General features: G+C 41.0%; 78 protein-coding genes and 2 tRNA genes (1 of these 80 only partly in view). 30 read left to right on the forward strand and 50 right to left on the reverse strand.

Annotated features, from left to right (window positions below; genetic code table 11):
• The 6 genes from BM291_RS15220 to cmk form a co-directional block, all read right to left on the reverse strand.
• Positions 1–185 carry the start of an NADH:ubiquinone reductase (Na(+)-transporting) subunit D gene (locus tag BM291_RS15220; protein WP_092898951.1) on the reverse strand. It extends 499 nt beyond the left edge of the window, so only the first 185 of its 684 coding nucleotides appear in the window; it begins with the start codon at positions 183–185; the stop codon falls past the left edge of the window.
• A 30-nt stretch (positions 186–215) separates the two neighbouring features.
• Positions 216–980: an NADH:ubiquinone reductase (Na(+)-transporting) subunit C gene (nqrC, locus tag BM291_RS15225; RefSeq protein WP_092898953.1), complete on the reverse strand. Its 765-nt coding sequence runs from the start codon at positions 978–980 to the stop codon at positions 216–218.
• Entirely contained in the window at positions 967–2,184 is a 1,218-nt protein-coding gene (locus BM291_RS15230) for an NADH:ubiquinone reductase (Na(+)-transporting) subunit B (protein ID WP_092898955.1), read from the reverse strand. The genes nqrC and BM291_RS15230 overlap by 14 nt, the downstream gene beginning before the upstream one ends.
• A gap of 5 nt (positions 2,185–2,189) precedes the next feature.
• Entirely contained in the window at positions 2,190–3,542 is a 1,353-nt protein-coding gene (locus BM291_RS15235) for a Na(+)-translocating NADH-quinone reductase subunit A (protein WP_092898957.1), read from the reverse strand.
• 134 nt (positions 3,543–3,676) lie between these two features.
• Positions 3,677–4,573, reverse strand: a complete 897-nt coding sequence (locus BM291_RS15240) for a 4-hydroxy-3-methylbut-2-enyl diphosphate reductase (RefSeq protein WP_092898959.1) — start codon at positions 4,571–4,573, stop codon at positions 3,677–3,679.
• Positions 4,557–5,261 carry a (d)CMP kinase gene (gene cmk, locus BM291_RS15245; RefSeq protein WP_092898961.1) on the reverse strand — a complete coding sequence of 235 codons (705 nt, stop codon included), beginning with the start codon at positions 5,259–5,261 and terminating at the stop codon, positions 4,557–4,559. The genes BM291_RS15240 and cmk overlap by 17 nt, the downstream gene beginning before the upstream one ends.
• A 130-nt stretch (positions 5,262–5,391) precedes the next feature.
• On the opposite strand from cmk, the gene ade reads away from it, so the two are divergent.
• The 3 genes from ade to BM291_RS15260 all read left to right on the forward strand — a co-directional run bounded on the left by ade (position 5,392) and on the right by BM291_RS15260 (position 9,977).
• A complete protein-coding gene (gene ade / locus BM291_RS15250; RefSeq protein WP_092898963.1) occupies positions 5,392–7,056 on the forward strand; it encodes an adenine deaminase in 1,665 nt (554 codons plus the stop codon).
• 55 nt (positions 7,057–7,111) lie between these two features.
• Positions 7,112–7,405 (forward strand): hypothetical protein, encoded by a 294-nt coding sequence (locus BM291_RS15255; RefSeq protein WP_092898965.1) that lies wholly within the window; start codon positions 7,112–7,114, stop codon positions 7,403–7,405.
• A 139-nt stretch (positions 7,406–7,544) separates the two neighbouring features.
• On the forward strand, positions 7,545–9,977 hold the full coding sequence (locus tag BM291_RS15260; RefSeq protein ID WP_175499723.1) for a TonB-dependent receptor plug domain-containing protein: 2,433 nt from the start codon (positions 7,545–7,547) through the stop codon (positions 9,975–9,977).
• Between the two features lie 48 nt (positions 9,978–10,025).
• Here BM291_RS15260 and BM291_RS15265 read toward each other — a convergent pair whose 3' ends face one another.
• Positions 10,026–11,606, reverse strand: coding sequence for a peptide chain release factor 3 (locus tag BM291_RS15265; protein WP_092898969.1), 1,581 nt, complete (start codon positions 11,604–11,606; stop codon positions 10,026–10,028).
• Between the two features lie 222 nt (positions 11,607–11,828).
• Entirely contained in the window at positions 11,829–13,064 is a 1,236-nt protein-coding gene (locus tag BM291_RS15270; protein ID WP_092898971.1) for a sensor histidine kinase, read from the reverse strand.
• 237 nt (positions 13,065–13,301) lie between these two features.
• Here BM291_RS15270 and BM291_RS15275 point away from each other — a divergent pair, with 237 nt between their 5' ends.
• Entirely contained in the window at positions 13,302–13,772 is a 471-nt protein-coding gene (locus BM291_RS15275; protein WP_092898973.1) for a Dps family protein, read from the forward strand.
• A gap of 57 nt (positions 13,773–13,829) precedes the next feature.
• Here BM291_RS15275 and BM291_RS15280 read toward each other — a convergent pair whose 3' ends face one another.
• The 10 genes from BM291_RS15280 to BM291_RS15325 form a co-directional block, all read right to left on the reverse strand.
• Entirely contained in the window at positions 13,830–15,122 is a 1,293-nt protein-coding gene (locus BM291_RS15280; RefSeq protein ID WP_092898975.1) for an OmpA family protein, read from the reverse strand.
• A 114-nt stretch (positions 15,123–15,236) separates the two neighbouring features.
• Positions 15,237–16,751, reverse strand: coding sequence for a flotillin family protein (locus BM291_RS15285; protein WP_092898977.1), 1,515 nt, complete (start codon positions 16,749–16,751; stop codon positions 15,237–15,239).
• Between the two features lie 12 nt (positions 16,752–16,763).
• Positions 16,764–17,330, reverse strand: a complete 567-nt coding sequence (locus BM291_RS15290) for an NfeD family protein (RefSeq protein WP_092898979.1) — start codon at positions 17,328–17,330, stop codon at positions 16,764–16,766.
• A 238-nt stretch (positions 17,331–17,568) separates the two neighbouring features.
• A complete protein-coding gene (locus BM291_RS15295) occupies positions 17,569–18,117 on the reverse strand; it encodes a lipocalin family protein (protein ID WP_217647327.1) in 549 nt (182 codons plus the stop codon).
• 244 nt (positions 18,118–18,361) lie between these two features.
• Entirely contained in the window at positions 18,362–18,913 is a 552-nt protein-coding gene (locus BM291_RS15300; protein WP_217647328.1) for a hypothetical protein, read from the reverse strand.
• A gap of 2 nt (positions 18,914–18,915) precedes the next feature.
• Positions 18,916–20,307, reverse strand: a complete 1,392-nt coding sequence (locus BM291_RS15305) for a mercuric reductase (protein ID WP_092898981.1) — start codon at positions 20,305–20,307, stop codon at positions 18,916–18,918.
• A 121-nt stretch (positions 20,308–20,428) separates the two neighbouring features.
• Complete coding sequence (locus tag BM291_RS15310) at positions 20,429–21,010, reverse strand: hypothetical protein (protein WP_139229110.1); 582 nt, start codon at positions 21,008–21,010, stop codon at positions 20,429–20,431.
• 167 nt (positions 21,011–21,177) lie between these two features.
• Positions 21,178–24,111, reverse strand: a complete 2,934-nt coding sequence (locus tag BM291_RS15315) for a S9 family peptidase (protein WP_092898985.1) — start codon at positions 24,109–24,111, stop codon at positions 21,178–21,180.
• 291 nt (positions 24,112–24,402) lie between these two features.
• A complete protein-coding gene (locus tag BM291_RS15320; RefSeq protein ID WP_092898987.1) occupies positions 24,403–26,106 on the reverse strand; it encodes an amidohydrolase in 1,704 nt (567 codons plus the stop codon).
• Between the two features lie 60 nt (positions 26,107–26,166).
• Complete coding sequence (locus BM291_RS15325) at positions 26,167–28,248, reverse strand: T9SS type A sorting domain-containing protein (RefSeq protein ID WP_092898989.1); 2,082 nt, start codon at positions 28,246–28,248, stop codon at positions 26,167–26,169.
• 94 nt (positions 28,249–28,342) lie between these two features.
• Here BM291_RS15325 and BM291_RS15330 point away from each other — a divergent pair, with 94 nt between their 5' ends.
• Positions 28,343–29,638, forward strand: a complete 1,296-nt coding sequence (locus BM291_RS15330) for a UDP-N-acetylmuramoyl-tripeptide--D-alanyl-D-alanine ligase (RefSeq protein ID WP_092898991.1) — start codon at positions 28,343–28,345, stop codon at positions 29,636–29,638.
• Here the strand turns inward: BM291_RS15330 and BM291_RS15335 are convergent.
• On the reverse strand, positions 29,631–30,050 hold the full coding sequence (locus BM291_RS15335) for a PIN domain-containing protein (protein ID WP_092898993.1): 420 nt from the start codon (positions 30,048–30,050) through the stop codon (positions 29,631–29,633). The genes BM291_RS15330 and BM291_RS15335 overlap by 8 nt on opposite strands.
• On the reverse strand, positions 30,040–30,345 hold the full coding sequence (locus tag BM291_RS15340) for a DUF6364 family protein (protein WP_092898995.1): 306 nt from the start codon (positions 30,343–30,345) through the stop codon (positions 30,040–30,042). The genes BM291_RS15335 and BM291_RS15340 overlap by 11 nt, the downstream gene beginning before the upstream one ends.
• A 133-nt stretch (positions 30,346–30,478) precedes the next feature.
• Here BM291_RS15340 and BM291_RS15345 point away from each other — a divergent pair, with 133 nt between their 5' ends.
• A complete protein-coding gene (locus tag BM291_RS15345) occupies positions 30,479–31,156 on the forward strand; it encodes a DUF2461 domain-containing protein (RefSeq protein WP_092898997.1) in 678 nt (225 codons plus the stop codon).
• A 24-nt stretch (positions 31,157–31,180) separates the two neighbouring features.
• Here BM291_RS15345 and BM291_RS15350 read toward each other — a convergent pair whose 3' ends face one another.
• From BM291_RS15350 to BM291_RS15380, 7 genes are all read right to left on the reverse strand, one after another.
• Entirely contained in the window at positions 31,181–32,017 is an 837-nt protein-coding gene (locus BM291_RS15350) for a Cof-type HAD-IIB family hydrolase (RefSeq protein WP_092898999.1), read from the reverse strand.
• Positions 32,017–32,289 (reverse strand): hypothetical protein, encoded by a 273-nt coding sequence (locus BM291_RS15355; RefSeq protein WP_092899001.1) that lies wholly within the window; start codon positions 32,287–32,289, stop codon positions 32,017–32,019. The genes BM291_RS15350 and BM291_RS15355 overlap by 1 nt, the downstream gene beginning before the upstream one ends.
• A 13-nt stretch (positions 32,290–32,302) precedes the next feature.
• Positions 32,303–32,728: a hypothetical protein gene (locus BM291_RS15360; protein WP_092899003.1), complete on the reverse strand. Its 426-nt coding sequence runs from the start codon at positions 32,726–32,728 to the stop codon at positions 32,303–32,305.
• A 44-nt stretch (positions 32,729–32,772) separates the two neighbouring features.
• A complete protein-coding gene (locus BM291_RS15365) occupies positions 32,773–33,192 on the reverse strand; it encodes a hypothetical protein (protein WP_139229111.1) in 420 nt (139 codons plus the stop codon).
• Positions 33,193–33,450: 258 nt separating this feature from the next.
• Positions 33,451–33,524, reverse strand: a tRNA-Ala gene (locus BM291_RS15370).
• 48 nt (positions 33,525–33,572) lie between these two features.
• Positions 33,573–34,193 carry a recombination mediator RecR gene (gene recR / locus BM291_RS15375; RefSeq protein WP_092899007.1) on the reverse strand — a complete coding sequence of 207 codons (621 nt, stop codon included), beginning with the start codon at positions 34,191–34,193 and terminating at the stop codon, positions 33,573–33,575.
• A 12-nt stretch (positions 34,194–34,205) separates the two neighbouring features.
• Positions 34,206–34,499 (reverse strand): ATP-dependent Clp protease adaptor ClpS, encoded by a 294-nt coding sequence (locus BM291_RS15380; RefSeq protein WP_092899008.1) that lies wholly within the window; start codon positions 34,497–34,499, stop codon positions 34,206–34,208.
• A gap of 53 nt (positions 34,500–34,552) precedes the next feature.
• Here BM291_RS15380 and BM291_RS15385 point away from each other — a divergent pair, with 53 nt between their 5' ends.
• Positions 34,553–36,001 (forward strand): sodium:solute symporter, encoded by a 1,449-nt coding sequence (locus BM291_RS15385; RefSeq protein WP_092899010.1) that lies wholly within the window; start codon positions 34,553–34,555, stop codon positions 35,999–36,001.
• Positions 36,002–36,171: 170 nt separating this feature from the next.
• Here the strand turns inward: BM291_RS15385 and rsmG are convergent, their stop codons facing one another.
• The 3 genes from rsmG to BM291_RS15400 are packed head-to-tail and all read right to left on the reverse strand — an operon-like array spanning position 36,172 to position 38,554.
• The gene (gene rsmG / locus BM291_RS15390; RefSeq protein ID WP_092899012.1) at positions 36,172–36,816 is read right to left on the reverse strand and encodes a 16S rRNA (guanine(527)-N(7))-methyltransferase RsmG; all 645 of its coding nucleotides are present in this window, start codon (positions 36,814–36,816) and stop codon (positions 36,172–36,174) included.
• Entirely contained in the window at positions 36,816–37,427 is a 612-nt protein-coding gene (locus tag BM291_RS15395; RefSeq protein ID WP_092899014.1) for a sigma-70 family RNA polymerase sigma factor, read from the reverse strand. Before BM291_RS15395 ends, rsmG begins: the two co-directional genes overlap by 1 nt.
• On the reverse strand, positions 37,418–38,554 hold the full coding sequence (locus BM291_RS15400; protein ID WP_092899016.1) for a glycosyltransferase: 1,137 nt from the start codon (positions 38,552–38,554) through the stop codon (positions 37,418–37,420). Before BM291_RS15400 ends, BM291_RS15395 begins: the two co-directional genes overlap by 10 nt.
• A 121-nt stretch (positions 38,555–38,675) precedes the next feature.
• Between BM291_RS15400 and tgt the strand changes: the two genes are divergently transcribed.
• The 3 genes from tgt to BM291_RS15415 are packed head-to-tail and all read left to right on the forward strand — an operon-like array spanning position 38,676 to position 41,790.
• Positions 38,676–39,806, forward strand: coding sequence for a tRNA guanosine(34) transglycosylase Tgt (gene tgt / locus BM291_RS15405; RefSeq protein WP_092899098.1), 1,131 nt, complete (start codon positions 38,676–38,678; stop codon positions 39,804–39,806).
• 1 nt (position 39,807) lies between these two features.
• Positions 39,808–40,881: an LptF/LptG family permease gene (locus BM291_RS15410; RefSeq protein WP_092899018.1), complete on the forward strand. Its 1,074-nt coding sequence runs from the start codon at positions 39,808–39,810 to the stop codon at positions 40,879–40,881.
• Entirely contained in the window at positions 40,882–41,790 is a 909-nt protein-coding gene (locus BM291_RS15415; protein ID WP_092899020.1) for a DMT family transporter, read from the forward strand.
• Positions 41,791–41,796: 6 nt separating this feature from the next.
• On the opposite strand, the gene BM291_RS15420 is transcribed toward BM291_RS15415, so the two are convergent.
• From BM291_RS15420 to ispE, 3 genes are all read right to left on the reverse strand, one after another.
• A complete protein-coding gene (locus BM291_RS15420; RefSeq protein ID WP_245786894.1) occupies positions 41,797–42,015 on the reverse strand; it encodes a type II toxin-antitoxin system PemK/MazF family toxin in 219 nt (72 codons plus the stop codon).
• Positions 42,016–42,079: 64 nt separating this feature from the next.
• On the reverse strand, positions 42,080–42,208 hold the full coding sequence (locus BM291_RS22435; RefSeq protein WP_262481224.1) for a hypothetical protein: 129 nt from the start codon (positions 42,206–42,208) through the stop codon (positions 42,080–42,082).
• A gap of 196 nt (positions 42,209–42,404) precedes the next feature.
• The gene (ispE, locus tag BM291_RS15430) at positions 42,405–43,214 is read right to left on the reverse strand and encodes a 4-(cytidine 5'-diphospho)-2-C-methyl-D-erythritol kinase (RefSeq protein ID WP_092899022.1); all 810 of its coding nucleotides are present in this window, start codon (positions 43,212–43,214) and stop codon (positions 42,405–42,407) included.
• 533 nt (positions 43,215–43,747) lie between these two features.
• Between ispE and ilvD the strand changes: the two genes are divergently transcribed.
• From ilvD to leuB, 9 genes are all read left to right on the forward strand, one after another.
• The gene (ilvD, locus tag BM291_RS15435) at positions 43,748–45,427 is read left to right on the forward strand and encodes a dihydroxy-acid dehydratase (RefSeq protein ID WP_092899024.1); all 1,680 of its coding nucleotides are present in this window, start codon (positions 43,748–43,750) and stop codon (positions 45,425–45,427) included.
• A gap of 4 nt (positions 45,428–45,431) precedes the next feature.
• Positions 45,432–47,126 carry a biosynthetic-type acetolactate synthase large subunit gene (gene ilvB / locus BM291_RS15440; protein WP_245786895.1) on the forward strand — a complete coding sequence of 565 codons (1,695 nt, stop codon included), beginning with the start codon at positions 45,432–45,434 and terminating at the stop codon, positions 47,124–47,126.
• A gap of 11 nt (positions 47,127–47,137) precedes the next feature.
• On the forward strand, positions 47,138–47,638 hold the full coding sequence (gene ilvN / locus BM291_RS15445; RefSeq protein ID WP_057939693.1) for an acetolactate synthase small subunit: 501 nt from the start codon (positions 47,138–47,140) through the stop codon (positions 47,636–47,638).
• A 62-nt stretch (positions 47,639–47,700) separates the two neighbouring features.
• Positions 47,701–48,744, forward strand: a complete 1,044-nt coding sequence (gene ilvC, locus BM291_RS15450; RefSeq protein WP_092899026.1) for a ketol-acid reductoisomerase — start codon at positions 47,701–47,703, stop codon at positions 48,742–48,744.
• Between the two features lie 20 nt (positions 48,745–48,764).
• On the forward strand, positions 48,765–50,273 hold the full coding sequence (locus BM291_RS15455; RefSeq protein ID WP_092899028.1) for a 2-isopropylmalate synthase: 1,509 nt from the start codon (positions 48,765–48,767) through the stop codon (positions 50,271–50,273).
• A gap of 2 nt (positions 50,274–50,275) precedes the next feature.
• Entirely contained in the window at positions 50,276–51,682 is a 1,407-nt protein-coding gene (leuC, locus tag BM291_RS15460; protein ID WP_092899030.1) for a 3-isopropylmalate dehydratase large subunit, read from the forward strand.
• 108 nt (positions 51,683–51,790) lie between these two features.
• Positions 51,791–52,381, forward strand: coding sequence for a 3-isopropylmalate dehydratase small subunit (gene leuD / locus BM291_RS15465; RefSeq protein ID WP_092899032.1), 591 nt, complete (start codon positions 51,791–51,793; stop codon positions 52,379–52,381).
• Positions 52,382–52,387: 6 nt separating this feature from the next.
• The gene (locus BM291_RS15470; RefSeq protein WP_092899034.1) at positions 52,388–53,974 is read left to right on the forward strand and encodes an alpha-isopropylmalate synthase regulatory domain-containing protein; all 1,587 of its coding nucleotides are present in this window, start codon (positions 52,388–52,390) and stop codon (positions 53,972–53,974) included.
• Complete coding sequence (gene leuB / locus BM291_RS15475) at positions 53,943–55,010, forward strand: 3-isopropylmalate dehydrogenase (RefSeq protein ID WP_092899036.1); 1,068 nt, start codon at positions 53,943–53,945, stop codon at positions 55,008–55,010. The genes BM291_RS15470 and leuB overlap by 32 nt, the downstream gene beginning before the upstream one ends.
• A gap of 88 nt (positions 55,011–55,098) precedes the next feature.
• On the opposite strand, the gene BM291_RS15480 is transcribed toward leuB, so the two are convergent.
• Together BM291_RS15480 and BM291_RS22475 are read right to left on the reverse strand one after the other, a co-directional pair.
• Positions 55,099–55,965 (reverse strand): VOC family protein, encoded by an 867-nt coding sequence (locus BM291_RS15480; protein WP_245786896.1) that lies wholly within the window; start codon positions 55,963–55,965, stop codon positions 55,099–55,101.
• Complete coding sequence (locus tag BM291_RS22475) at positions 55,958–56,845, reverse strand: SRPBCC domain-containing protein (protein WP_092899038.1); 888 nt, start codon at positions 56,843–56,845, stop codon at positions 55,958–55,960. Before BM291_RS22475 ends, BM291_RS15480 begins: the two co-directional genes overlap by 8 nt.
• 209 nt (positions 56,846–57,054) lie before the next feature.
• On the opposite strand from BM291_RS22475, the gene BM291_RS15490 reads away from it, so the two are divergent.
• The gene (locus BM291_RS15490; RefSeq protein ID WP_092899104.1) at positions 57,055–58,035 is read left to right on the forward strand and encodes a GlxA family transcriptional regulator; all 981 of its coding nucleotides are present in this window, start codon (positions 57,055–57,057) and stop codon (positions 58,033–58,035) included.
• Positions 58,036–58,232: 197 nt separating this feature from the next.
• Here BM291_RS15490 and BM291_RS15495 read toward each other — a convergent pair.
• A tRNA-Met gene (locus BM291_RS15495) sits at positions 58,233–58,305 on the reverse strand.
• A gap of 328 nt (positions 58,306–58,633) precedes the next feature.
• On the opposite strand from BM291_RS15495, the gene era reads away from it, so the two are divergent.
• The 4 genes from era to BM291_RS15515 all read left to right on the forward strand — a co-directional run bounded on the left by era (position 58,634) and on the right by BM291_RS15515 (position 61,802).
• On the forward strand, positions 58,634–59,527 hold the full coding sequence (era, locus tag BM291_RS15500; protein ID WP_092899040.1) for a GTPase Era: 894 nt from the start codon (positions 58,634–58,636) through the stop codon (positions 59,525–59,527).
• A gap of 2 nt (positions 59,528–59,529) precedes the next feature.
• On the forward strand, positions 59,530–60,843 hold the full coding sequence (gene der, locus BM291_RS15505) for a ribosome biogenesis GTPase Der (protein ID WP_092899042.1): 1,314 nt from the start codon (positions 59,530–59,532) through the stop codon (positions 60,841–60,843).
• A gap of 76 nt (positions 60,844–60,919) precedes the next feature.
• A complete protein-coding gene (locus BM291_RS15510) occupies positions 60,920–61,114 on the forward strand; it encodes a hypothetical protein (RefSeq protein WP_092899045.1) in 195 nt (64 codons plus the stop codon).
• A gap of 64 nt (positions 61,115–61,178) precedes the next feature.
• Positions 61,179–61,802, forward strand: coding sequence for a SprT-like domain-containing protein (locus BM291_RS15515; protein WP_092899047.1), 624 nt, complete (start codon positions 61,179–61,181; stop codon positions 61,800–61,802).
• On the opposite strand, the gene scpB is transcribed toward BM291_RS15515, so the two are convergent.
• The 4 genes from scpB to BM291_RS15535 all read right to left on the reverse strand — a co-directional run bounded on the left by scpB (position 61,803) and on the right by BM291_RS15535 (position 65,855).
• Entirely contained in the window at positions 61,803–62,363 is a 561-nt protein-coding gene (gene scpB, locus BM291_RS15520; RefSeq protein ID WP_092899049.1) for an SMC-Scp complex subunit ScpB, read from the reverse strand.
• 3 nt (positions 62,364–62,366) lie between these two features.
• Entirely contained in the window at positions 62,367–62,750 is a 384-nt protein-coding gene (locus BM291_RS15525) for a TraR/DksA family transcriptional regulator (RefSeq protein ID WP_092899051.1), read from the reverse strand.
• Positions 62,751–63,143: 393 nt separating this feature from the next.
• Positions 63,144–63,314 (reverse strand): hypothetical protein, encoded by a 171-nt coding sequence (locus BM291_RS22070; RefSeq protein WP_175499724.1) that lies wholly within the window; start codon positions 63,312–63,314, stop codon positions 63,144–63,146.
• Between the two features lie 69 nt (positions 63,315–63,383).
• On the reverse strand, positions 63,384–65,855 hold the full coding sequence (locus BM291_RS15535; RefSeq protein ID WP_175499725.1) for a lamin tail domain-containing protein: 2,472 nt from the start codon (positions 65,853–65,855) through the stop codon (positions 63,384–63,386).
• A gap of 225 nt (positions 65,856–66,080) precedes the next feature.
• Between BM291_RS15535 and BM291_RS15540 the strand changes: the two genes are divergently transcribed.
• Entirely contained in the window at positions 66,081–67,070 is a 990-nt protein-coding gene (locus BM291_RS15540) for an aspartate-semialdehyde dehydrogenase (protein WP_092899106.1), read from the forward strand.
• Complete coding sequence (locus BM291_RS15545; protein WP_092899057.1) at positions 67,070–68,257, forward strand: THUMP-like domain-containing protein; 1,188 nt, start codon at positions 67,070–67,072, stop codon at positions 68,255–68,257. Before BM291_RS15540 ends, BM291_RS15545 begins: the two co-directional genes overlap by 1 nt.
• Positions 68,258–68,432: 175 nt before the next feature.
• On the opposite strand, the gene BM291_RS15550 is transcribed toward BM291_RS15545, so the two are convergent.
• Positions 68,433–68,693 (reverse strand): DUF4834 family protein, encoded by a 261-nt coding sequence (locus BM291_RS15550; RefSeq protein ID WP_092899059.1) that lies wholly within the window; start codon positions 68,691–68,693, stop codon positions 68,433–68,435.
• A 25-nt stretch (positions 68,694–68,718) separates the two neighbouring features.
• On the reverse strand, positions 68,719–71,538 hold the full coding sequence (carB, locus tag BM291_RS15555; protein WP_092899061.1) for a carbamoyl-phosphate synthase large subunit: 2,820 nt from the start codon (positions 71,536–71,538) through the stop codon (positions 68,719–68,721).
• 281 nt (positions 71,539–71,819) lie between these two features.
• On the opposite strand from carB, the gene BM291_RS15560 reads away from it, so the two are divergent.
• Positions 71,820–72,815: a sugar kinase gene (locus tag BM291_RS15560; protein ID WP_092899063.1), complete on the forward strand. Its 996-nt coding sequence runs from the start codon at positions 71,820–71,822 to the stop codon at positions 72,813–72,815.
• A 99-nt stretch (positions 72,816–72,914) separates the two neighbouring features.
• Positions 72,915–73,577, forward strand: a complete 663-nt coding sequence (locus BM291_RS15565) for a beta/alpha barrel domain-containing protein (RefSeq protein WP_092899065.1) — start codon at positions 72,915–72,917, stop codon at positions 73,575–73,577.
• A gap of 67 nt (positions 73,578–73,644) precedes the next feature.
• On the opposite strand, the gene BM291_RS15570 is transcribed toward BM291_RS15565, so the two are convergent.
• The 6 genes from BM291_RS15570 to BM291_RS15595 form a co-directional block, all read right to left on the reverse strand.
• The gene (locus BM291_RS15570; RefSeq protein WP_092899067.1) at positions 73,645–74,151 is read right to left on the reverse strand and encodes a GNAT family N-acetyltransferase; all 507 of its coding nucleotides are present in this window, start codon (positions 74,149–74,151) and stop codon (positions 73,645–73,647) included.
• Between the two features lie 100 nt (positions 74,152–74,251).
• Positions 74,252–75,343 (reverse strand): BF3164 family lipoprotein, encoded by a 1,092-nt coding sequence (locus BM291_RS15575; RefSeq protein WP_092899069.1) that lies wholly within the window; start codon positions 75,341–75,343, stop codon positions 74,252–74,254.
• Positions 75,344–75,402: 59 nt separating this feature from the next.
• Positions 75,403–75,618: a hypothetical protein gene (locus BM291_RS15580; RefSeq protein ID WP_092899071.1), complete on the reverse strand. Its 216-nt coding sequence runs from the start codon at positions 75,616–75,618 to the stop codon at positions 75,403–75,405.
• 293 nt (positions 75,619–75,911) lie between these two features.
• Positions 75,912–76,349 carry a UPF0158 family protein gene (locus BM291_RS15585; protein WP_092899073.1) on the reverse strand — a complete coding sequence of 146 codons (438 nt, stop codon included), beginning with the start codon at positions 76,347–76,349 and terminating at the stop codon, positions 75,912–75,914.
• A 93-nt stretch (positions 76,350–76,442) separates the two neighbouring features.
• Entirely contained in the window at positions 76,443–77,090 is a 648-nt protein-coding gene (locus BM291_RS15590) for an alpha/beta hydrolase (protein WP_092899074.1), read from the reverse strand.
• A gap of 4 nt (positions 77,091–77,094) precedes the next feature.
• Complete coding sequence (locus BM291_RS15595) at positions 77,095–77,577, reverse strand: cytidine deaminase (protein ID WP_092899076.1); 483 nt, start codon at positions 77,575–77,577, stop codon at positions 77,095–77,097.
• Between the two features lie 120 nt (positions 77,578–77,697).
• On the opposite strand from BM291_RS15595, the gene BM291_RS15600 reads away from it, so the two are divergent.
• Positions 77,698–79,029, forward strand: a complete 1,332-nt coding sequence (locus BM291_RS15600; protein ID WP_092899078.1) for a saccharopine dehydrogenase family protein — start codon at positions 77,698–77,700, stop codon at positions 79,027–79,029.
• A gap of 488 nt (positions 79,030–79,517) precedes the next feature.
• On the opposite strand, the gene BM291_RS15605 is transcribed toward BM291_RS15600, so the two are convergent.
• Positions 79,518–80,231: a tRNA1(Val) (adenine(37)-N6)-methyltransferase gene (locus tag BM291_RS15605; protein WP_092899080.1), complete on the reverse strand. Its 714-nt coding sequence runs from the start codon at positions 80,229–80,231 to the stop codon at positions 79,518–79,520.
• Entirely contained in the window at positions 80,231–80,833 is a 603-nt protein-coding gene (locus BM291_RS15610) for a DUF2179 domain-containing protein (protein WP_092899082.1), read from the reverse strand. The genes BM291_RS15605 and BM291_RS15610 overlap by 1 nt, the downstream gene beginning before the upstream one ends.
• Before the next feature lie 172 nt (positions 80,834–81,005).
• On the opposite strand from BM291_RS15610, the gene BM291_RS15615 reads away from it, so the two are divergent.
• A complete protein-coding gene (locus BM291_RS15615) occupies positions 81,006–82,208 on the forward strand; it encodes an IS4 family transposase (RefSeq protein WP_092899084.1) in 1,203 nt (400 codons plus the stop codon).
• The last annotated feature ends 96 nt before the right edge of the window (positions 82,209–82,304 follow it).

Consider the following 82,304-nt stretch of genomic DNA (forward strand, 5'->3'; position numbering starts at 1 on the left):
ATAGCCATTACCAAGGTTGGTTTCATCTGAGTCGTTACCGCCAATGCTGAACAAATACCAAGTACCTGAATGGTAATTGGGTTTTCGTCCACCAGAGGATCAGAGACTAATTTTTTTCGGCGTTTTGAGAGTAAAGCCTCAGCGGGCTTTGTCGCAATCGCTTTTTCTACAGTTTCAGCACTCATGTTTATAGAATTCTTGAGTTGATAGTTCGATTAAAGTACAGCTACAGCAGTAGATGACTTTTTATTTTCAATGTATGCCTTATAATAGCCAAGATAATTTTGGAGCATATTATTTACTCCTTTGGCAGTAATAGTAGCACCAGACATTCCGTCGACTGAATGAGGATCATCAGAATAATCTTTGCCTTCACCCTTTTGCATCTCTATTGCTACAAGATCCCCAGATTCGTCAAAAATCGTTTTCCCTTCATATCTCGCCTGAACTCCCGGTTCGGTAATCCTAGCTCCTAGACCTGGAGTTTCACCCGCGTGAGCTAGTGTGATACCTCCTACAGTATTCATATCTGTATCTAGAGAAATATATCCCCAAATCGCATCCCAAAGACCTGCGCCATAAAGAGGCAACACGTAATTAGCTACATCATCAGGATTTCCGTCGCTATGGAACATATAGACTGGATACAATCTTTCGTCAGCAGACTTCTTGTAATTCTTAGCAATGTCAACAGTTTCTGCAGTCACAGCTACGCCGTTTTGCTCTGTTACTACTTTACCATTGATATCTACTACCACAGAAGCAATTCTATTGTTATAGTACTCATTAACTTCTTGAGGAGTCATAGCAGCGATCTCTTCACCAGGAATAACTGCTCCCAAGATCTGCTTCTTGTTATCCAAGGCAATTGCCTCTTTCTGCATAGGGCCTAGCAGCTGCGAGGTACCAGAAAGAAGTAATCCCAATACTACCGTCAAGATGACGGAGAATGTAATAATATAAGTGTTAGACTGTTGCACGTTGTAACCTCCTTGTTTTATTTGCCTTAACTACATAATAATCGATCAATGGAGCGAACACGTTCATAAACAGAACTGCAAGCATGATTCCCTCAGGATATGCTGGGTTGGTCACTCGTATGATCACAGTAAGGAATCCGATCAAAAGACCATAAATCCATTTACCAGTTTCAGTTTGCGCTGCAGACACCGGATCAGTTGCCATGAAGACAATACCAAATGCCAAGCCGCCCATCACCCAGTGATACTGAGGAGGCAATGCCATGTATTCATTTACTGCAAAAAGATTCATTACAAATCCCATGATGTAAGCTCCTGCAAAACCAGAAACGATAATTTTCCAGCTAGCTACGCCAGTTCCGATCAAGATCAACGCTCCAACCAAAGCCATCAAGGTAGATGTCTCTCCGATTGAACCAGGAATCCATCCAATGAACAAGTTTGCAAATTCATATAATCCAGATCCAAGCACTGTGTTGTGACCAGCTAAGGCATCCACGGCTGATTGGGTTCCTTCAACTCCTGCATTGTAAACTACTGAAAGCGCTGTAGCTCCAGAGAAGCCATCAACTGGCATTTTATCTCCTAAGTAAGTCCAAACCTGATCACCAGAAATCTGTGCAGGATATGCGAAATACAAGAATGCTCTAGCAGTCATAGCGACGTTAAGCACGTTCATACCAGTACCACCGAATACTTCTTTTGCGATCACTACTGCAAAAACAGTAGCCAAAGCTACTTGCCACAATGGGGTAGTAGCAGGCACTACCAAAGGAATTAGCATCCCTGTTACCAGGAAGCCTTCGTTGATTGGGTGCTTACGAACCACTGCGAAAATTGCTTCAACAATACCACCAGCCGTATAAGCTACCAGTACGATAGGAAGAACAAGCATAACACCTATCCATGTTTTATCACCAAAATTCTCCCAAAGACCTGCAGTACCGCCTGTCGCCAACAAATGCTGATGACCTGTGTTATAAATACCGAAAAGCAAACAAGGGATCATGGCGATTACCACCGTGATCATCATTCGCTTCAAATCAATAGCATCTTTTACCTGTGCTCCTTTGATACCTGTAGTATGCTTAGGGCTAAACATAAATGTCTCCCCTGCCTCAAACGCGTAATATAGACTTTCAAGCTTGCCACCTTTTTCGAAAAGTGGCTTCTGCTTGTCCAATAAATCTCTTAGAAACTTCATATGGATTAACTGTATTGGATTAATTCAATTCCTTTTCTCACCAACTCCTGCACAGGATGCTTCGACACATCCACAAACTCACAAAGAGCTAAATCTTCTTCCACGATCTCATAGATCCCCAATTCTTCGATTTCGTCAAAATCTTCAGCCATGATAGCTTTCAAAAGATAAACTGGAAGAATATCCATTGGAGTAACTGATTCAAAAACACCAGTTTGAACGAAAGCTCTTTCTTCTCCTCTACCGTTAGAATCCAAAACGAACTCTTTCTTTGGAGTAAGGAAGGAAAGCAAACCTAATGCTCTGTGGTAGCTCAATCTAGTGGTAGGCTTTGCCCAACCCATAAATTCATAGTAATCTCCTTCAGGGATGACCGTGATTTGATTGTGATAAAACCCCAGGAAACCTTCCAAAGAGATTTTCTCACCTGTAAGCACGTTTCCAGAAACTACTCTTACGTGACCAGAATTAAGATTCCCTTTCACAAAAGTAGAAACAGAAGCTCCACTGTAAGTCTTTACATAAGCGGCTTTGGTCAATTCAGATCCGGTAACTGCGATAACTTTAGAAGCATCGTAAATACCTTCCAGTATGAATTTACCAATCTGAACTACTCCGGTAGGAGAAACAGTCCAAGCTATTTCGCCTTTGTTGATAGGATCTAAATGGTGTATCTGCACACCTACGTTACCCGCAGGGTGTGGACCTGAGAACTTGTTCACTTGTGCGCCTTTCAAATCTGAAAAAACCGCTGGAACAGCCTTAGAACCATCTACGTTCAAGTGAACTTTGCCACTTGTCAGTTTAGCCAAAGCCTCAATACCCGCTTGAAGATATTTCCCTTGCCCTTCCAATGCAAAAGCATAGTCAGGAGCCAAAGGATGCGTATCAAAAGCAGAAATGAAGATACTCTTTGGAGTATCTGCTGGATTTGCAACAATACCGAAAGGTCTTTGGATGATATTTGGCCAAACACCACTAGCTGCCAGTTTAGCTGCTAAAGCATCTCTATCCAGAGAAGCGATATCAACTTGACCAAACTGCTCGTGAATGATGGTCGCATCTGCCAAAATCTTGACTTCAAGCAACTTACGACGATCTCCTCTCTTTATCTCGACAACTTTGCCGGAAACAGGAGCCGCATAAATCACTTGATCCAATGCTTTATCGATCAGGATTGGAGTACCTGCCTTTACGGTATCTCCTTCATTGACAAGTACTTTAGGGCGCTGGAGCCCAATAAAGTCTGTCGGCTTAATTGCGAAGGTTTGCGCCGGGGCGAAATCAGCCAGCTCTTGCTTAGCCTTTCCCACCATATTGATGTCAAAACCTTTCTTAAGCTTCACTATTTTAGACATATCTGTTTTTGAACTATGAGCTTTTGAAAAACGCCCCAAATCTAATAAATAACCTTTTTAATCTGAGCGTATATGAACTTTAATGTTTGAACTTTTGGAAGAATGGCTTCCTATGTTTTTAATACATCCTATTTTTAGACTGAAAGCACTCCTTCTTCGAGTGATTCCACGTATGTCTTCACTTGCTCCATCAACCACATTGGGGTAGAAGTTGCACCGCAAATCCCTACTTTTTCATCTTTTTGAAACCAATCAGTATTTATTTCTGTCTCATTTTCTATGAAGTAGCTTCTTTCATTTTGCCCAAGACAAACTTGATAAAGCGCTTTGCCATTGGAGCTCTTCTTGCCTGACACGAATAAGATCACATCATTTTCCAGAGAAAAACGCTCCAATTGTGGTTCACGATTCGAGACCTGACGGCAAATAGAATCATTTGCGTTGAAAGTCTCCCTGCTCAGTTCTTGCTTAGCTGCTTGGATCCGCTCTTCTATTTTCTGAGAAATTGCATAAAACCCCTTAGTACTTTTCGTGGTCTGACTGAAAAGCGTTACTGGTCTGGTATAATCTATCTTATCCAAATCAGAGTCTTCCATCACCACAATAGCTTTTTCCAAAGTCTGTCCAGTCAAGCCAATTACTTCCGCATGGCCTTTTTTGCCGTAAATAACAATCTGACCCTCTTCTCGCTCCATCTTATCAAAAGCCGTCTTCACTCTATGCTGAAGCTTCAATACTACTGGACAAGAAGCGTCAATCAACTCTATATTATTTTCTATGGCAGTTCTGTAGGTCTCAGGCGGTTCTCCATGGGCACGAATCAACACCTTGCAATCACGCAATTCTGACAACTGCTCCCGATCGATCACCACCAAACCCTTTGCGCTGAGGCGAGAAACCTCCATATCATTGTGCACTATATCACCCAGGCAATACAGCTGATCGCTTTGCTCCATCTCATCCTCTGCCATTTTGATGGCAAATTCTACTCCGAAGCAATACCCAGAGTTTTTATCAATGCTTACCTGCATAGCTCTCTTGTTTATCAATGATTTGTCTTGCTGCGTGGACAATCTTTCCCACTTGCTCCGCAAAGGTAATATTACTGGTATCTACCTCCACAGCATCTGGCATTTTCTTTAGAGGACTTTCTGCACGGGAAGAATCCACTCGATCCCGCTCTGCGAGATTGGTTCTGATATCCTCCAGATCAACTAGCTCGCCTTTTTCCAAAAGCTCCTCTTGCCTTCTAACAGCTCGGGTATCCAAATCCGCAGTCATAAATACTTTCAGATCCGCATTAGGAAAAACCACTGAACCAATATCCCTACCGTCCATGACTACTCCTTTTTTCTTTCCTAGGCGTTGCTGTTGAGCTACCAACTCTTTTCTGATACCCGCGATAGTTGCGATTTCAGATACTTTATTAGAAATACGCATGGTGCGAATTTCATTTTCCACATTCAATCCATTCAGATAAGTCTCTTGCTTGAGCGTATCTGGATTAAGGTGAAAAGAAATTTCTAGTGATTTTAGCCCCTTTTCCACATCATGTGGATTGGCTGGAGAAAGGAAGTTGTTCAAAAAGTGTAGAGTCGCCGCTCTATACATGGCTCCGGAATCGATGTAAGTATATCCCAAATCCTTTGCAACTGCTTTGGCCGTGGAACTCTTGCCACATCCCGAATATCCATCAATGGCGATGACGATTTTATTCATTCAAAAAACCCGCTTGATTCGTTTTTTTATTACTGCGCAAATATAGTAGTTTTAATCTAAACCTATCCCCAACACATGGAAACGAATCTCTTATACAGATTCTCTCCAATTAATTTCACCCTACATTTTTATGCAGATCCAAGGTCAATTCGTAGATATCCCAAATCGTGAAATCTATGCTGTTTCTATCAATATCCTAAATGGGGAAATTGCCAAACTGACAAAAATCGAATCGGATACTTCTTTGCCCTATTTGATGCCAGGCTTTATCGATGCGCATGTGCATGTGGAAAGCTCCATGCTTGTCCCTTCAGAATTCGCAAGACTTGCCGTAGTTCATGGTACCGTGGCAACAGTCTCCGATCCACACGAGATCGCCAATGTCTGCGGAATGGAAGGCGTGGAATACATGATAGAAAACGGAAAGCAGGTTCCTTTCAAGTTCTACTTCGGCGCTCCTTCTTGTGTACCAGCCACTCCTTTCGAGACGGCAGGTGGTGAAATCAATGCTCAGGACATAGAAAACCTAATGTCTCGCCCCGAGATTCATTACTTAGCAGAAATGATGAACTGGCCCGGGACGGTAAATCGGGATGAGCTGGTGATGGAGAAAATCCGAATCTCAAAGAAATACGGCAAACCCATCGATGGACATGCGCCAGGACTAAAAGGAGAACTGGCAGAGAAATACGTCAGTGCTGGCCCAAGCACCGATCATGAGTGTTTCACGGCTGAGGAAGCCTTAGGGAAATTAAAGCTGGGAATGAAAATCGCTATCCGAGAAGGTTCGGCTGCCAAAAACTTCGAAGCACTCATCGACCTGATCGATCAATACCCTGAGATGATCATGTTTTGTTCAGATGACAAGCATCCAGATAATCTAGCTATTTCTCATATCAATGACCTGGCAGCCAGAGCAGTCGAAAAAGGAAAGGATATCTTCAATGTGCTTCAGGCGGCCTGTCTAAATCCCATCGCTCACTATGCGATGAATGTTGGACAACTAAGAGAAGGAGACCCAGCAGACTTTATTCTTGTAAAAGACTTGAAAAATTTTCAGGTCATTAGTACCTATATAGATGGAGAGAAAGTAGCTGAGAATGGGGAAACGCTGATTCAGCCAATCACAAACGAGATCATCAACAATTTTAATACTTCACTCAAGAAGCCTGAAGACTTCCAGATCACAGCCAATGGAAATAAAGTCAGAGTCATCGAAGCCTTAGACGGACAATTGATCACGCCGGAAATCTCCGGTGAAATCCTCATCAAAAATGGTTTCGCAGAATCGAATCCAGATGAGGACATCTTGAAAATCACTGTGGTCAATCGCTACGAAGATGCTCCTCCAGCAGTGGCTTTTATTAAAAACTTTGGATTGAAAACCGGAGCAATCGCTTCCTCAGTTGGACACGACTCACATAATATCATAGCAGTCGGCATCGATGATGAATCCATTTGCAAAGCAGTCAATCTGATCATCGCTGCTAAAGGTGGAGTTTCTGCGGTCTCTGGAAATCAGGAAGAAATACTTCCACTTCCGGTTGGAGGAATTATGTCTGCTTCGGATGGATACGAAGTAGCTGCCGCCTACACGAATATCGATAGACTAGCCAAAGAAATAGGAGCTACGCTTAACTCTCCCTTTATGACGCTAAGCTTTATGGCTTTGCTAGTCATTCCTGACCTGAAGCTAAGTGATAAGGGCTTGTTTAATGGACAAAGGTTTGAGTTTGAAGAGGTGTTTTTGGAAAGTCAGAAGACGGGAGACAGAAGTAACCAAAACCTCGAGTGACGCTTATTCTAAGACACTCCTTTTACTTTTTACTAAAAAAATCATTCATTCAATCATGAAAGATCCAGACATTACCATTTTATCTCAAATCCAAAAAGCCCATTCCATTGGAAGTGTAGTGACTCTGATTTCTTTTGCATTAAATGTATTTGCAAGTAGAATAAAGGAGCTAGAGTTTCTAATCATTCCATTGATCATCATCGTTTCATTGACGATTATAGCCTCGGCTTACTTCCTTTTTCAGAGTGTAAAGCATAAGGAAGGAATAGAGAAACCAGTCAAGAATAATACTGCTTTCATTTTCAGGATAGGGATAAACCTTGTGTTGCTTGCGCTTATGTTACTTTGAAAAGTGGAATTATATCCATAAGTAATTGCTATACACCAATTAAAATAAGGCTTACTGTTTATCAAAATCATACAAACTAATACTCTAGATTATTCTTAAATATTTATCTTACTTAAGAACTAAATTAAAGATGAGGATTTTGATAAAACCAAAAAAAACAAAGTACCGCCTCGGAACACTGTTTGGGTTTATTGCCCTAGTCCTTATTTCCTTCTCTCCAGCTACTGATCCTTTAGATAGAATCATTTCTTCCTTTGAGAAATATCTCGCTGAAAGTCCCCAAGAGAAAGTTTATATCCATATAGACAGAGATGACTATGCCGCTGGGGAAACTATTTGGCTTAAAGCTTACCTGACCGCTGGTCCATACCACGAAGCTTCTTTACTCAGCAACACTATTTATGTAGAGTTGATCAATAGTTCCGGTGAAGTTATACAGCAGCATCAGCTTTTTTCTCCAGAGGGTTTTGCCGCAGGTCAGGTAGAATTAGATGAATCACTTCCCTCAGGAAACTACCTAGTTCGCTCCTATACCAATTGGATGCGGAATGCCGATGCAGCTTATTTTTTTCATAAACAGATAAAAATCTGGAATACCCAAGACCCCATCAATAATGTGTTAAGTGATGAAGCCATAGCTCTTCAGTTTTTTCCCGAAGGAGGTAATTTAGTCAATGGGATCATGAGTAAAGTAGGCTTCAAAGCTATCGGAAAGGACGGATTGGGTAAATTGGTGAAAGGAAAAGTCCTTGAAGACGAACAGGAAGTTGCTACGTTTGAAAGCAATAAATTGGGTATGGGTGTTTTTGCCTTGATGCCCAAAGAAGGGAAGAAATACACAGCATTATTAGAGAATAGCGATGAAATAGTACCGCTGCCAAAAGCCCTTGATTCAGGAATAATTCTCTCTGTGACGAATTCGCCTACTACAGCAGATATCCTCGTGAAGGTTCAAGCTTCAGAGAATTCCAACCTTCAAACTGTCTATCTTTTGGCGCAAACACGTGGAATAGTCTGTGCATCTAGCCAAGCTGATCTATCAAAAAATGTTAGCTTTATCCGTATCCCAAAGAAAGAATTCCCATCTGGGATCGCTCAAATAACCGTTTTGGATGAAACAGGAAATCCCTTGGCTGAGCGGCTAGTTTTCATAGATCATCAGGATCAGATGACGATCACAGCTTCCATGAACAAATCTATTTATAGGCCAAGAGAACAAGTTCAGGTTGATATCGAAGTAAAGGATAAAGAAGGAAAGCCAATGGAGGCCAACTTGTCAATGACTATTTTCGATGGCGGACAGGTAGCTGTGGATGTAAACAAGGAAACAATACAATCGAACCTTTTGCTTTCGTCCGAACTGAAAGGGCATATCGAATCACCCGGATACTATTTTAATCCCAGCAATCAGAATCGGGAAAAAGACCTGGATATCCTCATGCTCACACAAGGCTGGAGAAAATTCACGATCAAACAGGCATTGAGCGAAAATGCGCTAGATCCTATTTATAGAGTTGAAAGAGGTTTGTCGATCAGAGGAGTTCTTACTGACTCTAAGAATAATCAGCCTTTAGAAGAAGGAACGGTTTCTTACCTGTCTTTATTTCCGATTGCTGAATCAAAAACAGCCACAAGCAACTCAACTGGCGAATTTGAAATACACGATCTTATCTTTTTTGACTCAACTAAAGTAATCTTACAAGGGAATTCGCGCAACAGAAAATCCGCTACTATTTTTATAGATAGATCCTACCATTCCCCTAGTCTAGCCTATCACATCCCTTCTACACCTATTCGACCTGGCGATTTAGAGCAGAGTTTCATAACAAAAGCTACCGAGCGTACAGCGATTGAAAAAGCATTTGACTTTGATAACTCAGAACTGGCTCTTGAGGGAGTTGAGGTGAAGGGAAAAAGAATTGATGCTCCTTCCCCAATTTCAAGTACTTATGGCGCTGGAACTGTTCAGATGCAAGTGGCAGGCAACATTGGACTTGAAAACCAACAGCACCCCCTAGATCTCGTCAAAGGAAGGGTATCTGGTGTTCAAATAACAGGCACTGGACCAAGTTCCAAGATTCTAATTCAGGGTGTAGGTTCCATCAACAGCAGTATGGAGCCTTTGATTTTGCTGAATGATTTCCCCATCAAACTGGAGAGTTTACAAACTTTACCCGTTCACGAAATTCAAAATTATACCGTATGGAAAGGCCCTGACACTGCAATATTTGGTGCAAGAGGAGCAAATGGTGTGATAGGATTCTATACCAAAAAGGAAATTGGAGGCGCAATCGCAGCAAGTGAAAAAGATGAAAGACCTCCAGTAATAGGCTATCAGATTGCAAAAGAGTTTTATTCCCCAAAGTACCCTCTACAAGAACTTAATCAGGCAAAACCAGATCGGCGTGCAACTCTCCTGTGGGCTCCGAATATTCAATCAGATTCACTTGGAAAAGCATCCGTTTCCTTCTTCAATTCTGATGCCGAGAATGTGATTTATGGAGAGATTGAGGGTATTAGCAGCGGCGGTAAGCCTGGGATTTTAAGATTTAGCTACACTATTGAAAAATAGGTATATAAGTAAAAACCCTTCAGATTTTAAAATCTGGAGGGTTTTCCATCAAATATCCGAAGTAAAATGGAATTCTATATCAGGGTAATTATCCATTACCATCTGAAGCCAGGCTTTTGACTCGGCCATAAAGACCAGCTTACCGTCTTTATCATGGGCAATGTGACGGTTTTTGGAGCGGACAAATTCTTCCAGCTGATTTTTATCCTTACTGGTGATCCAGCAGGCTTTATACAGGTTCATAGGATGAAACTCAACCGTGGCATTGTATTCGTTTTTCAGACGGAACTGGATTACTTCAAATTGAAGTTGACCGACAGTTCCGACTACTTTTCTCGAACCCATATCAAAGGTGAACATCTGTGCTACTCCTTCTTCCATGAGTTGCTTCAAGCCTTTTTCGAGTTGCTTGGTCTTCATCGCATCCTTATTCACCACTTCACGGAAAATCTCCGGAGAGAAACTCGGAATACCTACAAACTGCATGTCTTCGCCATCCGTCAGCGTATCGCCAATCTTTAGATTCCCTGTATCATAAAGACCTACTATATCTCCTGGAAATGCCTCATCGACCATTTCCTTGTCCTGCGCCATAAACTGCGTCACATTGGAAAAGCGCAATGGCTTTGGCCCACGCACGTGATTGTAAGGCTTATTTCGCTCAAATGTACCTGAGCATATTCTCAAGAAAGCAATTCTATTTCGGTGATTCGGATCCATATTGGCGTGGATCTTAAATATAAAACCTGAAAATTTCTTCTCATCCGGCTTCACTTCACGATCTTCCGTTCTACGGCTTTTAGGTGCCGGAGCTATTTTGATAAAAGTATCTAGCATCTCGTTGATACCGAAGTTATTTACTGCTGAACCAAAGAATACCGGCGCTACTTTTCCCTCCAAATACTCTGTAGGATCGAAATCAGGATATACTCCATTAATCAACTCCACATCTTCTCGAAGTTGCTTGGCAAAGTTACTCCCAATTAGCCCATCCAATTCTGGGTCATTCACATCTTCAAATGACTGACGTACATCACTTAGCTTTCGCTGAGAGGGAGTAAATAGATTCAGCTTTTGATCGTATAAATTGTAAACACCCTTGAAGCTTTTGCCCATACCTATAGGCCAAGAAAGCGGACGGCATTGAATATTTAGCTTTTGCTCCACTTCTTCGATCAACTCGTACGGATCACGACCTTCTCTATCGAGTTTGTTGATAAAGCAGATCACTGGAGTATTTCTCATCCGGCAAACTTCCATGAGTTTCTCCGTCTGAATCTCCACACCTTTTACGCAGTCAATCACCATAATTACTGAATCGACCGCAGTCAATGTACGGTAGGTATCTTCTGCAAAGTCCTGGTGACCGGGAGTATCGAGCAAGTTGATTTTGATGTCCTTGTATTCAAATCCCATAACAGAAGTCGCCACAGAGATACCTCTTTGCTTCTCTATCGCCATCCAATCTGACTTGGTTCCCGTATCGATTTTATTCGACTTCACGGCACCGGCAGTCTGTATCGCACCACCAAAAAGCAACAACTTCTCAGTTAGCGTGGTCTTACCCGCATCAGGGTGAGCAATAATGGCAAAGGTTCTACGCTTCTGGATTTCTTCTTTCAAACTCATGGGAGACATCAAATTAAGGGTGCAAAGGTAGGGAAAAAAGCCTGAAGGGAATTTAAAATTGAAGAATTGAAAATTGAGATTTCTGTGCTGCCCCCTTCATCATTGTATATTCTTCATTCGACATTCATCATTGAATAAGCGAAAGGGTTTACTGTAGGAAGTAATGACTGAAGTCCAAATTGCCCTCGTAAATCGTAATTCAAAATTCGTAAATACAACGAGTTAATATTCCAAGATTCCTTCTGTAATAAACTGTGATGCTCCCTCGTGACTTCCATGGAGCAGAATCCGGAAGGTAGTTCCTTTGCCTACTTCGGAATGTTTGACGAAGATTTTACCTCCGTGATAACCTTCCACAATTCTTTTGGCGAGAGTCAGCCCAAGTCCCCAGCCTCTTTGCCGAGTGGAAAATCCAGGATTGAAAACACGGCGGTACATGCGCTTTTCCATTCCTTTGCCCGTATCTGTGATGTCAATGATCACAAATTTGTCGCTGTCCTGAAGTATTTCAATGTCAATTTTCCCTTTACCCTTCATCGCATCCACGGCATTTTTGCAAATGTTCTCGATCACCCATTCAAAAAGTGGCTTATTCATCATCGCATCCAGATCCTTGGCATCTGCATAAATATTCATTTCCACTTTAGTAGAAATCCTCGGACGGAGGTAATTAATAGTGTCTTCTATCGTCTCAAATACATTTCCTGATTGGATCACTGGTTTGGATCCTATGCTACTAAATCGCTCCGTCACCATCCTCAACTTCACCACATCCTTGTCCATTTCGGTGATGATTTCTTTGTTTTCATCCCAGACGGGTGAATTGCGCAGGTAATCTATCCAAGCCATCAATGAGGCAATCGGGGTTCCAAGCTGATGAGCTGTTTCCTTGGTCAGTCCAGCCCACACTCGATTTTGCTCTGCAATTTTGCTTTGGTTGAAAAGCGCATAGGCCAGTACTCCAAAAATCAAAATAACTCCCAACTGTACGTAGGGGTAGTATTTTAAATTAATCAGTAATTCTGAGTTCCTATAAAAAATCTGAATATCCGCTTCAGGAAGTAAGATAGGCTCGTATTCAGCACGCATCTCAGCCAGCTCCTTTTTCAACGTTTCTACAGAATCCTCAGCACTTGCATTATTCTTAAAAGGGATATTTCTGAATTCGATGGGATTTTCAGTATCATCCACCATGATGATAGGTATGGAATAATTCTGTTGGATAATTTCCTGATTGATAAAAGTCAGATTTTCCATCGTGGTAGCCGCATATTCCAAGGCGCTGGAAAGCAGTTCTATTTGACGCCTTTCGCGCTCCCGCAATTCCTCCACCAAACTATTTGTATACCAGATTGAACCTGCTCCTATGAATAAGGATGCAGCAACAACAATCCATTTGACCTGCTTCTTGTTGGTGTAAAAGTCTAAGGAGGTAAGGTCTTGAAATCTTTTTTTCATTAATCGAACTTGATTACTATCGTTACTAACTTCCTAATCACATAGATAGTATGACTTGGAGATAGATTTTATCAGTTGGGAAGGCGTAGGCCTATTGAGTAAATTTATACTTTAATTCAAGTAGAGAAAATTAAACAACTTAAATATGAAATCGAGCATCCCTCGGGCGTCACACACCGGGATAATTAAATTGCATGCGAGATTCCATATGACAATTGAAAAACAAACAATAAACATATGAAAACGAACGACATCGGATTAGAAATCAAAGAAAGTAAGGTTTTAGTAGAAAAGCTTAATGACTTGCTTGCTAATTATCAGGTTTACTATCAGAATTTGAGAAATTTTCATTGGAATGTATCAGGCCCGAATTTCTTTGAACTTCACGCTAAATTCGAAGAACTTTACAATGCTGCTAATTTAGCTGTGGATGAAACTGCGGAACGCATCTTGACCTTGGGAGCCAGACCTCTTTCTTCCTATCAAGAATATATAGAAACAGCTACTATAAAGGAAGCAAAAGAGATCCAAGAGCCTACCAAAATGGTGGAGACGGTGAAAAGTAATTTGAACACCTTATTACAATTAGAAAGAGAAACGCTGGAAGCCGCAGAATCTTCGAATGACGAAGGAACTGCCTCGTTGATGAGTGATTACATCACTGCAAAGGAAAAGGTAGTTTGGATGCTTTCTGCATACCTTAGATAAAATACAAAAACCCGGCTCCATAAGGAACCGGGTTTTTCATTTAAGGTTATAAAAACCTTATTTCACTTCGAAGCTAGCTCTTCTAGCCAATTGTCTTGCGTCAGCAGAGGTTTTATCCACGCTAGTATCTTCACCATAGCCTTTGTAAGAAAGCCTTGAAGCATCAACACCGGAAGCTACGAGAACATCATATACTGACTTAGCTCTTTTTTCTGAAAGCTTCCTATTGTAATCTTCAGGCCCCAATTCGTCTGCATATCCTTTGATCTCGACACGTACTCCTGGGTTCTTTTTCAAGAAGTTTGACACATAGTTAGCAGCGCTAATAGAGTATCCAAGTGGCTTGGCACTATCGAATGCATAATACACATTTACATATCCATCATTAATAGCTTTCCTGAAGAAGTCAATTTGCTCTGTCACTTCTTCTACCGGACATCCGTTTGTCGATGATGGACCAGGAAGGAATGGGCATTTGTCAACGTGATCTGGAGTACCATCTCCGTCAGAATCCATCGTTGAGCCATGCGAATCTACTCTAGCTCCCGCAGGAGTATTAGGTTCTTTGTCCAAGTAATCAGGAATGCCATCACCATCAGAATCTTTCAACATGTCTTTGATGCCATTGATCTGCGTGGCCAGCTCTTCCTTAGTAGCATATTTATCTGCAGCTATATACCAATCAGCATGCTCTTCATTTTTACCTAAATAGAAGTTAAGACCAAGAGTTCCTGTCCACCAAGTGGCAGGTGCATGAACTAGTGGATTGGTATTAGGCTGTGCGGGCTGCACGTCGGCGTTGTACTGATTCCCATCCAAAGTATAAGTCTGTCTGCCATTTAGAATCATGGAAATATCACCTGTAAGCGCCACTCGACGACCTAACTTTAATTGACCAGTCACACCTGTAATGAAGTTATAAACGTAATCAGGCTCAGTGTTGAGGACCGTATACTCGTAGCTAACTCTTCCAGCTCCTGCTCCAAAATGGCTAAGAAGTCCAATATTTCTAGAAAAAGATTCAAAATTCATGATCCTACCAATGTTGGCAACACCCTGCAGATCCGCTCTAAAATAGTTAGTGGTAAAGGATGGACTGTGACCTTTAGCCTCCGAAAATGAACCGAACCCTATGTCTCCTTTGAAACCAAATTTCTCATTAAGCATGTAGCGCACGCCGAAATCTAGGTGCCCAACATTTAAAGTAGGCGTAAGGAAACCCGGAGTGAGGGGAGCCATGGCTTTGTTGAAACCGGCATTTGTTTCTAGAGACCAGTGATTAAACTCATTTTGGGCCAGAACAAGATTCGTAAGTACCAAAAGAACAAGGGTGAGGAATTGTTTTTTCATTATAGGATGAAGGTGATTAGAATGACTGAGCAAAACTACACAAAATCCATGCTCGATGAGAGCTAAGCTTAAGCACAAAAAAGCCCGAAAATTCGGGCTTTCATTTATTGTAGGTTATTCCTTTTCAGGTTTTGGTTCTTCTTTCGCTTTAGTAGGCTCATTTAGATCTTCTCCTTTCAAGTAAGTAGGGAGATTTAACCCCGCCATATTAAAGAGATCATTGAGAGGTGGGACAGTCTTCATCATACCAGAAACAAAATTGGCTGTGGAGCCATTCCCGTTTTCATTATTTCCTGAATCCCAAACAGTAATCTTATCGATTTTGATGTTTTTCACTGCTTCCACCTGAGTTCTGACTAACTCCGGAAGTTTCTCAATTAAAAGTAATTGGAATGCTTTGGTAGGATCTCCACCTGCCGCACTTACTACCTCACGATAACCTTCTGCTTGCTTTGTCAATATTTCATAAAGGCCCTTCGCCTCAGCTTCCATTTTTGCAAAGATAGCGTCAGCCTCGCCTTTTGCTTGTTCTCTGATTCGCTCAGCCTCTGCTTGAGCATCTATGATTGCCCGTTGCTTAGCGATTTGGGCAGGTATCACCACATTGGCATGCTGAGTAGATCGCTCACGCTCAGCTCTAGCATCTTCAGCTTTTTGCTCAGCCACATAAGACTCTTCGAGTGCTCTTGCACTTTGGACTTTCTCTGATGCTAAGGCAGTTCTTAAGGCTTCCGCTTCTTTTTCTCTTCTCAGTGCATCAGATTGTGCAATTGAGATTTTAGCCTCATTCTCTCCTTTGATAGCAATAGCATTCGCTTCCGAGGTTTTCACCCGAGTATCTCTTTGCGCTTCAGCTTTACCTATGCTCTCGTCTTTTGCTGCTTCCGCTATGCTGACTTCCCGGTTTTTATGGGTTATAGCTATTTTCACATCACGGTCACGCTGGGTATCGGCTATCTGAACGTCCTTTTCCCGATCAGCAAGTGCTTTACCAGTTTCACCTATTTTCTCCTGCTCAGCCACAGAGATTTTTGCCTCGTTGATTGCTTTAGCAGCAGCTTCTTTTCCAAGCGCCTCTATATAACCTGACTCATCCTTGATATCCGTTACGTTTACGTTTATCAGTTTCAAGCCGATTTTCTTCAATTCGCTGTCTACATTTTTAGAAATACTCTCCAGAAATTTATCACGATCAGAGTTGATTTCCTCAATAGTCATCGTAGCAATCACCAAACGCAACTGACCAAAAAGAATGTCTTTTGAAAGCTCTTGGATTTGCTCATGAGCCAAGCCAAGCAAACGCTCGGCAGCGGTATTCATCGTATCCGTATCGGTAGAAATAGCAATGGTAAATCTACAAGGAACGTCTACCCGAATATTTTGACGGCTTAGTGCATTAGTCAAATTGGCTTCAATAGAAATAGGCTTTAAGTCCAGATAAGCATAATCCTGAATCACTGGCCAGATAAAAGCTCCACCACCATGAATACATCTTGCCGAAGTACCACCGGTTTTACCATAAACGACGAGGATTTTATCTGAAGGGCAGCGTTTGTATCGGGAGACAAGTGCCAGAATAGTCACAAAGGTGACGATCGTCGCGACGACGATGAGAATTAAAGGATCCATAAAAGAATTAAGTTAAAGCTTTTCTACGATGAGGATATTACCACTTTCTACACGTTTGATTTTAACGGTGGCGTTTGTTTCTATTTTATCTTGTTCAGTCATTGCATCGATCTCACGGACAGAACCATTCAGGCTCACCATGATTTTACCTTTTCCCTGCATTCTGCCAGGGATAGCTAAGTAAACGTCCGCGATTTTGTCCAATGTTTTTTCTAAGCGAAAAGTATTGTCTTCTCCCAGCTTTTGAATCTGTTTGATGATTAGAAAAAAGAAGTAAACAAAAGCAAAACCTACTGCTAGACTAATGAATATGAGTAATTTGGAATTTGGAATAAGCTTATAAAATGAGATTCCCGTCCAGCTAAAACCAAGTAAGAAATTGATCAAATTTCTTAGAGAAAACATCTGAAATGGAGCTTCAGCCCCATCTAGGTCACCATCGAAATCAGCTTCTAAACCATCCGAGCCGCCTCCACCCACAAACGTCAAAATCGTCTGTAACACGAAAATCAAGGAAACAGGTATCGCGATATACCAGAATATCTTGAGTTGAGGGTCTAATCCATTTAAGAATTCCATGACACTTGAAGTTTAGATTTGATTCAACACCACTTTGTTTCTTTCAATGGTTGAATTAACTCTAATTATATCGAAAAATCTCCTAATTCCGCCGTTTGGGGAAGGTTTATTTTAAAGGAAGATCTCGTAAAAAAATATTACTCAGGCTAGGCACCTGTTTTGGTTGGACAAAAGCACCTCATTCTGGAAAACAAAAGCCCAAATATTCAATATATCTGGGCTAATTCAAGTATTATACTCAATCACACTGAATGGTCTTCTCTAGTTTAGAGGGGTCAAAACCTTTTTCTGTTACTGAAGCTACTAGCTTTTGGTAGACCTCTTCATTCATCACTGGCGTCCTCGACAAAATCCAGAGATACTTACGATTTGGATGACCTACTACTGCATAGGAATAATCATCCGCCAAATCGATGATCCAGTACTTCCCTTTAAATGGCCAGAAGAACTGAACTTTGAGCTTGGCATTTCCAGACCCCTCTTCCACAAATGCCTTTGCTGTTGCAGTTTTCGTGGTTCCTTTATCAGGAAGGTTACATGTATTTTCTACGTTTATTGTTCCATCCTCATTAGCAGAATAGGTGGCTTTGGTACAGGTACATCCTCTTTGGAAGGATTGAGGAAAAGAAGCTATTTCAAACCATTCTCCAGCATACTTTTCTAAATCCACATAAGGAACTGTTTCCAAATGTTGAGCTTGAGCTTTCTGTGAAAAGAACATAATGCCGGCAGCAGCCAAAATTGGTAATGCTAAGGCTAATTTTTCAGATCTATTTAAAATTCTCATGTTAGTTAGTTTAGTTAAAATTAAACGGCGCCGTTGCTCTGTTTTTATACCCATGATAACTGATCGCTATAAAAAGCAGGATTGCTCCCAAGAGCGCTGTCCACTGTAGCTCGGGTATACTTCCCCAATGTCTAACTGAAATTGCAATCAATGCCCAAACTCCAACACAAGCAAATTCCCTTAGGTTTCTTGTGAAGATCATAAAGAGGTTGAGGATTACGGCTACGATTATCATAACTATAGCCTAAGTGATCTCTGAGTCCCCAGCTCCCCAACCGGCTTTTCCAAGGTAAGCTGAAATGTTAGCAATAGTAGCCACAGCAATCCACCCACTGTAAAGTGCAATAGGCCACCATAGCCAAAAGATAATTGGTCGAGGCGCATCCCACCGCTCCATGTTTGTATTCAGAATAGTTATAATAAGATTAGCTAAAATCCCCAACATAACGATTACGCTGATACCCGTATATTCCATCAGCCACATGTAAACCCACAGGCCATTCCCGATATTTGCCATGATCAAATAGGGACCGATTTGAGTCAGAAAATCAGAATCTTTAGTGGAGCTAAAAGCACGAGAAATAAAGAAGATCGCCTGTGCGAAAAGCGCTAAAAATATCAATCCCCAAATAGAAAATGCATAACCTGCTGGCGTGAATAGATTTTCATAGTCCGCACTAAGCGAACTAACGGTTTTGCCATCCAGGCCTTTTGCATTCACCCAGTAATTCCAAAATATTACTACGATCAGCACGATCATATTCAGGATGGCATATGCTTTATGTGATTTTTTCATAGTTATTTCTTAACTGGGGTTAGTTGCTGAAGTAGTGTAGGAATTAGCTCCGTGACCGTAGGATGAGTTTGCACAGAATTCATCAGGGTTTTGTAACTCATTTTGCCATACATAGCGGTTAAAAAAGTCCCGATGATTTCATCTCCTCCTGTTCCCAAAACTGCTGCTCCGAGGATTTGTTCAGAATCTGCATCTACAATGACCTCCATTTTCCCCTGAGTTTCTCCTTTCTCCTTAGCCCGCGAAATATCACTCATCGCCATACGGGCAAAGAGTAAATTTTTACCAGATTCCTTTGCTTGAGAAAGTGTCATACCCGCCCGTCCAAGTGGGGGATCTATGTATAAAGCATAGTTGATAATTCTATCGTTGACAGTTTTTTTCTTATCACCAAAAAGCTGATCTACCATGATCTCATAGTCGTTGTATGAAGTGTGCGTAAAAGCCCCTCTGCCATTGCAATCTCCCAAAGCGTAAATGCTTTTAATAGTTGTTTCAAGCTTCGAGTTCACTTCTACATAGCCTCTATCGTTGACCGTGAGATCCGCATTTTCGGGATTAAGAAGATCGGAGTTGGGTATTCTTCCTGTCGCAATGAGCAGATGTGATCCACTGACTTGCTTATCTTTTCCTTCCTTGTGAAAAGTAACTGTGGCGCCACCAGATTTCTTGTTTTTACCTCGCAGACATTTGGCTCCGCAAATCACTTTTATCCCTTCATTTTCTAAGATTCCCCTGACAAGGTCTGACGTGTCATGGTCCTCTTTTGAAATCAGATAATTACCCATTTCCAAAACTGTAACTTTAGATCCGAATCTTCTGAAAATCTGTGCGAACTCTAGTCCGATATAACTTCCGCCCACAACGATTAGGTGCTCAGGAATCTTTTCCAACTGAAGTATTGAGGTATTTGTGAGGTAACCCACATCAGCAAACCCCTCTGGAATTCTAGCTCTAGCTCCTACATTGAGGAATATTTTGGATGACTTCAGTACTCGAGAACCTACTTTTACCCGAGTTTTATCCAGAAGAGTAGCTGTCCCTCTGATCATGGAAATTTGAGGCGAATCAGCAAGCGCCTTTCTTAATCCTAACCTAGAGCTAGAAACAATTTTATCTTTTCTCTTCTTGATAGCTTTCAAGTTGACTTTGGGCGACTTGGGCACTTCAATTCCCAGATTATGCGCGTTAGCTATTGCCCAAGCAGCTCTTGCACTGGCGACGTAGGCTTTCGTGGGCGTACAACCTGTGTTGACACAGGTGCCTCCAAGGACTGCTTTTTCCACTATAGCAACTTTCCACTTTTCTTTGGCTAGAGCCAATGCAAGCGGATTTCCAGCTTGGCCAGAACCAATTATGATGGCATCAAAAGTTTCTACTCTGTCCTCTGTCATGCTCAAAAAATTTTTGGTGAGTAATTTTCGTTTCACTAAAAGTTACAAACAGAAAGCCAAAGACAAAAAAAAGGAGCCCGATATCCAGACTCCTTCCCTTTAATTCACTAAAAATATATGCTTAGATTTTTGATAGAATCAAGCTCCTTACATTTCCATGAAATTCATTAATGGCTTTTGTATGAAAATAGGGATAGATGAATTTATCTCTGAACATGGAACCACTTCGATAGAAGGTCTTATGAGAAACTTCAGTTTTTCCATTTGGCAATGTTTTAAATCTGATCAACTGGGATCCTTCTGACTTTGAATTTTCCAAATAGCATATTTTAATCAGGTGGTTTTTCTTGTTCACTTCCTTTACTTCATGTCCTACTACTAATTTCACAGCCCCGCTGAAGACATGAAGAGTTAGCAAAATCACTTGTCCTACACCTATACCTCCAGTGTATACTTGCCCAGGAAAAACTTCTTCACCGTTTATTCTTGAATACAATTGCTTGAATCGGACCATTTTACCTCCCCAGGCTTTTTCAGGTGAGATATTGACATAACTATCCCAAACACTATCAAAATCCTCATCATATATATAGGTTTCTAGGTGTTCGTGATAATTTGAATCCATTTCCTGATGGCATATTGACTTGAGGTTGGCAATATCAAGATCTGAGTCAACTATCTTTTCTGTGGTGATTTCTTGCATGGGTTGTATTGATTCTCTTTTGCGATTGGTTTTTAAATAAAGCGAAAGTGAAACGATTACCCAACCGTTTGGCCATAATAGGGGTGATTTGATGAAAATCTGATAAATTTTATCCATCATAAGTCCCAACGCAAAAAAAAGAGGAGCCTTTTACAGCTCCTCTATAATTAAAATGCTCTTTTTTCTAGATGCTCATCCAGATCAACCTTGTCAATGCCTTTAGACATCCAAACTGGTGCATTAGCTCCTTTCAGATGATGATCGAAGAATTCCATCATTCTTACGGAGTAATCCTTTCTGTTTTCGAGTTTGCCCAAACCGTGATTCTCACCTTTGTACTGAACCAAAATCACTGGCTTTTTCAATCTTCTTAACGCTGAGTAATACTCAATTCCCTGAGTGAAATCTACCGCTCCATCTTTATCATTATGAAGCATCAACAGTGGCGTAGTTACATTCTTCACATGATAAACTGGGCTATTACGTTCGTAAGACTCCCAGTTTTCCCAAGGCGCACCAGTAAATCTACCCTGAGAAGCTTCGAAAATCGACATATTTCCTCCACCTGAATTCCAGTAGATCAAATCGTACATAGAAATCATATTGGTTAGCGGAGCACCTGCTGCCGCTGCTTTGAACATATCCGTCTGAGTAATCAAGAATGCCGTCTGATACCCACCCCAAGAGTGACCATGGATCCCGATATTTTCCTCATCGATTACGCCTGTAGCTATAGCTGCTTTCACACCAGGGATCACACACCAAACTGCTGACATTCCTGGATCATCCATCGTATAGACGATATCTGGAATAAATACAGCAAAGCCATTACTGGTGTATATATTTGGATTCCAGCCCGTGCCGCTGTATCCAGGATTCACCCAGTTGTGACGGGTCTGAGAAAGCTTTTCGTAGTAATAAACTACCGTTGGGTATTTCTCTCCTTCTACATAATTGGCTGGAAGGAAAAGTGCTCCCTGAAGCGTATCACCTTTATCCGAAACATAATCCACTAATCTGGTTCCTGATGACCAAGCATAATTGCCAGCATCAGGAGCATTTTCTGTCACTTTCTTAGGTGAAGAAAGCGAAGCATCTGCCGTGTAAATCTGATCTGGTTGGTTGAATGTTTCCTTGTTGAAGAAATACACTTCAACATCCTCAGCTTTCTTCAAAGACCCTACGCTTGCATCTTCCCAAACCAAAGCTTTCGCGCCTGGTAACAATCCTTTTTTTGAATTACTGATTACAGATATACCGCTTTTCTTAGTCCACTCACCGTAAGTTTGGATGTAAAGTGGCTTACTTAGATTTACACCTTTTTCATCTGGATCAAGAGAAAAGCGATACTGATATCTAATTTTATCTGTTCTCCCGTTTTGGGTCAAATTCATTGCCTTAGCTTTCCCCGTAACTGGTACTTGCCAGATATCCCAGCCATCATTGAGTAATACATACTGACTATCACTACTCCAGCCAAGTGAGCCTTCAAGTGGCTTTATCACATTGTGATCATCATCTACATTCACAAATGTCACTGGCAAACTAGCTGTCAAATTCATTTCCTCACCAGACGCGATATCATAACTGTAATAGTTACCATCGTATCCATACATCAACTTCGTACCGTCCGGCGAACTGCGAGGGTAAGAAGAATAACCCGGAAGATAGAAATTGGTAAACAAGGTCTTTTTCTCACCTGTCATTAGATCTACGATATAGAAGTCACGGTAATTTTGACCATCCAAATTAGACTCTAACTCATAAGCCTGATTGTCTGAACCAATCGCATATTTCTCTTTGTCTTGAATGCTCAAATCACGCATCGTGCTATCCTGAAGCTGAATATGCTTGCCTGTAGCTACATTATACATTGCGTAGAAACTGTAATTCTTGTCTTGATTTTCCAGCACCTGCTGGCGTGACTGAAGACGGCTATCGTTCCAGTGCCAGATAGTCATATCTGGTTTATCTGCATCGTTGTCTTTTGGACTTACTTTTCCAGAGTCCAATTTGGAAAGTGCTTTCTTAAGATCTGCGATGGAATTCATAGAAGTGTCTGCCATGATCCTCTTCATTGCTTCCGCTTCTGCTAGTTTCACTGAATCCTTATCTACCTCTTTCTTCGCCTCTTCTTTTTTGGCTAAAACGAGCGGATGAATACCATAAAAAAGTCTAGTCAAATCCTCGGACCACATTGGGCGACGGTTAGGACTGATCGTATATTCTTTCGAAAAGCCTGTAGAATCTTTAGCTGGATCATACACTGTCACTTGAGGACTTGATAGGTTTTTCACCCCAACTAATTTCCCTTGATCTTGCTTGTATTTTTTGTCCTTGACCATTTTCAGCGCAGCGAAAGCCTCTCCGCTTTCGGTCCAGTTGATAGACTTATAAGCAGCCTTGTCCGAGTCTAGCACAGAAATGCTGTTGTTGTTCAAGTTGAATAAGTAGATACCATTTCCAGATTCGTTGGCAGCATCTACTGTATATGCCAAGTAGTTGCCACTCTTATTGAAAGAGAATTCAGCAACGTTTCCGAGATTCTGCGTTTTTTTTGTGTTAAGATGATAGATCAAAAGATCAGATCCTTTGGCATCTCCGCCACCGTCTTTGGTCAGGTTGACAGCAAGATGAGTGGAAGCATCTTCGTTGAAGGAGAAATTGCTTACGTTCTCAAAAGTCAACTTGTCTTCTTTCTCCTTTGATCCCAATTTCATTAAGGTGAGCTTGTCGTGAAGCGGTTTGCCCTTAGACTTTTTGTTTGCTTCCTTCTCCTTAAAAGTTGGATATTCTTTGAAAGCAATCCACTTGCTGTCCTCACTGAATTCAATGGATGGATAAGTTGTGAACCCAATTTTAAATCTCTGCGTGGAATCGGGATCACTTACATATTGAAGAATAACTTCTCCATCAGCCTCTAAGGCAGTCATTCCGTAGGCAATCCATTTCCCGTCAGGAGAGATTTTGAAAGAACCATTGTTCATATATTTCCAAGTTGGAATATCCTTCCAAGTCATTGGCTTGGGCGCATCATCCTGAGCAATTGCAAAGTTGCATATCAGGCAAAAAAGCCATAAAAATGTAAAGAGTTTTTTCATCTGTTTATATTTTGATTTTCAAAGGTCAGATGGAATCTCGCATTGTTAATAATTTCCCCAGATTATGTGGATTTCAACTTGCTCGATTTCATAGTGAATTATGTTTAGGAGTGTAAAATAAGTTTTTTTAGAAGAAGTCGGTTGTCAAATTGATGGATGAATTAATAAATGGGATGAAATTCTGGATTCAGGTCTCTGTAAAAAGCAAAAAGTCCCAAATCTTTCGATTTGAGACTTCTCTTAAATTCATTTATTCTGACAAGTAATCCACTTCCTGAAATCTGACCACTATTATTTCTTATAAACCACTTTTCCAGCTACCACTGTCATTGCCACTGTGGTTTCCAATATTTCATCCTCCGGAACTTCCATGATATTCTTATCGAAAACCGTGAAATCTGCAGCTTTACCTACTTCAATGGAACCTTTGAAATTTTCTTCAAATTCTGCAAATGCGCCATCTAAAGTATAAGATTTTAGCGCCTCTGCACGCGTCATTTTCTGATCTCCTTCGTAGCCTCCATCAGGCAATCCCTGCAAAGTCTTGCGTGTCACAGAAGCATAAAAGGAAGGAATAGGATCAACTGGCTCTACTGGAGCATCCGTTCCGTTGGTCACTACCGCTCCGGATTGCATCAATTTCTGCCATACGTAAGCTCCATCTATAATACGCTTTTCACCCAATCTATCGATAGCCCACGGACGATCTGAGCTCAGGTGAATGGCTTGCATAGCTGCAATCACTCCTAACTCACCGAACCTAGGAATATCATCTGGATGAATATGCTGCGCGTGCTCGATACGAAATCTCAGTTTTTTGGAATCTGGATAATTAGCAAAAGCAGCCTCGTAGCGATCAAGAATCTCCTGATTTGCTCGGTCACCGATGGCATGCGCACAAACTTGAAAACCTGCTGGAATAGCTTTCTCGGACACCTCCGTCACTACCTCCATAGGTAGAGTTTCATGACCACGATGTCCTGCCCTATCTGTATAATCTTCCAAAAGCCATGCTCCCCGCGATCCTAGCGCTCCATCACAATTCAATTTAATAGATCGAACTGTCAATAGGTGATCAACCGAATCGATCATAGGTCCTCTTTCATACCATTTCTCCAAAAGTGCAGGTTGAGTACCTGTAAGCATCACATATTGGCGAACTGTAAGCTTTCCTTCGTTTTTAAATTTCTGAATAAGGTCGATCGTAGCTTGCCCGCTTCCAGCATCATGGAAACTTGTGATTCCCTTTTCATTCAATTCCTTCAGAGCTAAAGTCAACGCTTGCTCAGCTCTCTCTGGAGTCTCTGCTGGAATCAATCGACCTACTAACCCTGCTGCTCTTTCAGAAAGTATTCCTGTAGGATTTCCCAATTCGTCTAGAATAATTTCACCTCCTTCGACTTGTCCTGGTCTTTCACCTTTTAGATTACTGATGCCCGCAAGTTCTAGGGCTTTGCCATTGGCAAAAGCTGCGTGTCCACTTGCGTGAGAAAGGTAAACAGGGTTGTCAGGAGAAACTTCGTTCAGCTGCTCATTAGTCTGAAATCCTTTCACCATTTTTTCAGGCTTCTCTATCCATTTGTCCTGATGCCATCCCCGACCAGTGATCCAATCGCCAGGTTTTGCTTTGGCAACAGCCTCAGCCACTTTCTCGACTAGTTCATCGTATGTTTTGACATACATGAGGTCAAGTTCTAGCTTGTTGTAACCTATTCCCATCAAGTGGGCGTGGGATTCGATGATACCAGGAGTCATTGTTTCCCCTTGGAGATCGATAACCTCCGTGTTTTCTGATTTATGTTTTTCGATTTCTTCGGTTGTGCCTACGGCCAAAATCATCCCGTCTTTCACAGCGACTGCTTCAGCTGTGGGCTGAGATTCATTGACGGTGTAGATTATCCCATTGGTAAAAATTAGATCAGCGGGCTCGGCCTTATCCGAGGAGCAAGAAATGAGGAATATCCCCAAGATTGCAAGTAAGTATATGTTCTTCATGGATTTATATTATATCCAAAACTACCCTATTTCAAACAATCCCAAAAGCCAATCCTGTAATTAGCGTATCCAGATCTTGCCAGATTTGGTGACTTTCCCATCTATCTCCAGATTTAATATATAAAGTCCCGGAGCCAAAAATCCTGCTTGAATCTCCACTTCTATATTTGCTGGAATATCAATATCCGTGAGTAGAATTTGTCCAAGTGAGTTGATCAATCGCGCTTTGGCAGGCGCATTCGAAATCACTTTGATGGGGCCATCCGTAGGATTTGGATATATTTTGAATTGATACTCTCCATCTGGAAGTTGCGAAGAATCCGTAGAGCTCAGATAAATCAAACCACCAGCACGAGTACCAAGCACCAAGTCTGGAGAGCCAGATAAAGGCGGACTTACTAAGGCAATCCAGGTATTTCTCCCCAGTTTCGTCGGCAGATTCTGTTCACCTACTTGAACCAAAACTTCCTGACGCGTATCTGAATTCATGAAGTCATCAATTTTCATCAAGAAGCCATTTCGATCCACTGCGTAAAGATTAGGCTTGGGTAGTAGTTCTACTGCGATGGAGAGATTTCGATTGGCAGGATTGTCCACAAAGCCCAGAAAATTTTCCTGTAGCAAGGTCGTCTGATAAGTAGTGAAATCCACTTCATACAGATCTAAGCTTCCATTTTGCGAAGCCACTAAGAGGTGGTCTTTTTGTTGGTAGGTGAAAAACTGAAGAAAATCACCACGCTGTGGATTGTAACCTGAAAAAGTAAGTGGATCGGATTGCATGTCATTCAGATCAAAAATCACCTGAGTAGGTATGCTAGCATTGTAATCTATCCCTGAAGCTAACACCTGAAGCGCTCCACTTTTATCCCTGAAATGTATATACTGGGCATCCACCAAATCTAACTGAGTGAGATTTACATATTCTCCTTGGACCAGCGAAAACATCCCATTGAAAACCTGAAATCTATTTCGAACAGATTTGACTTTACCTCCTTCAGTTACATTAGAAGTGACGAGTAATTCTCCAGAAGCTTTATTTCCTAAAAATATTGGGCGAGAATTTTCTCCCAGATCTATCATTTGATTTTGAAGAAATGCAGATGTATTTCCTCCGTCTTTTATCCTTAGGATAGAGTTTGAGAAATCAATCCCATAATTAACTGATGGTTCGTTGCTATTCAAAGAGATGATCAGCTCATTGTTTTGAAGCGTACCAATATGAAAAACAGGGAAGTCTGGCAGTGAACCGAAACCAGGAAGTTCATTGCTAAAACTCGTGAAAAAAGGAGTTTCATTTGTGCCTGAATTGGGTAAGAAATAAAGAACATTACACTCATCTCGACCAAGGAGCAAGTCGCTTATACCATCATCATCTAGGTCTTGATATAATATGGAATGCCCTCCTGAATGAAGGATTTTGTCATTTCCGTCAGCAAATTTGCGAGTATTTAAGTCTTGTCCCGAGCAAGTTTTGCCAAAAGAAATATCTCCACAGCCACAAAACTCAAAGTTTCCCCAGTGATTTTCTCCAAAGGCAAAACCATCAATATCCGCAGTCCCCTTACGCTCTACGCTGGTGTTTTTGTAAAACTCCATGTAATCGCCACCGGCAAAATTGAAAATGACTAAGTCCAAATCTCCATCTCCATCCAAGTCCTGAATCAGAGGAGTGTCCAAATTATTCGTTTGTATATTTCCTGAGCCATCAATTTTCAAGAAGTTTTGAGCTAACCCCCACGATACCTGATTGCCAGTAGTCGTATTTTTATATGCTTTAATACCTAGTGCCGTGGAAGTGAACAAATCCTTTTTACCATCTCCGTCAAAATCCTTGAACACCAGAAATCCAGAGATGTCGGTAGGAAAAGAATAGCTCATTTCTGGAAGGTGAGTAAAGGTTTCTCCTTCTTTTTTGAAAACTAGAAGCTGACGCGAGTTAATATCCCAGGTCACCCATTCCTCCACCTGATCTCCATTGAGATCTATAGTTTGAATCTGGGCAGAATTGATTCCACCTGCGAAAGCAGCACTTAGGTTTACGCCGTCAATTTCTACATGAGGAGACTGATTTATTTGAAAAATTTCTTGTGCGCTCAGCTTAAAACTGAAGAGTAGAAAAGTGAAAATCCAGATTTTTCTCATGAATTAGAAAAGGGCAAGTCAAAAATTAATACGTGAGTCGCAGTTCAAAGATGTGAATGATTCCTTTATTTTGGGATTAATTTCTTCAGAAACGATGAATGTCTCCATTTTATATACGATCTTCAAAAATAGTACTGGTGTCAGCACAGACACCCGGAAAATCGAAAAGGGCAATATCTTCTTTGCACTTAAAGGTCCAAATTTCGATGCCAATTCCTTTGCACCAACCGCTTTGGAAATGGGCGCATCGGTAGTTGTGATCGACGATATCAAGTATTTTGTGGAGGAAGACGAGCGTTATTTTTTAGCAGAAGATGGACTGAAGATGCTTCAGGATTTGGCGAATTATCATCGTAAAACTTTGAATATCCCAATCATAGGCTTGACAGGATCGAATGGAAAAACGACTACTAAGGAGCTAATGAAGGCTGTTTTGAGTCAGAAATTAAACGTATCCGCGACAGTCGGAAATCTTAATAACCACATCGGCGTACCGCTTACTTTATTGGAAATTGGCACAGATGCACAGATCGCTATTGTGGAAATGGGTGCAAACAAGCCAGGCGATATTGAAGAACTATGTCTCATCGCTGAGCCAACTCATGGTGTGATTACGAATATAGGCAGAGCACATCTGGAAGGAATGGGCGGGCCGGAAGGCGTGTTGAAAACCAAGACAGAATTATTTCAGTTTCTGAGATCCAATGGTGGAAAGGCCTTTATCAATTCTCAAGACCCAATACTTTCAAACCTAAGTAAGAGATTCGAAGACCCTATTCTTTATCCAGCAAAAGGTGATTACTGTGAAGTGACTTTTGAAGAGGCAAATCCCTTTGTAAAATTCTCTGTGGATGGTAAAGACGAAGTGTTTTTGAGCCACTTGATCGGAGCTTATAATTTTGGAAATATCGCTACAGCTTTGACGATAGGCAAGTTTTTTGGTGTGGAGATAGAAAAGGCTGTGAAGGCACTAGTTGAATATCAGCCTTCGAATATGCGCTCTCAGCTAGTCGAAAAGCGAAGTAACCTGATCATCCTCGACGCCTATAATGCTAATCCGTCAAGCATGGAAGTAGCTATTCGCACGTTTGGCGAAATGACTGGCAAAAAACATAAAATGCTGATCATCGGTGATATGTTTGAGTTGGGAGAGCATGCGGAAGCGGAACATGCGCGACTTGGAGAAATCATCAGTGAATATGAGATTGAAAAGGTCTGCTTCACAGGACAGTTAATAGTATCTGCCTTAGCCAAATACCCAAAGGCATTGTACTTCCCAGATCCTTTTTCGTTCCGCGTTTGGCTTCAGGATAGCAAGCTAGAAGATTACCTGATTCTGATCAAAGGTAGCCGTGGGATGAAGCTGGAAGGTTTGGTGGATTTTATTTAAAGAGGGCTAATAGTTCGGCCGGAGTAATTACTACAATAGTTGATAATCGATAATCCTTGGTATTCCGAGTCACAATGGCTTTGATAGCGGGATTTTGAAGTGCAACCTGATGCTGAATACCATCTTCAAAGTCTGAAAAGCCACTCTTGATTGAATTTTTGATTTCAAGTTCACCGACTGGAAGTACTTTAAAATATCCAAGTAATTTGTCGATGGAACTGTATGCTCGGTTTGAATTGAATTGTTTTTTTACTAGATAAAAAACATTTGTAACAATAATAGAACTGCAAAAGACTTCAATTTCTCTACTTGCAACCAGTTTAAAAATATTTCTAGCGTTTGCCGCGAAAGGCTCTCTGTCTAACAACGCATCTAAAATGACGTCGGAGTCGATGAAAAAACTAGAGGCCATGTTTTTCTTTTAGGTGCTCCCATTTTGCGTTCTCAACATCGTCCTCAGACATTCCTTTTAAAATACCGAAAAAATCTTTTAGATCTTTTGGGATCGGCTCAGTCCCATCTAATATCCTCTTCACAAGTTCAGGGTTCTTGGGCTTTATTTTCTCTAAAACTTTTTCCTTAGGTTCAGTTACATCCGATAAAAGCGTTTCTACCAAAGCAGATAAACTTTGCCCTTGCTCTTCGGCATACTTTTTTGCTTTTTCGGCAAGTTTTTCGTTGATGTCTAATGTTACCTTCGTTGTCATGACTTCTGGATTATTCGATATAATTTAAGAAGATTTCTTTCCTAATTGAAATCAATTTTGCTTCAATAAAGTTTACTCCCATGTCAGAGCATTGACGATTTTAAGGTTTCATTAATCACAAAAAACAAAAATAATGCGTCCATACTTGCCTTTTCTAGCCGCCCTAGCCGAACATAACTCCAAAGAATGGATGGATGCCAACAAGAAGTGGTACTTGGAAACAAGAGCTGAGTTTCTGGAAGACGTGGGAGTTCTGCTCAAAGGGATTGGTGAGTGGGAACCGGCTATGCTGGTTTTTCAGCCCAAAGAATGTGTGTTCAGGCAAAATAGAGACATTCGCTTCTCAGCGAATAAAGCCCCCTATAAATCCAATTTTGGGGCATACTTTTCTCCAAAAGGAAAGAAGTCGGAGGGGCCAGGATATTACCTCCAGATCCAACCAAACAATTCATTTTTGGCGGGAGGAATTTGGATGCCTCAAGCTGAGACCTTGAAAAAAATCCGAAAGGAAATTGATTACTCAGGAGCAGAACTCGCCAAAATTGAAAGCAATGCAGCATTCAAATCACTTTTTGGTCAAATCGAAGGAGAAAAACTCAAGACCAGTCCCCGAGATTACGAGGCTGATCACGAGTTTATAGAATACTTGAGGTTGAAGAGCTTTACAGTTTCTTCCAAAATCTCAGATCGTGACATAGAATCAGGAAACTTCCTCAACATCGCTTTAGATGGCTTTCAGAAAATGAGACCTCTTCAGGAGTTTTTGACTCAGGCAATTGAGGATGTAGAAGGTGGATCGGGAATATTATAGATCCAAGATTTTAGAATCAAGAACCTAGAATCCCGAGCCAACTACAAATTTCAAATCTCGAATTTTCTCCAGCGTAGCAGCTACTCCATCTTCTTTGTTGTGGTGAGTAATTTCGTTGGCTACAGCTTTGACTTCCATTCGTGCATTATCTACTGCGACTCCCCAACCTACCGATTGCAGCAAGTCTATGTCGTTATAATTGTCTCCAAAAGCGACAACTGAGTCCATCCCAAAATCATAGGAATGTGATAGAATCTTCTTCAAACCTGTGGCTTTAGAAATAGCTTTTGGGGCAATTTCCAGATAGGTTTCACTGGATCTATACAAATGCAAGTCAAGCGAATGTTCTGAGTGCAATTCTCCAAAAAGCCAGGCCATCTCATTAGATTCTCCCATGCACATTACTTTGTGAGCACCAGAATTGTCCTTTGACCAAAGATCCAACACGTCCTGGCCAGGAAGCCAACTACATTGAACTTTTGTGTTTTTTACCTCACGCTGGGACCAGTAATCATCTTTTTCCTCATACCAATTTTCACCCTGATACAAACTCACATGGATATCCGTTTTTTGTGTGAGTTGAAGGATTTTGGAAACCAAACCCACAGGAATGCTAACGTCTTCAAGCACTTCTCCATCCGCACTGAGCACATAGCCACCGTTGTAGGAAATCAAAGGCTGTGGAGTTCGCTTTAAGTCATGAAGTAAATGGCGCATGGCATCCGGCATGCGAGAACTGGCAAGAATCACAGGAAAATTTACGGGTAAATCTGCCACTACGGCTTTGAGGCGAGGTGATAGATCGCGCACTGAATTGAGGAGTGTGCCGTCAATATCAGAGCAAAAAGCTTTTATTTCCATTAATCGAAGTCGGACCAGTTGACATCATCAGCAAAATTGGCAAATACACCAAAGCCAATAACAGCTATAAAAATTATTACTGCAGCGAAGATTATAAGTTTGACTATCAATTCCGCCTTGACCCATTTGGCCTTCTCTGGATCAGTCTCTTTGTCCGTCGCCCATATGATCAGCATGATGAGACCGATCAAAGGAATGCGTTTTATCAGAACGGCTATTATCCAATCCCCCAATGAGGTAGGTGGCTTTTTGTATTCGTTTGGTAATTCCATGGATTAAATAGGTTTAGTTAAAATCTTTTGTGTCAAACATGTACTCCTGCATGGCAACATTCTCAGGATTTGTAGGGTCTGTTTGAATAAACTGCACAGTAATTTGCTGATATTCTGTCGCTTTTTCAAAATCTCGGAGATAAAGTTCTGCACACTTTCGGGCAAGAATTTCTGGCTGATTTCCTAGAATAAGCGGGTCGCCATTTTGTAATTTCAGATAAATGGTAGAAGTAGTTGAATCATCTGTAGTTGATTTACTCAGATTTACATTCATTCCTTGGAAATTCCCCAGCATCCTGATTTCCTCAGAAGGCATAAATCCTTCACCCATCATTGCTTCCATTCCTTTGAAAGCGAATTTTGCGATGTTCTCAGGATTGCATGAGCACGAACTGATTGCTGCTAGTAAAAATAGAAGGATAAAAATTCGATTTCGCATGTTGATTTCCAGTTAGAAATAAAGTCATGCGAATTTAAACAATCTTAAGTAGATCTCTTGGTGACGATTAAAATGGCTCTTTTGTCTTCAGGGTTGTGAGGGTTGTTAAGGTCTGGATAAGGGATGGCATCGATCAACCTTACTGCATATTCTTCGGTGGAAAATTGGACAGGATATCCACTGAATAACTCTTCTGTGCTGAGTTTAAGCTGATAATCTTTTCCGTCAATTGTAAGCATTCCTTCGATCATAATCATTCCTTGCCAAATGCATTCCCCTCCAGTTGGACATCTAGAATCTTGAATATCTATAAGTGTAATGGATATATTTTTAGGGCAGTTTTCAAGAGTCTCACCAATGGCCATTTCAAACTCCTTCGCCAGATCAAACCCTTCACACTCATTCTTATCATCGCAAGAAAACATAAGCGAAACAGACAAGAATAGAATCAATAGGTTGCGCATGGCGATTCGATTTATAGATTGCTCAGAAGTATTATCTATACGGATTTGAGGAAGGAAGTGCTACAAAGTGCTCTGCGCGAGCTAGAGATTAGCGGCATCCTAAAAAAACAAAAAAGCTTCACATTTCTGTAAAGCTTTTCAAAAGTGAATCCCGAATACTATTGGGAGAAACGTTGACCTTTCGGGATGCTCTAGCTAACTGAGCTAAATAGAGAATAAATACAAAAAGCTCCACATTTCTGTGAAGCTTTTCAAAAGTGGAGAATAACGGATTCGAACCGTTGACCCCTTCACTGCCAGCGAAGTGCTCTAGCCAACTGAGCTAATCCCCCTTTTGGTTTGCAAATATAGACGTAGGTTTTTGCTGTGCAAAGGAAATTTTACTCGGTAGAATAATTAATTCGAGTCATGATGCTGCGACCAAGTGTGACTTCATCTGTAAATTCCAATTCTCCGCCTACAGGGATTCCCCGCGCGATGGAACTTACCCTAATTCCTTTTTCCTTTAGCTTTTTTGCCAGATAGAATGAGGTGGTATCGCCTTCCATCGTGGCGCTAAGCGCCAAAATCACTTCTTGAATAGGTTCGCTTTGCGAAGCCACTTCCACTCTAGAAAGCAAAGATTCTATCTTCAATTCCTCCGGCCCAATACCTTGAATGGGAGAAATCACTCCTCCTAGCACATGGTATTTCCCCTGAAACTGATTCGTATTTTCTATAGCCAGCACATCACGAATATCCTCTACCACGCAAAGAATGGCACCGTCTCGGCGATGACTGATGCAAATACTGCATTCTTCTGCATCCGAAATATTATGGCAGGTTTTGCAATATTGGATCTCAGTACGCATACGAGTGATTGCCAAAGCCAAAGCTTCAGTGTTTGCCTCGTGCTGCTTGAGAAGATGAAGTGCTAGGCGAAGTGCGGTCTTCTTACCAATTCCCGGAAGTCGGGAGATTTCGGTGACAGCATCTTCTATCAGTTTGGAAGGGAAATTCAATTGTGAGTGGTTTTAAACGATTTCGGCTTGGATTCCAGCATCTAATATAGCCTCACACATAGGTTTTAGCTCTGTAATACTGCCTTTTTTTACTGCACATTTTCCCCTGTAGTGGATCGTGATCGTGCATTGCTCTGCTTGCTCTATGTTGTGCTTGCAGACTTTCATCAATATCTTGATGACATGATCGAATGTGTTGAATTCGTCATTGTACACAATCAGGTCGTTGGATTCAACATCTATCAAATCCTCCACCAGAACTTCTGATTCTTCGATATATGGAAATGGGTCGTTTGAATGATTCATTTTGCAAAATTAAGAATATTGGACAACTTAGCGAACCCACTTCAATACGATTTATGAATTCCCAATTAGTCCTCCTGGTAATCTGTTGTTATTTTTTACTTCTATTCCTTATTTCCTGGTTCACTTCACGTAAAGTTTCTGCCGATACTTTCTTCACGGGAGATCGCCAATCTCCTTGGTTCCTGGTAGCATTTGGAATGATAGGCGCCTCACTATCAGGAGTTACGTTCATCTCGGTTCCCGGAGAAGTCGGTAATTCTAACTTCTTTTACTTCCAAGTTGTTTTGGGCTATACGCTTGGATATTTCGTGATTGCCAAAGTGCTGTTGCCTCTCTATTATCGGCTAAATTTAGTGTCGATCTATTCCTACCTAGAAGATAGATTTGGCTTTTGGTCTTATAAGACCGGTGCTTTTTTCTTTATTCTTTCAAGAACTTTAGGTTCATCGATTCGCGTGTTTTTAGTCGCGAGTGTCTTGCAACTTATTCTGTTCGATTCATTAGGCATTCCATTTTGGGTCTCAGTGTTGATCACAGTCGGCTTGATCTGGCTATATACGCACCGTGGAGGCATCAAAACTGTCGTTTGGACGGATACGCTGCAGACATTCTTTATGCTTGCTGCAGTCGTGGTTTGCGTGATTACCGTGGGAAATGCTTTGAACTTCGACGGAGTGAGTGATTATGTGAAAACAGTCTCGAATGACCCGCGCTCCCAGATATTCAATTGGGACTGGAAATCAGGCACGAATTTCTTCAAGCAATTTATCTCTGGTGCATTTATTACTATCGTGATGACTGGCTTAGATCAGGACATGATGCAAAAGAATTTGACTTGCAAAAATATCGGCGATGCTCAGAAAAATATGTTCTGGTTTACGACAATTCTGGTCTTCGTAAACTTACTTTTCTTGGCTTTGGGCGTGTTGCTTTTTCTATATGCTGAAACTCAGGGCGTGCAGATACCAACTAAAACGGATGAGCTTTTCCCTCTTCTGGCTACAGAATATTTCTCACCTTTTGCAGGAATTGTGTTCGTGTTAGGTATCACAGCGGCAGCTTATTCCAGCGCTGACTCTACACTGACAGCCTTGACAACCTCATTTTGCATAGATTTTCTAGAGATTGAAAAAAGATATCCTGCGGAAAAGCGTGTTTCCGTTCGCAAGAAAGTTCACATCGTATTCACCTTTGTAATGTTCTTAGTGATTATGGCTTTTCACTGGATCAATAATCAGAGTGTGATCAATTCCGTCTTTGTGATTGCGGGATACACTTATGGCCCGCTGCTTGGGCTTTATGCTTTTGGCTTATTCACGAAGTATCAGGTCAAAGACAAGTTCGTGCCTTACCTAGCTATATTTGCTCCATTACTGACTTTTGCGATAGCATCCAATTCAGAAGAACTATTCTGGGGCTACAAGTTTGGCTTTGAAGCGCTGATCTTGAACGGACTGATCATGTTTGTTGGCTTGTATTTGCTTCGCAAAAATAAATCATAGCATTAATTACGTTTCAGGCTGTTAGAAAAAATTTGATATTTCAAGACCAAGAGCACTGTCCAAAGAAAATCAGCTTTCTTGAAAAAAATAAAAGTGGCCTACATAAGAAATAGTGAAAATCTTATGTAGGCCACTTTTGGTTAGCCCTCTTAATTGATCAAGCCGATTATTTATCTCTTCTCCTCCCAAGGAATATAGATCACTTTTTTGGTCTCAAAATATGCCTCTTTGAAGTAGTCCTGCATGTGATAAACCACGTAAGATTTGTCCAATTCCTCCATTTCCTCGTCTACCTCTCCGCCTTTCAGATAGAGAATGCCATTGGCAAATTCGCTTACATCTTCCTTACGGATTTTGTTTTTCACCCAAGGATAAAAATTAGCCATTCGAGTCACTGCCCGACTGATCACAAAGTCATATTTTCTAACCAACTCCTCAGCTCTGGCTTGCTGTGCTTCTACATTGGTAAGTCCAAGCTGCTTCACCACGTCCTTTACTACCGTGATCTTTTTCCCAATAGAATCGACCAAATGAAAATGTGTCTCAGGAAACATGATCGCTAGAGGAATTCCTGGGAAACCACCTCCAGTGCCAATATCAAGGATTTTGGTGTCTGGTTCGAAGGGCATCACTTTCACTATCCCTAGGGAATGCAACACATGATGCACATAGAAATGCTCCATGTCCTTGCGAGATATCACGTTGATCTTGGAGTTCCAATCTTCGTATAGCTCCTGAAGGTTGTCGAATTGCGCTAACTGAACCTCAGTAAGGTCTGGGAAATAAGACTGGATAAGTTGAGTACCGGAGTTCATTAAATGTGTTTTTCTTTGCCTGCGGCAATTTCGTATAGTAATTCTCTAGAGCGGTGAAGTTGTGCTTTCACTGTCCCTAGCGGTTTTTCCAATTCTTGGGCTATCTCTTCGTAGGACAGCTCGTCAAAGTAGCGGAGCTGTACGAGTTTTCTGTATTTCGCAGGAAGCTTATCCACAAAGATCCGCACCATCTCGATCCGCTGTGTACGGATGAATTCATCTTGCGGATTGTTATCATCATCTTCCACATCGATCGTTACGGAATTCCCTCCATCATCCGACATGGTTGTATTCAAGCTCATGGTTTTGAGCTTCTTCTTACGGATAAAATCAATGGTATTATTCGTGGCAATTCTAAAAAGCCAAGTAGAAAAGGTGTAATCTTTTTTGAAGCGATGCAGATTTTTGAACGCTTTTGCGAAAGCCTCCATCGTCAAATCCTCTGCATCATCTGCATCTCGGATCATTTTCAAGATCATGTAATAAACGGCCTTTTTGTAGCGCTTCATCAAAGAAGCGTACGCTTGCTGATCTTGGTGCTGTACGGCCTGATCGATTAACTCAAAATCTTCGAGTGCTTTCTTAGAAAAACCGCGTTCGTTTATTTCCATTGGATGTCTTTTGCCTGGTGGGATATAGTCCCTAAAATCCAAAAGTAACCTAAATACAAGAAATCAAGCATCCAGATGTTTTTCGGTGGTTTAGTTCCTTGGATCTTCCTTTCTGCCGCTTTGAAAATTCGGACAACAAGAATAGATCTCAATAGGATAATACCGAAAACAACGGAAAAATGTTCCCAGCTTTCCGCTAAACCGAAATAAATAAGCAATCCTACCCCTCCAATCCAGAATAATGCATGAGAAAAGGTATATAATCCAATCTTTCTCTTGTCTTCACTCCGGTAATACTTTCCAGCATTCATATGCCTTTTCTTTTGAATCAAGTATTCCTTACTGGTCTCTTTTGGCTTGGAAATCGTATTCGCTTCAGGATCTATAACAATTGTAGTGTTTCTCCCACTGGCATACTGATTTATAAAAAGATCATCATCCCCACCTTCTATATGCCAAAGTCCTTTGAATGCTTTTACTTCCATAAAGAACTCTTTGCGATAGCATAAATTCCTTCCAATTGCCATGAAAGGTCTTCTCCATAGACCGAAGGACATGTAATAAAGTGCTGTCAGCAAGGTTTCGAATTGAATCCAGTTATTTAAAAATCCTGGTTTTTGTTCATATCCAGAGAAACCAACAGCAAAAGTTTTATTGTGATTTCTTACCGGCGCAGTCATTTTCCGAATCCATTGATCAGATTGCGGCAGACAATCTGCATCAGTCAACAAAATAATATCGTTTTTGGCTACTTTGATACCAAGGGTGAGCGCGTACTTCTTTGCAGTCAGGTGTGCTGGTGTGTATTTGACTGTGACAGATCGAAGTTTTGGATAATTCTCCATCATTTTCTCCAGCAATCTCTTGGTACTATCGGAGGAACGATCATTGACTACCATTACATCGAAAGCGGGATAATCCTGTTCGAATATCTTGGGAATGAGCGTCTTAAGATTTGAAAACTCATTGTGAGCACAAATGACCACGGTCACCCCTTCTTCATTTGGCGAAGTAGATTGAGATTTATTGCCCGAGTAAAAGGCAGTCTTACCAAAAATAAATAACAGGTAAACTACCTGAACAAGTATTCCGATACCGAAGAATAACCAAAGTAAAAATAGGCCCATAGGTCGATTTTGCTGCGCAAATATAAAATCAAAATCAGCAAACCATTTAAGAATAAGCGTATATTTTTGTGGGCTGAACGGGACAGTCTGTAGAATGTCTCTCCAGCAACCCTTTATAGATATGAAGTTTACCTTAGAATACAGTGATTCCAAAAGCAAAGCCAGAGCAGGTGTAGTAAAAACCGATCATGGTGATATTCAAACTCCCATTTTTATGCCCGTGGGCACTGCTGGTTCTGTGAAGGCCGTTCATCAGCGGGAATTAGATCAGGATATCAAGGCTCAAATCATCCTTGGAAACACCTACCATTTATATTTGAGACCAGGACTGGACGTGCTGGAGAAAGCTGGAGGCCTCCATAAGTTCAATGGTTGGGAAAAACCAATCTTGACAGACAGCGGAGGATACCAGGTTTTTTCTCTTTCCGGAACACGCAAAATCAAGGAAGATGGTGTGATGTTCAAGTCACATATAGATGGCTCCAAGCATCATTTCACTCCAGAGAATGTCATGGATATTCAGCGTACAATCGGTGCTGATATCATTATGGCTTTTGATGAATGCACTCCTTATCCATGCGAGTACGGCTATGCAAGAAATTCTATGGAAATGACGCATCGCTGGTTGACACGTTGTATTGGCAGATTTGATGAGACAGAAGGGAAATACGGCTACAATCAAACACTTTTTCCTATCGTTCAAGGATCTGTCTACAAGGATTTGCGTACCCAAAGTGCAGAATTCATCGCATCGACCAATCAACAAGGAAATGCAATCGGTGGGCTTTCGGTAGGAGAGCCGGCTGAGATGATGTACGAGATGACGGAATTAGTCACTGATATTCTACCTAAGGACAAGCCGCGCTACTTGATGGGAGTAGGAACTCCGGCAAATATTCTGGAATGCATCGCTCTGGGAGTGGATATGTTTGACTGCGTAATGCCTACCCGTAATGCCAGAAACGGCATGCTTTTCACTTCTGAAGGATTTATCAATATCCGAAACGAAAAGTGGAAGGATGACTTTACCGGCATAGATCCAGCCATCGGAGGTTACGTGAGCACCTTTTACACTAAAGCATATTTGAGGCATTTGACCATCAGTAAGGAAATATTGGCTGCGCAAATTGCCAGTATACATAATCTGAGTTTTTACCTGTGGCTTGTTGGCCAAGCTAGAGAACATATCCTAGCAGGCGATTTTGCCGTTTGGAAGGATCAAATGGTAAAGAAAGTGAGCACCAGACTCTAATATGAAGATACTCGACAACCTGATCATCAAGGATTTTCTCAAGACCTACTTCTTCGTAGTGGTCATGTTGATTCTGGTGGTTTTGGTTTTGGATTTCACCGAGAAGAATGACTCCTACATCCGAAATGAGGTGCCTTCTAGTGAGATATTCAAGTACATGATTAATTACGGTTTGTATTTGAATAACCTATTGACTCCTATCACGGTCTTTATCTCTGTTATTTTTATCACTTCCAAAATGGCTGGAAGAACTGAGATCATTGCCATACTGAGCAGCGGAGTAAGCTTCATGAGAATGCTAAGACCCTTTCTCTTTGCTGCAATTATGATCGGTAGCGTGAGTTTTTTATTGAATGGCTGGGTGTTGCCTGGAGCAACAGAAGGCGTAACAAAGTTCCGAATCACCTATTTAGATAAGGAAAAAACCTCTTCTGAATCCAATTCTCATATCAAAGTTGGAGAATACTCTTATGCATTTATCAGTCGGTTTTACAAGATTACAAATACCGGACATAGTTTCACGCTTGAGACCATCAAGGATGGAGAATTAGTGGATAAGCTCTCTGCAGATAGAATAGAATGGGATACTGCCAAGCGAGTCTGGACTCTTCGGAACTGGAAACTTAGGGAATTAAGGGAACGAAAGGAGATTTATTCTTATGGGGAAGAACTAGATACTACACTTTCTATTCGGCCTGAGGACTTTGACTTACCTCCAAATCATCATGAGACATTAACACTTCCTGAACTAAGCAAACAGATTAAAATCTTGGAAGCAAGGGGAGCGGACAATGTTGGCTTTTATAAAATTGAGCGCTATGTGCGCTTTATGTCTCCTTTTGCCGCCATCATTTTAACTTTTATAGGCGTAATTATGTCCGCAAGAAAAACTCGTGGTGGGTCTGGTTTCCAGATCGCGATGGGCTTTTTGTTGGCATTCGTATACATTATCTTATTTATCCTATCCAGAACTTTCGCGGAAAATGGAGCAACCTATCCCATTTTTGCAGTTTGGCTACCAAATATTATTTTTGGTTTGACAGGTCTTCTACTTTACAAAACAGTCCCGCGCTAGATGAACGCTACGATCAAGGATTACTTGATGCTCCATTTGATTGTACTCATTTGGGGATTCACCGCTATTCTGGGTCTGCTGATCAGCCTCCCTGCTATAGAACTGGTATTTTATAGAACTCTGATTGCAGCTATTGGAGTTGCTGGCCTTTTCCTCTTGAAAAAGAAAAACTTACTCATGCCTTTTCCAGACATGATCAAAGTCACTGGGGTTGGATTTGTCATTGCCATGCACTGGATTTTGTTTTTCTGGTCCGCACAGGTTTCTACCGCGTCTGTTTGCTTAGCAGGAATGGCGACAACCTCACTTTGGACTGCTTTCGTGGAGCCTCTCTTCAATCGTACCAAGATCAAATGGTATGAAGTTGGGCTTGGCTTGATGGTGATTTCGGGTCTTTTGGTGATTTTCAGCTTTGAGTCCGGCTATTGGCTTGGACTAAGTATGGCATTGGCATCTTCTTTCTTGGCGGCAGTTTTTTCAGTTCTGAATAGTAAGCTAGCACACAAACACCATCCTTATCAGATCACTTTCTACGAGATGGCTGGAGCCTGTTTGTTTACACTTCTGTTTATGCCCATCTATTCTAATTTCATGACAGATGAAGGCCTAAAGTTAACTTGGGTTGGTTACGACTGGTTTTGGCTTTTTATACTTGGAGGGATTTGTACGGTCTACGCATTTTCGGTTTCAGTGGAATTGATGAAGAGACTTTCAGTCTTTTCGATCAACCTAACCGTAAACCTTGAGCCAGTTTACGGAATAATTTTGGCCGTTCTCATTTTTGGAGAAAGCGAAAAAATGACTCCACAATTTTACTTAGGGACTGGGATTATCCTGGTATCAGTGCTGACTTACCCTGTACTGAATTATATAAATAAAAGAAGGAAGCCAGTGAGGCCGCTAGGTTGAAAGGTTCTAAAGCGTTGTAATATCCTTCAGAGTTGCTAGCGCCGTTTTCAATTCATCAGTTGATATTTCCCCTATTTTTTCGATAAGTCTATCCTTTGAAATTGATCGGACATGAAATACCATGAGTTCAGACTCGATCTTCAAACCATTTTTCGGAGATGGTTTTAGAATTGGATTTCCCTGATAGCTTTTGATTTTGGAAGTTAGAGGAGCCGTGATTACCACTTAGGATCACTAATGGCCCGATTGCTCCGAGCCTATTACAGGATTTAGATCAGTCATCCAGATATCACCCTGCTTCATCTTCGATTTGCTTTAGATAATTTTCCATTCCTTCTTCTGCCACCATTAGAATATCATCATCCTGAGCTGCTTTGTTGTAAGATTTGACATATTCAGCTCTTTTTAGATGATCCAAATAGAGATTCAGCGCATTTTACATCAATTTATTCTTTGGCAGAGAAAGCTTTTTAGCATAATCGGCGAGCCTTTGAAGGAGGTCGTCGGGAAGTGTACTAGTGTAAGTTGCCATTGCGTTTTATATTTATGATTTAAAAATATAAACAACAAAACTCTGAACCAACAGTCTGACTAACTCTTTTATTTTTAGTGTTTTATAACAATTCCTCAACTTGAAAATAGCTCTTATCCCAACCAATCTGACGTGGCTTCTCATCAAACAATCCGAATACCGAAGAGCCAGAACCCGACATAGCCGCGTAATAAGCTCCATTTTCATATAGCTTCTCTTTTATAGAGACGATCTCGGGATGATTAGGAAATATGCTTGCCTCAAAGTCATTTACTAGCTCGTTTCTCCATCTACTTTTGTCTGCCAAAACCTCTTCAAGCTTTACTTTTGCCGCAGCTGGAGTCACCCCTGCATATGCTTCTTTGGTCCCAATGTGAATTCCTGGATTAATCAAAACCAGGTGAGTCCCTTTCAAGTCTAGTTCCACTGTTTCCAAAAGTTCTCCTCTCCCTCTGGCGATTTTCGGCGTATTCTCTATAAAGAAAGCACAGTCAGATCCGAGTTGGGCAGCATACTCTTCGAGAAAGAAATCATCCAAGATCAGATCAAAGAGATTATTCATGAGATTCAACGCAAATGCTGCGTCCGCTGACCCGCCTCCAAGTCCAGCACCCATCGGAATGTTTTTATGAAGGTGAATCGCTAGATGAGGCAAGTTTGGAAAGTCTTTCTTGAGAAGCTGATAAGCCTTGAGGATAAGATTGTCTTTGGAATCGCCAGGGACTTCCAGCCCAGTAGTGGTAAAAGTGGTTTTCTTGGTATCGATGACCATTTCCAGAGCATCCAAAAGAGGAATAGGATACATACAGCTCTCTATATCGTGGTATCCATCTTTTCTTTTAGCAGTAATATGGAGACCTAAGTTGATCTTAGCGTTTGGAAATGAAATCATTGAATTGAATGTTTGCTCAAAAATAGAATAAAAATCAGGGGATTTGAATTTTTCTCCAATTGAGAATTCGGTAAAAAATCTAGCATTTATTGAAGTAAATGTGGTATATCATTTTTCTTATTAAAAAAAAGAGAATAACTTTTGCATTAAGTTGAAGAAACTTGAAATCAGTACAAAATTTTGAAAATCGAAAATTTAGACAAATCATTTGCTGTAAAACAGGGGTAAATAGCAGGTATTGAAGATTTTTATTTTGAAAAAATAAATTTTACCTGCATTTTTTATCTGAGTAACTTGAAAAATGTAAAATTAAATATTGTAAGTCTGAAAATTCGGTTTTAAGTTTGTCATGTACTTCGGCATCAAGTCGGAGGTAACCTCGAAAAATAGTATGTATAAAGTAGTCATTTTGCTAAGCGTAATTATTCTCATTGGATTTTAAATGTGAGGCACTAGACTATTCTTTATAATGAAATAAAAAAAAATCTGAAGTGCCTCACTAACCTGAGGCACTTTTTTTATACCCCATGAATATGACCCTGAAAAAACACAGTTGGGAAATAAGCGACAATGACGAGCATCCAGCAGGTAAAGCCATGCTTTACGCTACTGGTATGAGCGATAAGAAAATGAAACAGCCATTTGTAGGGATAGCCAGTTGTGGTTATGAAAGTAACCCCTGCAACATGCACTTGAACGACTTTGCCGGTCTGATCAAAGCCTCCTCTCAAGAGCATGATCTGACCGGTTTGGTTTTTAATACCATTGGGATCTCTGACGGAACCACTATGGGTACGCTGGGAATGCGCTATTCCTTGGTTTCGAGAGAAATCATCGCTGATTCTATTGAGTCGTTTATCATTGGCCACTCGTTCGATGGTTGTGTATCTGTGGCTGGCTGTGATAAGAATATGCCAGGCGCGGTTATGGGAATGATACGTACTGACAGACCGGGTATTTTGGTCTATGGTGGTACTATCGCCTCCGGTAATTACAAGGGAGAAAAGCTGAACATCGTCTCAGCATTCGAAGCTTTTGGAAAAAGAGTCAATGGCAACATCTCAGATGAGGACTACGATGGAGTGATGCGTAATTCTTGTCCTGGACAAGGTGCTTGCGGCGGAATGTACACGGCAAATACCATGTCATCTGCTATTGAAGCAATGGGCATGTCGTTGCCTTACTCTTCTTCTTATCCGGCAAATTCTCCAGAGAAACTTAGAGAATGTCGTGAAGTAAACAAATACATGAGAGTCCTATTGGAAAAGGACATCAAGCCTAGCGACATCATTACTAGAAAAAGTATTGAGAATGCAGTCACTGTTGCGATCGCTTTAGGCGGAAGTACCAATGCAGTAATGCACATCATCGCGATAGCAAGAACTGCCAAAGTGGATTTTAACATTGAGGATTTCAAAGCGATCAATGCGAAAACGCCGATGCTTGGTGATTTCAAACCATCAGGAAAATTCATGATGGAAGACCTTCACGAGCAAGGTGGTGTACCTGCTTTCATGAAGTACATGTTGCAAAACGGTTTCTTACATGGAGACTGTATGACTGTGACGGGAAAAACAGTAGAAGAAAATCTAAAAGATATAGAACCAGTGACTGTTTCCATGGTGAACGTAATTCATCCATTAGAAACTCCTATCAAAGCTACTGGACACTTGTGTATCCTAGATGGCAATTTGGCACCAGAAGGAGCAGTAGCTAAAATCACAGGTAAGGAAGGTAATGCCTTTACTGGCCCAGCTCATGTATTTGATTCAGAGCAAGAGGCAAATGATGCAATTCGAGATCATAAAGTGCAAAAAGGCGAAGTACTTGTCATTAGAAATATTGGTCCAAAAGGAGGTCCTGGAATGCCAGAAATGCTAAAGCCTACTTCAATGATTATTGGAGCTGGATTAGGGGCAGACGTGGCCTTGATCACAGATGGAAGGTTCTCAGGTGGCACGCACGGATTTGTAGTAGGACACGTGACTCCTGAAGCTTGGAGTGGTGGGCCGATAGGATTAGTACAGAATGGAGATATTATAACTATTGATGCTGTAGGATTGAAGCTTTCTGTAGCCGTCTCCGATGAAGAGTTAGCCGAAAGAAAGAAATCCTGGAAACAAAAAGACGTCTCCGATTTGCAGGGAACATTAAAGAAATACAACAAATTAGTATCGACCGCATCCGAAGGTTGCGTAACAGACAAATTCTAAACCCATGAAGGATTCAATGATAAGAGGAGCTGACATCGTTGTTAGATCACTCATTGCCGAGAATGCGGAAATAATCTTCGGATATCCCGGAGGGGCAATAATGCCAGTTTATGATGCATTACATGATTATCATGATCAACTAAGACATGTCCTGACACGCCATGAGCAAGGAGCTATCCATGCTGCACAAGGATATGCTAGAGTATCAGGTAAAGTAGGAGTCTGTATTGCCACATCAGGACCTGGTGCTACTAATTTGATTACAGGATTGGCAGATGCTCAAATCGATAGTACACCTTTGGTTTGTATCACGGGACAAGTTGCTTCCCATCTACTTGGCACAGATGCTTTTCAGGAAACTGACGTAGTAGGCATCTCTATGCCTGCGACCAAATGGAATATCCAGGTCAGAAGAGTAGAGGACATCGCTCCAGCTATAGCCAAAGGCTTTTATATAGCTAAGTCAGGAAGACCAGGGCCAGTATTGATTGACATTACTAAAGATGCTCAGACTAATTTTGGCGAGTTCAATTATAGCAAATGCTTAGGTTTCAGATCTTATAGGACGCATATTCCTGTGGAGAAGTCAGCAATCCAAGAAGCTGCATTTTTGATCAATATGGCTAAGAGACCTTATTTGCTTTTTGGTCAAGGAGTAGTTCTGGGAGAAGCAGAGGAAGAACTGAAAGCTTTCTTGGATAAGTCAGGCATACCTGCAGCATCTACGCTGCTTGGATCAGGAGCCCTTTCTGAAGATCACCCAAATTATGTTGGTAAACTTGGTATGCATGGAAACTATGCTCCAAATTTACTGACTAATCAATGCGACGTTTTAATCGCAGTTGGGATGAGGTTTGATGATCGAGTAACTGGTGACTTGAAGCGCTACGCTAAACAGGCAAAAGTGATTCACCTGGAGCTTGACCCTGCAGAAATCAATAAGATCGTAAAATGCGAAGTAGCCGTGCTTGGTAGCTGTAAAGATAGTTTAAGTTTACTTGCTGACGCTGTTAATGTAAATGCTTATCCAGACTGGATGGCTAAATTCCAAGAGTTGGCTGATCAAGAGAATGCGACTGTAATACAGCCTGATTTGAAGCCTACCAAGGCTGGCTTGACTATGGGAGAAGTAATTCACCAAATCAACCAATACAAAGCAGACGATGCGATATTAGTAACTGACGTTGGTCAGCACCAAATGATTGCTTGGCGATATTTCAATTACAAAAAACCAAGAACTCAAGTTACTTCTGGCGGTTTGGGAACCATGGGATTTGCACTTCCAGCAGCACTGGGAGCTCAGATGTATGATTTCTCCAGACAGGTGGTTTGTGTGGTAGGTGATGGAGGTATTCAGATGACTATCCAGGAACTAGGTACGATTATGCAGACCAAAGCTCCAGTGAAGATTGTTTTGCTTAATAACAACTTCCTTGGAATGGTAAGACAGTGGCAGCAAATGTTCTTTGACAAGCGCTACTCATTTACCGAACTTGATAACCCTGATTTTGTCAAAATAGCTGAGGCATATAATATTCAAGCTCAGAAAGTCACCGAACGTGGTGATCTACAGGAAGCAATTGAAGATATGCTGATTCACGATGGACCTTATTTCCTCGAAGTAGTAGTGGAAAAAGAAGATAATGTATTCCCAATGATTGCCACTGGCTGTTCAGTGGAAGAGGTTAGACTTAGCTAAACCAACCCTAAATGAAACGATATACCATATTCGTTATTACCGAGAATTTCATCGGTATTCTAAATCGCATCACCATTATTTTTACCCGTAGAGGTATCAATATCGATGCACTTACAGCCTCAGAAAGTCGCCTGGAAGGGATCCATCGGATCACGATAGAGGTGACCGCTTCGGAAGACACGGTCATTCAGCTAGTCAATCAGATCGAAAAAATCATCGATGTGATCAAGGCTTTTTACCATGAAGATGAAAGCGTAGTCTATCAGGAGATCGCATTGTACAAAATCCCTGTTTCGAGATTAGACGGAGGATTGGAAAAAATAATTCGCCAGCATAACGCCAAGATCATCGCCGCAGAACCAGACTTTGTTGTCTTGGAACTGACAGGTCACAAGGAGCAAACCCAGGAATTGCTGGAAATCTTAAAAGGTTACGGCCTCTTAGAGTTTGCGAGATCTGGCAGAGTAGCTGTCGCAAAAAGAATGTTGACAATTGACAGTTTTGTCAAATAATAATAAACCAAAAAAGGATTCCGAGGGAACCTATTAAACACTAGTAATAAATAAAAAAGCTCATGAAATTAAAATTCGGCTCAACAGAAGAAAACGTAGTAACTAGGGAAGAATTTCCACTAGAAAAAGCAAGAGAAGTACTCAAGGACGAAGTGATCGCAGTATTAGGTTACGGTGTTCAAGGTCCAGGTCAGGCGCTTAACTTGAAAGACAACGGATTCAACGTGATTGTAGGTCAGCGTAAAGGCTCCAAAACTTGGGACAAAGCTGTAGCTGATGGCTGGGTTCCTGGCGAAACACTTTTCGAATTGGAAGAAGCTTGTGAAAAAGGCACTATCCTTCAATTCCTTCTTTCTGATGCAGGGCAGATTGCTCTTTGGCCAACAGTAAAGAAGCACCTTACTCCAGGTAAAGCTTTGTATTTCTCTCACGGTTTCGGTGTGACTTACAAAGACAAAACTGGCATCATCCCTCCAGCTGACGTAGATGTAATCTTGGTAGCTCCAAAAGGTTCTGGTACTTCATTGAGAAGAATGTTTGTAGAAGGTAGAGGCTTGAACTCTTCTTATGCAATCTATCAGGATGGAACTGGCAAAGCTTATGACCGTGTTGTAGCTCTAGGTATCGGTGTTGGTTCAGGGTATTTGTTCGAGACAGATTTCTACCGTGAAGTAACTTCCGATTTGACTGGAGAAAGAGGTACCTTGATGGGTGCTATCCAGGGTATTTTCGCAGCTCAGTATGAGGTACTTAGATCAAATGGTCACACTCCTTCAGAAGCGTTCAACGAAACAGTGGAAGAATTGACTCAGTCATTGATGCCATTGGTAGCTGAAAATGGTATGGATTGGATGTACGCCAACTGCTCCACTACTGCACAAAGAGGTGCTTTGGATTGGTGGAAACCTTTCAGAGATGCTACTAAGCCAGTATTCGAAGAATTATATGCTAGTGTAAAATCTGGACAAGAGGCTCAGAAGTCTATCGACTCTAACTCTAAAGATGATTACAGAGTGAAATTGGAAGCTGAATTGAAAGAATTGAGAGATTCTGAAATGTGGCAGGCAGGTGCTGTCGTCCGTCAATTGAGACCAGAAAATAATTAATATAAAAACCCCCAAGAATTATGAGTGAGAAGCTATGGATATTTGACACTACCCTGAGAGATGGGGAGCAAGTACCCGGGTGTCAGCTGAATACCCAGGAGAAGATTGTGGTAGCAAAAGCGCTGGAAGAACTAGGTGTAGATATTATCGAAGCCGGCTTTCCTATTTCGAGTCCAGGAGATTTCAATTCTGTCCTCGAGATTTCAAAGGCAGTATCAAACCCGATTATCTGTGCCCTCTCCAGAGCTGTTGAAAAAGATATCGAAGTAGCGGCTCAGTCCCTCAAATTCGCTAAAAAAGGCAGGATTCACACGGGTATTGGTGTTTCTCCTTATCATATTCAATTCAAACTGCGCTCCACTCCCGAGGATATCATTGCTCGGGGTGTGGCAGCAGTGAAGTTTGCCAGACGATTTGTAGACGACGTGGAGTTTTATGCTGAAGATGCAGGACGTGCAGATGAAGACTTCTTGAACAAGATCATTGAGGAAGTGATCAAAGCTGGAGCTACAGTTGTCAATATTCCTGATACGACTGGATATTGCCTTCCAGAGCAATACGGTGCTATTATCGCTAGTTTGAGAAATAATGTGCCAAATATCGATAAAGCTATCATTGCTACCCATTGTCATAATGACCTCGGGATGGCTACTGCCAATACCGTATCTGGTGTACAACATGGAGCACGTCAGGTAGAAGTGACTATCAATGGTATAGGCGAGAGAGCTGGCAATACTTCTATGGAGGAAGTGGTAATGGCAATCAAATGTCATAAATCAATTGATGTCCATACTGAAATCGTCACTCCTAGAATCTACAATACCAGCCGATTGGTTTCCAAATTGATGAATATGCCTGTGCAGCCAAACAAGGCTATTGTAGGCAGAAACGCTTTTGCCCACTCATCAGGAATTCACCAAGATGGTGTATTGAAGCATAGAGAAAATTACGAAATCATCGACCCTAAAGATGTGGGTGTAGGTGAGTCAACTATCGTATTGACAGCCAGATCTGGAAGAGCTGCCTTGAAGCATCACTTGGATGCATTAGGAGTAGAATTAGAAGGTGAAGCACTTCGTGAAGTATATGAGGAATTCTTGATTCTTGCTGATAGCAAGAGAGATATTGGCCGAAAAGATCTTTTAGGATTGGTAGGCAAATACGTAGAAGACTCAAATTTCATTGAACTAGGTAAAGTTACTTATTCTTCCAACGGGACTATCCAAGCTCAGGTATCTTTGAAGATAGGTGATGAGGAACATACCTCTACCGCTCATGGCAACGGACCTGTGGATGCTGTACTCAAGGCAATTGAAAAAAGCGCCAAGCCAGCAGTTGAACTGGAAGAATTCCTAATCCAAGCCATTACACATGGAAGTGATGACGTGGCTAAAGTTCACATGAGATTAATCAAAGGAGACAAGCCTTACTATGGTTTTGCTTCTCATACTGACATCGTTTTGGCATCAGCTCAGGCTTTTGTCGATGCACTCAATAAAATACCGGTCAAAGAATACGCGACCGCATAATTATGGAAAAGACAACATTATTTGATAAAATCTGGGATGCTCACGTAGTGAAATCCGTTCCTGCTGGGCCAGATGTATTCTTCATCGATAAGCATTTTATCCATGAAGTGACTTCTCCAGTAGCTTTCCTTAATCTGGAAAAGCGTGGAATAGGAGTTAAAAATCCAAGCAGAACAGTAGCTACACCTGATCACAACGTTCCTACGGTAGATCAGGACAAAACTATAAAAGACAAGCTTTCCCGCATGCAGGTAGAAAGACTTCGTGAGAACTGTGCCAAACACGGCATCGAACTTCACGATTTAGGATCTGCACATCACGGGATTGTACACGTGATCGGTCCAGAACTAGGCATCACCCAGCCTGGTATGACGATCGTATGTGGCGATAGCCATACATCTACTCACGGTGCCTTCGGAGCTATTGCTTTCGGCATCGGTACTTCTGAAGTAGAGATGGTACTTGCTACACAGTGTATCATGCAGTCCAAAGCCAAGAAAATGAAAATCTCCATTGATGGAGTGGCTGGTAAAGGAGTGACATCTAAAGATTTGATTCTTTATGTGATCGCTCAGATTTCAGCAGCAGGTGCTACGGGATACTTTGTGGAATATGCTGGATCAGCAATTCGAAGCCTTTCTATGGAAGCAAGAATGACTGTGTGTAACATGTCTATTGAGATGGGTGCACGTGGTGGTTTGATCGCTCCTGATGAGACTACTTTCGAGTATCTAAAAGGTAAAGACTACGCTCCAAAAGGTGAAGACTGGGATAAAGCTGTTGCTTACTGGAAAACTTTGAAAACAGACGAAGGTGCTGTTTTCGACAAAGAATATCACTTCGATGCTGCGGATATTGAGCCGATGATCACCTACGGTACTAATCCAGGTATGGGTATCAAAGTGAAAGGAAATATCCCGACTACTGAAGGAATGGAAGGAAGTAACAAAACTTCTTACCTAAAGTCTCTAGCCTACATGGGCTTTGAGCCAGGTGAAGCCATCAAAGGTAAAAAGGTTGATTTCGTATTCGTAGGGTCTTGTACCAACGGAAGAATTGAAGATATCAGATCTGTAGCTGAATATGTAAAAGGCCATAAGAAAGCTGACAACATCACTGCTTGGATTGTACCAGGTTCTCGCGAAGTTGAGAAAATGGCCCATGAAGAAGGATTGGTGAAAATCTTGGAAGAAGCAGGATTCGAACTTCGTCAGCCGGGCTGTTCAGCTTGTCTAGCGATGAACGATGACAAAATTCCTTCTGGAAAATATGCAGTTTCTACGTCTAACAGAAACTTCGAAGGTCGTCAAGGACCTGGAGCTAGAACAATGCTCGCATCTCCTTTGACTGTAGCAGCAGTCGCCATTGCTGGCGTAATCTGCGACCCAAGAGAAGTATTTCAAAATTAAAAATACGAAGTCAGAAATGGGAAGTACGAGTTTGAATCGGTAAGCAAGGCTTAAGTACCGATCAAATCTTTCAATTTTCCAATGTTTCAATCTTTCAATCAATAAAAAATGGCTTACGATAAATTTACTGTTCTCACGAGCACTGCGGTTCCTTTACCGACAGACAATGTGGATACAGATCAGATCATCCCAGCTCGATTCCTGAAGGCTACTGAGCGTGAAGGTTTCGGAGACAATCTATTCCGTGACTGGAGATATGATGTGGAAGGCAATCCTAAAAAGGATTTTGTCTTGAACGATCCAACTTACAGTGGTAAAATCTTGGTTTCTGGCAGAAATTTCGGTTCTGGATCTAGCCGAGAGCACGCAGTTTGGGCATTGTATGATTACGGATTCAGATGTGTAGTCTCCAGCTTTTTCGCAGATATCTTCAAAAATAACTGCTTGAATATTGGAGTATTGCCAGTGACAGTTTCGCCAGAGTTTTCTGACAAACTGATGGATGCAGTTACAGCGAATCCTGCTGAAACTATCACCGTTGATATTCCTTCTCAGAAGATCACATTGGATTCCACAGGCGAATCTGAATCTTTTGACATCAATGAATACAAAAAAGACAACATGCAAAATGGCTTCGACGACATCGACTACTTGTTGAGTATGTCTGATGAAATCGAGGCTTTCGCAGCAGATAAATAAGTGGAAATGACCGCAGGGAAGCGCATAGAAATAATGGATACAACGCTGAGGGATGGAGAACAGACCTCAAGCGTTTCCTTTTTGCCTTCTGAAAAGCTGCAAATCGCTAAACTTTTGCTGGATGAATTGAAGGTGGACCGTATAGAGGTGGCTTCAGCAAGAGTTTCAGATGGAGAGTTGGCAGGTGTACAGAAAATCACCCATTGGGCGGCCGAAAAAGGCTACCTAGACCGGGTGGAAGTATTGGGCTTTGTAGATACTCCCGCTTCGGTGGACTGGTTACTTAAAGCCGGTGCCAAAGTGATGAACCTACTCACCAAAGGCTCGCTAAATCACCTAACTCATCAACTCAAAAAAACACCAGAGCAGCATTTTGAAGACATACAAAAGAGCATAGAATATGCTCAGGAGAATGGAATCGACATAAATGTCTACCTAGAAGACTGGTCAAATGGTATGCGTAATTCTCCGGAATACACAATCGATTTGATCGCGTTTTTGACTACGCAACCGGTGAAAAGAATCATGCTTCCGGATACTTTAGGACTACTTTCTCCTGAAGAAACCAAAACATATTTCATACAAATCACCACGGAGTTTCCTAATACGCATTTTGATTTCCATGCGCACAATGACTATGATCTCTCGATCGCAAATGTCATGGAAGCTATTATGCACGGTGCCTCCGGGATTCATACGACAGTGAATGGTTTAGGAGAAAGAGCAGGAAATGCTCCTCTAGAATCAGTAGTGGCAGTGATCAAAGATTTCACTGATTTAGAAATCGGTGTGAAAGAGCAAAAAATCTACCGTGTAAGTAAACTAGTAGAGCAATTTTCTGGTCAACATATCCCGGCAAATAAGCCTGTGGTAGGCGAAAATGTGTTCACTCAAACAGCAGGAATTCATGCCGATGGGGATAATAAGAAGAATCTATATTTCAATGATCTCCTTCCAGAGCGATTTGGTAGGCAGAGGAAATATGCCCTTGGCAAAACTTCCGGTAAAGCCAATATCCTAAAGAATCTCGAAGAACTTGGGATTTCTTTGGAGCAGGATGAATTAACCAAAGTAACTCAGCGCATAATTGAGCTGGGAGACAAGAAAGAGCGAGTGACTACGGAAGATTTGCCATACATCATTTCTGATGTGCTACAGAACAATTCCATTTCCAAAAATATCCACATCGAAGGCTATCACATGACTCATTCCAAGGGATTGAAGCCATCTGTGCAACTTAGATTAAATATTTATGGAAAATCATACGATGCCACAGCCACTGGAGATGGACAGTATGATTCATTCATGCGAGCTATCAAAAAGATCTACAAATCACGAAAAAGACAACTACCAAAGTTGATCGATTACCATGTTTCCATTCCTCCTGGAGGAAAAACCGATGCTTTCGTAGAGACTGTCATCACGTGGGATTATGGAAAAATATTTAAGACAAAGGGGTTAGACCCTGATCAAACAGTGGCTGCGATGATGGCCACAGAGAAAATGCTGAACATCGTCGAATCATTCAATCAAACACCAACGAAAGAAGAATCCAAGTTTTATGGAAATGAATATCGCGCTGTTGCCGGGTGACGGCATCGGACCTGAAGTAATCGACCAGGCTGTGAAAGTAGTGAAAGCTATCGGCCAGAAATTCGGACACAAAATCACTTTTAAGGAGGCAATAGTAGGTGCTGCCGCAATTGACGCGACTGGCCAGCCTTATCCAGATGCTACTCATGAAATCGCTGCAGCTTCGGATGCGGTTCTTTTCGGAGCAATCGGAGATCCTAAATATGATAATGATCCTAAGGCAAAGGTTCGTCCTGAGCAAGGATTGTTGTTGATGCGTCAGAAACTTGGCTTGTTTGCCAACGTAAGACCTACGTTCACTTTTCCTTCTTTGGTACACAAATCTCCTTTGAAGTTGGATCGTGTGGATGGTGTGGATTTGGTGTTCTTCAGAGAATTAACTGGCGGGATTTACTTCGGCGAGCCAAGAGGAAGAAACGAGCAAGGCGACAAGGCATTTGACACTAATGTGTACAGCAAATTTGAGATTGTACGCTTGGCGAGAATGGGCTTTGAAGCTGCGCAAAAAAGAAGAAAACTCCTGACTTGCGTGGATAAAGCAAACGTGATGGCGACTTCCAGACTTTGGAGAGAGACCGTACAGGAGCTTGCTCCAGAATATCCAGATGTGAAGGTAGAATATGAATTCGTAGATGCGGTAGCGATGCGCTTGATTCAGTGGCCAAAAGCTTACGATGTGTTAATTACAGAAAACTTATTCGGTGATATCTTGACTGACGAGGCTTCTGTGATCTCAGGATCTATGGGCTTGATGCCATCTGCTTCTTTAGGTTTAGGTGTGAAATTATTCGAGCCAATTCACGGATCTTATCCACAAGCGAAAGGGAAGAATATTGCTAACCCGTTAGCAACGATACTTTCTGCTGCAATGATGTTTGATTATGCTTTTGATTTGAAAGAAGAATCTGAACTAATTTCCAATGTGGTTAATCTTTCCCTAGAGGAAGGATATGTCACTGAAGATATCGCAGATGGCGGTACAGCTTACAAAACTTCGGAAGTTGGCGACTGGTTAGCTGCTAAGATTTTGGCATAAGCTTCAACTTATATACTTGAACTACTCGAGATTTGTAATCTCGAACTTCATTAAAAAAAACCACCTTGACAGAGGTGGTTTTTTTCATTTAAGCATTTTTAAGCTCCTCGATATCAAACTTGTTCATTTTCATAAAAGCCTGAACCACTCGACCGGATCGTTCGGGATCTGACATTAATTCAGAAAGAATTTCAGGGACTATCTGCCAAGAAACACCAAATTTGTCTTTCAACCAGCCACACTGACTTTCCTTCCCTCCTTCTACCAATTTCTCCCAGAAATAATCGATCTGATCCTGATCCCTGCATTCTATTACAAATGAAAGTGCCTCGTTGAAATCAAAATCATGCACGAGCGCACTGTCCATCGCTGCAAATAACTTTCCATTCAGCTCGAACTGCGCATGATTAATAGACCCATCTTGGCCATTAGCATCATTTGCTCCATATCTAGAAATCATCTTGATATTAGAATCTTCAAAGATGCTCGTGTAGAAATTAATTGCCTCTTCGGCTTTTCCAAAATTAGTCCCAGAGAACAATAAAGCCGGGATGAATTTCTGGTCAGAAAACTCAGGCTTGTCGATTGTGAGTTGCCAAGTGACTCCAAACTCATCCTGTAACCAACCATACTTTTGGCTCCAAGGATAAGTATCTAGAGGTATCAGCGCTCGTCCGTTAACAATCAGTTTATCCCACACTTCCTGAATATCCACTTCATTTTGAACAATCGTATAAAATGAAATCGCTGGCGTAAACTTAAATTGTGGACCGCCATTGAGGCACATAAATTTTTGGCCAGCGGCGATAAAAGTCACCACCATTGGGTTTTCGTCAACAATCGCTGAATCCGAAAACACAGAGCAATAAAATTTCGCAGCTTCTTTTGCATTCCCATCAAACCACAAACATGGGTAGATGGGCTTATTCAGCGCATTAACATGTTGATTACCCATTTCTTTTTTCGCAGATTTCTTTGAGTTTGTCTAAAGCTTTTGGCCATATCCCCGTGAAATAATCATCAAATTCCATAGAGGAATCCAAGTCAATCAAGAGTAAGGTATTATCTCCTTGTCCTTCAAAAGTATACTTCTCGTGAGCGCCTTTCCACATTTCTACTTCTTTTCCCTCCATTATTTCCACTCCCTCTTTTAGTTCGCCGAGATGTTCGATATCGATGTGCTTATTTGGCTCATTTTTCACAACTTTACTTACCAAACCATTTTGATTTCCCTCCTCACCTAGAGAGACGAAAAGGATTTTGCTTCCCTTTTCCCAAGAGCCGATGTAGGTAGAACCTGGAGAAAAGACATCGGTCCATTCTTCATAAGTCGGCTTTTCCAGCATTATTCTATAAACCTCTGCAGGAGTATTCTTAATCAAAATCTGAAAATTCAATCGAACCAATTTTGCATCTGATTCTGTGTAAGTTTTGAAATTATCTAAAATAGACTGCCAGCCACTTTTTTGCACTTCCATCGAATTTTCCATCTCAGCATCAAAAGTCTCAGTGACTTCTACTCCATCAGGTACCTTTTTGAATGAAACTGCCGCCTGACGCCCGTCATCCATGATGTACGAGAAAAACGAATGCTTTTGCACCTCCTGATATACACCTCCGAAATCGAAGCCCATACTACCATCCTTAGCTTCCATTGTAGTTGTAAAACTCCCGCCGGGCTGCAGGTCATTTTCTGCACTAGGTGAATGCCAGTCAGGGGAGGCATTATTCCAATGTATGATATGCTTGGGCTGCGTAAAGTAATCCCAGACTTTTTCTAATGGAGAATCAACTATTGTCTTTACGGTAATTTTGATTTTTTGAGTAGTTGTCATGGTCTTCTGATTTTTTATAAAAATTTACTTTACAAAAGTATCTAGTGATTGACTGAACCAGCCTGTTCAATTCAGACAAATGATGGGCGAAATACGACAGGAAACATTAAATTCAAGTTATGAAATCGAGCCTAACTTAGCGTAATGCACTGAGCTGATTATTAACTAGGTAAGATTCCATGTGGTCAAATAAAATCAATTATTCTCACATGAAAAATATTGCCATTCTCGTTCCAGAACAATCTGTTTTGCAAGCAATTGCGGATCCTCAATACTGCTTTTCAGCTGTTAATGATTTTATGGTCAAGTCTGGAGGAGATCCACTTTTTCACGTTGAACTTGTAGGCCTGAACCCAGAGGTCAAATTAAACGACAAACGTTATTCCGTATTCCCCGACCAGCTTTTGCTTACGGCTACATCACCAGATTTAGTTGTGATTCCAGCACTTTTTGGAGACATGAAACAGGCTATAAAAGCGAATGAAGGGTATATTCCCTGGATCAAAGCTCAATATGAATCTGGGACCGAAATTGCTTCGCTTTGTGTAGGCGCATTTCTGCTTGGAGCAACTGGCCTGCTTGATGGTAAAAAATGTTCTACACATTGGGGATTTACAAATCAATTTCGAGAGCTTTATCCTGAAGTGGACGTTCAGGATGGGGCTATTGTCACAGAAGAAAACGGAATATATTCCAGTGGTGGAGCAAATTCATACTGGAATCTACTACTGCATTTGGTGGAAAAATTTGCAGATAGGGAAATAGCGATTTTGACAGCAAAATATTTCGCAATAGACATAGACAGAGATAGTCAGACTGCTTTCTCCATATTCAACGGCCAAAAATCCCATCAGGATGAAGCTGTGAAAAAAGCACAAGAATACATAGAAAGAAGGCTGGAAGAACGCATTACCGTAGATGTGCTAGCGGATGAAGTCGCAGTTGGTCGTAGAAGCTTCGAGCGTAGATTTAAACGGGTAACCAATAACTCCGTGCTCGAATATATCCAACGAGTGAAAGTAGAGGCCGCGAAGCGCAGTTTTGAAACCACCATGAAAAACATCACCGAAGTGATGTTCGATGTAGGCTACTCAGACACCAAAGCCTTTCGAACAACTTTTAAAAAAATCACTGGCCTCACACCAATTGAGTACAGAAATAAGTACAATAAGTGGGTTAGGATGAATTGAGACTAGGGCTTCTAAGTTTAGTTGATAACACGTTGGGGCAATAAAAAAGCCCATCATTTCTGATCGGCGTCGTGTAGTAAAGAAATCCTTTAGACCTATCCAGAGTAGATCCAGCGACCATTCTTCAAGAAATTACTCTAAAAATTTACGGATTTTTTGAAAAAGAAAAAGGACACCATTCCTAGTGTCCTTCAATGTAGCGGGAACAGGACTCGAACCTGTGACCTTCGGGTTATGAGCCCGACGAGCTACCAACTGCTCCATCCCGCGATATATTTTTAAAGCTTAAAGCTTCTTTTTTCTTATCTAAATCTGCCCTTGCGGCTAATTGTGATACAAAAGTAGGCGTTTTATTTTGTAATGCAAACCTGTACACAAAAAAATATTTAATTCTTCATGTGAAATTTCGTCATCTAGGACATCTCACTCATGAAGAATTGCATTTAAAACAAAGACAGCTATTTGTATACCAATGGATTACATCACTAGGATAGACCATGGAACTTCAGCCCACAAGAAAGCCAAATTTTATTTCGCCAAATCACTTTAAACGTCAGGAGTGTCTAAAAATCAAGTACCTTTGTAAAAAATTTCTACAATGGATACACCAAAACATCAAGCGGGCTTTGTCAACATCATAGGAAAACCAAATGTGGGCAAGTCTACATTGATGAATATCCTTGTGGGTGAGCGACTTTCGATCATTACATCCAAAGCTCAGACGACTAGACACCGAATTATAGGTTTGACGAATTCCGAAAATTATCAAATTGTCTTTTCGGACACGCCTGGAATGCTTAAGCCTCAGTACGAACTTCAAAAGAACATGATGAGCTTCGTGAACATCTCTTTGGAAGATGCCGACATCATTCTGTTCGTCACAGATCTATATGAGACAGATGCCGATATCGAGCATGTAATCGAAAAAATCAACGCATCTGGCGTACCTGTATTATTGGTGATCAACAAGATTGACCTTGCCAAACCAGGACAATTGGAAGAAATAACTACCTACTGGACTTCCAGAATCAAGTCTGAGTTAGTTATTCCTATTTCTGCAGGCGAGAAGTTCAACACCGAGAAGATTATGCAGGAAATTCTGGATAGACTTCCTGAGCATCCTGCGTTTTATGACAAAGCGGAACTTTCTGATCGATCAGAACGGTTCTTTGCCTCTGAGATTATTCGTGAGAAAATCTTTGAAAATTATAAAAAAGAGATCCCCTACAGCTCTGAAGTCTCTATCGAAGATTTCAAAGTGAAGAAAAACATAATCAGTGTTCGGGCAATCATTTACGTCGAAAGAGATAGCCAAAAAGGCATCATCATTGGAGACAAAGGTGCAGCACTGAAAAAAGTGGGAATACAAGCCCGTGAAGAACTTGAAAAGTTCTTCGGCAAGAAAGTCTTCCTCGAAACCTTCGTGAAGGTGGAGCAAGACTGGAGAAAAAATAAATTGAAACTGAAAAAATTTGGGTACGACCCAACCTAATCATGGCAAATATAGTAGCGATAGTAGGACGCCCTAACGTGGGCAAATCCACTCTTTTCAACCGACTGGTAGAAGAAAGAAAGGCGATTGAAGACAATATGAGTGGAGTAACCCGTGACCGTCATTACGGACATGCGCAGTGGGCCGGGAAGTTCTTTTCAGTAATTGATACTGGTGGATATGTAACCGGTTCAGACGACATGTACGAGGCAGAGATTCGTAAGCAAGTAAAACTTGCTATCGAAGAAGCGGACGTTATACTTTTCATTGTAGATTGTCACACTGGACTTACAGATCTGGATAGTGAATTCGCCAAAGAACTAAGAAGCAGTAAAAAACCCATCTATGTAGTCGCTAATAAGGCTGACAACATGGAAAAAAGCTTTGCCGCACATGAGTTTTATGCTTTGGGCGTAAGCGATTTTGAAGTTTACCCAATTGCTTCTGCAAGTGGCAGTGGCACTGGAGAGCTTTTGGACGAAATGATCAAACATTTCGAAGATGAAGGAATAGAAGATCCAGACGCAGACACACCGAAAATTTCTATTCTTGGTAGACCTAACGTTGGGAAATCGTCTTTCTTGAATGCCTTAATAGGCAAGGATCGCTCTATTGTAACTGATGAAGCGGGTACTACGAGAGATTCTATTCACACGCGATACCAACTTTTTGGGCAGGATTTCATCATTACGGATACCGCTGGAATTAGAAAGAAATCCAAGGTGACTGAGGATGTAGAATTCTACTCCGTTATGAGATCACTGAGAACATTGGAGGAGTCTGATGTAGTCATGGTCATGGTCGATGCAACTAGAGGTCTAGAATCGCAGGATATGAACTTGATTTCCTTAGCTATCAAGAATAACAAGGGAGTGATGATCATGGTGAACAAATGGGATTTGATCGAAAAAGATCATAAAACCATGGGAAAAATCAAAGATGATATGATGGAAAAATTGGGCGAAAATAAATGGATCCCAATCATATTCACCTCTGTGGTAGAAAAACAAAGAATCTTTCAGGCAATTGAATTGGCAGTGAAAGTTTATGAAAATAAAACTCGACGTATTTCTACTTCAAAACTAAATGATGTCATGCTTGCCGAAATCGAAAGATATCCTCCGCCAGCATGGAAAGGGAAGTACATAAAAATTAAATATACTACCCAGCTGCCTACTAGAAACCCAGTGTTTGCATTTTTCTGTAACCTGCCTCAGTACATCAAATCGCCCTACACGAGATATCTAGAGAACCGTCTTCGTGAAAACTTTGATTTCGAGGGGGTTCCGGTAAAAATTATTTACAAAAACAAATAAAATATATTTGAACGGCTATTGTTTTATTGATCAAAACTGTAATACATTTGCGTTGTAATTAAGAAAACCACAAAAAATGAAAAAAGTATTTGCAATTTTCGCAATCGCTAGCATGTTCGCAGTAGCATCTTGCGGTAACAAAGAAGTTAAAGAAGAAGGCGTTGAGACTATCGAGGTAGTTGAAACTCCAGCTGTAGAGGAAGAAATCATCATCGAAGCTGATACTACTGTAGTAGTTGAGGCGGCTGAGGTTGTTGAGCCTGCTCAATAAATCTTCCTTTTCTAAATGTATTGAGTCCCGCTTAAGCGGGACTCTTTTTTTTGTACTTTTCTTTATGAGTAGCTCAGAACAACTGAAGCAAATATTAGAACAAAAACTTCCTACCTCTGCTGTCAATTATGCGGTAGAACTCTGGGAAAAAGAACCATTTACTTTTAAAACTACCGCGACACGAAAATCTAAGCTTGGAGACTTCAGATATCGAAGAGATAGACCAATCCAAACTATTACGATTAACGCAGATCTCAACCCTTACCAATTCCTACTAACCTATATTCATGAAGTCGCGCATCTTCATGCCTTTGTCAAGTTCGGAATCGACATTGCTCCTCACGGAAATCAATGGAAATCAACTTTCCAACAATTAATGGCACCCATGCTTTCGAGTTCGTTTTTCCCCATTGACTTGCTAATTCCTTTGCGTAAGCATATGAAAAATCCAAAAGCTAGTTCTGCAGCCGACCTTTTTCTCATGAAGGAAATGAGCAAATACGATGAAAGAGGTATCAATCAAGACGTAATTTTCTTGTCTGACCTGAAGCCTGGAAATAGATTTTTACTCTCTGGTAGAGAATTTGAAAAGGGAGAAACAAGAAGAACAAGAGTTCTATGTGAAGAGGTAAAATCCGGGAAAAAATTTTTGATTGCTCAACTAGCCAAAGTAAAACTAATCGCTTAACTACTCACGCTCTTCACCAATCTGATTATCTGGTTGTGAAAAATCTTTAGGCTGGGGAAGATCTTTAAGAGAATTGATACCGAAGTACTCCATAAACTTATGTGATGTACCATACAATATAGGCCTACCAAGTCCCTCTGATTTTCCTTTGATGTCAACCAGCTCCTTTTCCAGAAGCTTCTGAACAGAGTAATCACTATTCACACCCCTGATTTGCTCAATATCTCCCTTAGTAACCGGTTGTTTGTAAGCAATAATCGACAAGGTCTCCAACTGAGCTGTAGACAATCTTTTCTGTGATTGCTGGCGCAAAAGAATCCCTATGGAAGTTTGATAAGCGGGTTTAGTCAAGAATTGATACCCTCCTCCTAAATGCTCTAACTGAAAAGAAAACTCTTCAGATTGATATTTTTGGCCAAGTTCATTAATTGCCTGGATCACATGCTCATCAGGAATTTCGGCTTCAAACATTTCACTAAGGCACTTAATTATCTCTGCCTTCGGTAATGGTGAAGGAGCACAAAAAATCAATGCTTCAATATGCCTGTGGAGAAAATCCAAAATTTACTTTTTGGCAAGTTTTGCTTCTATCGAATGCATCGTATGAGGCACAGCCATTAAACGCTCTTTAGAGATCAACTTACCCGTGTCTACACATACTCCATAGGTGCCATTCTTAATCCTGATTATGGCATTCTCCAAGTTGTAGATAAACTTCTGCTGCCTTGCAGCCAATTGATTTTGGCTCTCACGCTCCAAAGTATCTGCACCATCTTCTAGCAATTTCGAAGTAGAAGCAGTGAAATCAGTACCACTATCATTCTTTTTGCTCAATGATTCTTTCAAGGAAAGTAATTCTTCCTTAGCGCTTTCAAGTTTCTTCAAAATTATTACTTCGAATTCTTTCAATTCATCCTGAGAATATGCGGTCTTTTCTTCCTTGCTCATAGCCAGCTAAAATTAGGTAATAGTATTGGGACGGTTCTTTTTAGAATTAGTTCTCTAAAATACAGTTACGCGTTGGATTTCCAAGAATTCCATTGACGGCTTTTAAATGAAAATCATGCTCTATTTTTTAATAATCAGGCTTTCTTCAGTGAATCCATACACTAAGAATTTTAGAATTGATTTTAATTCTAAGCTAGTACTTCACCAAGAAAGCAATTATTCCCCAATCAAAAAGCTGATAATCAAAACACTACCCCATAACTCCCTCGCATATAAAAAGCACTTCTATCTCACATTTCAAGGATATATAGAATCCACAAAAATATATCACTCACAGCATAATTTTTCTAGCAATTGAATCTACTTTAAATAATTTTAGAGCAAAAAAAACCGTCATGCGACGGCTTTTTCTTCCAATATCATTTTCTTCAATCTCTCTTGGAGGACCAAAGGATCAATATCTATTCGATACTTCATATTTAAATACTGTGTAACCTCTTGAAGGTCTTTACCATTCTGCAGGTGAATTGCCTGAAGGGCTTGGGTGATTAGGTCTTTTTCCATGATTTTGGGGTGTTAAGCTTCTTAAGATACCATTTTCTGCTTTTGAAACCCATATATAAGGAGAAAAAATTAAAGCTTTGTCGCAATGACAACAGTTTTTCGGATTGTTTTCACATGACCAGACAAATCATATAGCTCAATCAATAAAACATAATAACCTGGCCTTACGACTCCTCCCCGACTATCTGTTCCTGTCCATGTAAATAAGCCAGAGGTGCCTAATATTTCATTTTGTGCCAAAATCTGGACCAACTGACCTGCTGTAGAATAAAGCCTAAAGCTTCCTATCCAACCAGACTGGTCAAGTTCATATCGGATAGTTGTAAAAGTATTCCCATTACTTCCTTCTGGATCAAAAATGGCTGGATCAATTTGAACCATACTCCCTTCAAATTCATCAGAAATCACTTGAGAGTTTTTTCTTCCTGGCGTTGCATATTCCTCCACAGCTGAAGCCGAATGCCAATTGGCAGACAAAGAAGCCGCTGAAGCCGTTGAGAGCCGTTCAAGTGAAACACCCTTCGGGTCTCTCAATAGCGGATGGTGAAGATCTTCCGAATAAGTGAATGAATCGGAAATAGTGCCTGCAGAATCTAATAAAACCACTGTGCCTCCAGCAATCGGGTAACTGGGCAGTGTGGCTATTTTAGCAAAATTCCCAAATGCAGATTTTGGGTAATCAAGCTTGAGCATATCTGGATTAGTCGTGATGGCCAAAAAACCTCGTGGAGGTACGACCAACGAATTCACATTGAGCAGCTTTACTTGATCAATTTCACCAGAGTTATCTAGATGAGCTAGCTTCCAATCGTTGATTTCAAGGAAATTATCCGTCACATTAATCAACTCTACAAATTTGGGTGAACCTGTTTTCGGATTGAATAAAAGCTCGTTAATCAACACATCTCCCTTTTTAGCCTGAACAGGCAAAACAAGCTTCAACGGGTCAGTTTGAGTATACTCATTTCCTGAGCAATCCAGCAACCCATTTATTTGTAGACTATAAATTTTATTGGCAGCAACTTCATAAGAAAAGAGAAATTCAATCTGTTTGGAACTAGGCTGTGAGACAGAGTCTATTTGCAGACTTGGCTCAAACACAAAATTTGCTTCATCAAAGACTGCTAAAATTGGTTTGGAAAAAGTCAACAAAAGATTTTTCGGAGAAGTGAATTCTGCGGAGCTGAGTACTGGCAGATTAGTGTCAGGTGACAAATCGAATATAGAATTTTGTTTCCCCGGCGTACCTCGAAGCGGATCAATAGATGGCCTTAGTAATTCAGTTTGTTCGCAAGCATAGAATGGATTTGCAACTTCTAGGCTATATCCTCCATTTGCAAACTCACTTCCTCTCCAGCTACTTGTTGAATAAGATACCATATCAATCAGATTTCCTTGATCATCTTTTAGACTTAGTCGATCAACAGCGTTCAACAAGGTTGGCCAGCTTTTTATAGGAATTACTTTTCCAAAACCTTTCAAAAGCACAGCTTGATTCTCAGGTGCTAAAAGCAAAAAATCTCCCGGCAAAACCCATTCATCTTGGAGATTTACAGAAGATCTGGAGTTTGCCAAAGAAATTCCGCTAAGCCTGACAGGATATTCACCAGCATGAAAGACCTCCACATATTCCACATTTGGCAAATCCAAATCAGCTTTAGGAGCCGGCATGATTTCATTAATCACAAGTGTTTTGGGAGGTATGAAAGTAGGATCAAAAAACTGAAAGGCAATCAATGTGTCCTGCAGAAAATTTCCTTCCAAATCCGGTATTTGGGTTATCTGCAAAGTATACTGTTTTCCTAATTCTAGTTTTTCCTGAAAAGTCAAGTAAACCAAACTGTCCGCTTTCAACTTAACTGCAACTGGTTCTTGCCCATCCAACTTATAGTTAATCAGAAAGCCAGAAAAGACAGGATCAACTGCTTCATTAAACTGAACCTCTACTTCCCGCTCATCAAACCCTCTAATTCTAGTGACATTTGGGGCAATTTTATCCACCAAAAATTCTCCAAACACGAAATCATCCATCAACCATTTTGCGCAGCTGCCAGAACCAGCACCGTAGCGGATTTCCAAACGGAGAAAAATCTCAGCATCCTCAGCAAATTCATTTGGCAAGATCAGCTCAAATAATCTGAACTCCTGATCCTCATTCCCAAATTCATTTGCTTCACCCAAGATTTTTCGTCCTGAATAATTACTATTCAATTGATTCCCCCAACTATAATAAACTTGTGCGGCTCTATCACCGGTGCCATTTTTCATAGACCTCGCCCAAAAATGGACTTTGGGATCTATAAACTCTTGAGGAGACAATCTTACTATAACTTCCCCATCAAAAGTAGAAATTGGCTGAACTGCTAAGGCTTTGCTTCCACTTCTGCCAAGTCCATTCGCCTGATAAATACGGGATGACGTACTTCTTATCTCATTTGCATACCAGCCAGGCGAAAACTCAGAAGGATAGTTTTCAATGACAAAAGCACCTTCAAAATCCTGAATATCATTACTCGCATATTCTCGCGAAGGTTCACTCACTGTGAAAACAGCTAAAAAGATGAATTGCCAAATTAAAAATAAGCGAACCACAAGCATGTCAATTAAAAAGTCTACACTAAATATAATTATCAAAATGATCTCAAACCATCACTTTTATTGAGTTTTCTACAGTTTTGGCTAAAATATTTGAATCACAAGCCTGATAATGATTCTATAGCCCTTACTTTTGTGCTTCAAAAATTTTCAACAACTACTTTATATCTGATGAAATTAGCAGTGGTAGGAGCTACCGGCTTGGTAGGCTCAGAAATCCTAGAGGTGCTAGCAGAGCACAACTTCCCTTTTGACGAACTTCTATTAGTCGCCAGCGAGCGGTCTGTAGGTAAACAGATTGACTATAAGGGTAAACCTTACACTGTCATCGGACTTGCAGAAGCTGTTTCATTAAAACCAGAAGTAGCTATATTTTCTGCAGGCGGAGGCACTTCTACAGAATGGGCTCCAAAATTCGCAGAAGTAGGAACTATCGTCATCGATAATTCTTCAGCGTGGAGAATGGATCCGACCAAAAAACTGATCGTTCCAGAAATCAACGCCAAAGAACTTACGAAAGAAGATAAGATCATCGCCAATCCTAATTGTTCTACCATTCAAATGGTACTTGCTCTAGCTCCTTTGCGTGAGCGCTACGGCATCAAAAGAGTAGTGGTGTCTACTTACCAGTCTGTGACGGGTACAGGCGTCGCAGCGGTAGAACAGATGATGGCTGAGCGTGCTGGTGAAAAGGCCAACATGGTCTATCCTCATAAAATTGACATGAACGTACTTCCTCACATCGACGTGTTCCAAGAAAATGGCTACACAAAGGAAGAGATGAAAATGATCAAGGAGACCAAGAAAATCTTCAGTGACGATACAATCCAAGTAACTGCTACTACAGTGAGAATCCCAACTATGGGCGGACACTCTGAATCAGTAAACGTGGAATTCAAAGAAGACTTTGATTTGGCAGAAGTGCGTGAGCTACTTGCTGCTGCTCCTGGCGTGATCGTGCAGGACGACCCAGCAAACAACATCTATCCTATGCCAATCACTGCGCATAAAAAAGACGAGGTATTCGTAGGTCGCTTGAGAAGAGATGAGTCTCAGGCAAATACGCTAAATATGTGGATTGTAGCGGACAACCTTAGAAAAGGTGCTGCAACCAACGCCGTGCAAATCGCTGAATACGCGTTGGCAAACGGTTTGTTTTAATGGATTTGACCCACTATCATCGGGCCGACTTCCAACAATTTGTGCAGGATCATCTTACGGAAGATCCTGCACTTTTGCTTTTTAGATATCAGGGCAAAACTGATTTCGATCTAAAAGCTGCGGCGCAACAGATCTCTGCACGACAAAAAGCAGCCAAGAAACTCCCTTCTTGGGTATCCAATCCGCAATTAATTTTTCCAGCATCCATTTCTTTGGAGCAAAGCTCATCTGAGCTAACTGCTGAATTCAAGGCTAGAGACAGAAAAGGCAAACTCATGATAGACCTCACTGGAGGCTTCGGAGTAGACAGCTATTTTCTAAGCAACCATTTTGAGAAAGCCATTTACTGCGAACAGCAGGAGGAATTAGCAGAGATTGCGGAACATAATTTAAAAGTGCTGGCAACTGAGAAATTTGACATCGTAAAAGGTGATGGTTTAGCATTTTTAGCTCAGACGGATAAACATTTTGACTTGATCTATGCTGATCCAGCACGCAGGGGAAAAGGCAATCAGAAGCTATATAAACTCCAGGATTGCGAGCCTGATGTAGTCAGTTCTTGGGAGATGATGAAAAGTAAGGCTGATTCAATCTTGCTGAAATTATCGCCAATGCTTGACATTTCTCAGGCACTTTCTGAGCTTCCTGATATCCAGAAAGTACAAGTAGTCTCGGTGAAAAATGAAGTGAAAGAATTGCTTTTACACTGGAGGAAGGAAGGAATTGAATCTCCTTTGGGCACCGAAGCTATTGATCTAGGAGCCAAAGAAACCAATTTTTCATTTGAGTCATACAAGGAAGAAAGTGGCAGTTCCGTATTTGGAGATGTGGACAACTATCTGATTGAGCCATTTTCAGGAATATTAAAGGCTGGGGCATTTAAGACTTTCGGAGAGCGCTTTGGATTGAGCAAACTAGACCCAAATAGTCATTTATACACTTCATCTGAGGCTCCATCTGAAATCCCTGCTAGAGTATTCAAAGTGATTCAAGAAGTTCAGCCTAAGAAAGCTGAAATCAAAAAGCTATTTCCTTCCGGAAAGGTGAATGTGATCACACGGAATTATGCAACTGGCTCAGAAACACTGAAGAAAAAACTAGGCGTAAAAGACGGTGGTGAAGATTTTTTGATTGGGACTAAAACCCAAATCGGTTTTAAGATCTATTGGTGTAAGTTAGCTAGGTAGTCTTAAAAAAATGAATGGATTTGGGATTACAAATTCCTAATAGCTTTTTAGGATCAATTTGAACCATATAAAAATCAGCTAATTAGTTCAGCTTCTGGAGAAGCAAGACAAAATATTACAATGCCCTCTACGAAACCTTTGCGCACTTTGTGGTTAAAAAGAAAAAAGTGAAGGATTAATCCTTCACTTCTTCATAATCGACGTATTCTCCGCCCTTTATATCTTTTTGCCTTTTTTCGGCATATTTTTCTGGAATAACATCCACATGAATCCCATCCTTTGAAGTCTGAGTACTCTTCTTTTGCTCTCGTTCAGCCTCTTTAGCCACTTCGCTTACATGCCTAGCAAATTTTGCCAATTTGCTTCTAAGAAAATATCGGATTAGTTGGCCTAGTAGCCAACCAACTCCGAGAACTATTACGAGAAATTTCCACACAATACTTTGTCGTTTTTTTAGTTTCCTATCTACTCAAATACAGATTTCTCTCTGCGTAGATTTTCAAGAAATAATCATCCATCAGATCATCGATAAAGTAGATCGACTCACCGGTAGACTTCATTTCAGGACCCAATTCCTTATTTACTTTCGGGAATTTATGGAAAGAGAAAACTGGTTCCTTGATCGCATAACCTTTTTTGTAAGGCTTGAATTCAAAATCAGTCACTTTTTTCTCTCCTAACATCACCTTTACGGCATAGTTTACATAAGGTTCTCTGTAAGCTTTGCAAATAAATGGTACCGTACGAGAAGCTCTTGGGTTTGCTTCGATGATATAAACCTTGTCGTTTTTGATAGCAAACTGTATGTTAATCAAACCTACAGTTTTCAACGCTAAGGCAATTTTCTCAGTGAAAATTTCGATCTGGCGAATCACCAAGTCTCCCAAATTATATGGAGGAAGCACCGCGTAAGAATCACCTGAGTGAATTCCCGCAGGCTCGATGTGCTGCATGATACCGATGATATATACGTTCTCTCCATCACAGATCGCATCAGCTTCAGCTTCGATTGCTCCTTCTAGGAAGTGATCAAGCAAAATCTCATTGTTAGGAATATCTCTCAAGACTTCCACTACATGCTCCTCAAGCTCCTTCTCGTTGATCACGATCTTCATCCCTTGACCACCTAACACGTAGCTAGGACGAACCAAAAGTGGGAAACCAATAGTCTTACAAAGCTCTAGTGCTTCATCAGTATTGTGAATAGTACCAAACTCAGGATAAGGAACATCCAGATCTTTCAAAAGAGAAGAGAATCTTCCTCTATCTTCCGCAAGGTCTAGCGCTTCGAAGCTTGTACCTATTATCTTGATTCCGTACTTCTCCAACTTCTCAGCAAGCTTCAAGGCTGTCTGACCACCCAACTGAACGATCACACCCTCAGGCTGCTCGTGAAGGATAATCTCATAGATATGCTCCCAGAATACTGGCTCGAAATATAACTTGTCTGCGATATCAAAGTCAGTGGAAACTGTTTCTGGATTACAGTTGATCATGATAGTCTCGTAGCCGCATTCTTTGGCAGCCAAAACTCCGTGAACACAAGAATAATCAAACTCGATTCCTTGTCCTACTCGGTTTGGACCAGAACCCAGTACCACTACTTTCTTACGATCTGAACTTACAGATTCATTTTCAGACCCGAAAGAAGAGTAATAATATGGCGTTTTCGCCTCAAATTCTGCGGCGCAAGTATCAACCAATTTATACACTCGCTTGATGCCCATTTCCGTATATCTCTTATCGAAAACTTCGCTTTCTAAGCAATCTAACAAGTGTGCTATTTGACGATCAGCATAGCCTTTACGCTTAGCTAGATCCATTAACTCCACTGGAATTGTACTTAATTTAAATTTCTCTATTTCTCTTTCCAGGTGAATTAACTCCTCGATTTGCTTCAAGAACCACTTATCGATCTTGGTTAAATCCTGAATAGTTCTGAAGGAGATTCCTAGTTTGAAGGCATCATAGATATGGAAAAGTCTGTTCCAACTAGGATTAGCCAGTGAGTATAGAATCTCATCCTGGTTACGTAATTCCTTGCCATCCGCTCCAAGACCATTTCTCTTGATCTCTAACGACTGACATGCTTTCTGAAGTGCTTCTTGGAAGTTTCTTCCGATTCCCATTACCTCACCCACCGACTTCATGGATAGACCAAGTCTTCTGTCAGCTCCTTTGAATTTATCAAAGTTCCAACGAGGCACTTTTACAATCACATAATCAATCGTAGGCTCAAAAAATGCGGAAGTTGTTCCGGTAATGGAGTTTTTCAACTCATCCAAGTTATATCCTATCGCTAGTTTGGCTGCTACTTTTGCAATTGGGTAACCCGTTGCTTTGGATGCCAATGCTGAAGAGCGGGATACTCGTGGGTTGATCTCGATACCGATGATTTCAGAGTTATCAGGGCTTACTGAGAACTGTACGTTACAGCCTCCGGCAAAATTCCCGATGCTATTCATCATCGTGATCGCAAAGTTTCTCATGCGCTGATACGTAGTATCCGGCAAAGTCATCGCAGGCGCTACCGTGATAGAATCACCTGTGTGCACGCCCATCGGATCAAAGTTCTCGATAGAACAGATCACGATCATATTGCCGATATTATCACGCATCACTTCCAGCTCGTATTCTTTCCAGCCAATGATACTCTGCTCGATCAATACCTCGTGAACTGGAGAAGCTTGAAGTCCATCGGAAAGTGCTTTTTCAAATTCTGCTGCTGTTTCCACGAATGCACCGCCAGCACCACCTAGGGTATAGGATGCTCTGATGATGAGTGGGAAACCAATTTCTTGCGCTATTTCATTTCCTTGAAGAAAAGAAGTGGCAGTAGCGCCTTTACATACACCCACGCCGATTTTTTCCATCAGCGCTTTGAATTTTTCACGATTCTCGGCTGTATCGATGGCCTCGATATCTACACCGATCATTTTTACTCCGTACTTGTCCCAGACACCACCTTTATCGCAATCAATGGCGAGATTCAATGCAGTCTGTCCACCCATAGTTGGGAGAACTGCATCAATATCGGGGTGATCTTTAAGAATTTGTACGATGGATTTCTTTTCCAAAGGGAGCAAATACACATTATCTGCCGTGACCGGATCGGTCATGATCGTTGCAGGATTAGAATTGATCAGCGTCACAATGATGCCTTCTTCACGAAGAGACCTGGATGCTTGGGAGCCTGCGTAATCAAATTCGCATGCTTGACCAATAACGATGGGACCTGAACCAATGATGAGAACGTGCTTGATACTGCTATCTTTAGGCATTAGAGAGGGAGATTGAAGAGAAAGTTTTGCTTAAGTCCAAATTGGGGCAAAATTAAAAAAATAATCCGAAGGGGCATGGTAAAACTGGAAAGAAATCCAAAAAGCTTTCAAAAGACGGTGTAATAATAACCTGACTTTGTTTCGAAAAACGCAAAAAATTGAACACCAATAATTGGCAAACCAATAATTCACCTTTATTATTGTCGAATCATCAAGAACGCATAAAATATTATTAGCCTTCCTATTTTCCCAAAAAATCAACTCAGTAAACCATCCTATTGATGAACAAAAGAATAATCACACTTGGCGAAATCATGCTCCGCCTATCCACACCTGGGCATGAGCGCTTTGTAAATACACAATCTTACGAAGTCAATTATGGCGGTGCAGAGGCAAATGTGGCTGTTTCTCTTGCTTTTTGGGGACTTTCGGCGGCGCATGTCACCTCATTCCCTGACCATGAAATCGGAAAAGCAGCTGTAAACACATTGAGATTCTCGGGAGTGGACACTTCTTTTATTCGATATAATGAAGGAAGAATGGGCGTTTACTTTGTAGAAAATGGAGCTATGCAACGCTCTTCAAAAATCATATACGACCGCTTTGATTCTGCTTTTGCTCAGGTCAATGTCAAAGATTTTGATTGGGAAAAGATATTCGAAGGCGCAGATTGGTTTCACTGGACAGGAATTACACCTGCCATTTCTCAATCGGCTGCAGATCTCTGCAAAGCTGCAGTGCAAGCTGCTTCAAGGCTAGGTGTGAAAATCAGTGCTGATATCAATTATCGAAGAAATCTATGGCAATACGGCAAAGGTCCGATGGACATTATGCCTGAACTGATCAAACCATCTCATCTGATCATAGCTGGCCTTACAGACTTCGAAAACTGTATGGGAATCACAGAAACGGACTATTTGCAAGCTTGTGAAAAGGCAAAATCCATGTGTCCATCTTTAAAATATGTTTCGACCACACATCGTGATTCTATCAGCGCGTCTGAAAATGAGCTAAACGGAGTACTTTGGAATGTAGAATCTCTGCTAGAATCCAAAACTTACGAAATGACTCATATCGTAGATAGAATCGGAGGAGGAGATGCTTATATGGCTGGGCTGATTTATGGCTTACTTCATCTGGATGATCAAAATGCGCTAGACTTTGCCATTGCGGCATCAGTACTGAAGCATTCGATCCCAGGAGATGCCAACTTCGTCTCCATTGACGAAGTGAATCAGCTGGTGGAAGGAAAAAATGTAGGTAAACTTTTACGCTAAAAACCATTATGAAATCGAGAATGACTCAAAAGGCACATTCTGGAATGGTTTTAAATCCTACGAGATTCCATATGACCCTAAAAAAACAATAATAAACATATGAAATTTTCAAACAGTAAAATGCTACAAGCCATGAGTGACACGGGGATGATCCCTGTTTTCAACCATGTAGATATAGAAGTGGCAAAAGGCGTACTCGACGCCTCATACAAAGCGGGAATTAGAGTTTTTGAATTCACTAACCGAGCGACAAATTCTCTGGAGGTTTTCAAAGAACTATATGATTACGCTGGCAAATACTCGGATTTGGTGATGGGCATTGGTACTATTTTCACCAAGGATGTTGCTTCAGACTTCATCGACGCTGGTGCGGATTTTATTGTTTCTCCAGCTTTGATCCCAGAGTTAGCCGTGTTCTGCAATTCAAAAGAAATCTTTTACGTTCCAGGATGTGCCACGATGTCTGAGATATTTCAAGCGAAAAAACTCGGAGCTACACTGGTGAAAGCTTTTCCAGGGAATGTAGTAGGATCAGCATTTGTAGCTGCTGCTAAGTCTGTATATCCTGAGCTTCACATCATGCCAACAGGCGGTGTAGAACCAACGGAAGAAAACCTCAAAGAATGGTTTGATGCTGGTGTGTACTGCGTGGGAATGGGATCTCAGCTTTTCAAAAAAGACTGGATCAAGAATCAGCAATACGATCTCTTGGAGGACAAGATTGCGGAGACTTTAAAGATTATACAGGGTTGTAAATTGTAAGTATTGTAAGTGGTGAAAAGTAGTAAGTGGTAAGTGGTATTCTATAATTACTTACCACTTACAATTTTTACTTTTTTGCAGAAGTGATCAACTCATAATATTGTTCCAACATAGCCACTCCATAATTCTTTGATTTCATCTCACTGATCTTACGGAAGCCCATCTTTTCATACAAACTAACCGCAGCTTCTAATCCTGAAGTAGTATACAAATAAGCTGCATCATAGTTACGATCATGATAGAAATCCATCCATTCCTTCATCAATCTGCTTCCGATTCCAAACCCACGAAATTCTTTCGCCAGGATGAAGTACCTCAACTGCGCACGGTTTGCCGGCCTATGCATAAGTAAGACAAAGCCCACCATTTTCCCGTCGCTCTCTACTACCCAAACTTTGTCTTTTTTCAAATTGTAAGCTCGATAGAATTCCAGCAAACTTTCCATCACATAAGCTTCAAATCCAATCCCAAAATCATGCTCTTCTGAATAGACTTTACCGTGCAATGCAGCTACCTGCCCAAGGTCACCTGGAGCAAGTGTGTTTCGGATTAAAAAATCAGGAGACTTTTGCATCCATTTAAAATAGGAAATAATGGTGGAAACTTAATCTTAGGAGCACTAAAAAAAGAACTCATCGCAGAGTTCCTTCCTAATTTGAGTCGACTATATATCCTTACAAAAACTTATCAGGAATATCAAAAACAGCTATTCCAGGATCCTCATCGGTCGTAATTCCGTAGATTTCCCCCAATTTCTCATCTACTTCCAAACTCCTTAAGGATACATCTAAATTAAGCTTTCCTACTACATCCCCGTCATGCGTCAGGATATAGATAGTTTTTGCGATTTCGTTGATTTCATTGATATGAGCTTGATTAAACCCACCATATAAGTCATATATGTATTTCTCACCAATTGCTATGTCTCGGTGTCCATAGGCATTCTCGGGATTGAAAATCACAGCCGATTGACCATTTGAATGCCAAATATTAAAATCTGGCAGTTCTACTCTTGGCCCTTCAACAATGTCAAATTTTTTGGTGTCGAAATGAAAAATTTCCAATCTATCTCTATAAATACTAGCTTTTACAAATAATCCAAGTGCCCTATTTGCTTTGAACCATCCTTTATTTAGCTCACCTAAATGATAATTAATCAATGGATCTTCGTAATCAATAAGCATTTCTGTTTCTGGTATTTTTTCCCAAGTACCGTAACCGGCAATCCGTTTTCCATCTTTAATAGAATATTCAGCTAAGCGGTTGAGATCATTTGCCATCAAACCAATTATTGTACTATCAGTAGCGTGATAACTCAAGTAAACCATGTACAAGTCATCCGGCTGTTTGTATTCACTTATTGCAAGTCGAGAGTTATTTGTCAAAGAAAATTCGGAAAACCTTTTGCTCTGGCTACTGTAGTTTAAAAATGTACTATCGGTAAATCCTTCTTCGATTAGAGTGGCATTAGAAATTTCCAGTGGACCGAATCCTGTTATGCCCTTTGGGTATAAATAATTTAAGTTATTTATACCTAAGACATGAAGTAGCGGTTGGTCTGGGCTGATCCGAGGGTTTTCAGAAATAATTAAATAATCTCCCACTTTATTAATTTTCATGGGATTAATTAATTCTGGATAGTATATTTTTTTAGAGTTCAGGTAATAAATTTCTTGGTCAGAAAGATCGAAAGGATTCTTTTTATCAGATGTAGAACATCCTAAAACTATAAGTGCTATAAGAAACGAGAATAGTGATCTTTTCATAAGTAAATACAAATATGCCTGCCAAAAAGGCTGGCAGGCATTTTAATTAATCCGATTAGTTAATGAATAGTACAAGTAGGTACTCCTTCACGCTTTTCATCATATTCCCAGTAGCCACCTAGAGCATCAGTACAACCGCTGGAATCAGCTAAACAACAAATCCAATCAAATTTTTCTTCCTCAGCTTGGGCATTAGTAGAATTCCCTACAAAGAAAGTAAAGGACATGGCAAAGATCCCTAAACTGAGACCGAATGCTTTCATTTTGTTTTTCATAATAAAATTGTTTTGGTTAAAAGAATAGTTTAAACTAAACAATAGCCAATTAACTAAGATTATTAATTACGGGAGTGGAGTTTTTTTTGCAGAAGGTAAATAGATGATATTAACCAATTAATCTATCAACTAAATACCGGCACATTAAGAATAATTGCAGAAATATCTTCTTTTCAAGAACTAATTAACGGGTATTACATAGGCTTCGACTTCGCTCAGCCTGACATTACAACCGCGAGCTTTGTGGTAAAACAAAAAAAATAGCCGTCCAATATTGAACGGCTTTGAATGTCTTAACCTTCGGAATAGTTGAAGCTATCAACTTGCTCCTTGATCCAGTCGTAGTATTTTTCCTTCCGGAATTCGACCCAATCCTTTTTGTATTTGGAATCTTCGATCAAAAACTTGAAGGCAGTATTTGCTTTTGGCTTGGTTAGCGAACTAACCAAATCATCAGCTAGATTTTTTTCTTTGACCCTTCGGTCAATAAAATCCTGCATCATCTGATGTTCTTGAGCAGGCTCCATTTGAGTAAACTCGGCATAATTGTCCGGGCTTTCTTCGATTTCATCCAGTACATCTTCTTCTGCCTCTGTCAGATCATAATTATAATAATCCTCATCATCCGGCATCTGATGAATTCTTTTCTTGTCGATCTGATAGAAACAGATCATTCCTTTGAGTAATTGGGTTGAGATAAGGTCTATCTCCTTTTCAGTAAGCGAAAGCATTGATGGTTTACAAAATTTTCAGAAAATAGTGAAAGTCGAATTCTGATCAAATTCTAGTTTAATAAAGCAATTGAAGCGCCAATATAGTTGGATTTAATCACTTGAATCAAGAATTATTGAAAGCATTTCACTATCAATTTCATGTCCACCCCGAAAAGTCAGCTTTTTCACATCTTTCCCAAGGTTTTTGATCAAATCCTGCTGTATCTCAATACTTTCCGGAGTTACAAATTCATCCTGATCCCCCAAAACCAAGGAAAGTTTTGTTTGAGAAAATTTCTCTCGAGCATCTTCTAAAGCCATATCCTGTGCAAATCCTCCCGCCCATAGCACCAATTGATCCACTTCGCCTGTCCATCTACTTGCCCAGCGTGTTGCTGTCGCCGCTCCCTGAGAGAATCCCAGCAGGTTGATTTTTGGGATATTCTTATACTGCGAAAGTAAATCCTCCATCAACAGATCTAAGTAATTATGGTTGTTTTGGATGGCTGTTTCCCGTTCATGCTTGGTCATCCAGTTTGCTCCTACTCTTCCCGAAAACCCAGTGAGGTATCCGTAATTCGTTGCTTCTGGAGCTATAAAAAGCCGATCGGAGGAATCGAAACCTTGAAACTTACGGATGAAAAACTCCGCTAATTGCCCATATCCATGCAACAACAGCCAGATTTCTTTCTCTTCAAAAGTAGGCTCATGTGAGACGGAATACTGCGCTTGATACTGAAAAATGATAGTTTTCTTCAAAATTCTAGGCGTTCAGATCGTCAAACTTAAAAGGCAAAAGCGTTTGAATTCCAGAAAAGCGAAGTACGCTTCCATCAGGATTTTGAATCAAAATAGAAATTTGTCGATTAAATCGCATTTCCATTTCGTTGATCGTCTGCCGACAAAGCCCACAAGGCGACACTCCAGCCCAAATCTCATCGCCTTTTCTTCGCGCTACAATTGCGATTTCCTTCACTGCGAGATCTGGGAAATTGGCTCCGGCATAGCCAAGCACCAACCGTTCTGCACAAACTCCTACTGGAAAACTCACATTTTCCTGATTGCTGGATTGTAGGATTTCTCCTGAATCAAGTCGCACAGCTGCACCCACATGAAAGTTAGAATAAGGCGCATAGGCGCTTGCAGACACTTTTCTCGCCCGCATCATCAGCTGCTGCTCTTCTATTGTCAGTTCATCCCAAGCCAGTTCCTCAAACTCAGCTTCAATTTTTATTTTCTTGCTCATGGCTCTCTAATTGGAGTTTTCCTAACGATTAAGGTAGGGAATTGTTCCTTTTAATATTCTCCCTACAATTTTTTACCCTAAAATATAATCTCCATTTTAGTCCGAGTAACACCACATAGCATGCATACAATTCTGATTTTAGGCGGCGGAAAATCCGCCATATTTCTGATCGACTACTTGGCGAAAAGCTGTCAAACCAAATCCCGCAAATTGATTTTGGCGGACATCAATCTGGCTTCCGCTCAGGAAAAACTTAAAAACCAGTTAAATACTGAAGCACGTCAGTTAGACATAGAAGATGTAGCTGCTCGGCAGTCGCTTATCAAAGAAGCGGATGTAGTGATCTCCATGCTTCCTGCTTTTATGCATCCTACGGTGGCAAAGGATTGTCTGGAATTTGGAAAGCACTTTTTCTCGGCCTCCTACGAGTCGGAGGAAATGTGTGAAATGAGGCCAGAAATCGAAGCAAAAGGATTGTTTTTTCTGAATGAATGCGGTCTAGATCCTGGTATCGATCACATGTCAGCCATGCAGATCATCAACTCGGCGAAGTCAAACGGAGAAGAAATTATCTCCTTCAAATCCTATTGTGGCGGACTTCTCGCACCAGAATCTGAGGATAACCCATGGAAATACAAATTCACCTGGAACCCAAGGAATGTTGTTTTGGCAGGACAGGGAACTTCCCGCTACATAGAAAATGGCGATTTGAAGTTTGTCCCTTACCATCAGCTTTTTAACCGACTCGAAACTATCCAATTTCCCGGATTGGGAGATTTTGATGGCTATCCCAATCGGGATTCGCTGAGCTATAGAAAAGTGTATGGATTGGAAAATATCAGCACCATGCTCCGTGGAACGCTAAGAAGAGACGGTTACTGCAAAGGCTGGAATGTATTCGTCCAGCTAGGAATGTGTGATGATTCTTTCCAGATGAATCTGCCTGAAAGCACGACGCTGAGACAGTTTTTGAATTCATTTTTGCCTTACGACCCAGCCCTTTCTGTAGAAGAAAAACTGGGTAACTTGATCCCTGATTTTGATTTCCCTACTTGGGAGAAAATCCAGTGGCTGGGCTTTTTCGGGAATGATTTACTACCAAAAACAACAGGTTCTCCGGCATCTATTCTTCAAGCTATTCTAGAGAAAAACTGGAAGCTTTTTCCAGAGGACAAAGACATGATCGTGATGCAGCATCTTTTTGAAATCAAAACTCCAGAAGGCATCAAGGAAATCAGATCAAGCCTAGTTTGCTTCGGTGAAGATGCTACCTATACGGCCATGGCAAAGACAGTTGGACTTCCGATGGCAATTGCAGTTGACTCATTTTTAGATGGAAAAATCAACCTCATAGGCCTCCACATCCCAGTGCTCCCTGAGATTTACAATCCTATTTTGGAGGAGTTGGGCAGAAGAGGAATTCGATTTAAAGAAGAGGAAAGGATGATTTGATAAAGATTCTAATCGTCTAGACTAAAAAAGATGGTTGAAGTTCAAATTCAGCAATTGACACTTTAAAGGGGATAAGAGGGATTATCTAAATTTTACCAATAATTAGTTTTATGATTATCCGCTTTTATGCCAGTAGCTAAATTTGCTGTATGTCTAGATTCATAGATTTAATTCTATCGAAAAAAAGATCCGAAGGATTGAAACTATTCATAACCCTCGGCAAAGCCGGGGGATATGGAATAATACTAGATAGGAGCCCTGAAAGGGCGAAACAATAATGTTCCGCCCTTTCAGGGCTGTATTTAATCTTTTGTCATCTTCCCTGCACTTCGTACAGGGTCATGAATGGTTAAGCACCTTCGGTGCTACTTAACGATGAGATTCCATGTTTTCAAAGTAAGACCAAATTTCGCCAAACTTTATATTGCATTAACGTCTATACTGATGAAATCGCGGATAGACATATTGGATTTGTCAGCAAAGTCGATTCAAACTCCAAAACCAAGCAAAAAACCAGACACTACCTTAGCATAGCTTTCGTGCGGTGTTCCATCTTCGTTTTTGATGAAAATGCCTGATGTTTCTACCTCGTTCTGGCTTTTGGAAAAGGCACAAATTTCTCTTTGAATTCGTTTTCCAGGCTTGTCTTGCAACGTGAATTTTGTTTTAAGAAACAATCCTTTCTTCACTGCTTCTGTTTGAAAATCCTGCATTTGTCTGGGCGGAAGAATAACCCAGAACTGCCCATCCTCTTTCAAAAGCTGAATCACTTTTCCCAATAAATCATCAAAGGAAAGTTCATCCGTATGCAAAGCCATGTTGCGCTGCACATCAGATGATTTCAGATGATCGGGAAAATAAGGCGGATTGCTGACAATCAGATCATAGTTCAGCTGAGCTTCGAAATCCTGAAATCTCCCCTCCCAAAGCTGCATTCGATCCGAAAAAGTATTTGCTCGGAAATTCTCCAGCGCCTGAGAAGCTGCCTCCGAATCTATCTCAACCGCCTGAACTTTAGCTTCAGGAAAACGCTGAGCTAGCATCAATGCAATCACTCCGGTACCAGTTCCTATATCCAAAATTTCTCTCGTAGAGATAGCATGAGCCAAAGCTCCCAACATCACCGCATCTGTACTGATTTTCATCGCACAGCGATCCTGATTGATTCGAAACTGTTGAAACTGAAACCAGGAATTGGCCATTAAGTACGGGCTTTGCTGAAGAAGCTCATGTTAAACCGAGGCTTGTCGTCCATCACGTTTACATCATCTTCCGAAACTCGCTTCACACTTTCGATTGTATAGAAGGCCTTCTCATCTATGCTTTTCACTTTGGCGACAAATTCGGTGAGACTGTCTCTTTTCATCACTGTAAAAAGCAAATTCACCTTACCAAAACGTCCTTCGCCACCCACATTTGTAAAGCGGAAGTCACGGTCTTTCATATACTCAATCAGCTCAGGAAGTGGCTGTGGCGTGATTACACGAACCAACACTCTACCAAAAGCTAATTTCTCCTCAAAATACATCCCCACATAAGTTCCCATTCCAAATCCACCGGCATAGGCAACATAAGAAAGTGGATTGTCTATATTTTGAAAAATTTGCCCAATTGCAAGCAACCAGATCAAGGCCTCAAAAAAGCCCAGAACAGGAGCAATGTTCTTTTTCCCATTCATCATAAACATAATCCGAAGCGTGTTGATAGACACATCTCCGACTCTTGCGCAAAATATAAGCAAGGGCATGATCAGGTAATCGAATAGTTGTTCAGAAATTCCGAAGGTTTGAAAGAATTCTTGCATGAGATTTGGTATTCAGATTGAACCCGCAAAATTACACCCTATTCCCAAGAGAGCGAAATAATATTTGGAATCACTACTGTCCGAGAAACGGTTTAAAATTTAGGGGAAGCTTCGTTTGAGAAGCTTCCCCTTTTCTGTATTTTCAGTTTACCACAACCTCTTAATACAGCGGATGAAAAATACACATTTCTTCGGACAGCCGATATTTTCTCAGATACTTTCTTTGATTGACCGTTCGCTGGTTTCCAAAGTAAAGTCCAAGCATCAGTCGGATCGCTACTACAAATGTTTCGATACTTGGCAGCACTTAGTCACGATGCTTTATTGCTCTTTTAGCGGAGCCAGCTCGCTTAGAGAGCTTTCAACAGGACTTTTGGCGTGGCAGAATAGACTTGTTCACATTGGGATGCCCAAAGCACCCCGCCGTTCCACTATCTCGGATGGTAACATGCGCAGACCCAGTGAAGTATTTAAGGAGGTTTACTTGGCACTTTTTGAAAAATATCGATCTGTTTTACCGGACAGCCGACTGAAAATGGATGTACTTAAAAAGCTATTTATCGTGGATTCCACGGTCATCAGCTTATTCAAAGATATTCTTAAAGTAGCTGGAAGGCCAAGAAAAGATGGTAGAAGCAAAGGCGGAATCAAAGCCCATGTGATGATCCACGCCGCTGAACTGATGCCCTGTCTGGTCAGATTAACTGAAGGAAGTAAGCACGATCATACATTTCTAAAGCATCTAAACCTCCCTGTGGGCTCTTATCTGGTAATGGACAAAGGATATACAGATTACCATCAATATGCGCAGTGGACAGAGCGGGGCATCTACTTCATCACGCGGATGAAAAACAACGCCATCTTTGAAAGTTTGGAAGAATTTGACTTGCCTGAACACAAGGATCAGGAAATTCTCAAAGATGAAACAGTGACTGTCCAATATAAAATAGGAACTGAAAAACACCCGCTCAAGCTTCGAAGAATCGCATATTGGGATGAAAAAAACCAAAAGACCCTTGTCTTTATGACTAATAATCTGGAGATCGAGGCTTCCACTGTTGCTGCTATTTATAAGTACAGATGGCAGATTGAGCTACTCTTCAAAAGACTCAAACAAAACTTTCCACTCAAATACTTTCTTGGAGACAATCAAAACGCCATCGAAATCCAGATTTGGTGTGCATTGATCTCACTGCTGCTCATGGAAGTGATCCGCAAACAACTCAAAAGAAACTGGGCATTCTCAAATATGGTCGCCATGGCAAGATTCCATCTAGCAAGCTATGTCCACCTAACCAACTTCCTTAATAACCCGGATAAAGAGCTCCAGGAAAATCTCCTGAAAGCCAACCAAACGGCCCTATTTCCAACCTAGTGGGCTTACATTCCAATTTCACCCAAAAATCTCCTCTGATTAAGTTCTTTTCAACCTCTCTGAGAAATTCATACTTTAGTCGGACACTAGTGATTT

This window comes from Algoriphagus aquimarinus (genome assembly GCF_900112005.1).
GTDB classification, from domain to species: Bacteria; Bacteroidota; Bacteroidia; order Cytophagales; family Cyclobacteriaceae; genus Algoriphagus; species Algoriphagus aquimarinus.

Excerpts from the sequence above, each read along its gene's own strand:
- ispE (WP_092899022.1), bottom strand. The coding sequence starts at position 43,214 with ATGATTTCATTTCCAAACGCTAAGATCAACTTAGGTCTCCATATTACT.
- BM291_RS15570 (WP_092899067.1), bottom strand. The coding sequence starts at position 74,151 with ATGCAAAAGTCTCCTGATTTTTTAATCCGAAACACACTTGCTCCAGGT.
- BM291_RS15510 (WP_092899045.1), top strand. The coding sequence starts at position 60,920 with ATGAAAAAAGTATTTGCAATTTTCGCAATCGCTAGCATGTTCGCAGTA.
- BM291_RS15400 (WP_092899016.1), bottom strand. The coding sequence starts at position 38,554 with ATGGGCCTATTTTTACTTTGGTTATTCTTCGGTATCGGAATACTTGTT.
- BM291_RS15380 (WP_092899008.1), bottom strand. The coding sequence starts at position 34,499 with ATGAATCATTCAAACGACCCATTTCCATATATCGAAGAATCAGAAGTT.
- era (WP_092899040.1), top strand. The coding sequence starts at position 58,634 with ATGGATACACCAAAACATCAAGCGGGCTTTGTCAACATCATAGGAAAA.
- BM291_RS15295 (WP_217647327.1), bottom strand. The coding sequence starts at position 18,117 with ATGAGAATTTTAAATAGATCTGAAAAATTAGCCTTAGCATTACCAATT.
- BM291_RS15560 (WP_092899063.1), top strand. The coding sequence starts at position 71,820 with ATGAACAAAAGAATAATCACACTTGGCGAAATCATGCTCCGCCTATCC.
- BM291_RS15455 (WP_092899028.1), top strand. The coding sequence starts at position 48,765 with ATGAGTGAGAAGCTATGGATATTTGACACTACCCTGAGAGATGGGGAG.
- BM291_RS15300 (WP_217647328.1), bottom strand. The coding sequence starts at position 18,913 with ATGAAAAAATCACATAAAGCATATGCCATCCTGAATATGATCGTGCTG.
- BM291_RS22070 (WP_175499724.1), bottom strand. The coding sequence starts at position 63,314 with ATGGAAAAAGACCTAATCACCCAAGCCCTTCAGGCAATTCACCTGCAG.
- BM291_RS15415 (WP_092899020.1), top strand. The coding sequence starts at position 40,882 with ATGAACGCTACGATCAAGGATTACTTGATGCTCCATTTGATTGTACTC.
- BM291_RS15305 (WP_092898981.1), bottom strand. The coding sequence starts at position 20,307 with ATGACAGAGGACAGAGTAGAAACTTTTGATGCCATCATAATTGGTTCT.
- BM291_RS15615 (WP_092899084.1), top strand. The coding sequence starts at position 81,006 with ATGAAAAATACACATTTCTTCGGACAGCCGATATTTTCTCAGATACTT.
- BM291_RS15320 (WP_092898987.1), bottom strand. The coding sequence starts at position 26,106 with ATGAAGAACATATACTTACTTGCAATCTTGGGGATATTCCTCATTTCT.
- BM291_RS15345 (WP_092898997.1), top strand. The coding sequence starts at position 30,479 with ATGCGTCCATACTTGCCTTTTCTAGCCGCCCTAGCCGAACATAACTCC.
- rsmG (WP_092899012.1), bottom strand. The coding sequence starts at position 36,816 with ATGAACTCCGGTACTCAACTTATCCAGTCTTATTTCCCAGACCTTACT.
- BM291_RS15340 (WP_092898995.1), bottom strand. The coding sequence starts at position 30,345 with ATGACAACGAAGGTAACATTAGACATCAACGAAAAACTTGCCGAAAAA.
- BM291_RS15285 (WP_092898977.1), bottom strand. The coding sequence starts at position 16,751 with ATGGATCCTTTAATTCTCATCGTCGTCGCGACGATCGTCACCTTTGTG.
- leuD (WP_092899032.1), top strand. The coding sequence starts at position 51,791 with ATGGCTTACGATAAATTTACTGTTCTCACGAGCACTGCGGTTCCTTTA.
- BM291_RS15395 (WP_092899014.1), bottom strand. The coding sequence starts at position 37,427 with ATGGAAATAAACGAACGCGGTTTTTCTAAGAAAGCACTCGAAGATTTT.
- BM291_RS15610 (WP_092899082.1), bottom strand. The coding sequence starts at position 80,833 with ATGCAAGAATTCTTTCAAACCTTCGGAATTTCTGAACAACTATTCGAT.
- ilvN (WP_057939693.1), top strand. The coding sequence starts at position 47,138 with ATGAAACGATATACCATATTCGTTATTACCGAGAATTTCATCGGTATT.
- BM291_RS15330 (WP_092898991.1), top strand. The coding sequence starts at position 28,343 with ATGAATGTCTCCATTTTATATACGATCTTCAAAAATAGTACTGGTGTC.
- BM291_RS15350 (WP_092898999.1), bottom strand. The coding sequence starts at position 32,017 with ATGGAAATAAAAGCTTTTTGCTCTGATATTGACGGCACACTCCTCAAT.
- BM291_RS15280 (WP_092898975.1), bottom strand. The coding sequence starts at position 15,122 with ATGAAAAAACAATTCCTCACCCTTGTTCTTTTGGTACTTACGAATCTT.
- BM291_RS15525 (WP_092899051.1), bottom strand. The coding sequence starts at position 62,750 with ATGAGCAAGGAAGAAAAGACCGCATATTCTCAGGATGAATTGAAAGAA.
- tgt (WP_092899098.1), top strand. The coding sequence starts at position 38,676 with ATGAAGTTTACCTTAGAATACAGTGATTCCAAAAGCAAAGCCAGAGCA.
- BM291_RS15410 (WP_092899018.1), top strand. The coding sequence starts at position 39,808 with ATGAAGATACTCGACAACCTGATCATCAAGGATTTTCTCAAGACCTAC.
- ilvB (WP_245786895.1), top strand. The coding sequence starts at position 45,432 with ATGAAGGATTCAATGATAAGAGGAGCTGACATCGTTGTTAGATCACTC.
- ilvC (WP_092899026.1), top strand. The coding sequence starts at position 47,701 with ATGAAATTAAAATTCGGCTCAACAGAAGAAAACGTAGTAACTAGGGAA.
- BM291_RS15275 (WP_092898973.1), top strand. The coding sequence starts at position 13,302 with ATGAAAACGAACGACATCGGATTAGAAATCAAAGAAAGTAAGGTTTTA.
- BM291_RS15325 (WP_092898989.1), bottom strand. The coding sequence starts at position 28,248 with ATGAGAAAAATCTGGATTTTCACTTTTCTACTCTTCAGTTTTAAGCTG.
- leuC (WP_092899030.1), top strand. The coding sequence starts at position 50,276 with ATGGAAAAGACAACATTATTTGATAAAATCTGGGATGCTCACGTAGTG.
- BM291_RS15255 (WP_092898965.1), top strand. The coding sequence starts at position 7,112 with ATGAAAGATCCAGACATTACCATTTTATCTCAAATCCAAAAAGCCCAT.
- BM291_RS15595 (WP_092899076.1), bottom strand. The coding sequence starts at position 77,577 with ATGAGCAAGAAAATAAAAATTGAAGCTGAGTTTGAGGAACTGGCTTGG.
- BM291_RS15355 (WP_092899001.1), bottom strand. The coding sequence starts at position 32,289 with ATGGAATTACCAAACGAATACAAAAAGCCACCTACCTCATTGGGGGAT.
- BM291_RS15315 (WP_092898985.1), bottom strand. The coding sequence starts at position 24,111 with ATGAAAAAACTCTTTACATTTTTATGGCTTTTTTGCCTGATATGCAAC.
- leuB (WP_092899036.1), top strand. The coding sequence starts at position 53,943 with ATGGAAATGAATATCGCGCTGTTGCCGGGTGACGGCATCGGACCTGAA.
- BM291_RS15360 (WP_092899003.1), bottom strand. The coding sequence starts at position 32,728 with ATGCGAAATCGAATTTTTATCCTTCTATTTTTACTAGCAGCAATCAGT.
- BM291_RS15565 (WP_092899065.1), top strand. The coding sequence starts at position 72,915 with ATGAAATTTTCAAACAGTAAAATGCTACAAGCCATGAGTGACACGGGG.
- BM291_RS15540 (WP_092899106.1), top strand. The coding sequence starts at position 66,081 with ATGAAATTAGCAGTGGTAGGAGCTACCGGCTTGGTAGGCTCAGAAATC.
- ade (WP_092898963.1), top strand. The coding sequence starts at position 5,392 with ATGCAGATCCAAGGTCAATTCGTAGATATCCCAAATCGTGAAATCTAT.
- BM291_RS15575 (WP_092899069.1), bottom strand. The coding sequence starts at position 75,343 with ATGAAAAGATCACTATTCTCGTTTCTTATAGCACTTATAGTTTTAGGA.
- BM291_RS15310 (WP_139229110.1), bottom strand. The coding sequence starts at position 21,010 with ATGCAAGAAATCACCACAGAAAAGATAGTTGACTCAGATCTTGATATT.
- BM291_RS15230 (WP_092898955.1), bottom strand. The coding sequence starts at position 2,184 with ATGAAGTTTCTAAGAGATTTATTGGACAAGCAGAAGCCACTTTTCGAA.
- BM291_RS15265 (WP_092898969.1), bottom strand. The coding sequence starts at position 11,606 with ATGAGTTTGAAAGAAGAAATCCAGAAGCGTAGAACCTTTGCCATTATT.
- BM291_RS15335 (WP_092898993.1), bottom strand. The coding sequence starts at position 30,050 with ATGGCCTCTAGTTTTTTCATCGACTCCGACGTCATTTTAGATGCGTTG.
- BM291_RS15545 (WP_092899057.1), top strand. The coding sequence starts at position 67,070 with ATGGATTTGACCCACTATCATCGGGCCGACTTCCAACAATTTGTGCAG.
- BM291_RS15365 (WP_139229111.1), bottom strand. The coding sequence starts at position 33,192 with ATGCGCAACCTATTGATTCTATTCTTGTCTGTTTCGCTTATGTTTTCT.
- carB (WP_092899061.1), bottom strand. The coding sequence starts at position 71,538 with ATGCCTAAAGATAGCAGTATCAAGCACGTTCTCATCATTGGTTCAGGT.
- BM291_RS15270 (WP_092898971.1), bottom strand. The coding sequence starts at position 13,064 with ATGAAAAAAAGATTTCAAGACCTTACCTCCTTAGACTTTTACACCAAC.
- der (WP_092899042.1), top strand. The coding sequence starts at position 59,530 with ATGGCAAATATAGTAGCGATAGTAGGACGCCCTAACGTGGGCAAATCC.
- BM291_RS15605 (WP_092899080.1), bottom strand. The coding sequence starts at position 80,231 with ATGGCCAATTCCTGGTTTCAGTTTCAACAGTTTCGAATCAATCAGGAT.
- BM291_RS15240 (WP_092898959.1), bottom strand. The coding sequence starts at position 4,573 with ATGCAGGTAAGCATTGATAAAAACTCTGGGTATTGCTTCGGAGTAGAA.
- BM291_RS15515 (WP_092899047.1), top strand. The coding sequence starts at position 61,179 with ATGAGTAGCTCAGAACAACTGAAGCAAATATTAGAACAAAAACTTCCT.
- BM291_RS15470 (WP_092899034.1), top strand. The coding sequence starts at position 52,388 with ATGACCGCAGGGAAGCGCATAGAAATAATGGATACAACGCTGAGGGAT.
- BM291_RS15480 (WP_245786896.1), bottom strand. The coding sequence starts at position 55,965 with ATGGGTAATCAACATGTTAATGCGCTGAATAAGCCCATCTACCCATGT.
- BM291_RS22475 (WP_092899038.1), bottom strand. The coding sequence starts at position 56,845 with ATGACAACTACTCAAAAAATCAAAATTACCGTAAAGACAATAGTTGAT.
- cmk (WP_092898961.1), bottom strand. The coding sequence starts at position 5,261 with ATGAATAAAATCGTCATCGCCATTGATGGATATTCGGGATGTGGCAAG.
- BM291_RS15600 (WP_092899078.1), top strand. The coding sequence starts at position 77,698 with ATGCATACAATTCTGATTTTAGGCGGCGGAAAATCCGCCATATTTCTG.
- BM291_RS15580 (WP_092899071.1), bottom strand. The coding sequence starts at position 75,618 with ATGAAAAACAAAATGAAAGCATTCGGTCTCAGTTTAGGGATCTTTGCC.
- ilvD (WP_092899024.1), top strand. The coding sequence starts at position 43,748 with ATGACCCTGAAAAAACACAGTTGGGAAATAAGCGACAATGACGAGCAT.
- BM291_RS15585 (WP_092899073.1), bottom strand. The coding sequence starts at position 76,349 with ATGCTTTCGCTTACTGAAAAGGAGATAGACCTTATCTCAACCCAATTA.
- BM291_RS15490 (WP_092899104.1), top strand. The coding sequence starts at position 57,055 with ATGAAAAATATTGCCATTCTCGTTCCAGAACAATCTGTTTTGCAAGCA.
- BM291_RS15385 (WP_092899010.1), top strand. The coding sequence starts at position 34,553 with ATGAATTCCCAATTAGTCCTCCTGGTAATCTGTTGTTATTTTTTACTT.
- BM291_RS15235 (WP_092898957.1), bottom strand. The coding sequence starts at position 3,542 with ATGTCTAAAATAGTGAAGCTTAAGAAAGGTTTTGACATCAATATGGTG.
- BM291_RS15290 (WP_092898979.1), bottom strand. The coding sequence starts at position 17,330 with ATGGAATTCTTAAATGGATTAGACCCTCAACTCAAGATATTCTGGTAT.